The sequence below is a fragment of the Planctobacterium sp. R6 genome (assembly GCF_055755215.1).
The window spans coordinates 1-101,133 of the sequence record NZ_JBVTQY010000016.1; the positions used below are offsets into that span (position 1 = coordinate 1).

The window sequence follows — 101,133 nt, forward strand, 5'->3', positions numbered from 1 at the left end:
GCTGGACGACCATTGTCTTTACAGTACAGGTGAGCGACTTCATCACGAATGAAATCAAAATCAATCGCTGCATCGACCAGACGGACGAGATGGTCCTGAGGTACCAGCGATTCGATGTTGACCATTTCCAGTTGGATTTGATGAGGAGACGGGTCTTTGAGCATATTGAAATCTCCAATTTCTATATGCCTATTAGATCAAAGGCCTGGATCTGCGTCCAGGCCTTTTTCAACAGTCTGAGCCTCCTCAGAGGCTCTGCATATTTTTAAAAATCAGAATCTTTAAAAACGCCATAGGGTGATTTGTCCACGTAATCATTAGTGCCCCAGGACAGATTTCCACCTGAGCCAAGATTGGCGATGGTGTCAAAGTATGAGCCGGCACCACCACCTGGTAAGATCCGCGTTTTGGTTTTTGATTTAGGACTGCCGGATTCCGGTGTCAGGTCTGACGTTAGCGCGATGCAGTTGGCTGGGTTTTCGTCTGACACACACACTGTAGAGCCTAATATATAGGCATTGGGGTGTGGCTCGCCACGGGCAATAAAATACGAATAAGCCACCAGGCCGGTGCGGTCATGGCCGTTGGCACAGTGAATATAATATACATGCGGGGTAGTGTGAGCCGTGTTCAATAGGGTGTGTAATGTTTCTCCGGCCCACTGGTCCAGATAGAAGAGGAAATTGCTGCTGTTATAAGGGCTTCCCGACGGCTCAATTGGCCACCAACACATTTTCGCGCCATTGGGTGCTGTGGCGGAGGTTAACCACATATCGGGTTCATAGGTGCCGTTAGTGAGCGTTTTGAGTGTGGGTTCTGTTGGGGTGGCTTTGTTAGGATCAAAAGCGTGGGTTTCCTGGTGGTTATCGCGATTAGGATCTCTCAGACAGACATCATGAAACAAATAATCTGATCTGCTGACCGGAAATGTGTCGCCTGTTGCGTCCTTATAGCGCTTACTCATAATAGTGTGTAACCCTTCAAAATCCACGGTTTGCGGTCCATCAGGTGTCGTGGGTGCAGTCAATGGTTCATTACCGCGGAACAGAAAGTTTTTCGCCGGACTGGCTACCTTACTGGTGGGTTTTGGTGTTACAACATCCAGCAGGCTGACGATATTTGGGTTGAGCTCCTGGTACTGATGCAGGACACCCGCTGATTTTTGCGGTGGGCTGATAGCAAAAAAGTCAGGCGTACCGGGTTGCGTGGTGATCCAATTGCGCTTTTTTTCATTTTCCAGATAAGCCCAGCTTTTTTGCCCAGGTATAATGCCAATAGTCACCTGCCCGTACTCAGGTTCCGAGCCAGTGGTAAAGCCATTTTTGACCTTGAGTTCCGTTTGCAGCCAGTGCGAGGATTTACCGGAAACGCAGGCAATTTCTAACTCCAATGCCGGAAAGGTACTGGTATTGGAAGTTGATGATCCAAAACTGATTTGCGGATAACCGTTACTATCGGTGGTGGGCTCAGGGACTTTAAACCCGGCGTTTGTAATGGTCGGCCCATTCATTACCGTCATCGTAACGTTTTTAGTTTCAACAAAGGTGATGGTTAACTCCAAACCCGGAGAAAGCGCAAAGGTGTAAGTGGCTTTTTGGGTTGGTGTGGGTGCTGGTGTCTTTCCTGATGTCATTTTTTCTATCCCGATAATGAGTCCTCATTGAGAATAGCAGCTATTTCAAAAAATATTATCCAAATCAGCCAGCTAATTAAATAATCGCTTTTTCAGCAATTTCAGGCCCTCGCTAACTAGCTCTCCTCAGCTTATTGACTGCTTCACAGACACCTGCCTCAACAATCACAGCGATCAGCGGCTGAGTTGTTCCAGTAAATCCACCAGGTCAGCATCTTGCCAATCATCCAGCGCATCGCCTGCCTGAATTTCAAAACGGCAGCTCTGTTCCCCCAGGGGCAATATTCGGTCGAATAGCCAGATACCTTTTTCTTCAGCGAGTTTCAGCGCCCGTCGTTCCAGCACCTGAGCACTGACCGGCAACTGCACCAAAAAGCCGTTGCATTGCACTGGAAAAGGCAAGGCCTCATCGCCAAATCGATGCTGAATCGCTTGTGCCAATGCATAGGCCCGTTGATGGAATTCCGGAATTCTCGGCAGATAGTGCCGCAGCCCCCACAGTGCGCTCAAAACATAAGGAAAAGCAGTAAACAGATCGCCCCCCATGCGACTGCGCCAGGGAATTAGCTGCTCAATAAATTCAGTTTCACCGGCAACAACACCGCCTGCTGCAGCCCCTAATGTTTTGTACAAGGAGACATAGACAGAATCACCAATACCCGCCACATCCGCGTAGGGTTTTTGCCAGTAACAGGCGGCTTCCAATAATCTGGCTCCGTCAACGTGTATCGGTATCCCGCGAGTTTTCGCAAATTGTTGTAAATATTCCAGTGTTTGCCACTGCGGCAGGCGAAACCCGGCGCGCCGGGTAGGAAGTTCCAGCACGATAGCCGCCAGATCGTCAGGCAACAGCGCAATGTCATTGTCGGTAATGGCACAATGCGGCTCGCCGAACATCCACACCTCAAGATTCAGCAACTTGTCATAGGCGTCGCTTTCGTCCACGGCGATGTGTGATTGGGGATGTATTGCTATCCGATGGCGGTTTAGGTTTGCTGACCACTGCAACAGCGCTGCATTTTGCCCCACCATGCCTTTGTGCACAAACAAGGCTCGCTCTTTTCCCAACAGCTCAGCGATTTTGTTTTCCAGCAAGGTTATCGTCGGCCCGCTGTTATAAAAATCGATTTGCTGATCTATTTCCGGTACCTGCGCAATGCGCTGTAACCATTGTTTGTGATTTAACGGTTTGTGTCGGGTGATAAACTTGTGGCACTGCGCCATTAGCGGGTGCCCGAGTAAAATACCTTTGTACATCAATAACATCCCTTCATCGCATTGCGCGCTGCGGGTTAACTGCCAAAAAGGCTTTCCCACAGCGACTTTTCTTTTGTTTCCTGTGGTGGTTTTCCATCACAGGTAGTGGCACCTGGCAATGCCGGTAAATAGGCCGGGACACTTAACCCGTTGGCACAACCAGGGACTTTGCGGCTGCCATCTTCAGGTGCAAAATGGGCAATACCAATGCCTTCCGGAAACGCCTGGTTAAAGGATTTCGGATAAATATCCCGCTGCATGTTGATGAAAATTGACATGGCACCGGCCGAACCGGTTAATCCGGTTTCCAGGTTGTCGTCGTTGCCCACCCATATCGTCGTGGCCAGTTGATTGTCCATACCACTAAACCAGCTGTCCCGATAATCGTCAGTGGTGCCGGTTTTGCCGGCAAAATTTACCCGGGGAAATACCTGCTTCAGACGTTTACCCGTGCCTTCCCGGGTAACTTTATGCAGCGCATAATTCACCAGGTAGGCCGCCGCTTTGTCTACCCGCTGTTCCGGGACATTCATGCGATACCAAATCGGAATATCATCATGAGTGGAAATCGCGGATATGGAATGCAGCTCCTGGCGAATTCCCACGTTAGCAATGGTTTGGTACATCTGATTAACCTGCCTGGGTGACAGGTTCAGTGCTCCCAGTGTCATGGCGGGATAAGTATCAAACTTTTCTTTAACACCCAGGCGTTCTATGGTGTCAGCAACGTTTTCCAACCCCAGCGTCATGCCCAGTTTTACCGTAGGCACATTCAGTGAATGCGATAATGCCGTTAACAGGGGGACACTGCCGCGAAATTGTTTATCCACATTTTGCGGCTCCCAATACTTGCCATAACTACTTTTAAGCCTGATGGGCTTATCTTCAATCGGTGTTGCCAGGGTATAGACAGCGGGCTGCTCCAGGGCAGTCAGATACACCGCCGGCTTGATCAGTGACCCCACAGGTCTTCTGGCATCCAGCACCCGGTTAAACCCCTGATAATCAAATTCTTTACCCCCCACTAACGCCCGAATACCACCGGTGCGAAAGTCAGATGCGATGATGGCCGCATTGAGCGCCACCGTATCCCGGCTACTCTGAAGGGCTGTTAAAGTTTTTTCAGTGGCCTGCTCCGCCGCCCGCTGAATATGTGGGTCAAGGGTACTGAAAATCTTAATGCCAGACTCCCGTAAATCCTTGGCCGGTAACACCTGACGCAACTCGCGATTAACTTGTTGCATAAAAGCCGGGTATTTGTGTTGGCTCAAAATCCCCTTGTCCACCGCATTTAACGGACTTTCCACCGCGTCGGTATACATTTCTTTGTCGATAATGTCCTGCTCAAATAAGGTGCGTAGAACCACATCGCGACGCTTGCGGGTATTTTGCGGATGGCGAAAAGGATTGTAGGCAGACGGGCCTTTGACCATACCCACCAACGTCGCCTGCTCGGCCAGATTCAGTTCTTCCAGAGGACGATTAAAGTAGTAATAACTGGCCAGGCCAAAACCGTGAATAGCCAGATCCCCTCTTTGCCCGAGGAATACTTCGTTCAGATAGGTTTCGATAATTTCATCTTTGCTGTAACGCAAATCAATGATCACGGCCATGATGGCTTCGTTAATTTTGCGTATCAGGCTGCGTTCACGGGTAAGAAACAGGTTTTTTGCCAACTGCTGAGTCAACGTTGAGCCACCCTGTACCGTGCGTCCGGCCTTAATATTCGCTACCAGTGCCCGTAAAATTGCAAGTGGTGCCACCCCGTGATGATGATAAAAATCGCGATCTTCAGTCATGATCAGCGTTTCAATTAACGAGGTAGGGATATCTTCCAGCGTTAACAAGATCCTGTCTTCACGGCTCTGAGTAATGATCCGGGTCACCATCATGGGCTCCAGCCTTGCCTCATTGACCTGGCTGGTAACAGCGTTGTCGTAAATACTCACCAGCCGGTCATTTTGCAGTTTCAGGCGCAATTGCCGGGCGGACTCAAAGCCATCGGCAAACGCAAATGCCCGACGAAAAACCCGAAGTTCACCACCTTGCAGTGTGTATTCTCCGGGCTGCCGGATCTGGCTGACCTGCCTGTAACCAAGTAAACTCAGCTCCTGAAGAATCTCATCGCGATTAATTTCCTGCCCTTGTTGTAACGTTAAAGGACGGGCAAAAAGCTGAGCCGGCACCACCCACTTATTGCCGTCAAAGCGGGTTTTAATTTGCGCATCCAGATAAAATCCGTAAGCAAATAAGGCCACTAAAAACACAGCGGTCAGTTTCCAAAAGTATTTTTTAAACCAGCGAAATGGGGCAGAAATCAATTTCAAATCAGGTTCCTAATGCAATTTCAGGAAAGGCGTTTACGACGTTATGCCGTATAATACGTGACAAACTTTGATTAAAAAAGCACTGACATAATGCGCACATTTATCGGCCTTGAACCCGATGCCGACACTAAACTGGCGATCGCCAACTGGCGGGATCTCGCTTTTCCCTCCTTGCAGGGCGCTATCCCGATGGAGAACTTCCATATTACATTGGCGTTTTTAGGTGATATAACACCAGCACAACAGGAAAGTCTGTTTGCTCTGAAAAGCCAGGCACAGCCGCTGCACTTATACGCCGAGGAAGTGGGTTATTTTGCTAAACCCGGCATTGGTTTTCTGGCCATTAAACAGGATGAAAAATTGCTGTTGCTGCAACAAAAACTCAGCCAACAATTACAACATATCGGCAGTTTTAAGCGCTCCCAGAAGTTTATCCCTCATATCAGCCTTTCCAGACAAACCTTAACGCCTTTACCCTCACCATTGCTGGCACCGCGCTTTGAATTGCAACTCAACAGCTACCACCTGTACGAGTCACTGCGCCACAAAAACCGGGTCAGCTACCGCATTATCCACAGCTGGAATAGGATATAGCGGATTCAGTGTAAACTGGCGCTGTTTTCGTGAAAAAATTCGTTATACTGAACCACTTAGTCAAAAAACCATTTTCAGGAACACCATGCGACAAACGTTTCGCCTTATCATTGATTGCCCGGACCAGGTAGGTCTGGTGGCGGCAGTCAGTCACTTTTTAGCAGAGCACAATGCCACTATCGTAGAAGCGAGCCACCACACCGATTTACAAACTGGCCGATTTTTTATGCGCCATGAGATCAGTGCCGATAATCTCGCGATGAATCTCCCGGAATTTAGTGCGCTGTTCGGTCCTGTCGCTGAAAAATTTAACATGCATTGGCAACTTACTGACTCTCATGAAAAACAAAAAGTCGCATTGTTAGCCAGTAAAGAATCTCATTGTCTGAATGACCTGCTACATCGCTGGCACACCGGTGAATTGCACTGTGATATTCCCTGCATAATTGCCAACCATCCACAAATGCAGCAATTTGCTGACTGGTATGATGTCCCCTTTCACTGGATTGATTTTAGTGCCACCAGCAAGGCTCATGCCTTTCAGGAAATTGAAACCCTGCTTGACCACTACGAGATAGATCTCATGGTACTGGCCAGATTCATGCAAATTCTGCCGCCGGAAACTTGCGCAAAGTGGCAGGGTAAAGCGATTAATATTCATCACAGCTTTTTACCCTCCTTTATTGGTGCGAAACCATATCAGCAGGCTTATGATCGCGGTGTAAAACTCATTGGTGCCACCTGCCATTATGTCACCCAGGATCTGGATGCCGGTCCCATCATCGAACAGGAAGTGATCCGCATCAGCCACAGCGATACCGCTGAAGATATGGTGCGCAAAGGTAAAGAGTGTGAGAAGTCAGCGCTGGCGCATGGCCTGCGTAATCACCTGGAAGAACGAGTGATTATTCACGGCAATAAAACCGTGGTATTTGCAAAATAATTACCGGGTATGTTTAGGTTCAGCCCGATTCGGGTTCCCCTGGCTCAGCCAATTGCCTGAGCCAGGCACCGATTGCAATCAGTTTAATTCAGATTAAAAATTGTTGTTGCCCTAAAACTTGTGTTCAATACCAACAGACAACCAACGCTTGTCCTCGGCACTGTCCAACTTGCGGTTGGTAAACCAGGCAAACACCTTGGTACTGTCACCAAGTTTATAATCGGCTCCCAGTGTGATGCTGTTGTCATCTTCTAATGTTTGATACTGAGACTTCAATTTCCATTTGTGCAAACGGTACTCGGCATTGACCGTTGCTCCGGACTGAGATTCACCACCAGCCGATGGCTCCTGTTGATGTAATCCGGCGCCCAATGTCCAGTCATCAAATTTTCCAGCGACAACCAACCGCTGAACGTCATATCCTTTAATTTTACTGTCGTGCGTTAGCGCAGCGTAAATTTGCGATTTTTTCAGTTTAGGATCGCCGTAATAGACACCAATAGAAGTCCCATCATCTTTGTCTGATGCATCCTCTACAACATATGTGGCCGCAACCACAAAGCCGTTAAGTGAAGGACTAAAATAGGTCAGTGAATCGTTGACCCGGTTTTCGCCTTTCCACAGACCTTTTAAATCAGCTTCATAATCACTGAAAGTATCCATGGGCTTGGACAATTGCTTGGTTACTGTGTCGTTGCGCCCTACCACCACTTCACCAAAACTGCCCTTTAATCCCAGATATTGGTTTCTTGATTTGATGTTGTCTGAATCATCCAGATCCGCCAGGTCCACTTGCCACTCTAGCAAATAAAACACAGTAAGGCCGTCTTCGAGTTCCTTTTCCCCTTTAACACCAACGCGTGATGAATTGCTTTTTAACTCAGTGAAGCTGCCCTCGCCTTCATCGGCGTATTGCAGCGTCATATTGACCTTTCCATAAAAATCTAACAGTTCTGCTTCCTCTGCAAAACAAGAACAGGTTAACAACATAAACGACCCAAAAAGGGTCTTTGGAAGCGGTTTGATGTCAGGCATAAAAGTGTCTTGATGAATAATTTCGTGCAGTCAAAAATTGGCGCACAAACTATTACAGTTATATTACAGTTATATGACAATTATGACACTTTTATTAATTTTATGTGATTTTTTTAGTGGTGTTGAGTGGCCAGTTTCTCCTTCAGATTATCAATTTAAACCCTGAACATACTCACAGTTTCATGCAACATACTGGCCTGGGTAGAGACATCTTTACAGGCTTCTACGTTTTTCGCCGAATCATCAGAAATTTCAATGCCCAGATCTCTGATTTGCTGAACGTTGCGATTAATTTCCTCTACGACATTGGACTGCTGTTCAACCGCGATAGCGATCTCTGAGCTCATCTGCGTCACTGTTTCCATTTCTGACATAATAATGCTCAACTCATCGCCTGCCTCTTTGGCCAGCAGCGAACTCTCGCCTCCTTCCCGCTTACACTGCTCAACAACATTCACAATTTGGCCGGTAGAACTTTGTAACTCACCAATGATCTCTGAAATTTGAGCGGTGGACTCCTGGGTTCGCATCGCCAATTGCCGGACCTCATCTGCAACAACCGCAAAACCTCGCCCCTGATCTCCCGCTCTGGCAGCTTCAATCGCCGCGTTAAGGGCCAGCAAATTGGTTTGCTCAGCAATACTTTTGATCACATCCAGTACCGAAGAAATGCCGTTACTTTTCTCCTGAAGTAATTGCATGCTTTCCCCCGCCTGTACTAAAGAGTTCGCGAGATTATCGACTTTAGTGATAGTAACTTTCACTTTATCCACACCTTGCCGGGCACTATCGTGGGCGGAGTTGACAGTAGTTGCTGTCAGTTCCGCATTTTTCGCAATATCCGCAGCAGAGGCCCCCATTTCGGTCACGGCTGTGGCCACCATGCCACTCTGTGTTTGCTGATGCTCGATATGTTCCTGCGTGTTGTTAACATTCCGGGTCACCGTGCTTGTCGCTGATTCCAGTTGCTCGACGGAATAATAGATTTTTTGCACCATTTCATGAAAGTAGGCAATGAGCAGATTAAAATCTCGGGTGGCTGCACCAATTTCATCCTGTCTCAATATCTCAACGCGCTTAGTCAAATCATTCGACTTGAGAATGCCCTCGAATGAACGCGCCATGTGCTCAATCGGACGGATAATCTGACGGGAAATAAGCACAATGCCGGTTACAATGACAATTAAAATAATGATGGACAAACTAATCCGGATAAGTTCATTGATCGCGATAGCTTCTTCCACTTCTTGTTTATACAGAGCATTGAGTTTGTCTAACGCCGTTTCCATTTCATGCACAGCGCCGCGCATCGCGCCTCTGACACCGGCATTTTCATCAAGGCCTATGTCCTGACTGATACGGTAAAAAGCATTGAATTCGTTGACGTATTCGTTCACCAGTGCAACAGCTCGCCCGTCGCCTTGCATCATGGATTTCAATGATTCGGCCGTGGCGGCTAAGCGCTCCACGTATTTGCTGTCGCTACGTAAAATAAAGTCTTTTTCGTGGCGGCGTAATGTGAGCAGTAATACCAAAGCGGTATCATTGTTTTGTTGTTCCAGATGCGTTTCTAAGGCGTGAGTTGCCTGCCTTAACCTGCCGTAGTGGCCCTCGTCTTTATTCAGCCCCTTGTTAACCGAAAGCGCAATCAGTTGATTAAAGGCCTTGTCGTAGTTGACCAAAAAGGTGCTTAACTGATTAGCTCTTTGGGAAGATAATCCGCTTTCTTCTGCGCGCGTTACCAACTCAGCAAGTGTATTTTTTGCTGCAGACATATTGCCGGCAAACCTGTCCTGATATTTCAGATCTTGCCGAATGATAAAGTCCTTTTCATTGCGTCTTAGCATCAACATATTTACTTGTAATTGATAGGTTGATTCAATGACTTTATCTAGCGCTATCTGCTGTCCGTGCATAATACGCCCCTGAATAATTAGAATAATGACAGCCGATACCACAAACCCCGCCAGCCCCATTAACTTCTGTTTGATTGACCAATTCATAACAAACCAATTTCAACAATTAAATGACAACATGTCCTTAAAGTGATTTTCCATGGGATTGCTATTTATTATTGGTCAAAAGCAACAACTCAACAAATTTTGCCAGCAATTAATTACTTTTACCGGATTTACGATGTTGTTAATTTGTGTTTGCCCTACATAGAAAAAAGCCAGTTAGTGTTCCACTAACTGGCTTGTTCAAAAGCGTTACTCGCGGTGATGATTATCCGGCGAATATACCCTTCAGCATAAAGAAGAACATAATCGACAAGCCAGCACCGACAGGCAGTGTAATGACCCAGGAAACCACGATATTGCGCACCACACTCAGATTCAAGGCGGCTATGCCTCTCGCCATACCAACACCCAGAACGGCTCCTACCAGCGTTTGTGTCGTGGAAATGGGCAGGCCCGTTCCCGAGGCGATGACAACCGTAGACGCGGCAGCAAGCTCTGCGGCAAAGCCACGACTAGGCGTCAAATGGGTGATGCCATTACCGATGGTTTTTATCACCCGGTGACCAAACAGGGCCAAACCAGCCACAATACCCAATCCACCAAGCGGCAATATCCACCAGGCTAAAGCGGCTTTTTTGGCAATTTCACCACCCGAGTTAACCACACTGACAACCGCCGCCAAAGGCCCGATAGCATTGGCGACATCGTTAGAGCCATGCGCAAAGGCCATACAACAGGCGGTTACAATCATGAGCACGGCAAAGACTTTTTCTACGTTGTTGTAGTGCATTTCCTTGTCGCTTTCAGGATCAAATTTGATGCGATTAATTGCCACTCTACCAAGCAGTCCTACGCTCACGGCAATCAGGATAGCCAGGGTAAAACCCATCTCAGATGACAGATCTAAACCAACGTGCTTAAGCCCCTTTTTGATGGTTACCAGCGCAAGTACAAAGCCCGCCAACATCATATAAAAAGGCACATACCTTTTGGCATTGTCAAAAGGGCTGTCAGTATTGAAAATTAACTTTTGCGCACTGTTAAAGATAAGAAAAGCGATAAAGCCTGATATGGCCGGCGTAATTACCCAGCTGCCCACAATACCGGCCACTTTACTCCACACAACAGCATCAGCACTAACGCCAACTGCGGCAAAGCCAACAATGGCACCAATAATGGAATGTGTAGTAGAAACAGGCCAACCAAGGTAGGAAGCTAATGCCAGCCACAAACCTGCCGCCAGCAATGACGCGATCATACCAAAAACGAGTAACTCAGGAGAGTCCACAAAAAAGGCGCTATCAATAATACCTTTTCGAATCGTAGAGGTTACCTCGCCCCCCGCCAGATAGGCACCGGCGAATTCAAACACCATAGCGATGAGAATAGCTTGCTTAATAGTCAGCGCCTTGGAGCCAACAGAGGTTCCCATGGCATTAGCCACGTCATTTGCACCGATACCCCAGGCCATCAAAAAGCCAACGACAGCGGCAACAATGATTAGTATGGCGCCATATGTATTAATAATATCCATCGTTAAAAACCTTATTTAGCCAGCATTAATTCTAATCTGGAACCTACGCGCTCCGCGACATCGGCTAGTCCACCAATACCTTCAATAATTTTGTATAAAAACATCACATCTACCGGAGGCAATTCCGGTTCCAGTGCATGCAATTTACTGCGTAATTTAACCTGCAACTTATCAGTATCGTCTTCGATCATATCCAGTTCATTAACCATATTTTCTACCAGGTTAACTTCGCGACCTCTGAATCCGGTTTCCAACAATTCATCCAGTTCGTTAATGGCTTTGCTGGCCTGTACTGTGGCGTCAATGCATCGTTTCAGGTACACCATAAACTCGTCCTGAATCGCTTGTGGCACTAACATATGACGACCAAACACCAATCCGGAGACGTCTTTCGCTTTGTTTGCTATCTGATCCTGGTGTTTTAACAGGTCCAGTAAGTCCTGTCTTTCCATGGGCATAAAGATACCGCCAGGAAGACTCATACGTAATTCGCGTTTAATTTTGTCGGCTTCTTCTTCTACAGAAGAGATTTCTTTTTGAATTTTTTCAGCAACTGACCAGTCATCGGAAAAGGTTGCTTCGAAGAAAGGGATCAACAAATTGCTGCACCTGGTTACAGTGACAATATGTTGTTCTATCGGTTTTAGCGGTGATTTTGCAAAAACCGCAAGAAATGAATTATTTGGCATATCAATCAACTCTTTTTAGTGCCTATTTACCTACCAAGGTCTGAACCGGCGGCATGATATATTAAGTTATGTTACAAAAAAATGACAAATTGAAGACAGAATCTCAGTGTAGTACATAAATCGGTCATAAATCCTTAATCATTATCCATGACATGGCGGATGTTTACACCTTCCACAAAATAAATAATGTACTCGCAGATATTTTGGCATCGGTCACCTATGCGCTCCATCGCTCGCAACGCCCAAAGGACATCCAACCATCGGGAATCCAGTTCTGCCCGCTGCTGCATTTCCTGCATCACCTGTAGGAGCAGCTCCTTGTAGTTCGCATCAACCTTTTTGTCTTCACCGTGTATTTCCCGGGCGGCGTTAACATCCATGCGGGCGAAGGCATTCAGTGACTTTTGCAATATCTCTAATATCAGGTGCCCCGTCTCCACCATACCGGATTTGATTTTTTCTGAGGCGGGCAAACTGTACATGGTGATCATTTTGGCGATACGTTCAACTTCATCCCCTATTCGCTCCATGTCCGCGTTAATCTTGACGATAGTCAGTACCAATCGCAGGTCACTGGCAATCGGGTGTCGCTTGGCAATAATCCGCATGCACTCTTCGTCAATGCGCATTTCCAGCTCATTAATTTTATTATCATCATGGACGATAGTTTCAGCGAGTCGTTGGTCATCGGTTCTGAGGGCAATTAACGTCTTACTCAGTTGCAGTTCAACCTGGCCGCCCATAGATAACAGGGCATTTCTCAGGTTTTCCAGTTCCTCATTAAACTTGCCTGATATGTGCGCTGACAGATTTAAGTTCATGCCTAACCAAACCTCCCGGTAATAAATGCTTCGGTTTGCTTGTGAAGCGGCATAGTAAACATCCTGTCGGTGAGTGAATATTCAATCAGTTCACCTTTGTTTAAGAATACGGTTTGTTCGGAAACTCTGGCCGCTTGTTGCAGGTTATGCGTTACAACAATAATGGTACATTTCTCTTTGAGTTTATAAATTAACTCTTCAATCATTAAGGTGGAGATGGGGTCCAGGGCCGACGTGGGTTCATCAAGCATCAAAATCTCCGGTTGCAGCGCTAGTGCCCGGGCAATGACTAATCGTTGCTGCTGTCCGCCCGATAACTTCAACGCTGACTGAAACAGGATATCTTTGACTTCATCCCACAAAGCCGCCTGCATCAGTGACGACTCCACAATGTCATCCAGGATTCGGCGATCAGTTATACCTTTTATACGCAGCCCGTAGACCACATTTTCATAAATGCTGATTGGGAACGGGTTTGGCTGTTGGAACACCATGCCCACCTGTGTTCTCAGGGCGGGGATGTTCTGCCGCAAGCCATAAATATTGCGGTCATTGATATAGACCTTACCGGATACCTTAGCTTCCTGATTAAGATCATTTAGGCGGTTAAAACACCCGATCAGCGTTGACTTGCCACAACCACTGGGACCAATCACCGCGGTAATGCTGTTAGCTGGTATCGCAAGCGAAATATCCCGCAATGCGAATTTATCACCAAAGCGCAAAGACAAGTCTTCGACTTTGATGGCAATATTATCTGTAGCCACTCCGTTGAGACCTTTATCAGTTAACACTTGCCCGGCAACTCCTACGTTTAATGACCATATTTATTTTGCAATCGGCTTCGCACCATAATCGCGATAAAATTCAGAATCAATACCACTGTTAATAACAATAAACAGGCGGCAAACATCATACCTGCGCCTTGTGGTGTCGACTGCCCCTGAAATGCACCGTCATAAATAAACACCCCAAGATGCATAAACTGCCGGTCTAAATGCAGAAACGGCCATTGTGCATCAACGGGCAGTTCCGGTGCATAGCGCACAGCCCCCACCATCAGCATTGGCGCAACTTCACCGGCTGCACGTGCAATTGCCAAAATAATCCCGGTCATCAGGCTGGAACTGGCAACAGGTAAAACAATACGTCGAATGGTTTCATAACGGGTCGCTCCCAGCGCATAGCTGGAATGGCGCAGTGATTCGGGAACCCGTCGTAATCCTTCTTCTGTGGCAACGATAACCACCGGCAGGGTAAGTAGCGCCATAGTTAGAGAAGCCCACAGTAATCCCGGTGTGCCAAACGTGGGATTAGGTAAACTATCGGCATAAAACAGGGCGTCTATATTGCCGCCGACCTTATACACAAAAAAGCCCAATCCAAACACCCCGTAAACCACAGAAGGCACAGCTGCCAGATTGCTTACCGCAAGGCGAATAATGCTCACCACCGTATTGTTAGGTGCGTATTCAGTTAAATAGATAGCCGCCATAATACCCAGTGGTGAGACAAAGACCGACATGAGCAACACCATCAGCACCGTACCAAAAATGGCAGGAAAAACCCCTCCCGACTGGTTTGCGTCACGGGTATCTTCAGATAAGAACAGCAGCAGATTATTTTTAAATACCATCAGCTTTTGCCACAGAGTCATATCATTGGGATAGAACACCTGCCGGACGTGCTGCAGTTGCAGCTGCTGTTTTTGACCATCCGCAGAAAGCAATACTATTTCATAATTGCCCAGCGCTCTATCCAGTTCCCTGATGTCCTCTCGCAGCGACGTATAACGCGCTAACAGCGCAAGCATAGCCGGAGAATTTTCCGCACCACCTTGCATCCGCAACCTGGCAATATCCTGGTTGATACTCAATAGCTCCCCTTCAACCAATAGCGACTTTTGCTTAACGATTACCGCTGTTGCGTCCTGCAACACCGCAAGTTGGGATAGCTCCACCACATCCCCGGCCGCCCGTAAATATTGAGGTCGACTGAGTAAAAAGCGCCCGTCATTCAAATCGATTCTGGCAACACCGGATAAAGTGTGTTGCGCGATAATTTGCTCCGGAGACAGCACTAATTGGGTTTGATTACGAGCGCGCTCGTAGGAATCCAGATGCAACCATACCCGCTCGCCTTTGGTGCCGCGATGCCGCTCACCCGACACATAACCGAAAAGCGTTTTAGGTGAAGCTCCGGCGCTGCTGTATTCCACGCTCTGTATCGTTTTTGGCCAAAAAAAGTTCAGACCATTACCAATCACTATAGCCAGCACCCCAAACAGTGCAAAAAACACAACGGCCAATGCCAGGCTTGAAACGAATTTCAACCATTGTTCTTTTATCGCCAGGAGAAAAGCCTGAGGAGTATTCATAATTGGTAACGATGCCTCAGCTTAATGCGTAAAAATTCGGCGCAGGTATTGAATACAAAGGTGAACAAAAACAACAGCGAGGCAACTAAAAACAATACCTGATAGTGTACAGTGCCGGGTTGTGCTTCAGGCAGCTCGATAGCCAGATTGGCAGTCATGGTGCGCATACTTTCCAGCAAACTCCAGTCAGCAACCGGTGTATTACCACTCACCATCAGCACTATCATGGTTTCCCCGATGGCCCGGGCAAACCCCAACATGATTGCCGACAAGATACCCGGCAGTGCCACCTTAAGTACAATTCTGACCAGCGTTTGTGAGCGTGAAGCCCCCATAGCAAAGGACGCCTTAGAGAGACTGGGGGGAACCTGGTAAATAGCATCTTCAGCGATGGTAAATACCGTTGGAACAATCGCGATCCCCATTGCGATTGCCAGAACAAAGGTACCTTTTAAATCAGTGCTCAATAAGCCACCGGTTTCGGTTTTCCAAAGCGACTGCATCCATTGGGGAACATCCATTAAAAATGCGTTAAACAGGGCCAAAAACACCAGTATCAAAACGCTAAAAAAGCCCAGTTCCCAGGCGCGAATATTGCGGTGTCGGTTGGTTTCGTTCAGCCATACAAACAATAACAGAAACAGGGGGCTTAAAACTAAAAACAACAAAACCGCGATCAAATAACTTTCGGACAATGGCAACAGCCAGATTGCCGCTAAAAAACCAATTACGACTGAGGGCACGGCCTCCAGCACTTCGATGTAAGGCTTGAGAAACCGGCGCAGTTTGGGTCCGGCATAATAAGCCGTATATATAGCACTGCCGATGGCCAGCGGAATGGCAACAATGATGGCCAAAAATGCCGCCTTAATGCTCCCCATTAGCAATGGCACCAAACTGTATTTGGCTTGCGACTGGTCACTGGCCGATGTTGTTTGCCAAACATAATCAGGTTCCGGATAACCGTCGTACCATATTTCAGCCCAAAGGCTACTCAGGGAAATCACCGAGTCAGGATTCTCCACTCGCCAACGCTGCAATACCTCGCCTGACTGCCCCCACAAATCTGTCCCCTGCACGAACAGTGAGTCAAATTCGGGTAATTCGGATGTCTCGGCGGTTATTTCACCCGTTGTGGCATTAATAAAAAACTGCCGGTCATCCACGATGGCCAACACCAGATCGCCGGAGACATGAGCCAGCTTTTTAAATTGCTTACCCGGCAACTGAATGCTGTACAACATTTCCAATCGCATGACGCCGTTATCGTTTAGTACCGACCATTTTTCAGCGCGCAGTTGCTCATCCAGCAATAACACCGAGCGATCCGTTGACAAACTTACCGCAGCAATGACGTCTTCCAGCTCTGCGCTTCTGAAATACTGAATTTGTGACTCGCTGTCAGACGGTTGCAACAGTATTAAATGTTGCCCTGCGTACAGCAGGTTTAAATTGTGATTATCGATTCTGAACGGTGCTGTACCCGGTAATAGCATATTGCGGATGTGCGCCAGCGGCTCTCTTGTTATCCGGTCGAAGCGCAGAAAGTGCCAATATCCCAGTACATCTTTAAGCAGTAATGACGCCTCATTTTCAGTCAGGTGGGCCTGCCATGGCTGTTTGGTTTCAGGTTGAATACTCGCGGGAAGACGCACGCTAAACACTAACTCTTTTTCACTTATGGCTGCGGTGTCCACCTGCCAGGCCCGCAACAAATTATTGTGATTGATCTCGAATAAAAAGTTACTGCCGTGAAACGCATGCCACTGACTGCGATAACAGGATGTCTCTGATTGTCCTGTGGCCCAGCTTCGTCCACCGCGAAGTGGCCAACTTTCCAGCGTATTGTCAAAATGGCGCTTCAGCAATTTGTAATGGCAATTATTGGCGCTGCTGAGATAAAAATAATCGGCATCAAATGCCGTTCTCGCGCTTATCAGGTTCGCTTCCTGCTGCAAAGACATTTGGTATTGAAGAGTCAGTTGTGGACTGCTGAGCAACGGGCGCGTCACAGAGAATAAATGCCAGATAAGGAGCAACAACGTCACCAACACCAACCAACCGCCCAGCGTTATGGTCGCAGTTACACGCCGGTCTATTTTGACTCGTTGTTTTTGCAGTCGTGTTAAGTGATCTTTGGCCAAGGTTCTGGTACTTAATCGCTTTGTGGTGAAAATGGCAGGTCCGGGCATTCTGCCCCGGGGACCAGTCAGACGCATTTTCCTATTTAGGATGTGCCTGTTAAACCTTGAGAAGGTAACACACTTTATAAAAAAAATAATGACAATTTATTCGAGATCAAATTACCTCAATAAATGGGCTTGCTGAACGTCACTTGTGTCGTATAGTTACAGTAAGACGAAAGGAAACAGTGAGAAAAATATGAAGTCTATTGTTATCACGCTGGTAGGCAACGACAAACCTGGATTAATTGATTCCATTGCCAAAGCCATCGCAGCGGCAAAAGGCAACTGGCAAGCCAGTAGTTTTGCCCATATGGCCGGTCATTTCGCCGGATTTGCCGAAATCCAAATCCCGGAAGAGAACGAAGCGGCACTGTTAGAAAAGCTGCAAAATCATCCTGATCTGAAAATCACCCTGAGTCAGGGTATCAGTGCTCAAAAAACCGATCTTAAAAATGCCACCATAGAAATCGAAGCCAATGACCGTCAGGGCATTGTTCAGGAACTCACCAACGTACTAAACCGGTTTAACCTGAACATAGTCCAGTTTGAATCAGAATGTGTCAGTGCGCCAAACTGGGGAAGCCTGATGTTTAAAGCCACCGCAGAGGTGACATTGCCCGTCGAAGTTCAGACGGAAGATCTGAGAACCGCACTTGAAGGCTTATCGGATGATCTGATGGTAGAAATTAAACTGTAACCGTCGGCAGCTTCGGTGATTTAACGTCCAAAGGCAACGAAGTGTGACGATTTGTAATAAAATCGTCACCATACTGCAAGATCATAAGTCACTCATTTTATTCCGGTTGTAACTGAAAAGCACATGTCCCAAGAACTAAGCCTGTATTATCCGAAAGAACTAAGTTGGTTATCCTTTAACGAACGCGTATTGCAAGAAGCCGCCGATAAAACCAATCCGGTGGTAGAGCGCATTCGCTTTCTGGGTATTTACTCCAATAACATGGACGAATTTTTCCGGGTTCGGGTGGCCGAAGTCAGGCGCCAATTAACGATTTTCAGTAATAATAAAGACGAACAAAAAGAGAAAGAAACCAAAGAGTTACTGGAAAAAATCCACAAAAAAATTCTGGGGCTGACCAAAGACTTTGACAAAGTCTTTAAAGATGTAGAAAAAACCCTGATGCGCTATAACATCCTGGTGATTGATGCCACAGAAGTGACTGAGTTTCAAAAAGGCTGGCTGGAAGGTTATTTCAAGAACAAGGTTTTGCGCCATATTGCCCCGATTCTGGTACATCGCAAAGTTAACCTTGTAGAACGACTCAATGACTCCGGCAATTATCTGGTGGTGCAAATTCAGCGTCACGACAAGGCCAACCGCTACGCCATCATTGAAGTTCCCACCCAGGACCTGTCCCGATTTGTGCTTATCCCACCGGAAAAATCCAAAAAGAAAAAGCACATCATTCTGCTGGATGACATTATCAGACTGAACCTGGAACGCATTTTTAAAGGCTTTGTGGAGTTTGACTCGCTGCAGGCGTTCTCTTTTAAAATGACCCGTGACTCAGAGTACGAGATCAATGATGAAATTGACGAGAGTTACATGGAAAAAATGTCAGAAGGCATGAAACAACGCCTGATTGCTGAACCGGTGCGCTTTACCTATGACGAAAACATGCCGGAAGACATGCTGGAATTTATCAAGAAAAAACTCGGTATGTCATCGCTAGACAGCGTGATTGCCAGCGGCTCTTACCGCAATTTCAGAGACTTTATCGGCTTTCCTAATGTCGGTCGCGAATACCTTGAAAACCCTGAGCTTCCGGCAATTCACACCCAGGATTTTTCCAAATATGATACGGTGTTTGAGGCCATTTCCGCGAACGATACCCTGTTGTACTATCCCTATCATCGGTTTTTGCATCTGACCGAATTTGTCCGCCAGGCCGCCTTTGACCCGAATGTAAAACACATTCGCATGAACCTGTACCGGCTGGCCAGCAAATCCCGGATCATCAGCTCCCTGATTGATGCCGTAGATAATGGCAAGAATGTCACTGTGGTCATGGAGCTAAAAGCGCGATTTGATGAAGAGGCCAACATTGAATGGTCCAAGCGCATGACCGATGCCGGTATTCGGGTACTGTTGGGAATACCCACCTTGAAAATACACTCCAAACTGTGTGTAGTCACCCGGGAAGAAAAAGGCGAACTGGTACATTATGCCCATATAGGCACGGGAAACTTCAACGAAAAAACCGCCAAAATTTATACCGACTTCAGCTTGTTCACCCGCAATCAGGAAATCGCTACAGAAGCGGTCAGCGTATTTGATTTAATTCAATATCCTTATCGCTCATTCAAGTTCAATCACCTGCAGGTGTCCCCCATTAACAACCGCACTAATTTGCAAAAGTTGATCCGCTCTGAAATTGCCAATGCCACTCAAGGCAAAAAAGCCCGTATAGACCTGAAAGTCAATAACCTGGTGGATGCCGAGTTGATTGATGATCTCTATCGTGCCAGTCAGGCAGGGGTGAAAATACGCGGCATTGTGCGCGGCATGTGCTCGTTAATTCCGGGGATTAAAGGCATCAGTGAGAACATTTCCATTATCTCTATCGTTGACCGATTTTTAGAGCACCCGCGCGTGGTGATATTTGAAAACGGCGGCGAGCCCAAAGTATATATTTCCTCAGCTGACTGGATGGCTCGCAATATGGACAACCGCATTGAAGTGGGTTGCCCTATCTATGATGTCCGTCTTAAAAAGCGCATTATTGATATCATGGATATTCAGTTTAAAGACACCACCAAAGCCAGGGTGATTGACGCAGAGCAGAAAAACACCTATGTTGCCCGCGGAAACAGAAAGAAAATTCGCTCACAGGTGGAAACCTATAAATACCTCACCAGTCTTGAAGATATTGTCGACACCTCAGATGACGAAATACCGGAAAAACCCCAGGACATTAGCTAAGGCGATGTGGCGTTCCGGGTAGCGATCTCCACAGAAATAACCTTTGGAATACACTATGACAGATCTTGAAGATGCCCTTGATGCCGTAGACAGCCGCGAAGTCACGCCGGTGGCTGCATTAGATATAGGTTCCAACAGTTTTCATCTGGTGGTTGCCCGTATTATGGCTGGCAGCGTCCAGATCCTGCACAGAGTGAAACAAAAAGTGCGCATGGCAGACGGTCTGGACGATGACGGCATGCTCAGCAAAGAAGCCATTGCCAGAGGCATCGCGGCATTAGAAGAATGCAAAGAGAGTATGCTGGGGTTTAAACCTGAAAAGGTGCGTATTGTGGCCACCTACACCCTGCGCAAAGCGATTAACAGCGGTGAATTCATCAGTGCCGCGCGCAAGGTTTTACCCTACCCGATTGAGGTCATTTCCGGGGTAGAAGAAGCCCGTTTAATTTATCAGGGGGTCGCCCATACCAGTTCATCGGCAGGCAATCGCCTGGTGGTAGATATTGGTGGTGGTTCGACAGAGTTTATCGTGGGCGAAGGCTTTGATCCATTATTACTGCGCAGCTTGAGCATGGGTTGTGTCAATTTTACTCAGCGTTACTTTTGCGACGGTGAGTTAAAAGAGAAGGCCTTTCAAAAAGCCATTACCGCCGCCCACCAGGAACTGGAACTGATCAGTGACAAATATCGCGCCATGGGTTGGGATGTTTGCATTGGCACCTCAGGTACCATTAAAACACTGGCAAATGTGTGTGCCGAGCTGGAAGGAAAATCCGAAGCCGGAAAAATCACTCATGACAACTTAAAAGATCTGATCAAGCATTGCTGTAATGCCGGCAAAGTGAGCAAACTGGGTTTAAGCGCCATCACCGAAGACAGGTTACCGGTATTTGCTGCCGGTCTGGCTGTACTTAAAGCCGTGTTTGAGAGTCTGGATATTAACGAAATGGAATATTCCAGTGCCGCACTGCGGGAAGGCGTGCTTTATGAAATGGAAGATCGCTTACTGCATCACGATATCCGTCAGCGCACCGCAGAAAGCATCGCCACCCGCTATGATGTTGATACCCAGCAGGCCCGGCGGGTATTGCAAACCACGTCCCATTTGTATCAGCAAGTTAAAGAAGACTGGTCCCTGGGGGATTCAGAATTACAAAATATTCTCGGATGGTCTGCGCTGTTACATGAAGTGGGTCTGCAAATTAATTCCAGACGGGTACAACAGCATTCTGCCTATATATTAACGCACGCCGATTTACCCGGTTTTAACCAGGAGCAACAAATATTGCTGTCGACCCTGGTGGCCTGTCATCGCAAAAAGTTCAGTGTCGACAATATTCCGAAGTTAGAGCAGTTTGAACAACAGCAGGTATACCACCTGATCAGCCTGTTACGCATTGGCGCATTGCTCAATATCAAACGCCAGGATAATCTGCTGCCAGACATTACGGCCAGTGTCAGTAAAGAAGGCCTGCACCTGCAATTTTCCGACGACTGGTTAGCCAATAAACCCCTTATTGAAGCCGACCTTGCAGTAGAAGCCAACAGACAGGACGCTTTGGGTATAAAACTTAGCTTCAGCTAAAAATATTGAGCTGGCAGCTTCATAATTCATCATAATTCTTACTCATGCCACGTTTGAAATAATGATGATAAAGCACGAAACTTGCAAAAGGCTATGGCCGTTGGTTTAACAGCATTCGTACAAACATCCTTGTGCCAGAAGAATGTGCACACCCTTACCACTGTTAACCGAACTTCACCGGAGAGATGTGTTTGAAAACGATAGGTTACGTAGAAGACAATGATGCCATCCGAGAAAATTACGCAGAGTGCTTTACCGAAGCCGGCTTTCAGGTAACCGCCTTCGCAGATGCGGAGAGCGCCCTGGCTGCATTTAAAGCAGCCATGCCCGACCTGCTGCTGCTGGATATTGGACTGGGTCATCAGCGGGATGCTGGATTACAGCTCTGTTTGGAGATACGCAAATTCAATGACAGAGTACCGATTATCTTTTTAACTTCCCACGATAAGGATTATGAAAAGATTTCCGGATTGCGCTTGGGTGCCGATGATTACATCACCAAAGATGCCGATGTCGATTACGTCATTGTTCGTATCGAAACCTTAATGCGCCGTATTCAGGCATTGCAAAATGCCTCCGCTGTTGAAGCGCCGCCCACAGCAGCCGAGCAAGCCAAAGAACTGGTACTGGATCACAATACCTATCAGGCATGGTGGCAAGGCACCTTGCTGGAGCTGAGCCTGACGCAGTTCTGGATATTAGATGAGTTGCAAAAAGGCGCCGGTCAACTATGTTCTCATAATGCGCTGATGAAAGCCGCCAATATTGTGGTAGAGCCCAATACGATTGTGGCTCACGTCAAATCTATTCGCAGCAGTTTTAAAAAAGTGGATGCTGATTTTGACAACATTCGTACGGTAAGAGGTGTGGGATATCAATGGCTCGAAAAAAGCCACTGAATGATATGCCAAAAAACACCCATGAATTTATAGGTTCAGGAATTTAAAGGTTCAGGAGAACGCCATCAGGCAAAAACCTTATCTTTTATCCTGGATGGGTGCATAACACGATGAAGTTAACCATTCTTTCTGTCACTATTTGGCTAATACTCAGCTGGCCTCAGTTGAGCTACAGCAATGCGCTGTCTGAGCCTTTAGTGTTTTCTGAATCTGAGCAGATCACGATTGCTCAGGGCCTGCCCTCCAATACCGTATTTTCACTGCAACAAGATGAACTGGGATTTATCTGGGTAGGAACGCCGTCAGGTCTGGGTTTGTTAGATGGCTATTCGGCCCAGACCTTTAGTCACCCTGCGCTTCCTGAGCTATCCATGATGAGTCCGGGCAATATCTATCTGGATAAGCAGGATGAATTGTGGGTGGGTACCTGGGGTAAAGGTATTAAGGTTATCAATCATAACCGTACGCTGCTGAAGGATTTTAGCTGGATAGGCGACGCACTGGCCAGCGAACGTATTCAGTCCATATTTCAGGCCAGTGATGACAGTATCTGGGTAGGAACGTTCGACAGTGGACTATTCAGGATCATTCCTGAAACCCAGACATTACAGGCCTGGCAACACCAGGCCGGACAGCCGGGATTAAATCACAATCGCATCTGGAGCCTGTCACAAGACAATGAAGGCAATATCTGGATTGCCACCTCCAATGGTCTGAATAAGCTAAACCCTCAGGATCAGAGCTTTGAAAGCTACTTCAATGCCAGTGATATGTCGGTGGCGGACAAACTCATCCGCACCCTGTTAATTAAAGACAACAGTCTGTGGTTCGGCACCAACTTGGGGTTGTTCAAAATGGATTTGAACACTAAAAAAATTGAAAAAATGATGCCGCCCGGCCGAGATATTATTTCTGTTAACCGCATCGTCGCTCACAATGACTCAGGGCTTTGGATTGGTACCTTTTCCGGCATTTTTTACTATTCACTGCAAGCCGAAGCGTTTTTCAGCTTTGAAGACAGTCAATACAGTTATTTAGCGCAAAAAGATATTCGCGATATCTGGGTAACACCCAGGGATGTATTACTGTTAGCCACCCGCTACTCAGGCATATACAAACTCAACCTGCGCCCTAAACCGGTACAACAAATCCAAAATCAGCATTACCAGGATCAGAACAAACTACAAATATGGGAAATGGCCCGGGATGACGAAGGCAAAGTCTGGGCTGGAACCAACGACGGCATAATACGCTTTGATCTAAACAGCAAAAGTACACTGTCATTACCTCCGGTGCTGGAAAACACCATCAATGGCTTAACCCTGTCAGTGGCATTTAGCCAAAATAAACAATGGCTATGGATAGGCACGGTAAACCGGCTTTTTCGCTACGACCTCATCTCCGGTGAATTGATTTCCTTTAATGAGCGACTGGGTATCAATCAACTGAACCATATTCGCTTGTTTGTGGATAGCAAAGATAATCTGTGGGTGAATTCGGCACACCAGGGGGTGCTGATGGTTGCCCCCGACGGAACTGCAACGCATTTTCACACGGGGGCGCCACTGCCCTACAAATTGCCGGATAACAATATTGCGCAACTTGCAGAAGCCACCGACGGCGCGTTGTGGTTAATAACCGGCAACAGTGAGTTATTGTATAAACGTCCACAAGATGACTTTTTCACGCGTTTGCCACTGAGGTTCTCTGCCGGTGACGAAAACGCGAATTACATCGCCACCAGTTTGCACAGTCACCGTGATAATTTTATCTATGTCGGCACCTATTCCGGCTTACTCAAAATCAATCGCAACTCAGGGGTTACTCAGCGCCTTACTATCAGTGATGGCCTGGCAAACGATGAAATACGCGCCATCACCTCTGACTGGCCAGGCAACCTATGGGTATCCACCGGCACAGGCATAACCCGCATCAGCGCCGACGGTACAGAAATGCGCAGTTTTGGCAGAATTGACGGCCTGAGTAGCCCTTCCATGAATCTGCGTTCGATACTTAACTGTACCGAAAGTATGATGTGTTTCGGCAGTTCAAACGGCATCAATTACATTGAAGAAAACCTGCAGTGGCAAGGTGACCACAATGAAAACATTGTCATTTCAAACCTTTGGATCAATCAGGAAAAGCAAGATTATCCGGCCACCGGCGACAACTACCTGAATCTGATCCTGCAGAGCGATGAACGCAATATTAAATTTCAGTTTGGGAAAATTGATCATCGCCCTGCTGCCACGCACGAATTATATTTCCGTCTGGAGGGCTTCGACGATAAGTGGTATGCCAGCGATGTTTCGCGCATCGCCAATTACACCAACCTGTTGCCCGGTAGCTATGTATTCGAGGTAACAGACTCGCCAACCCACTACCAAAAGCACAGCAGTGCCAAAATAATCGTGGAAATCATTCCGCCGTTCTGGTCCAGGTTGTGGGTCCAGGTGGCCAGTGTATTAGGTTTATTAACCCTGTTAACCATAGGCTATCGCACCCGCATCAATCAAATTCGCCGCAACGAACAAAAGCTCAATAAGTTGGTAGAAGCGCGTACCCGCAACATGGCGTTGCTGGGGGATATTGGTATGGAAATCACCCGTTCTCTTAACTTTCAGGAAATTTTTTATAACCTGCAAAAACACCTGAAGTCTATCCTGACCGAGCATGACTTTATGTTGGGGCTGTTAAATGAAGAAAAAAATGCCCTGAAATTTGATTTAGTGATCAGTAATTTTGAATCCCTGAGCCGTCATGCCATCAGTTTGTCTGAGCATCCCAATATCTGTGTGCAGTGCTTTAAAGATAATAAAGAGCTGGTGATCAACAGCGCAAAAGACCGGGTAAAAGCACTGGAAAACGGCCTGAACTTATCCCCGATGTTGGACTATCAATCTTGTGCCTGTTTACCACTGCAAATTAATGGTATCGCCACCGGCGTTATTTTTGTGCGCAGCCGTCACGAAAACGCCTATGGCGAATATGAGCGTCAGTTTTTACGTACCATAGCCGCTTACACGGCAGTGGCATTGAAAAATGCCCGGTTTTATCAGGAGCAGAAACAAACACACGAAAAGCGCATCACGTGGCTGGAAAACATCACTCATTACCTCAATCACGAAATGAAAAACTCCATGTTGGGAGCACAAACCTCACTGAACATGCTCAACCGCAAAATCAAAGATGTCGAATTGCACAAGTATGTTGATCGCGCCGAGAAAAGCCATAAAGAAATGCGCAGTATTATGAAAGCCGTCAGTGAAACCACATCGCTGGAAGCCTCTATTATGCAAACCACGTCCATAGAGTTTGACGTTAGCCAGGTGGTCTCAGAGCGACTGGAAGACTACGAAGCCATTTATCCGCAGGCATCTGTGGTAGGGCATATTACCCCGTTTGTATTTATTCGCGGCAATGACGCATTGATCACTCAATGCCTGGATAAGCTGGTAAATAACGCGATAGAGCATTGTCAGGCAGATACCGATATCGAGGTCAGAGTTGAGTTGCTCGACAGCAACTGTGTTATTTCTGTCGCCAATATTGGTGACCCATTGCCGGAAGACGTGGATGATATGTTTAACCTGTTTACCTCTTCCAAAACGGATGCCCGCAAAGGAAATTTTGGAATGGGCCTGTATGTAGCCCGGCTCATCGCAGAATTTCACCATGGTCAAATCACCGCTGGCCCGCTGGTGAAAGGTTTTCTGCAGGGTGCTAAGTTTGAACTGCGCATCCCGATTGAATAACACTTAATCGGTTTCGCGGTTCTCGCCTCTTCAGTCTCCTTTCATAGCGCGTTAAAAATCTCCCTGACTCGCTGGAATATTTTTTGCCATTGGCTAAACTGGCATTAACTACCAGAAATGGATATCACATCATGCCGACGTTATTGTTCCGTCGTACAGGGACCCGATTATTTGCCAGTTGTGTTTTTGCCAACCTGCTTAGCCAGGTAAGCTACGCCGGTGATACACTGGAAGTTATCGAAGTCTCGGCCCACAGACAAAAACAACCCATCCAGCAACTACCGGTTTCGGTCACACTGCTAAAAGCAGAGCAGTTAGCGACACTGGTCCATCCCAGTATTGAACAGGCCAGCGAGCGCTTACCCGCGGTATTCGCGGCCCCGAACTCCGGCGCATCAAAACTGTTCATTCGCGGCATTGGTTCTCAAGGCAATGCCGGCATGGATCAAACTGTGGCGGTATATCTGGATGATGTTTACCACGGTCGCTCCAGAGTCATTAAGACCAGTTTGTTCGACACAGAAAATCTGGAAGTTTTTAAAGGTCCACAAAGTCTGCACTTTGGGCTAAACACCACCGGTGGCGTAATCGCGCTTACCAGCAGAGCGGCATCGTTGGAGCAAAGTGAAGGTTATCTGGCACTGATCGCAGGTGAACATCAGACTCTGGGGATAGATTTGGCCAGAAACATTCAGGTCAATGAGCAATTCGCAGCACGCACCGCATTAAAACTGCAGGACAGTGATGGCTATTGGGACATGATTGACAGCCAGGGAGAGCGGCAGGCAGACAGTGGCACGAAACAGCAGGCAGGGCGATTATCGCTGGTGTGGCAGGCTCATCAGAATCTGGTTTTTAACCTGAAACTGGAAGGCCAGCATCAGCAACAGGACAACCCTTACGCCTGGCAACCTGGTGGTTGCAACAATCTTTATGGACTTGGATTGTCGACACAAAATCAGTTGCAGTCTTTCTGGGAATCTACCGGTTCAGAACAGGACAATCCATTACGCGTACCTGCTACTTGCCGGGAAACCTTTGTTGATAACCAATTCGACGACCGCTCCCCCAGTGCCCCACATAACGAGGCGGAACTACAACATCAGGTTGCGGTGTTAACCAGCCACTGGCAAGGTGAGCAGGTCAATGCCCGACTGATCTCTGCAATCTACGATACGGAATTTGGATTTTCAGGTAATGACCTCAGTCACGGCGCTAACTTCAAACGTTTGTATTGGTCTGAAGACCAGGTAAGGCAACATTCTCAGGAGTTACGCCTGAATGGAGAATTGTCCACGCAACTGCGCTGGGAAGCCGGGCTCTACTGGCACGACAACCAGTTGTATTACAGCACCTCCGATCTCGACGCACGGCGTCAGGACAATCTGCAGCTGAACTACGCACAGGCCTGGCAAGACGAACAGCGCCGGGCCATCTATGGGGCGTTGGAGTGGCAAGCCACTGAAACATTGTCTCTGTCGCCGGGACTGCGCTGGCAAAACACCCGTAAACACTTCAGTGGCCTCAGTCATTTATACCGTGAACAATTTCAAAGCGAGGCGAACCGCAGTTTGTTCGCCGAAACACTTATCCAGGATGTGACAGCCGATCCCGCCCACTACCGCCAGTTTGAGGCCCGTACAGTCAGCGAATTTCAGGGGCAACGATACGACTTTCATTCACTGTTGCCATCTTTCACATTCGGCTGGACGCCACAAGACAACCACTATTACTGGTATAAATGGCAAAAAGGCGCCAAAGGTGGTGGATTTAATTTTCGTCTGAATAATCTGTCTGAATCAGAATTACGCTATGACGAAGAATATGCCTGGAGTCATGAGCTTGGTATACGCCAACAACTGTGGGCACAAAAGCTCGCGGTGTCAGTTGTGCTGTTTCACACCGACTACCGAAACCTGCAACAAAACTCCAATATGGGTGACGATGGCTTTATCTCGGGGGCACTGATCCGCAATATTACTGCCGCCCGTTCTCAGGGTGTGGAGCTGGATGTCGCATGGAAAATATCCTCTTCCTGGCAACTGCATAGCAATGCCACCTGGCTGGATGCCGAATTCTCCCGGTATCCTGGGGCTGACTGCACCCGCCTGCAAAGTGTTGTTGCCAATACCGATGTTGCAGCGCTATTTGGTGCCCAACGTCAGCAAGGCTGTTTTCAGGATCTGAGTGGGGCCAAAATGCCATTTGCCCCCGAATTCAGCCTGTCCACCACCTTGAGTAATCGTTATAAAATAGATAAAAATTACCAGATAAATAGCTCATTAAACTGGTTTTACTCTGATGACTACTTCACCTCTCCCCACGCCGATCCTCTACGTCAGCAAAAGGCGTTTCATAAACTCAATCTCAGCCTGGTATTGACCCGCGACAATGCCCCATGGCAAATAGGCTTTCACATCAATAACCTGACCAACAAGCTAACCACCGGACAACTGGGCCAGGACGGCAATGCGGCCGTGTCCGGATTGTTAGACAGTCCCAGACACTGGCTCATTCGGGCAGAGTACAAAATTTAAACTATAATAATTTTTTATCCAACCAGGCTAAGGAAAATAATATGAAATACCCCTTAAAAACCAACAGCAGGCTGGCTCTGTCTGCACTTTGTTGTCTGTTGCTGGCTCAGGGATACCAGAATCCAGCAGAAGCGCATTCTCAGGCGGTAGAAACATCAAATGACTGTGCTGTAATGACCACTGCCGGTCAACGTAAGACCCTGCTGGACAACGCCCCAAAACTTAAAAACCCACCGGTTTATGATTTTTCTGATAAAGATAAGGATACCAAGGCCAAATTGGTGGTGGAATATAAAACCCCGGTGTTGGCGGGCTGTCAGACCCGTCTGAGACAGTGGGCCGGCCCTAAATATGATGACCGTCCGGTGGGTCCTACCATGGTGATCCGCCCGGATCGCACCTACCGGGCCGACATTTACAACAAATTACCCGCTGAAAACGAAGCCACACGACAAGAGATGGCACGCATGGGGCATCTTCATCATCTGGATGGTGCCGGACATGGGGGTGAGTCTACGACGCTTGGCTATGTCCCGCCCAAACCGGTAGAAATGAATTTTAACGTGCCTCACAACTTTAATGTTACCAACCTGCACACCCACGGCTGGCATGTTGATCCCACCGGAAAAAGCGACAATATTTTCCGGGAAATGGAGCCTCGGGAAGCGCCCTACGATCAAATCGTTCACCTGCCAAAAGGCCACCCATCAGGAACATTCTGGTATCACGCTCACCTGCACGGCTCAACAACCTTGCAGGTAGCCAGTGGTATGGCCGGAGCACTCATTGTTAACGATCACAATCAAGGCCTGGAAACCATTGAAGTGATCCGCAATGCACCAGACAGAATCATGCTATTTCAGCAGCTGGCTTACGGCAGAGACGGTCAGATAGAAAATTACGACAATCTGCAGCAAGGTGATATCAGTGGCACCGGCAAAGCCGTCGGTTATAAAAACCTGAACCGGCCGGTGTTCGTCAATGGTCAGGCTTATCCAAAGGTTGCGATTAAACCTGGTGAAATCCAACGCTGGCGCTTTATTCACGCCGGTATTACCGATGGCATCAATCCGCAACTCGTTAAGGTACCTGCCTCAGACATCAGCGAAACCGGTGATATCGACTTCAGCAACGCTGAGGTGATCAATATGTATGAGATAGCGCTAGATGGCTTGCCCACAGGCACTATGCCCAGTATCCCATATGCGGTATTAGCACCCGGTTATCGCACCGATGTATTGGTGCAGGTTAGCGCTTCTCACAGCGATGAAGACTCCCGGTTGTTCCTGATTGACCAGGGTCAGAAAGACAAGGTGAATGTACAGTTACGCGACAAAACCGATACAGATCCCGGTGTTGCAACGGGTGCCATCAACTTTAGACGCATTCTGCTACAAATTGAAACCCACGAAGCCCTGGCGACGCCGCAAGCCCTTCCGACTCCGGACCAGATTGCACAAGCCTACACTGACTACACTCAGGGTGACCCCTACACTGGCGAAGCCCCACTTAAACCTCTGACGGCAGCAGAGCTGGACAACGGCAAGATCCAGCAGGTGCACTACAAGGTGTCTTCGCAATACCAATGCCCGGAGCATGGCGGAAGCTGCACACCCTGTACAGATGACGCCAACAACCTGGTGTCCTGCGGTGCTGAGGCGAAGAACTTTTACATGATTTGTGATGGCCGGGATGCGTATGGCAACTGGTCCTGTTTTAACTTTAATCCTTCCGTTGATTTTGCCCGCATTCTGGGGCTTAACTCCGCTAATATCTGGCAGATCAGTGGTGAGTCCAACAGTGCCAATCACATCTTTCATATTCACGTAAATCCTTTTCAGGTACAGCGCAAGTTTGCCTACGGCGTTAATTATCCGTTTCCGGAAGGCATGAACGAAAACGACTGGGTCTGGAAGGACACCCTGAAAGCGCCGGTATTCCGCAATACCGAAACCCTGACCAATATTGCAAGTCAGGCTCAGCTGGATGAATATATCAGCGGCAAAACTTTCAATCCTAAAACCCCGACTTCAGGTGTTAAAGGTATAGGTCAGGGACACATCGCCACCATAAAAACCCGTTACACGGTGTTTACTGGCGCTTTTGTGCAACATTGTCACGTACTGAACCACGAAGATCAGGGCATGATGCAGGTGGTATCGATTGAACCCGCCCTGGAAGACATTAAGAAAGAAATTCCGCAGCTACACAAAGCCATTATGGAACATGGCCGGATAGAGTAAGCATTAATTAGGCAACTCTGTAAACAACAACAGCGCCAATTGGCGCTGTTGTTTTATCAATAGCCTTGGCAAGTGCGGCTAAAACGCAAACCGGCGATCCATCTTCACCTCTTTGCGGCGAGAGTTATCAATTTTATAGACGGGTAATTCACGAATGTCAGCGCGCTCACGGCGGGCTACATAGGGCACCAATTGCGCATATCCATCGCGTTTCCCTGCTGTCATTGTTGCCTCAAACAATGCCATACTGCCAACGGTGAACACTTTGACATCGGTAAAATAGTATTCCAGTACATTGGTCAGCTGTCGCACGTTATCCTTGCGGTTATTGAGCACACCTTTTTTATTGTACATGGCCATCAACATACTGGAGATTTTGCCGTTTTCAGCCTGACCCAATAATGTACTACCAAAAATTTTGCCTTTGGGTGCCATGCACATCCGCGCATTGTGAAAAAGCGTAGACAAGCGATCTTCAAAACTGCCCTGCAGGCTCTGGATCACCATATTCAGATTGATGGAATCAAATTTGCGGCTTTTAAAATTCCAGTTTTGCAATAAATTGGCGTAGTACAAATGCGGTGAAAGGTGCTTTGCCTGTTTGTGTGCGGCTTTTAATGAGTCCTTGTCAGAATCCAGAAATGACACCATCAGTTCAGCATTTGCCTTTAATCGCTTAACCAGGGAATAACCGCCTTCTACCCCCACTTCCAGGTGGTTCTTTGAGACATTGCGCTTAAACAGCTTTACCAGATCAGCTTCAGGGCAACGCCACGCCAGTTCGTTGATCAGATCATGACCCAACATCTTTGATAAAGTACTCAAAGGGGTTCTTTTTCCGGTGGCTTTGTTCTCTTCCAATGATAAAGCGGCAGAAGTAATGGTCTTTCTCATGTTGCTTTCCTTTCCAAAACTAAACCAGGCTGCCCTTGTTTCAGTACCGGGTCTGACTGCGAATACGCCCGGTATTCGTGCCCGAAGGTTTCTGTGATGAAGCCATATTAAAGAAAGCAAGATGAATCATCTTCTGAGTGGCGTGATCAAAAATGAAAGGATAATTTGTGACTCAACAGAGAATAGCCACATTGTGAAGCAGGCATTTACACAATCAGCCAGTTTGTGCGTTTTATCTAATCAAAAAATGCCTCAAAAAACACTAAACAACTGATTATTAGAATGTTTTTGCAATCCATTCATTTTTCATCATAGTTTTTAATCAATTGTTAACTGCAACAGTTTCCCGGAATCCGTCAGCAGAAAAATATTGCCTGCTGCATCCTGCTCGATACCGCGCAACCGTTCATTGAGGTGACTTAAAAAACGCTTCTGAGCGGTGAACTGACCATCAGACATTTCCACCAGCCGCAGCTCTCTGGATTTAAGTGTGGTCACTAGCAGCTGCCCCTGAAACTCGGTGAATTGCTGCCCCCGATACAAAATCATATCTGAGGGAGCGATTGACGGTGTCCAGTCCAGCCAGGGGGATTGCATGCCGGGATAAGTCGTAAACGGACTGATACTGGCTCCGGAGTAATCCTTGCCGTTGGTGACCACCGGCCAACCGTAATTGACACCGGCTTTGATGATATTAATTTCATCACCTCCTGCCGGGCCATGCTCATGACTGAACACTGAATTTGAGACAGCATCAAATAACAATGCCTGCGGGTTGCGATGCCCAAGCGTCCAAAGGTATTTGGCTTCGGCAAACCAGGGATTATCCGGAAGTGCCCTGCCGCTGTCGTCCATACGCAGTATTTTGCCCAGTTGCGCGTCTTTGCGTTGCGCTGACTCCCGATAATCAAAACCATCACCGGAACTCAGCAACAGGGAACCATCAGCCATAAATGCAATGCGTCCGCCGTAATGCACGGGAGTATCTTTGCCGGGGGACACAGAAAAAATGGTTTGTCCGTCTTCCAGTGTTAAACCCGACAGATTCAGGCGGGCCTTGAATACAGCCAATGCGTTACTGTCAGCATTTCCCTGACTGTAAGATAAATAAATCAGGCCATTATTCTCAAACGCCGGGTGCAGACTGACATCCAGCAACCCGCCCTGCCCGGCAAAATACACTTCAGGTGTACCCGCGATCCGTCCCTGTATAGTGTTATCCTTGATGTAAAGCAGTTGCCCACTTCTTTCAGTCACTAACCAGCCCCCTGACGGCAAACTGGCCATAGCCCAGGGAGTGTTCAACCCTTCCACCAAAACAGTGGCACTGTATTCAGTCGCCATCACATGAACGCTGCACACCCAACCGAAAATCCCCATCAACAGATAACGCATAAAAGACCGTATTTTGCTTTGACTTAGCTTCATTTTAGGGAAGACAGGAGCGATTACCAGTGTTTTAATAGTGAGCAGTAGACAGGCATAAGTGATTAGATACCATGTCCATAAAACTATTATTGCATTTCTCAGTCGCGGTGCTGACCACCTTCTGCATTGCCAGCATAGCGCACAGTCAATTTGTGCTGGCGGCGCTGACCGATGTTGGCGTTACTATTCCCCTCGCCGACAGGTTAAGCATGACATTGTCTGATCTCATCGGTTTATTGCCGGGTTATGGTGCCATCATTCTGCTGTCACTGCTGGTTGGCTTTCTGATTGTAGAAGGTCTGTCACGTTGGGTTCGTCCCCTTCCCGCCATTCGATACCCTGTTGCGGGATTACTGGCCATGTGCTGTGCATTACTGGCAATGCACCCGATTTTTAACGTCTCGCTGATCGCGGGTGCCAGAACGGAATTGGGCTTTTTAAGCCAGATTTTAGCCGGTGCTGTCGGTGGCTGGGTGTTTATGCAGTGCCGGAAAACCGTATAGTTGTTGCTGTTCTACTCTGATATCGCATTAGAAGCAGGCCTATTTCCCCATTTTGACATCATCCGTTAAAAAACCCGATGCTAGTCATTTTCACATCCACGTCTGAAAGGCCGCGCTAAGATGAGTTAAGCCGTTAATTTAAATCTCAGTTTATAGTTGGATTGGGCTAAATTTGCCAGGCACAAAAAAAGCGCCGAAGCGCTTTTTTTATATCAGCAATGTTGATAACAAGGCAGTTGTTAAGAAGACAGTTCCGCCTGAATGCGCTCAAAGCTGTTCTTCTCAGAAGAGACGTATTGCATCCACTGCTTCGCCATTCTGGAAGTGCCTTTGAATTTCTCAGCTTCTGCCAGGGCGTTAAGCGCTTCAGCAAATCGCTGCTTGTTAAACAAGGCCATACCAATCACCAGGTGGGCTGTACCCGGGCTGCGAATATCGCCTTTATCCAAAGCGATGCGCGCATTATCGATAGCCTGATCCCAGTTGTCTGAGTTCAGGAACAATTGTGCTAATTGTGCATTTAACTCGCCATCTTCAGACAATTCCGCGGCCGCCTGCATCACAGGAATAGCCTTGTCGTTATCCCGGGAAGCTGCATAACATTGCGACAAAAACCGCAGGTTCTTCAGGTTGCGCTCCAGTTTGCCATTGTCCATGGCCTCTTCCATGACCCGCGCGCCTTTATAAGGCACCTGATGGTAATAATACAGCTGAGCCAGGTTAAACATATCGTTGCCAGACTCCACATATCCCATCTGATAGGCCGCTTCCATCACCGCCAGTTGTTTTTTCTCTTGGCCGATTTCACCGTACATACCGCCCAACTGAATCCAGTATTTGGGTTTATCATAGTAGCGCACCAATTTTACCAGTACTTCAGTAACCTTTTTAGGTTGCTTTAGTTCGTAATAAATGGCCCGTTGCAGGATGTACCAGTTTTCATCGGCAATGCCGTCATCGGGATTGTCTTCCTGCGTCGCAATAGCCAGTTCGATAAAATCAGCGGCCTGTTCGTATTTTTTGTTCTGATACATGGCCTGTGCTTTCAGCACATAATTTTTAGCCGGGATCTTTCCCTGATTCAGCGCTTCCCAACGCTCCAGGTACGCAACTACATCATCGTACTTTTCCTGCATCAGACTTAACTGCGCTAAACTGAACAAGGTTCCTTGCTCAAAGCTCTCTGGGATAGGCTGTTGCTCTACCACTAGTTTGAAGGACTCGTAAGCTTGACCGTAATCTTCGGCATTGTAATAAACAAAACCGTAGAAGTTGTACATCATAGCGCGCTCATAGCTATTCATCGAGTCAGATTTGTCTTTAACTTCGTCTAAAATAGCAATAGCTTCATCGACATTGCCTTCGTCACCTGCCGATTGCGCTCTGGCAAGTTGCTCGTAGACCTTACCCCTTAGTGCAGGAACCCGTTTCAATTTGCGTTCCGGGGTTGCTCCTTCCTGTGCCAGCACAACGCCACCCGGCACTGCCGACTGCGTTGCAGGTGCAATATAAACAGCAACTCCGAACAGGGCGCAAGCAATTCTTGATAAAGAGTGTTTTAACATTGCTTACCTCTAACCATCAATTTCGAAAGAAATACGGTTTTGAATACCCGATACTTCTGCAGGTTCACCATTCACTACGCGCGGTTTGTATTTGAACTTCATCGCAGCATCAATAGCTGCCTGCTCAAATATGCCTGCCGGATTGGCTTCTACCACTACCGGGTCACGTACCGAACCCTGTTTAGTCACCGTGAACTCAACAATAACGTAACCTTCTATCCCGCGCGACAAAGCACGTCGTGGATACACCGGCGCCACTTTGACAATGGGCAGATATTCACCGTCGCCGGATTCCAATGCTAATCCACCGTCTAAACCCACATCCGCGGAAACATCTTGTGAAAAATCCATGCCACTGCCTTCAGCGTTAGGTGTTGATGAGTCAAGCTGAGGTTGATCCATTTGTGGTGGCGGCTCTTTCGGCGGTGGTGGCTTACGAGGCTTGCGCTCTTTTTGCTCAACCGCTTCTTCTTTAGGCACCCGGACAAAGTCCAGTACCCGGCCTTTGGGCGCGTCCGTTAACGCGCTACCACCACTTTCGATCAACGACTGCATTACATAAAACAGGGCCATTGTGATACCTGCACTGAGAATTAACGCAATCAATACCCGAATCATAATTACTGCTCTGCTGCCGCAATAGATACGTCATATGCACCGGCGGCACGTGCTGCATCCATTACTTTGATTAACTTATCAACATTCGCTTCTTTGTCAGCCTGAATAACGACAGAACCCTGTGGGTTTTCTGCTTTCAAACGCTCAATGTTGGCTTGTACTGCGCGCACGTCGACCTTGCGCTTGTTAATCCAGATTTCACCTTTGTCGGAAATCGCCACCAGAATAGTCGCTCTGGGCTTTGCTGCCGCCGTAGAGGCTTCCGGACGATTGACGTCAATACCCGCTTCTTTAACAAAGGATGCCGTTACAATGAAGAAGATAAGCATGATAAATACGACGTCCAACATGGGCGTCATATCGATTGTGGCTTCTTCCTCTTCTACCAGATTTTGAAAATGCTGTTTCATAAATTTCTCGCTTTAAGGCCGGGTTCATCACCCGGCACTTTAGATATGTCTGTCCAGTTCTAATGCTTCTTCAACATGTGTACGCTCGGCTTTAACTGTTCTGGTTAACCAGGCTACAGCAAATACCCCTGACAACGCACCGACCATACCGGCCATGGTTGGGATTGTGGCTTTAGAGACACCAGATGCCATTGAACGGGCATTGCCTGAACCGGAAATGGCCATTACATCGAACACTTCAATCATGCCGGTTACGGTTCCCATCAGGCCCAACAAAGGACACAATGCCACCAGCGCCTGGATGATAGACACGTTACTGTTCATACCCAGGTGCAAACGCGAAATCATCATTTGTCGAATTTGCTCTGCGTTCCAGGAGCTGCGATCTTGACGCGCTCCCCAGTTTGCAATGGCTTCATTTTTAGCCTTCTGATGCCAGATGAAGAAGTACAGCGCCCGTTCCAATATGAGTAGCCACATCACGAAGATCAGGATACCGATGTAGAACACAACGGCTCCACCGGTTTCCGTAAAATCGCGAATAGCCTCAAAAAACTCGATGAACATAGCTATTAACCTCTTTCAGCGCGCTCTGCAATCACCCCTGAAGACTGTTCTTGCAGAACTGCAACAATGCCTTTACTGCGCGTGTTTAAGAATGCGTATAACAAGGTAGTTGGGATTGCAACGACCAGACCCAGCACGGTAGTTACCAGGGCTTGAGAAATACCACCAGCCATCAGTTTAGGGTCACCGGTACCAAATAAGGTAATCGCCTGGAAGGTATTGATCATACCGGTTACGGTACCCAACAGCCCCATCAACGGTGCCACAACTGAAATGATTTTAACGATAGTCAAAAAGCGAGATAACTTAGGTAATTCACCCAGGATAGCTTCTGTTAAATGCAGTTCTAACGCTTCTACATCCGCCTCCGGGTATTTGTCTTTAACCAGTAACACACGACCCAGCGGGTTATCCGCTTTCGGTGTTGTGGATTTTTGCTGAGCATTCACTTTCATTTGAATCAGTGACAAGTTAATCAACTGAATGATAGCCAGTAAGAAGCCTACTGCACCCACACCCAAAATGATGTAACCCACTAAACCACCTTGCTCAACACGTTCTTTTAGGTTTGGCGCCTGAACCAGCAAACCCAGAATGGAGCCACCGGTAGGATCTAAACCAAATTTAACAAATTCACCACTGGACGCTTCCAGTTCGTTGATTGAGGTTTGGTAACGGTCCGCAGGTTGACGAATTAATTCAGCGACGGTGCCAGTGGCCGGATTGAAATCCAGGTACTTGCCATCCGCTACCAGTGCAAAAGGACCTACGCGGGTTACATCTTTGGTGACTTTGCTACCGTCGGCTTCAACCACTTCAGTACTGAAGTTTGTCACTTTACCGGCCTGGGTCATTTCACGCTGAATTTCAAACCAGACACGCTCAATTTCTTCAATGGATGCCAGCTTAGAGGACTTACCCATTGACTGCGCCAGGTTATCAAGGAATTCACCACGACCAGGAATTTCCGCAGAAATCACCGAGTTTTGGAATTTGTTTTTGGTGTCGCCCGACACTTGCTGCAGCACACCAAACAACTCTTTAAGTGAACCTAAGCGCTTGTCCAATGCACCCTGTAAGTCAGCGATTTTAAATTCGTTTTCTTCAAACGAGGTTTCCAGACGCTCACTTTTGGCTTCTTCATTGGCACGGGTTTGCTGTGCTTCACGGATCATGCGATCTTGCTCTGCAACCTGAGCACGGAACTGTTGTTCACGCTGCTGGTTTTGTTGGTTCTGAGCAAACTTACCTTCTTCCAGTTGCTTTAACAAAGCATCCAGGTCGAGGTTTTTGTTTTGTGCCATTGCACCACCAGATAAGACGGAGGCAACGAACAATGTAGAGATAACTTTAACGAACTTTTTCATTGCGCAATATCCTTAGTTGGTCTTCTTAACCGGTAGCATTAACAGGTCAGGGGCTTTTTGCTTTTTCGCCATTCGCAAGCCACTGGTCAACTGTGTGCGGTAGCTGGAATCCAGCATGTCCCAGGTCTTGGTGTCCTGATTCCAGACACCTTGTTCAGAGCCATCACGGGTTTGATAGGCCAATACGGTACGGCCAACTCTCAAAAAGTCGACATCGCGTTCCTGACCACCCAGACTTAAAATGCCTGAGTAAGCTTCCATAGTGCGGCCGTAATCCATTTCTACCTGGTAAGCTTCCATAACACGTCGAAACTTCTCAGAAGAAGACACATCTGCACGATCCATCATGTCGCGTAATGATTCAATGCGGTCAGAGCGCTCTTTTGGTAAGAACGGCACATCCAGCTCCACGAACTGCTCCAGTCCGTCAATCATGCGTATCATTAACGGGGTGATTTGGCGTTCAATCACACTGACTTCGTCAATGGACTTATTCAGTGCCGCCATTTCCGCAACCTGGTTAGCAATTTGCTTTTCCAACTGGGTGTTATAAACACGCAAACCATCGGTTTCTTTATTGATGGTTTTGAAAGTTTGCAATTTGTTGCCCACCTGCTCAGAGTAAGCATTAACTTTTTCCTGAGACGTCGCGGCAGATTCGTTAATTTGCTTAGCAGTATCAATGGCTGGTTTGATATAACCATCTTCCTGAGCACTTCCTGTCATAGCAGTGACAGACAAAGCTGCTGCTACAACTGAAAGGGTAAAAGTTTTGGAAAACTTCATATAAAAAGACCCTAAGATGTGTGTTAACTATACAATTGGGGCGTTGCCCGAGATTGGCGCAAATTGTAGGGGGGAAATGTGATCATTTTATTACATCACAATGGAGCCTTTGTGACGCAAGCTGGATGAGAAAATAAGAGTGCCGGTGCCGGCACTCTTTACAATTTTTTTACATTAGAAGTCGTAACTGTAGCCTAAACTAAAACCAACACCTTTGGTTTCAGTCAGTAGTGGTACATTTTCAAACTGAATGTCTCGCTCTTCATTCAGGATATTGCTCAACTTGAACTTAACCGTACTGTTGAAGTCCGGGTAGTAGGTATACACAAAATCCAATGAATGGAAGGCTTCTTCATAGGCATCGTCCTGTCCAGCAATACCGGCAAAGATAATGCGAGGACCCGATACGTTGTAAACCATAGTCGCCGAGTGCTCACCATTTGGTGCATCGTAACCCAACTGTAGGTTAACTACGTATTCAGAGTGACCAGTCAAACGACGTGAGTCATTGGTGTAATCCGGGTTTACGCCAGTTTGCGCTGTGATATTTTCACGGTTGAACTCTGTTTCTGAATCACTCAGGGTCACGTTACCGGACAAGAACAACGAATTCCAAAAGCTACTTGGATCATCCGAAATAAACGTCAAACCTTGCAGAAATTCCACTTCCACACCATACACTTCACCGGTTTCACTGTTGGCCAAACGGGTTCTTGGCGCCGAGTCACCTTGTTCAGTCTGGAATCCTTCAATTGGGTCAACCATGTCTTTGTAGAACAAGGCTACAGAAAGGTTGTCACCATTTTCGCGATACCATTCCCAACGGAAGTCGTAGTGCTCAATCTGGGTAGGACGCAAACCTGGTGTACCACGTACAAAGTTATCGTTTTCGTCCAGGAACAGTGCGTCTGAAATTTCCCGCAAGTCTGGACGAACAACAGTTTCGGCAAAGTTGAAACGGAACTGCATTGTGTCATCTGGGATGTACGTTATCGCGAGCGCTGGATAGATGTCATCTTCAAGGAACGTTAAGTCTTCGAAGTCACGTTCATCGGTTGAACTGCTAGCACGAGAGCTGGAGTCCAGGATTGCCTGCTTGAACTCTTCCCAACGGAAGCCGCCGGAAAAACGCCATTTATTGTCATAAAAGGCATCGAACTCAAAATAACCAGCATCAACGATCTGCGCAGAGGTGTAATCATCACCCGCTGCAGATGATTGTCTCATCAGGTTCTGATTAGTTGGGCTATCAAAGTTGATAATCAAGTCATCCGTCAGAATATCGTTAAGATTAGCACCAACTAAATCTGCAGCATCAAAGCTGTTGGTTAAGAAACCAATTGTACGGTTTTCACCAACACGCGCCTTTTGAACTTGCTCATAACCAGCTTTAAGAGAGATCTCCCAGCTGTTCATTGATACTGGATATTCGACATTCCAGCCCCAGTTTTCAACATAATCGTCAAGACGCTGGAAAGTGTAATCCGTTTGACCGGTACGACCGCGAATCAAACTGATGTCTTCACTGCCGCGATCGAATGCACCGTTCCCGTTGGCATCATTAAAATTGAAACCCGTGGAAATGTTACCCGGAGCATCCCTGAAACTGTTTGATTCAGAGTATTTCCAGTCGAAGGCTAAATAATCAAGGAAATCAAACGTATGACTACCTTTTATCTGGCCAGAACGCATCCGGCGCTCTTCGTACAATACGTCATAAGAACGGATCAATGTGCCTTCGTCAGTGGCGGTGTTGGCGTTAAAACCATAGCGCTCACGAATCCGGTCACGAGTGTCGTTCAGAATCAGCATGCTCACATCAATCTTGTGGAAAGACGTGTAACGCAAGCCCATGTTAACCATGCCAGACCATTTCACTGAATGCTCATTGGACTCGCCTACGGGCCAACCTGACTGCAAAGACCAACCGCCTTCACCATCAGAACTAAACTGATTACCACGGTACTCTTCCTTCACCTGCCATGAATTATCATAGCCAGCCGTTGCCAGAAAACCAATTGTCCAGTCTTCATCGATGTCGATGTAGTTGCCCAAAGAAAAGTCCAGGCTGGTGTTTGGATCTACAGACTCACTATAGGGGTCAAAGTCACGGTTTAGCGACAATGCAACATCTTGCTGTTCAGCAATGCTGAGATCTTCGATAGTTTTACGTCGGTCAAAAACATCACGCAATACCGAAGGCATAGCACGGGTTCCGTCATCCCGACCTTGCCAGTCATCACCACCACCATTATAGGCCCAAGAATCGTCCATATTCTCTGAGTTTGAGCCGATGCTGCCAGATATATCCATGACAAAATCGGTTGGAATTGACTTAAGACGGATATCTACCGCACCACCACCAAAGCCCGCTGGCATTGAAGGCGAGAAAGCTTTTTGTACTGACAGACTCTCAATAATGGACGCCGGAAACAAGTCCAGAGGTATAACGCTACGCGTTGGATCCGGACTCGGTACTGTCATACCGTTTAAAAGTGTACTCGAGTATCGTTCACCCAAACCACGAATATAGATGAACTTACCATCCACCAATGTCAAACCTGTTACACGACGCAATGCAGAGGCTGCATCACCGTCACCGGTTCTGGAGATTTGTTCTGCACCTAAAATATCCGCAACAAAGGCCTGTTCCTTACGTTCCTGCAATACCGCGGTGGCAGTTCCTTTCAGACGGGTTCCAGTCGCAACAACTTCTTCAATGGCGGCATCATCTTCGCTCTCCTGACCTTGCACCATTGTGGTTTGCGATCCCAGTCCTAATAGCACCGCCAATGACAGGTTTGCGTAGCGAAACCTTTTGGCAAATTTATTCATTAGTAACCTCATTTGAATGCGGATTTTAGTGATATATCTCACTCACCAAAATCATTCGATTGAACTGAAAAACCGACGCTCAGGCAATAAAACTATGTTACCTGGCGTCGGAATAATCATTGGCTTAAAGTATGAGTCTTATTCCAGACCTACAGTCCAGCCAGCAGTCCAATCGTTACCTTCTTCAACCGCACCGATGAAATCAACATTGTCGAAGAAAGTGTCGCCAGTGAAGTCGTAAGCAGCGGCGTCAGAGATAGTGTAGACACCGTTAAGCACTGCTGCGCGGTTCTCACCAACAGAGTTGCCGTCTTGGCCTAAGAACCATGCTTCAAGGTCAATTGCGCCGTCAGCATTCTTGAAGTTCTCACCATTTTCACAAGCGATAACAGAGTTTTGCATAGTCAAAGTACCGTCCCCTAGGTTAGCCTGAGAAACAGCATTGTCTTCAACCTCGAAACACTCACCCATGCCTGCAGGACCAGTCACAATTACGTTGTAAAACTGACCGCCAGTACCTTCACGTAGGTAGATACCTTCAGAAGGATCTTCACCGACATAGTTGTTACCGATACCCGTAAAGTTAGCAATCATTGGGTTAGACTTTGGCTCACCAGCCAGGTTAGAACCATCGTTATCGGCTTCGATTAAACGGTTAGCTTCTGAGTCGTCAGTGGCTTGCTGAATCAATACGTACTGTAGTTTACCTGTGTAACCGTGATCCCAGTCTACGCTGTCGTCTTGGTTACCAGTCAATACAACGTATTTAACGTTAACCGTACCACCGAAGAACTCGATACCGTCATCAGAGTTTTGGTGAACCTGGATGTACTCAACCGTGGTACCAGAACCCACACCACCAAAGGTAATACCATTCAGCTCGTTACCTGGCTCTACTTCGAAACCACCGTGCTTAACCACAACATAACGCAGTGTACCTGAGCTATCTGTGTCGTCAGTACCGCCATAGAATGCACCCGCTACACCTTCAACTTCACGCGCACAAGGCGTGCCGTCAGTAGGACACTTGTTGCTTACCGCATTACCTAGTAATACGATACCACCCCATTGACCAGGTGCAGTCGCTTGACCCGTTACGTCCTGGTTAGAAGTAAATGTGATAGGTGCAGAAGCCGTACCTTCAGCCATAATTTCAGAACCACGGCTAATAACTAGTGCATCACTGGCGCTACGACCGTAGATAGTTACGCCAGGCTCGATAGTTAATGTTGCGCTATCAGCGTTGTCGTTACCGATGAAAGTTACGCCAGATAATGCGTAGATATTTCCTGCCGTCAAGGTCATGTCAGCAGTTACAACACCCGCTGGAATTTCACAAGTAGTGGTTACACTATCAACAGACAAAATCGCTGTTGTACCAGTAGGACAACCGGGTTCTTCTGCAACGTTGCTTGGCGTTACGATACCGCCACCGAAACCGAATGCCCAACCTTCACGCCAGTCTGTAGAACCGTCGAAAGCCCCCATGTAATCAGTAACATCAAAGAAAGTATCAACAACTGAGGCATCGGTACCCGTACCCAATAACGGGGAACCGCTCATTGGGGTGCCGTCAGACGCAATCATTGGAGCTTCAAGCACCACGTTGCCGTCCTGACCTAAGAACCATGCTTCCAGGTCAACTGCATCGGCATCGTTTTTGAAGTTTTCGCCATTTGAACAAGCCATCGCAGAATGCTGCATTAGGATAGTGCCGTCTTGCAAGTTCGCTTGAGAAACCGCGTTGTTTTCAACTTCGAAACACTCGCCCATTTCTGCAGGACCAGTCACTACGATATTGTAGAACTGACCGCCAGTACCTTCACGCAAGTATATACCTTCTGAAGGATCTTCAGCGGCAGCGTAGTTGTTACCAATCGCGGTCATGTTAACCAAGGTTGGATTTGATTTTGGCTCAGCGTCCAGTACAGAACCATCGTTGTCGGCTTCAATGATACGGTTGGCATCAGAGGCGTTAGGATTGTGTTGCACATAGATGTGCTGCATGCGCCCCTGGTAACCATGATCCCAGTCGATGCTGTCATCCTGGTTGTTGGTCAGTACTAAGTATTTAACGTCAACGTTACCACCAAAGAACTCAACACCGTCATCTGAGCTGTTGTGCACCTGAATGTGACTAACCGTAGTTTGTGCACCCACACCAGCAAAGGTGATACCGTTTAATTCGTTGCCTGGCTCAACTTCGAAGCCAGAGTTCTTAACGATTACGTACTCAAGTGTACCTGAATTATCTTCAGTATCAGTACCGCCGTAGAATGCACCAGCAACACCTTCAACTTCACGGGCACATGCAGTGCCGTCAGTAGGACATTTGTTGCTAGGTGCGTTACCCAGCAGCACTAAACCACCCCACTGGCCCGGAGCGATGTCTTCGCCAACCACGTCCTGCAGAGAAGTCATGATGATTTGGTCATCAGCAGTACCCGCAGCTTCGATTTGAGAACCACGGCTAACAACTAGCGCGTCGCCACCGTTTTGACCAAATACTGTTACGCCAGGCTCAATGGTTAGAGTAGCAGTGTCAGTGTTATCACCACCAACAAATACAGTGCCTGACAATGCGTAGAAAGCACCGGCGATAAGCGTTGTATCTTCAGTGATAGTACCAGAAATAGTTTGCACGATAACAGAGCTGTCACCAATAGCTGAACGAACAGCTTGAGTAAGGCCAGCGTCAAAAGTACCTGGAAATTCAACCGTAGGGGTATCACCACCGTCGCCGCCGTTATTACCACCGTTGTCACCACCAGTATTGTTATTGTTTGTGATCGTGTCACCAGTAACGTCACCTTCGGTAATATTGATGTCACCGCCACAACCGGCTAAAGCGAGTGCTGCCGCGATTGCAGAAACTTGAAAAAACTTGTTAAGTTCCATTATGTGCTCCGAGTTGGAATTAGAAGATTATAAATAAATCGCGCTGAGGGTAACGGAGGTCAATGACAGTTTTGTTACAGATCCAGGGGGTGTAACAAAACTTTCACAAAATCAACAGAACTTAATAACTTAAATCGCATCAGCGATAGGTAAATGCAAAAAAATCAGTCTAACAGTTGTTTTATTACGTCATTTGACCGAATAACACCCAAAGGCACATAACCTTCTCTGCGGGTGATGGCATCGCCCTGGGCAGAATAAATGAATCGCACAAACTCCAGGTAGGGGTTAGCCAGCGGTTCTCCGGGGTGTTTATTGATTAACAGATACAAAAATCGGGAATAGGGATATTCGCCGGTGCGGATATTGGTTTCCGATGGGGCAATCGCGGCCCGGTCTTCCGATAGCTTTACAGATAACAGTTTAACGCCTGCATTTTGAAAGCCCCAGCCCGCGTAACCAATCGCGCCCTTGAAAAAGGCCACCGACTGCACAACGGATGTCGAACTGGGTTGCTCAGCCACCTGCGCCTTAAAGTCACCATTGCACAGTATTTTATCTTTGAATAAGCCATAGGTGCCGGAAACTGCACTGCGTCCAAACATGCGAATGCGGTGCGGGAACAAATCACTGCCGGTAATTGACGACCAGTGCTCAATGGCGCCAGGGCCACCACAAAACCGGGTAACTGAAAAAATCGCATCGATCTGTTGCTGTGATAAGGCCGTTACCGGATTATCCAGGTCTACGAACAATGTGATGGCATCTAAGGCCACCGGCACCAGGGTGGGTTCGTAACCAAATTCACTGATGAACGCATCGCGCTCGGATGCTTTCAGGGTGCGGCTCATCGGGCCAATGTTGGCGGTTCCGTGGGTCATAGCAGGCGGTGCGGTTGAAGAGCCAGCTGCCTGCAATTGAAATTTAACCTGCGGATAGTGTTCGCTGAATTCTTCAGCCCAGACCGACGTTAAATTAGACATAGTATCTGAACCGACTGAAATAATCGTGCCGGCAATGCCATGGGTTACGTTGTAAGCCTGAGTGCTATCCGCCGCGACACTCAATACTGGCCTGATAGCCAAACTGCACAGCAATAAAACCGGGACAAGCTTAGACACTGGCAATAATTTGCTTTGAAAAGGAAAAAGAAAACTCACTGCCCTCGCCCACCTCACTTTTGATCTCGAGACGGGAATTATGATGGGACAAAACATGTTTAACAATAGATAATCCCAATCCGGTTCCGCCGGTTTTACGGGAACGGGCTTTGTCGACGCGATAAAAGCGCTCAGTTAATCGACTGAGGTGTTCTTCGGCAATACCATCACCATTGTCCACCACTTTAAATCTGGCCTTGTCACCATCCCGGCACCAGCAGATCCGGATAACGCCGCCGTTGGGCGTGTAATTGATGGCATTGAAGATCAAATTCGAAAAGGCACTGCGCAACTCGGTTTCGACACCGTAGATCACCAGGTCGTCTTTAATCTCAAACTGAATATCGTGATGCTTATCTTTATTGAGGGACTGGGCTTCAATTTCGATGGTGCGCAGCACCTGAGGCACATTGACGATTTTTTCATAGACGCGTTCGGTACTGGCCTCAATGCGCGACAAGGCCAGCAACTGTTCCACCAGGCTTTGCATTCGCACCGATTGTGTTCCCATCTCTTCAAAGGCTTTTTCAATAAAGGACTCTGGCATGTCAGGGCTTTCCTTGAGCATTTCCAGATACCCGCTTAATACAGTCAGTGGTGTTCGCAGTTCATGGGAGACATTAGCCACAAAATCTTTGCGTATCTGTTCAACATGGCTGATTTGAGTGATATCGCGGGCGATAAGCAGATAGTGCTTTTCACCATAGGGCATCATCCGAAACTCTAACACCCGATTGATATTCGTGGGTGATTCAATTTCAATGGGATTATCGTAATTGCCGTTGCGCAGAAATTTCACAAAGTCCGGATGCCGAATTAAATTGTCGATGCGCCGCTCGGCATCTTCCGGCCAGTTTAGACCCAGCTCGATACGAGCCAGACGATTACACCATTCGATATGCCAGTCGGCATCCAGTACTACCGCCGCATCCGGCAATGATTCCGAGCCTTCGCGAAAACGACGAATCAAATTGCCCAGTTTTTTGCGTTTAAGGCGATTTCGACGCTGCATGTAATAAATGCCGTCGTAAATGTAGCCCCAGATACCCGCAGCATCAGGTGGCGTGAACTTTTTACTGTGCCACAACCAGTTGTTGAGCTTGATCAGGTGAAAGTAATTAATGATAACCAGCGAGGTCGAGGCCAGTGCAAATGACCATAACCAGGCATCAAAATACCAACCCGCCAACAGTGCCAAACCATACCAGGAGGCAATGCGGGTTATACTTTTCACCCAGGAGAAGGGATTATACAAGTGCTACCTTTTTTAGTTAGATTACACCATCCGGTCTGGTGAACAGCCTATTTACTGCTTTACAGAAAAGCGATACCCGGAGCCGCGAACCGTTTGTATCATGTTCTCATGACCGTGGCCAGAAATGGCCTTGCGCAGGCGTCGGATGTGAACATCGACTGTGCGGTCTTCAACATAAACATTGGTTCCCCAAACATTGTCCAAAAGCTGCTCGCGGCTATAAACACGCTCTGAATGGGTCATGAAAAAGTGTAGCAGTTTAAATTCAGTTGGCCCAAGTTTTAAGGCGTTGCCATGAGATGTCACACGGTGTGAAACCGGATCTAACACCAATCCACTGAAACTGATCGGCTCTTCATTAGAGGTCGGTGAGGTTCTTCTCAACACCGCTTTAATTCTGGCGATTAATTCCTTGGGAGAAAAAGGCTTGGTAATGTAATCATCAGCACCTGCATCCAGTCCTCTTACCTTATCTTCTTCCTCACCTCTGGCGGTCAGCATGATAATGGGAATATCTTTAGTGTGTTCGTGCTGTTTGAGCTTTTTGGCCAGTTGTATGCCACTGCCGCCCGGTAACATCCAATCCAGCAATATAATCTCCGGATAGGGTTCGGTGACAGAATCAAGAGCAACGTCGTAATCTCCCGCTTCTGTGACATCAAAGTCGGATTGCTCTAATACAAATTTAATCATGTCCCTGATGGGCGCTTCATCTTCAACTACGAGAATTTTTTTAGTCACTTTACCACCTCAATCAAAATAGCCGCGGCAATTATTTGTCGATTTGATGACAAAATTATGAAATTTCCATCTTCAAACAGCAAAAACCATAACATAACCTCAGGTTAAACAAAGAAAATTAAGCCTGGCTGCGCCTTGTCTAATTAACATTTTCTGCATATTCTTAGCCGAGGAACACAAAAAAATAATTCTTATTCTTCGGGTACCATTACAATGAGTCTGGCTCAGGGTCTGTTTCAACAGGATTTAGCAAATTACGAAGGGCTACGTTAAATGTCAAAAGTTAAAATTGGATTATCAAGAAAACTTTTGACCAGAGTGCTGTCTGTTTATTTTATCTTGACGCTAATCGTCACCGTCGGTCAGATATTAACTGAATATCTCAACGCTAAAAATCACATACAAAGTGAATTACAAACTCTCAAAAATACCTTCAGCACCAGTCTGACTCGTGCCATTTGGGAACTTAACACTCCGCAGGCGCAATCTATCGCTGAAGGATTGATGGAGCTGCCCATTGTTGAGGGTGTGCAGATCCGCGACGAGAATGGCAACTATATTGCCGATTTAGGGCGCACAGTGGTTCTACAAATGGACCCGGTTAACACAGGCGTTATGCAGGACCACGGAGGCGGTACCTTTGGTTATACATTCCCGCTAATATTCGAGTTTTCCGGGCGAACATCTAACGTCGGCGATGTCACACTCTATTCCAGTTTTGAGATCATATTTGGCCGTATCCAGGTGGGTGTTTTCTTCCTGATTGGTAATGCCATTTTAAAAACCGGCTTTCTGGTATTCCTGTTTCTCAATGCCTTTCGGCGCATGTTAACCGAGCCGTTGTCCGATTTAACTCACCAGATAAACGAATTCGATATCGACCGCCTGGAATCCTCAAAACTGCACGTCAAAATTGAAGATGATAATGAGCTGGCCGTTTTACGCGATGCCTACAACAAACTGGTGGACGATTTAATCGATTTTCAGAATCGTCTGGGGGGCGCACAGGCTGAACTGAAAGAAGCCAACCGCAAACTGGACGAACAAAACCTGATGCTGGAACAGGAAGTAGCCAAGAAAACCGCCAGTTTGTCTAAAATCATGCTGGATCTGGAACAGCAAAAAGATGAGTTGATGGTCAAACAGGAAGAACTTAAGCGGGAAAACGACAGTCGCCGTTTTGCAGAAGATACCCTGATCCGCAAAAACAATGAATTGGCGGATTCTATGGAGTCGCTAAAAGTAGCGCAAGATCAGTTAGTAGAATCAGAAAGAATGGCCTCTCTGGGCGGCCTGGTGGCCGGTATTGCCCACGATGTGAATACACCAATTGGTGTCAGTGTCACCGCGGCCAGTTTTTTACAGGACCGGCTAAAATCACTGCAAACCGCATTTGATGACAAAAAACTGACCAGCAAAACCATGACGGCCTTTATTGATGAAGCAGGACAAACCACCACTTTGCTGCTATCAAACCTGAACCGGGCGTCAGATCTGGTCGCCAGCTTTAAGCAGGTGGCGGTAGACCAAACCAGTGAAGCCGAAAGAGAAGTGGATATGAAAGAATATATCCGCGAAGTCACGCAGTCGCTGGCTCCTAAATTTAAGAAAACCAATCACACGATTGATGTCGACTGCCCGGATGATTTAACCGTAAGATGCGCGCCCGGTGCAGTTGCACAAATCGTGACTAATATGATCATGAACTCCCTGATACACGGCTTTGAAAACGTCAGAGAAGGCCACATCAGGATGAAAATTTGGAGTGACGACAACCTGGTGCACATTGACTATCAGGACAATGGCAAAGGTCTCAACAAAGAAATGTTAGAAAAACATTTTGATGCCTTTTTCACCACCCGGCGCGGCAAAGGGGGTTCCGGCCTAGGCACTCACATCATGTACAACCTGGTAACGCAAACCCTGGGCGGTAAAATTGAAGCAGAAAGTGAGCCTGGTCAAGGGCTTAGATACATCATTAATTTTCCGAAAAACAAACGCGCCGGTTAAACTGGATTAGCAGGTGCAGACCTGCTAATCTCCTGCCCTTTTCTCAGATCCAAATCGGGTTCAACAGCACCGAAACCGATTGTTCATACAGACGCTAAGAAGATTATGTGGTTTAAAAATTTAAAAGTTTATTCGATTACCGAGTCTCTCGATATTTCCCCTGAAGATTTCCAGCAGCAGTTAACCCAGGTGGCATTTCGCCATTGTGGCAAGCAAGAATTAGCAACTATGGGATGGGTAGCACCGCTGGAAGGTGGTCAGGAATTATTTCACCTGGCCAATGGGCGGTTTTTACTGACCCTGAAAAAACAGGAGCGTTTACTGCCATCTTCGGTAATTAATGCAGAATTAGAAGAAAAGGTCGCGCAAATTGAATCAGAAACCGGTGCGCCGGTCGGCAAAAAAGCCAAGCAGGATCTCAAACAAGAGATTGTTCACCGTCTGCTGCCGCAAGCTTTTACCAAAAACAGTTTTTTACACGGCATGATCAGCCCCAAAGAAAATCTGGTGTTTGTTGATGCCTCTGCCGATGGTAAGGCTGAAACCTTCCTGGCCCTGTTGCGTAAAGCGATGGGTTCTTTGCCGGTAGTACCACTGGGCCGAACCAGTATTGCGGCATCGTTAACCAGTTGGTTGCAGGAGAATAAGGTACCGGCAGGACTGGAACTACAAGACGAAGCCGAATTTAAAGACGAAGCGGAAGAAGCCAGTGTGATCCGCTGCAAAAATCAGGACCTGACCTCAGAAGAAATGTTAAACCACATTGCTTCGGGTAAATCCGTGCACAAAATTTCGGTAAAATGGGAAGATACATTGACGGCCATTTTGCAGGAAGATCTGGCGATTAAACGCATTAAATTTACCGACGTACTGCGGGAACAAAATGATGATATTCCCAAAGACCAAAAAGCGGCAAAACTGGATGCAGATTTTGCGCTGATGTCGGGTGAACTGGTGCGTTTTATCGGTTACTTACAGGACATTTTTGATCTGCAGGAAGACGCTTAACAGAGCACAACGCATTGTTGTTGTGCGCAATATATAGTTCGCAATAGATGCCCCGTTCCGGGGCATTTTTTATTAGTGTGTTTTGAACTTACCGATACTGACGGATATCGATTGTGATTTATCCGAAATCAGTGTCGCGGCATTACGGGTTCGGTTAGCTTCTTCTGAAGTCAGATTAGTTTTCTCGTTCAAAGAGGTGAGATTGCGATTAATGTCTTCGGCCACTGCGGTTTGCTCTTCGGTTGCCGTTGCCGTCTGAATAGACATTTCAAATACATTGTCGACGGTGTTTAACGCATTATTGATGTGTTCTTCGGTTTCTTTAGACAAAGTAACCGTTACCCCCACTTCATCAAACACCTTCTGAACCACAGCAACCACGTTATCCACTCCTGACTGCACTTCCTGAATCATTGACTGGATATTTTCAGTGGAGTCCTGAGTTTTACTGGCTAATGACCGTACTTCATCAGCAACCACGGCAAAGCCCCGTCCCTGCTCACCGGCGCGCGCCGCTTCAATCGCTGCGTTCAACGCCAGCAAATTGGTTTGCTCAGCAATGCCTCTGATGACATTTAACACATCCGATATTTTTTCTGAGTTTTCAGATAACTTGTGAGCACTGGTAGAAGCCGACTCGATACTCTGATGCACAGAGTTTATCTGTTTAACTGAGTCGGCAATAACCGATACCCCTTTTTCGGCAGAAAGTTTTGCCAACTCCATGTTCTCTGCGGTTTTTTGCGCAATCGATGACATCTCAATCGTAGCCATACTCATTTCATGAACGGCACTGACGATCATGTCAGAATCTGAACATTGAGCTTTGACAATTTCCGTAGTGCTGTCGGCGGATTTTTTCAGACTGTCGCTGGCATCACTTAAATCGTGCACCTGATGACGAATATCGTTTATCAGACTCGCCAGACTCTGGATAAAGCTATTAAAGGCATCGCCGAGTGCCCCGAGTTCATCATTGTGCTTTTTGACAATGGTTTGAGTCAGATCACCACCGCCCGAAGCAATTTCTTCAATGCGTTGGGTAATTTCGTTGATGCGCAACAATAACGATCGTTGGCTCAGAAACGCCACGACAGAACAGGCGATGATCACCAATATGATACAGATAGCCGCAATCGCCTTAAAAAAACTGTTTTGTGCTTCTATCTCGTCCTTTAGCTGATTTGCTCTGGAAAAAGCCAACTCGCCCGCTACGTCAAACACGGTTCTCAGCGCCTGAAAACGCTCCTCGGAGGCCCCGTTTGACAATTGTCTGGCGCGCTCCAAATCACCACTGGCGGAGAGTTGTTTCACCTGTTCAATACTCGACAACCAGGCATTGTATAAGGTTTCAAATTCAGACAGTTGCCGGATGATATCGGGATAGGAACTCATTAAACGTTTATATTGCATGAACCGGTCATACGCCTGTTGCGCGTTTTCCTGCAATTCCGTCACCGCCGATTGATTGCCAGTGCCAAACACCAGTTGCTGCTCTGCCACCCGTGCCTGATAAAGATCGCGATCACCATTTAACACCAGGCTCACCGCCGGCATAAACTCAGACGGAAAAGTACTGGCTTCCCGCTCGATGTGATTAGTTAACTGGGAATAGGATAAAAAGACGATAATCGTTGCCAACCCCATGGCAACGATGGGAATGGAGTACTTCACTCCAATACTTTTAAAATTCATAACCGGGTCCAATATAATGTTTTATATCTCCTCTCCAATATAGTTTGCTTTGCTAAATTTCCCAGTAAAAACACCAATTTAATTGTGAAAAAGATCAGAAGTTTTTATTCCTAAAGATAATATACCCACAGTGTGAAAGTGCACACTGAAACGCCTGATATATCGATTTAACGAGGTTTCATTCGCCAGTTGTTCATGACGAAATTAAGAGTGGACTGCGCTAATTTTAGGTAATTCGGAAATTTGTACTAGACTGAAATTGCACGCTCACAGAATCGGGAATCACTTAATGAAATCCGTTAAAAAGTATATTTTTTTATCCTTAGCCCCTGTGGTAACTCTGGTTAGTACTGATCTTGCCGCCGAAATTGATATCAGCGGTAGTTATCGTGTCAGAGTAGAATTAGTGGACAATCCGGTCCGACAGGCCGCTGGCAGCAGCGATCAGGCCCTGTCGCATCGGCTGACTTTAAAAGCAAAATACAGTAGTGATAATTTTTACGCCGTTGCAGAATTAATGGACGCCAGAATGTGGCTGGATGACGAAGGTACCCCACTGGGCACGGATGACGTGAATGCATTAGAGCCAATCCAGGCACATTTAGGATTTCTGTTTCCCGCGTTAGACGGCAAAGCCGATGTCAAACTGGGCCGTTTTACCGTTGATATGGGCAGCAGGCGTTTTGTGGCGCGAACCCGATACCGCAATACGCACAATTCATTTACCGGCGTACTGGCAAACTTTCAACGAAATTTTGATACCTGGCAGTTTATCTATGCAGCGCCGGATAACCGGCTGCCCCGCTCCCGCGATGAACTGGACAGCAACAGTGTAAAACTCGATAAACCCTATGCCGACAATGTGTTTTATGGCGTTCACTTTAATCGTAAATACGCCACCAAGGCGACCGGCGAATGGTTTTATTTTGGCCTGAAAGAAGAAGATCAGGCTGACTTAGGCACCCGTAACCGGGATATTCACACCTTTGGGATAAAATGGGATCAGGCCTACTTACCCAATGACTGGGGGTATCAGCTGGCAGCCGCTTACCAATTTGGCGATGCCAGAGCCAGTTCCAGTGCCGCGGATATTACTGACCTTGATGTCTCAGCTTACTTTTTTCATCTCTCGTTCGGCTATAAATTTACGGACAACTGGAAGTCCACCCTGTTGTTTGAATTCGATTACGCTACCGGTGACGATAATCCCGCTGACGATGAATACAACCGCTTCGACACCCTGTATGGAGTGAGACGGTTCGATTTTGGTGCCACTAACCTGTATGGCACCTTTGCGCGCAGTAATATCCTGGCCCCCGGATTGCGTTGGAAGTTCTCACCCGCGAAAGACGTAGCGGCATTTTTGGGGTATCGGCCGGTTTGGCTGGCTGACAAAGATGACGCATTGCCTGCCATCGGCGCCAGAAATACAACGCGTGAATCATTTGTCGGCCATCAGTTTGAAACCCGGATCCGACACCAGATTCAGGACAACATTCGCTTTGAGACGGGTGCGGCATACCTTATCAAAGGCAAGTTCTTTGATGATGTGCAGAATGCCAATCCCGAAGGCAACACCACCTATTTCTACGTTCAGACCACCTACTCTTTTTAAATCAGGTACTCTATGTAAATCAGGTACTCTTTTTTAACCCGGGTACTTTCAACAAAAACCCCACATTGTCGTGGGGTTTTCTTTGGTAACCGGTGATCACCTTGTGACCAGAAGATTAGCTTAATTGAATATCGCCTTACCGGCCTCTTTCATGTCTTTGTATTCGTCGCTTTCAACTTTCGCTAAATCGCTGATCATATTCTTCTGCATACACAGATTCAGGATGGCATCTTTCTGATTGTTAACATGTCCGGCTACCGCTGCCCCCATGCGGACAAAATCCAGATAAGATACAGATTCGGTTTGTACTTTCAGATTGCGCCAATGTTCGGCTACCTGTACAAAGTCTTTACCAAAGCCCCATTCTGCGGTGATAGTACCACCAATTCGTCCGGACAATTTCTGCACGGCGACATTGAGAAAAGCAGGGTTAGCAAACACTTCTTCATGGCGCTCGGCTTCTGTCAGAATTGGCAAAATACCGATATTGTGTACCAAAGAGCATAAGGTCAGCGTATCCACATTCAGCCGACGATCTTTGGTTTCATCCTGATAGATTCGAAACAGGGCAAGCGCATTCGCAACCACATCGACGGTGCGATCCCAAATTTTATTAATATAGCCTTTAATAATCTCATTCTTACTGACAAACAGTTGTTCCATCGCCAAAGCCGTGGCGATGTTTTTAATTTGTGTTAAACCGATACGGGTTACCGCCTGATTTAGAGATTCTACTTTAACGCTGCGCCCCATATAGGCACTGTTGGCGATCTTAATGATACGCGCCGACAATGAGGGATCCTGACCAATTACATCAGCCATGGCGTTGAGGTTAATTTCCGGATCATCAGCCGCCTTTCGAACCTTAAGTGCGATCGCTGGCAGTGTTGGCAACACCAGGGTATCGTTGTTAATTTTTTCTACCAGAATGGTGAGCAATGCATTTTCAGTGGACATTTTCCAACCTTTTCATATGAACCTGATTGCGATGGATCAGGACTACTAGTTTGAACGAAGTGGGCTGTACTAACCTCTTGTGATAACCAGAGCCGTTCGGGTATAAAAATCCATCCAATACCAAAACTCATAAAATAATGATCATCAAAAATAGCAAATACTGCTCAATTAATATGCTAACCGCCAGTAACATCCCTACCCCTTGAGTTTAATTTATTTTCTTCGATTCACCAGCCATTTATCTGATCTGGCACAAATTTTTTTTGAAATGAGGCTGTGTAAAAAATGCAATTTTTGTTGCAGATTTGATTTTTACCAGGAATTGAATAATGTTATCCGCAGTTTTAATTTCAATAACGACAATAATGAGTGTTTAACGATGAGAAAAAACCCACTGAGCGGTATTCTGCTCGCCACTTCCCTGTTGGCGCTAAGCGCCTGTCAGCCGAAAGATCCCGTAGCGGGCTCAGCCACGGCCAATCCGGAAGTTGCCCCCTATTCCCTGTTACCTGAATTTGAAAATCGTCTAGATATCTATAAGCAGGTACAACTGAATGCCGATCTCTCCCACCTGTCAGACAATCAAAAAACGATGTTAGCAGTGTTAATTGATGCGTCGGTGATCATGGACGAGCTGTTTTGGCAACAGGCATACGGCCCAAATAAAGATGAATTGCTGGCGCAAATAACCGATCCCAAAGTACGAAAATTCGCAGAAATTAACTACGGCCCCTGGGACCGACTGAATGGTGACAAAGCTTTTTTAACAGGTGTAGAAGCCAAATCTCACGGTGCTCAGTTTTACCCGCAAGATATGGATAAGGCCGAATTTGAAGCTGCGCAGTTACCTGCAAAAGACGGACTGTATTCAGTAATTGAAAGAAAGGCCGGCGAACTCAAAGTCATCCCTTATTCGCAAAAATATAAGGTGCCACTGGAACGCGCCGCCGGACTACTTAAACAGGCTGCAGTGCTTGCTGAAAATCAGGAATTCGCCAATTACCTGAACATGCGTGCAGAAGCCTTGCTCAGCGACGATTATCAGGCGTCTGATTTCGCCTGGATGGACATGAAAACCAATCCCATTGAATTGGTTTATGGCCCTATTGAGACTTATGAAGATCAGCTATTTGGTTATCGTGCCGCGTTTGAATCTTATGTTTTAATCAAAGATTTAAAATGGAGCGAAAAGCTCGCTAAATACGCGCAGTTCCTGCCGGAATTGCAACAAGGTCTGCCGGTGGCCGAAGCCTATAAACAGGAAACCCCAGGAGCCAATGCCGACCTGAATGCCTACGACGTGATTTATTATGCCGGTCATTCCAATGCCGGTAGCAAAACCATTGCTATCAATCTGCCCAATGACGAAGAAGTGCAACTTTCCAAAGGCACCCGACGCCTGCAGCTTAAAAATGCCATGCGCGCCAAATTCGATCATATCCTGGTGCCCATTGCTCAGGAGTTGATTGTCCCCGAACAACGCCAAAACATTACCTTTGATGCCTTTTTTGCCAACACCATGTTTCACGAAGTGGCGCATGGTTTAGGTATTAAAAATACCATTAACGACAAGGGTACCGTGCGTCAGGCGCTGAAAGAACACGCCTCAGCATTGGAAGAAGGTAAAGCCGATATTCTGGGTCTGTATATGATTCAGCAATTACTGGAAAAAGGGGAAATCGCTGAAGGGGTTTTACAGGACTACTACACCACGTTTATGGCTGGCATCTTCCGTTCTGTGCGCTTTGGCGCTTCCAGTGCGCACGGTAAAGCTAACATGGTGCGCTTTAATTATTTTAAAGAGCAAGGCGCTTTTAGTCGCAATGAACAGGGTCAATACTCCGTTGATATGGATAAGATGCAACAGGCCGTTAGCAGCTTGTCGGAATTAATTCTGACCTTACAGGGCAACGGAGATTACGACGGTGTTGCTAAGCTGGTAGCAGAAAAAGGACTGATTGATGAGGCGTTACAGGCAGACCTGGACCGCTTATCACAAGCCAATATCCCGGTAGACATTACCTTTACCCAGGGTAAGCAGGTATTGGGCCTGTAAGATTACCAGCCCTTTTGTATGAAATCCGAATTCAAACAACCGTTTGAATTCGGATGTTTCATTGCTACACTGATAACTATCCGCAATTTAACGCCTTAAACAACAGTATTCATGAAGTTACATCGCCTTGAAGGCTATATCCAGGATATCTGGCTGGTAGAAGAACCCCATGGCCTTATGCTACTGGACGGCGCATCCCGGGCTGATGTGCAGAACATTTGCCGGTTTATCAGCGAACAGCTTAAGCGCCCATTGCACCACCTCAAGGTGATAATGGTTACCCATATGCACCCGGACCATGCCGGGGGTGCCAGAGCCTTAAAGCAAATCACCAAAGCGCAAATCATCACAGGTAATGTGCCCGGCCAATGGTATAGCGGCCTTGATGGCTGGTTGATGCATTTAACCGATATCTTGTTGGCCCATTGGGTGGCCGGGAGAATGAAAAAATCGCGCCGCCTGATTTGGTACTCTCCCTGGATGAAAGCTGACAGATATCTCAATGATGAAGACCAGATCCCGGAATTTGAAGACTGGCGGGTACTTTTCACCCAGGGTCATACAGACAGGGATATCAGTCTCTGGCATCAGCCCAGTCACAAAGTGTATGTGGCCGATCTGATGGTGAAGGTAAAAGCGCGGTTTATTCCGCCCTATCCGGTGTTTTATCCCAATCGCTATAAGGCATCATTAAACCGAATCAGACAACTGGCGCCCGACACCATCCTGCTGGCACATGGCGCAGAAGTACAATTAACCGAAGCAGACTTTGATTATCTGCAACAAAAAGCGCCGGCCATTCCGGCAACCCACTGGCGCTCAGTAAAAAGCAAGTTGGCGCAGGTTTTGGGGCTTAAGACAAGCCACTAAACTTTTAATTTTTCCTGGTAAGGCGGCCAACCCAACGGCTTACCCGCCAACACATGCAGATGAATGTGATAAACCGTCTGACCACCGTGCTCATTGCAGTTCATCACGGTTCTGAAACCATCCTGGGCAAAACCTTGCTCTTTGGCGATATGGCTGGCTACCCAATGCAGATGACCCACCAGAGCGTTGTCTTCTTTGGTCATATCATTAATGGTGGCGATGGGCTTTTTCGGGATCACCAAAAAATGCACCGGCGCCTGCGGATTAATATCTTTAAAAGCCAAAGCTTCGTCGTCTTCGTACAGGATATCGGCCGGAATTTCTTTGTTAATGATCTTGGTAAAAATCGTTTCAGACATAATGCAATTCCCTTAAATCGCTAAAACAGCAAAAATAACAATCCCCAGTACGATCCGGTAAATAACAAAGGGCGTCATTCCCAGTGTGGAGATCCACTTTAAAAACAGCGTAATGCAGATATAAGCACTGATAAAGGATAATACAACACCGTAAAACAGTTCTTCCCAGTTAACGGCCACGTCACTGGACAATAGTTTGTAAGTCAGGATAGTGCCGGCGCCCAAAATGGTGGGGATAGACAATAAAAACGAAAACCGGGCGGCTTTTTCGCGGCTGATGCCTAAAAACAATGCCGCGGTCATAGTCACACCGGAGCGAGAAGTGCCGGGAATAATGGCCGCTACCTGCGCCAGACCAACAATCAGGGCTTTTTTCCAGGTAAGCTCAACGTCTCCCTGTTGCCGGGTTGCCACTTTGTCGGCCCAGTACAACAACAGACCGAAAACAATAGTGGTGGTGGCAATTACATAACCGGAACGCAGCCAGCCTTCCACATAGTCCTTCACCAGAAAGCCCACAATGATCACCGGCAAGGTTGCTAAGATAATCATCCAGGCCAGTTTACCGTCTTCGGTCACGTTGCCGGTGAGAGATTGCCCCCAGCCGACGGTTAATTGCAGTACTTCCTTGCGGAAATAGCTGACCACCGCCAGTAAACTGCCCACATGCACCGCAACGTCAAAGGCCAATCCCTGATCGTGCCAACCAAAGAGTTGCGAAGGTAAAATCAAATGCGCCGAACTGGAAATAGGCAGAAACTCTGACAATCCCTGTATAAGCGCCAGGATAATAATTTCTGGTAAGCTCAACTTAATGTTCCTTTTACGATGTAATCATCTTTTTTACGGGTGACAGCAATGCCCACCGATTGCACCTGTTTTAAAATATCTGGTTTGAGAATTTCCAACTGAATTTCTGCCAGCGGAAAAGCGCTAAACAGATCTGCGAAAATCAGATCGGCAAATTTTTCCACCAGTTCCGGGTGATGCGTATCAGACAGCTTTTCGATGCGCTCGACAACCGCAGCATAATCGATGGTGTCTTTTACCTGATCAGATTTCATCGCTGAATTGAGTTCTGTCAGCAGAGTTAAATTGAGGATAACTTTCTGGCTGTTTTGCCTTTCCCAGTTATAGACTCCGATGATGGTGTCGATTTCTAACCCGTTAATAATGATTTTGTCCATAAAGACAGCTTATAATGATGCTTCGAATTGTCATTGCTGGGGATCATACTGATTTATCCTGGATTGTCTAACCTCAAAATGAGGACATCATGCTAGCGGTTTTATTGCCGGTGCTGGCCTATTATCTCGGCTCTATTTGCAGTGCCATTGTGGTGTGCCGGTTGTGGCATTTGCCCGATCCCCGGTCAGAAGGTTCTGAAAATCCCGGTACCACCAACGTGTATCGCATTGGCGGTAAATGGCCGGCTCTGGCCACCTTTAGTTTTGATATGCTAAAAGGGATGTTGCCGGTGCTGTTAGCAGTGTCACTGGAGCAGCCGGAAATTGTTGTAGCGCTGTGTGGCGTGTGCGCCTGTCTGGGGCACATTTTTCCGCTGTTCTTTAGTTTTAAAGGGGGCAAAGCCGTCGCTACCGGTTTTGGTGTGGTCCTGGCGCTGGAGTGGCTTATAGGGGCGTTTTTGATCCTGGTGTGGCTGGGTATCATGAAAAAAATACGAATTTCTTCCATCGCCGCCATTATTACCGTCAGCCTGGCCCCGATATTGGCCTGGCTGCTTCAGTCTCCCTGGTTCATGAGCATGACTTTAATGAGTTGCACCATTGTTTTGCGCCACCTCCCCAACATTCGCCGACTGTGGGAAGGCAGTGAACTCAAAGCCTGAAGTGCTTCTATTTTAACGGTTGTAATTCATCCAGTGGCCAGCGTGGCAATACCTGATCAGCCATATCATCCTGTTGTCCCGCCAATAAACGTTGCGCACCCGCATAGGCGATCATAGCGCCATTATCAGTACAAAACGCCGGCGCCGGATAAAAGGCTTTTCCGCCCAACTTATCCATTAACTGCGTTACTCTATCCCTGAGTTGCACATTGGCACTCACTCCACCTGCAATGACCAGTTGCTTTACATGGCATTGCTTTAACGCCCGCTTACATTTTATCAACAAGGTATCGATGACCGCTTCCTGAAATGCCGCCGCAACATCGGCTTTGTCCTGCTCAGATAATTCACCGGATTCCGAGGCAGCTTTCAAATCGCGAATAGTATTGGCTGCAAAGGTTTTCAGACCACTGAAGCTGAATTGCAGGCCCGGCCTGTCAGTCATGGGGCGGGGAAAAGTAAAACGCCCGGTATTGCCCTGATCCGCTAATTTGGCCAACCGTGGCCCGCCCGGGTAATCCAGTCCCAGAAGTTTCGCGGTTTTATCAAACGCTTCACCGGCGGCGTCGTCCACCGATTCTCCCAGTAGTTCGTAACTTCCGATGGCGTCTACCTTAACCAGCATAGAGTGTCCACCTGACACCAGCAGTGCCACAAAGGGAAAAGACAAATCAATATCATCCAACAATGGCGCCAGCAGATGCCCTTCCATATGATGCACACCCACGGCAGGAATATTCCAGGCAAACCCCAGACTACGGGCCACCGAGCTGCCCACCAGCAAAGCACCAATCAGGCCAGGCCCCCGGGTATACGCAATCCCGTCAATATCAGCCTGAGTAACACCGGCTTCTTTTATTGCTTCTTTAATCAGCGGGATCACTTTGCGAATGTGATCTCTGGAGGCCAGCTCCGGCACTACACCGCCATAATCGGCGTGAAGTTTCACCTGACTGTACAGCGCATGAGATTGCAGGCCTTTGTCAGTGTCATACAGGGCAATACCGGTTTCATCACAGGAAGTTTCTATTCCTAATACCAACATAACTATCATTCTTACCATCAAAACTGGCGCTAGTTTACCCAAAAGCGTTTAGCAGAACCAATCTAATAGCGCAGCAGTGAGAAAACCGGACAACTAATCTGCACAAATAGCCTCCATTCCCTTTACTTTACCTGGCGATATGATTAGAATTGCGCACCATTTTTAGCCGTGCCGTCTATTTTTTAAGCACATTATTTATAAGATTTTGATTTGAGGTGATTATTTAATGCCAATCGTTAAAGTAAGAGAAAACGAACCGTTTGACGTAGCACTGCGTCGTTTTAAGCGTTCATGTGAAAAAGCGGGTATCTTATCCGAAGTTCGTCGCAGAGAATTCTTCGAAAAGCCTACCTGGGAACGCAAGCGTAAAAAAGCAGCTGCTAAAAAGCGTCACTTGAAAAAAGTGGCTCGCGAAAACGCTCGTCGTATCAAGTTATACTAAGTCGTTAACCGCGAATTATTGCTAAGTTATGTCTTTAAAAGAATCACTTAAAGAAGCCCAAAAAGACGCCATGCGTGCCAAAGACAAATTACGTCTGGGTACCATTCGAATGGCTTTGGCAGAAATTAAGCAAAAAGAAATAGACGGCAAAGTCGAGTTAGAAGACGCTGATGTATTGGCGATTTTGACCAAAATGGTCAAGCAACGCAAAGATGCCATGCAACAGTTTGAAGCTGCCGGACGCGAAGATCTGGCAGAACAGGAAAGAAATGAAACGGAGGTGATACACTCATTTCTTCCTAAGGCATTAACCAGTGAAGAACTCGACGCCTTAATCGCCGAAGCTATGACCAACACCGGTGCCAGTGGCATGCAGGATATGGGCAAAGTGATGGGATGGTTAAAACCCAAAGTTCAGGGTCGCACCGATATGGGCGAACTGAGCAAAGCCATCAAGGCAAAACTTACCGCATAATTCACGGCAGATAATCTGCACTAACGAATTTATCGACTTGACACAAGCCGCACCTTATAACAAGGTGCGGCTTGTTTATTTGTGGACCTTAAAAATAACAATTTATGGCTGGCAGAATTCCCCGTAGTTTTATTGATGACCTATTAGCTCGCGCTGATATCGTTGAGCTGATCGATAGTTTTGTGCCTTTAAAAAAGGCCGGCCGAAACTATCAGGCCTGTTGTCCTTTCCACAATGAAAAAAGCCCCTCTTTTACCGTCGCCCCGGATAAACAGTTCTATCATTGTTTCGGCTGCGGCGCCCACGGCAACGCTATTTCGTTTTTGATGGAATACGAACGGTTGGAATTCCCCGAAGCGGTGGAAGAGCTGGCCCGTATGTATCACCTGGAAGTGCCCCGTGAAGACGGCGGTAATTTCAGACAGCAAAGTCCGCAGCAAAAACAGCAGTTGCAGGACGACTATGAGTTGATGAATAAAGTAGCGCGTTTTTACGCACAACAATTACGTCAGCACAACCAGGGACAGAACGCCATCGATTACCTGAAAGGCCGGGGCTTAAGCGGTGAAATTGTCAAAACCTTTGAAATAGGTTTTGCACCGCCAGACTGGGATTCGGTATTACGTCAGTTTGGAACAGACAATCAGTCAGTCCAGCAACTGATGGATTTAAAACTGGTGAATCAGAACGACCAGCAACGTCGTTATGACTTTTTCCGCGACCGCATCACCTTCCCTATTCGGGACCGTCGTGGTCGGGTAATCGGCTTCGGTGGCCGCATCATGCAAGGCGATGGCCCCAAGTACCTGAACTCACCGGAAACCCGAATTTTCCATAAAGGCTCGGAGCTCTACGGCTTTTACCAGGCCAAGCAGGCCCATCGCAAACTGGAAAAAGTGATCATCGTTGAAGGCTATATGGATGTGGTAGCTTTGGCGCAATTTGGTATTGATTACGCCGTGGCCGCACTGGGCACGGCCACTACACCGGAACATATTCAGTTATTGTTCCGCAACACCCAGGAAGTGATCTGTTGTTACGACGGAGATCGGGCGGGACGCGATGCCGCCTGGCGGGCGCTGGAAAATGCCCTGCCCATGTTAAAAGATGGCTGCAAATTAAAGTTCCTGTTTTTACCGGATGGTGAAGACCCGGATACCATGGTGCGTCAGGAAGGCAAAGAGGCCTTTGAGGCACGCCTTAAACAGGCCCAGCCCTTGTCGGAATTTTTGTTTGAGCAATTGCGCCAACAACACGACCCGTCCACACTGGAAGGCAAAGCCAGCCTGAAAGCACAGACGATGCCGATGCTGGAGCAGGTACCGGGTGAATACCAGAAACAGATGTTAACTGAAAAACTGGCCACCATTACCGGCGAGTATAATCAGGTAGTAGCCAGCAAAAAAATCGCTGAAGCGAACGTCTCTATCAAGGCGCAAAAAGCCGATTACGAAAAACACCAAAAGATATCCGATTCTCCGGTAAGAAGATTGTTGCATCTGTTGTTGCACGCCCCCGAAGTAGCACGACAGGTCCCGGAAGTGACACCGCAGAGTCTGTTGGCCATCAATCTGCCTGGCATGAACCTATTGCGTGATATTCACAGCATTTGCGTGTCTGAAACAAGCGTTATGGGCATTCAGGTGCTGGAGCGTTTCCGTGAGCACCCCCATTACAACATTCTATTGCAAATGATGAGCAAAGAAATGCCGCCGGGTAAAGATTTGGTGGCTGAATTCAGAGGCAACATGAACCGTCTGATCCAGTTGCAATTAGAAGCCAGGCTGGATGAACTCACAACGCTTTCCCGCGTGCAGTCATTGAGTGCCGAGGAAAAACAAGAAATCGTAGCGCTAACTAAAGCTCTGCGCACCGGTGTCGCCACTCAGTAGTAATATAAAATTACAGCCCGAGCCTTGTAAAATCGGGATTTAACACCAAATATTAGGGTGAGCGCGACGATTAGTAACTTCAGTTAGTAATGATTTGTAAACAGGCCAGAAAAACAAATTTTGTACAAGGCATAGATTGTACACTTTTTTATCTGCTATAATCGCTAATTCCGCGCGCGTTGGCGCAACGTCTTCAGGAGTGCTCCGATAACATCATTCGTGCGGCGCACTTGAACTAGTAAATTTATATTGTGGAAGCATATGGCAAGCAAGCAGTCACAGATCAAACTCCTCATTGCTAAAGGTAAAGAACAAGGCTTTTTGACCTTTTCTGAAGTAAATGACCACCTCCCGCAAGATATCGTAGATTCCGATCAAATTGAAGATATTATTCGCATGATTAACGACATGGGTATCCAGGTATTTGAAAATGCCCCGGACGCCGATGAGTTATTAATGCAGGAAACCACTACCGATGAAGAAGTGGCAGAAGCAGCCGCACAAGCGCTAGCCACGGTAGAAAGTGAAATAGGCCGTACAACGGACCCGGTACGCATGTACATGCGCGAGATGGGCACAGTTGAACTGTTGACCCGTGAAGGCGAAATCGAAATTGCCAAGCGTATCGAAGATGGTATCAACCAGGTTCAGTGCTCTGTAGCCGAATACCCTGAAGCCATTACTTACCTTTTAGATCAATGGGATCTGTACGAAGCCGAAGAAATTCGTTTAAGTGACATTATTCTGGGCTTTGTTGATCCTAACGAAGAAGACGTCGCTCCCACAGCAACGCACATCGGCTCTGAGTTGTCTCAGGAAGATCTGGACGACGAAGACGACGATGATGACGACGACGATGATGACGATTCTTCTGATGATGAAGATAACAGCATCGATCCGGAAATGGCGCGCGAAAAGTTTGCAGAATTGCGTGTTCAGTACGAAGCCACCCGTGAAGTCATCGCTAAAAATGGCCGCGCTCATGCTAAAGCGAAAGAAGAAATCGCTAAACTGAGTGACGTATTTAAAGAGTTCCGTCTGGTACCGAAGCAATTCGACCGCATGGTGCGCAATATGCGCTCTATGATGGACAGAGTGCGCGTTCAGGAACGCCTGGTGATGAAGCACTGTGTTGCTCAGGCCAAAATGCCTAAACGCGACTTTATCCGTAAGTTCGCCGGCAATGAGACCTCTCTTGACTGGTTTTACGAAGTATTAGAAAGTGATCACCCTTACGTTGAACAACTTAAACTTCTGCAGGAAGACATTGAGCGTTGTGTCAGTAAAATTAACCAGGTAGAAGAAGAAACTGGCCTGGTGATTGACGATATCAAGGATATCAACCGCCGCATGTCTATCGGTGAAGCGAAAGCTCGCCGCGCCAAAAAAGAAATGGTAGAAGCCAACCTGCGTCTGGTTATCTCAATTGCCAAAAAATACACCAACCGCGGTTTGCAATTCCTGGATCTGATTCAGGAAGGAAATATCGGCCTGATGAAGGCCGTAGACAAGTTCGAATATCGCCGTGGTTATAAGTTCTCAACTTACGCCACATGGTGGATACGTCAGGCGATTACCCGCTCTATTGCAGACCAGGCGAGAACTATCCGTATTCCGGTACATATGATTGAGACGATCAACAAGCTTAATCGTATCTCCCGTCAGATGCTGCAAGAAATTGGTCGTGAACCCACTCCGGAAGAACTATCTGAGCGCATGTTAATGCCGGAAGATAAGATTCGTAAGGTGCTGAAGATCGCCAAAGAGCCAATCTCCATGGAAACCCCCATTGGTGACGACGAAGATTCGCATCTGGGTGACTTTATTGAGGACAGCACCATAGTGCAGCCTCTGGATTCAGCCACCAACAACAACCTTAAACTGGCAACTCAGGACGTGTTAGCAGGCCTTACCGCCAGAGAAGCAAAGGTGTTGAGAATGCGTTTTGGTATCGACATGAACACCGATCACACATTGGAAGAAGTGGGTAAGCAGTTCGACGTAACCCGTGAGCGTATTCGTCAGATTGAAGCCAAAGCATTGCGTAAATTGCGTCATCCGAGCCGCTCGGAGCAATTGCGAAGCTTCCTGGATGAACAATAATTAAGGAATGGGCGCGCAAAGCGCCCTTTTTATATGCGAAGAAAAATACTGTTATTCATTTTTTGTGGTGTGCTGTCAGCCTGTGACACGGTCAAGCCAGCTAATCCCGTATGTCGTATCAGCGATCAACATCTGGACGATGCCACCGGTAACGCCGGTTGTTTTATCCGGGTAAACGAAAAACTACTGACACTAGGTAATATTCAAACCGGCCGCCTGGATGTACCAGGCGGTACAGCAAATGAAGGTGAGCTGGCACAATGTACCGCTCACCGGGAAACGTTTGAAGAAACCGGCTTTAACGTTGAAGTAGGTAAGTTATTAGGTATTGCAGAGAATGGCTTTCGGATTTACCAGTGCCAGTTAGCAGACGAAGTAGGCGAAGATATTGACCGTTTTCCGGTACCCGACTGGACAAAGCACGAAGTTGCGTTTATCAAACTGACCGACCCGTTTGATACCTTAGCCAGTGAGTGGCGCTATCCAAAACGGCATATTGAAACCCTGGATATGTTTAACAAAACCAGGCCGGAAAACAACGAAGCAGAAAACGTCAAAGATAATTAATCGATGTGCAGCGTACAGTCGGACTGGCTTACACCAGATCACCTAACAGCGAATCTGTCCAGTCCCGTGCCTGCTCCATTAATTGTGCTAACAAACAGGCCTGAGACCAACCGCATGCCTTGGTAAGGTCGTCCCAGTCAGCCCGCTCCAGTAAAATAACTTTACTCAGGGTCTCACCTTTAAACCCGGCCCGGTTGAGCAGTGCATCCTGCACATCTTTGGGGATACTCAAATGTTTTATCACATCCGACATTTCCAGGTTGAGCACCCGATCCAGCCCTGAAAATAAACCCACGGTAAAATAGCTGTCGGCATCTTTTAACTCTATGGTTTTAGCCAACAGCTCACAGGTTCTGGCTCGTGTCAGCAATACTGTAAAAAACGCGTCAGGGACATCACTGTTTTGCAACAAGGATATCAATATAACCCACTTTTTCAGTGACACTACCCCCAAAAACACCACGGCTTGCTTCAGGCTACTGACTTCGCGTTTTAACCCCTGAGCAGGACTATTTAGGATACGTAACAGTTGATAGCTCAATTTAGGATCTTTGGATACCAGATACGATAATTTATCAAAACTGACATCCGGTTGTTGCAGCTCGTTAATGATTGTCAGGGCCAAATTAACGTTCGCATTGATTTTCCGGCCCTCAACGATCTGAGGTTTTTCCAGGTAATAGCCCTGGAATAAGTCAAAACCCAACGCGACACATTGTTCAAAAACTGCCAGCGACTCAATCTTCTCAGCTATCAGCACTTTTCCCATTGCCTTAATACGCTGAATATCTTTTTCATGTTGGGAAATATCACAGGCCAGCACATCCACTTTGATAAACCTAACCATGGGGATAAGCGGTTCGAACCTGGAATCAAAGGTAAAATCATCCAACGCAAACTGATACCCCAGGCGCTTAAGCCGGTAGATTTGCGTGGTGAGTTCCTCGTTTACTGTAATATCTTCCAGTATTTCAATAATGGCTTTGTTGGCATCCACCGGAAAAAACGAGTCAGAAAGTAACAGGTTGCGGGTAACGTTAAAAAAGAGCGGGAATTGGCTCAGCGTTTCGTCGTCGTTGATACTGGCACAGGCATTCAGCAACAGCTCACTGGTTGCAATATCGCCATCGATAAAGTCGGCCTTGTCAGTATTCGTTACCGAACGATACAGCAACTCATAGCCGTAAATCTGATTTTTAGTATTGAAAATTGGCTGTCGGGCACACAATACATCACGACTGGCATACATGAGATTATTTATTGTCCTCTGGTTCAGATTGATGTACTGGATAACCCGTTGATTATGACACTGTTGAATCCATTCTTGTTATACAACTTTAGGCTAATACAAGGCTGCTTTGAGCCACATTAACGGTAGGCTTCCACCAACTTGTCCAGCATCCCCGAAAGTTGCTGTAAGGCTTCACTGGTTCTGGCCACTTTGTCAGACACCTGCAGATTGTCTTCCGTTTCACCCTGAATTTGCTTCAGGTTCTCACTGATAACATGGGCCACCTGGGCCTGCTCTTCAGTAGCCGTAGCAACCTGATTATTTATGTCCCGCAGCGCCGTGATACCTTCAGTGATACTGCTCAGCGACTGCTCAGCCTCAATAACGGAACTTACCCCGGTACGGGCCTGTTCCCGGCTATCTTTCATCAGGGATACAGCTCTTGCGGCTTCCTGCTGTAAACGGTCGATAGTTTTCTGAATTTCCTCTGTCGATTCTCCGGTGCGCTGTGCCAGCGAACGCACTTCGTCTGCGACCACTGCAAAGCCACGTCCCTGCTCACCAGCCCGGGCAGCTTCAATCGCTGCATTTAATGCCAACAGATTAGTTTGTTCTGATACCCCGCGAATCACTTCCAGAACGCTGCCTATGGCGTCGGTGTGGCTGGCCAGTTCATCAATTACAACAGCTACCGACTCCACTTGTGTTGAAAGCTGCTCAATAGATTGTTTAGCCTGCATAGAAACTGCCTTACCCTTGTGACTGGCATCTTCTAAATCATTTGAGGTTTCTGCCGCTTTGTTCGCATTGCGCGCCACTTCATCCACGGTGTCGCCCATCTGACTAATTGCGGTTACCACTTCTCCGGTATGGGTGGACTGTCGTTTGCCCAGCGCTAAAGATTGTCTGGCAAAGTCCGCCACCGAATCAGCTTCTGTGCGCAAATCTTCGCTGGTATTGGCGACCATCTCGACGGTTTTTTGAATCTTTTCCACAAAGGCGTTAAAGCCTTCGCCAAGCGATTGCAACTCTTTGGAAGACTGCCGCTCAAGCCGCACATCAAGGTTCGCCTCTGCCTGCCCCAATTCGGCAAACACGGCGGATAATTTACAAATAGGGGCCGCAATGATGTTGGCAACAAATACCGCTAATACCGCAAATCCGGCAGCCACTAATGCGACCCAGACAATCATTTGATTTCTGGCGGCATTGAGTTCAGCGAAGATCTCATCCACCGGCACCTGCGCCACAACATACCAGCCACCCGACTCGATATAACTACTGGCTAAAAACACCTCTTCACCATCCACCTCAGTGCGGCTCATAGCGAATTCAGAACGAGTCAGTAGTTTGCGCTCAACATCGCCACTGTACAGTGAACCCAAATCTTTTTTGTTCAGAAAGGACTGGTTGCGATGAATTTGCACCAGTCCCTTACCATCGGTTAAAAATACAAAGCCGGTTTCTGCCAGTCTGTTACTTTTCAGCTTGTCCACCATCTGATCAACAGATAACCCTATCCCTGCCAAAACCTGTCCGTTCAGTTGTTGGTAGTTAACGAACATCTTGGTGCCCGCCCCTTCTTCTGTGTAGAGGCTCATGGAAGAGGCTTCGCCGGAATCGCGAAAGGCAAAAAACCAACCGTCCAAATTATCGTTATTCAGTACTCTTAAAAAACCATCCTGGTTCCAGTATTGTGCTGTACCGCGATTAGCCACAGACACATTGGTTAAACCATACTGGTTTTTAATATTGTTCAGATTGCGTATCACGGTGTCTTCCTGTGCGCCAGGTGACCCATTGCGCATCCACTGATTAACAAACTCGTCGTTCGCTAATTGTCTGGTAGCGCTACGCATAATTGAGATTTCTTTGTCCAGCTCATTGCGAATGCGTTGCAAAGTATTGGGAAGCTCCACTTCTTCAAGGCGTTCCGACACCAGATTTCGTGCGCTAAACTGTCCAATTGCACCAACGATTATGGTGGACACCAACACTGCTATCAGCAGTGAAAAAACAAATAATTGTTTAATAGATAAAGATGCTAAATTCATTTATTGCTCGTTATGTGCGCAATGGCTCATTATTATTGTAGGAGTGACAACTGCAAAAATACAAAAACTTTGTAGATTATGTCCGATATATTTCTGCTCTTATCATCTCGTTTTCGACCAAATAGTCAACATCCTGAAACTATTTTCTATTTTTATTGGCTTAGATTGCCTTTTAAAGACAAACCAGGTAATTCCGTTTACTTTTTGTTGCTCCACTGGCAAACTCATCAGACCACTTGAAACATTTTTGAGGATTTTACCATGCCAGAATATCGTGCTCCCTTAGCCGACTTCCAATTTCTTCTTCACGACTGGTTAAACGTCAGTGACCATTATCGCCATATCGGTAAAGACGATATTGATGCCGAGCTGGTAAATGAAATTATTGCCCAGGGCGCGCGCTTTGCTGAATCAGAAATCGCCCCAATTAATCAGGCGGGAGATCAGCAGGGATGTAAACTCAGTGATGGTAAAGTCACTACTGCACAGGGTTTCCCAGAAGCCTATCAGAACTATATTGAAAACGGCTGGAACGCCATGCTGGGTTGTGAAGAATATGGTGGCCAGGAACTGCCTTATTCGGTGGCTATCCCGGTACACGAAATGCTGGTATCCGCCAATGTTAGCTGGCGCCTGGTTTGTGGCCTGACTGAAAGCGCAGTACTCGCGCTGGAAAAACACGGCAGCGATGCGCTAAAAGAAAGTTATTTGCCCAATTTAATCAGCGGTGAATGGACCGGCACCATGAATTTGACTGAGCCTCAGGCAGGCTCCGATTTAAGCTTACTCACCACCAAAGCTGAACCTAATGACGATGGCTCCTATAAGATTTCCGGCACTAAAATCTTTATTTCCGGTGGTGACCACGAATGGACCGATAATATTATTCATCTGGTACTGGCCAGACTGCCTGATGCTCCTCCGGGTGTGAAAGGCATAAGTTTGTTTCTGGTACCTAAAATGCTCCCCGGTGAAAACGACGCTTTCGATGTGCCTAATGCGGTCTCGGTGGGTAGTATCGAACATAAAATGGGCCTGCATGGCTGTCCCACCTGTGTCATGAATTTTGACGGTGCGACAGGCTGGCTCATTGGCGCACCACACAGTGGCCTGGCGTGTATGTTTACCATGATGAACGACGCGCGCTTTCAGGTGGGTTTACAAGGTACCGGCATCGCTGAGGCATCTTATCAGGGAGCACTTACTTACGCCAAAGAACGTTTACAATCGAGAGCGCCACAGGGTGTGCAGCAGCCGGAAGAAAAAGCCGATGCCATCATTCATCTACCAGATGTGCGCCGCATGTTACTGACTCAAAAAGCGCTGACAGAAGGTTGCCGGGCTTTGGGTTTGTTGTACGCCAAACAGGTAGACCTGGTGCGTTTTGGTTCTCCAGAAGAGCAAGCAAACGCAGAAGCCATAGTTGCCTACCTGACCCCCATCACTAAATCTTTCTTTACCGATGTGGGACAGGAAGTCTCCCAGTTGGGGGTTCAGATTTTTGGTGGACACGGCTACATTCAGGAATGGGGCATGGAGCAATTGATTCGCGATAGTCGTATCACACAATTGTACGAAGGCACCAATGGAATTCAGGCATTGGATTTGATATCCCGTAAACTGGTGCGAGACGGCGGTAAAATGCTTCAGGCAACGGCTGAACTATTTGCCGGTTTGATTACCAACATCGCCAATCAACAGGACCGCGATAAGGCTCAGGAAGTCTACGATTTGTGGTTAGCCGGCTCGCAATCTTTGATGGCGGGAGATGCGTTTGATACTGCCAGCCGAGCCTATGATTACATGCAGTTTTGTGCCTATTCATTATTGGCCATATGCTGGCTAAGTCTGAAAGACACTGCATCAGGCAATGACAATCAACAACTTGCCAATAGCAAGGCGAAAGTTTGTGAGTTTTACTTAAAGCGCCTGTACCCGAGAGCCCTGATGCACAAAGCCGCTCTGACAGACAACGGTGAGGACCTCGCCGCGTTTACTCTGGACGATTTTTAGCCGTTCAGGAAACGCAAAAAGGGAGTCAAACGACTCCCTTCAATAACCGTTCTGGTTACTGGCGAACACCTTCAACATGCAGTTCCAATAACACCGTTGTTGGCCCTAAAATTTCTTTCATGCCATAGTCCGCCATGCGGATCTCGGTATTGCCGGCAAAACCCGCACGATAGCCGCCCCATGGATCATCACCTTCACCAATTTTCTCGGCATCAATAACAATATTTTTAGTGGTACCGTGCAGCGTGAACTTACCCGCCACTTCCAGTTTCCCATCGCCTTTATCGGTGATTTTAGTACTGACAAACTTTGCTTCCGGAAAGTCTTTTACATTTAAAAAGTCATCGCTGCGCAAGTGTTTATCGCGTTCTGCGTGATTGGAATCAATGCTGGCCGTTTTGATATTTACCGCGATTTTTGCCGCTTGTGGCTTTTCAGCATCATAGCTAAACGTGCCTTCAAATTCGTTAAAGCGCCCGGTCAACCAGGAGTAACCCAGATGCTGTGTTTTAAAGTTTATCGAAGCGTGAGCACCTTTGCTGTCGATAACATAATCCGCAGCCTGTGCCAGGGGTGATAACAACGCAGTAAGCAATACAGCGGCTAATGTTTTTTTCATAATAATGTCCTCAAATTTAATGTATCAGTTTTTTAGTACACGCAGCATACGGCGCAGCGTATTATCTTTATCAATAAAGTGATGTTTCAGCGCTGCCAGCGCATGCAACACCACCAGTACTATCAGTCCATAGGCCAGGTACTCATGCACCAGCCCTGCAACATCCTCCTGATTTTCCAGCAACTCCCCGAATCCGGGCACTGTCCACCAGTCAAATATTTCTATACCGCGTCCATCGGCGGTTGAGATCAAATAGCCGCTGCAAAATATGGCCAGTAACAAACCATAAAGCGCGGCGTGCGCCAGGCCAGCGAGGCGCTTTTCCCAGGGTTTGCCCAAAGCTTTGGGAGCAATATTAACGAACTTCCAGCCCAACCTGAGCAAGATAAACGCCGCTAACAACAAGCCAACACTCTTATGCCAATGAGGTGCAGTTCGATACCATTCACTGTAGTAATTCAGCTCCACCATCCACCAGCCCAACGCAAACAGCCCGATAACAGCAATGGCCGAAATCCAGTGCATCACTATGGCCACCCAACCAAAACTATTTTCGCTGTTTCTCAGCATACCAACCTCTAAATGACCTGAATCACCACACGATATCAGACAAAAATGAACATAAAAATGTTAAAAATACGGGCTTAACTGTCGAATAAATAGAACCAATCGTCTCAGACGCTGGATTTTATGGCATGGTAAAGGCTCCGTCCAGCTATTGTAATAGCCACTGCGGCCAACACTTTGTAAGCAAATCTTTCCCGGACAATCCTACTGATGGATAGCCGGGAAAGTGTATTTTGGCGGGGTGTTATTTGCAGTCTGCAGGTGACTTGCCTGTGATAGATTTAACCAGATCTTCCAGCGCCGGGGCCAGGTCGTGTTCCGGGATCAACACTTCCACCAGTGCCGATTGCTCCGGTTGTGACTGCACTATTTGCAAAGTGCGGTACAACTCTTCACAATTTTTTACCTGATAACCCGGCATGTTGTACGCCGTAGCCAGACTCAGATAATCCCACCTCGGCAATATATCAAACGGCGCAAACTCGCCGTGAGGCGTAAAGGCACATACATCCACAAAAGATTGCTCTATGGCATATACGCCATTACTCATCACAAACACGACCGCGTCCAGTTGGTTGCGCGTAATAGTAGACAAAGACTGACACATCATCATAAATCCACCATCGCCAGCCACCACCAAACTGCGCTTGTCTGAGGCCATAGACGTACCGGTGACGCAGCCAGTTTCGTGCCCTAGTGATCCCCAGGCGGCATCGCCTACAAAACTATCCTGCGGTAAGCCCACCAATCGGGCCGCCTGGTAAAGCGACGAACTTTCTCCCAGTATCAGATTGGTGACAGGCAACAACCGCTCCCTGACCAACCAGCCCCAGAGCACATCAAAGAAGGATTTGTAGCCCAATGGCTGTGCCAACAGCTCGGGGGTTAACTCCGGCATGGCAGGCAAAACAGGTAGCGGAATGTCATTGCGAGGGAAAGCACAGCTTTGTTCGCAATATTCCGTCAAGGTCCGGATAAAATCCGGTAGTTGTACATTGTGATAATGTTGATACCCCACCCTTGCCTGTTCAGCATCAACCGCAATGATATCGGCGAACTGGTTTTCCAGTATATCCAGATAATCGTCAGTGAAAATAACGCCTAATGCCAGTATCGCATCAGACTCACTGAAATAATCGTTGGTGCCAGGGTTAGAAGCTGCGCCGGCGTATGTACCAATGAAAGTACCCGCGTTCTCATCCAGGGTGGTTTTTCCCAGTGTGGTGGTAGCATAGGGTAAACCTGACGCTTCCAGAAGGTTTAACACTTTTTCTTGCAGGCCGAAACGAGCAATTTCAACGCCCACCAACACCACGGGTCTTTTAGCGCTTTTGATTTTCTCAATAGCTATGTTAATCATGGCTTCCAGGGATTCCTTTTGACTGCCCTGTGACAGCGGCGTCAAAGTCCCCTGTGGCGGCTCACACTCCATGCCCCAGACGTCCTGCCAGGCTTCCAGGTATATGGGACGACGGTGAGTAATGGCTTGAGTTAACGCGTGATCAATTTGCTGCAGCGCCTGGTCAACATGACTCAAAATTTCGGCGGCAACGGTGACGTTGCTATACACATTCCGGTCTGCGCCCAGGCGGCCTGTGGAGTGATGAAACAAGACCCCGGTTTGTTCAATCGTGACCCGGTTAGCAGTAGTCGGGCTGGCTGTGATCACCACCACCGGATTGCGCTCCACCCAGGCGCCTGCGATAGCATTTAAAGCACTAAAGGTACCGACACCAAATTGCACCGATACCGCCCCTATCCCTTTGTACCTGGCATAACCATCTGCGGCATAACCTGCGCCTAACTCATTGACATCACCCACAGCGTCAATACCGTCAAAAGCTTCCAGGGCATCCATAAATTCAGCAACATAATCGCCTGGTACCTGAAACACTTTGTCTAAACCCAACTGTTGCAACCTGGTCAGCAGATAATCAGCCACCGTGAATTTCGTTTTTGTGGCGGGCTGCACTAGTGCGTTATTTTTGGACATGATTAATACCCTCATAAGCAAATTCTGTCACCTCATCCAGGGTTTTACCGCAACCTGAACAGGTAAATGGCGGTTTATCAACGTCACACTGACAACCGTCCGGACAAGGCACAGGTAAAAAGCTAAAGCCATGATTAGCCTCCAGCCAGGATGAGTAATCCGGATCGTTGACTAACCAGTCGGGTTTAGCCAATGCAAAAAATGACTCCAGGGTAGATTCTGCTGTGTTTAAGGCACCTTCTACCCAACCTTGTTCATAGGAATAGGCTTCGCCAACAATATAGATATCCTGGTCTTCTACCGGATGACGCATCCGACACATGACTTCATCCAGTCGGTAATTGGCTTTCCACTCATGCCAACCACCGCCATAGGGATCTTCGCCCCACTCCTGATATACCGCCGAATAGGGCATGGGCAGTTCTTTTTGATTGTGCAGTGCTTCAATCTGGCGCTGTGCCGACTCCACCATATCCTGGGTGATTTGAAACTCGTGTCTGAGCATCACGTCTTCACCTTCTATTGCGCAGCGACTTTGATTGGGTAAAAAACCCTGATATTGCTCGCCTTTTTCTAACCCCTTCCAAAACGGAATGGTTTCAATATCGTTGTAAGACGCCATTAACAGTGAATTCATGGTGTTTTCGCCGCCTTCCTGTTCACATTCCGTGCCCATGTAGTAGGTTTGGCGAATGGGCAAATCGGTAACCGAGCGGCCAGCCACCAGGCCTAAACTGCGCCACCAGGGGCGCTCGTAAGCCATGAACATTTTGAAGGCCTTTTGTATCAATACGGACGGGATATTTTCTTTTAACCAGGGATCATCAAAGAAGGAGGACTTAACCAACTCTAATGAGCGTCTTGGTATCGCCAAAATCACTTTTTTAGCCCGAACCACGGTGGGTTCAACATCGTTACACTGCCGGGTTTTACCGGCCTCATCAGTGATTGTGGGATAAAACAATAGTTCGTAAGTGCAGTTTTTGTCTTTGCGTAGCCGCAACGCATCAAGGCGATGGTTCATATAAATGCGCTTACCGTCAGGAATAACCCCGCCAGCCATCGCATTAAAGTTCGCTGCCAGGGTTAAAGGCAACGCCTGAAACCCGTCTTTTAAGGTTAAAAACACCGTGTCATCGGAATATTCAGTGGCAGGTAATTGCGTTACTGCACTGGCGTTAGCCACATTGGCATCGTACCCGCCGGCGTCTTTCATAAATTGGTAGGCTTCATTGCTGAGCACGCGCTCCAGTAAATTCCAGAAACCGTATTTCCAGATTTCTTTGCCAAAAACCTTAAGTTGCATCTGTTCGCACAGGCTCATATCAGCAAATCCGGGGCAAATCAGATTCATCACCTTAACCTGCAGGTTTTCGGGGCCATAGCCTTTTTCAGACCAATTCATTTTATAGGGAATGCGATCCGGGCATTCGGCAAAATCCCGATACCGGAAATACTCACCGCGTAAGTAAAACAAGTTGTTATCAGCATGCGCAACCGGACTGGCAGGATCATTTGGGTCAATGGGCAGCGACGAACCCATCGGAAAATTCTTGGTTTGCAGCCCCAACTCATTCACCAGGGTTTTCACCATGATGTGGTCCTCAGGGATGTAACGCATGCCTCCCAATTCTGCCACCACGTTGGGTAATCCGGGAATACGTCGGCTGTAAAGTCTGCCACCAATGCGGTTACTGTATTCAAACAGGGCAATTTTTTGTTTGTCGCCATAGGCCTGTTGCAAACGCCAGGCGCTATACACGCCAGATACTCCTCCCCCGACAATCGCCACGTCTAATTCTATTTCATTCATTTTCCTTTTCCCTTTAACAGTTTGATAATCCTGCACACAACAACCTGTACAGAACGAAAGTGTATTTAATTTCTTTTGATAAAGAGTAAAAATATAGCCAACTTTTAAGAATGTGCTGTAAAGATATGGCGATTTTGAGAATTAATTTTCACTGACAGAAAATCTGGTGAGATGAAGCCTGTTAGGGATGAATCAGTTAAGCGGGTTATTTTGCAGTGCTGGCGGAAGAATCGCCGTTGCAGACATCCAGATAATGCAGAATTTTTTTGCGACCATCTTCAGAAGCGTACATTTCCAAAGGTGTGGCATTGTTAAACAAAGGACACGGATGGTTGAGCCACTTTTCGGTGAGTCGCGCATCATTAAAGAAGACCATGGCTTTCTTGTAGAGTTCGCTTTCCATTTTATTGGCTCTTAATTACTGCACCAGAAACATAGAAGGAATTCATAAAAATGTAAAGAAACGGCGCTCAAAGTTGCCACTGAGCTTTGATACTGTCATAGCTGCCATCCCTTTTCATTGATTCCAGGGCCTTTCTTAATCGCTCCACTATCACCTTATCCGTTGTTAACCCCGTTGCTATGTGTAGCTCTCTTGCCAGTTCCGGTAAGGCCAGAAAACGCATCACCTGATCCGGGGAATAACCCGCCTTGTTTATTTCAATATTCTGCGACAAGGTATTGGTCAGCACAAAGTCAATATGCGCCTTGAACAACATCCCCCAAAGATGATCATAACGCAATGCCAGGCCTAAATTGTGTTTGTCACTAAAGCCCTGCTGACGAAGATAGCTCTCCGAGAAATAGCCCCTTACTGTGCCCACTACGTACTTTTTGGCGTCTTGTAAGGATGTCAGTTGAATGTGTTGATTACTTTTTAAACCGATCAGAAACGCCTGCGTTTCATAGACGGCACCAACCCACTGAAATTGTGCTTCCCGGGGCCCTGACTTTAACAAGGACAACATAAACACGTTCGCTTCATTGCTGGTTAGCTCAAACGCCCGCGCCTGGGGCATAAGAATGGTTTTTGCAGGGTATTCGGCTCTGCTTGCCACCTCTGCGGCGATGGCTACCAGAAAGCCCGTTGCGGTATTGTTTTCATCGTTGAAGTGAATGGGGGGCAACTCTTCAGCAACAAACAACAATGGATTCGCCAGCACATTCCCGGCGCTCAGTGCCAACATGACAATTAGCCATCGACAGCACTGATACACCTTCATCTAACTTTGCCCCTGGTATTGCTCAAGGTAAGCTTCCAGATAATCAATTGCCTCGGATTCACTGGCAAACAGGATCTCATCCAGTGCGGGTTCAACACCCAGTCTTTCTCTGATACGGCGAGTTTGCGCAATCGCCACCGGTGATTTCAGTACGTAGGCTGCTCTTACACATCCCAACTGCAAGCCAATTTTACCCCCTGCTATCAGCATAGTTTCTGCTTCCTCGGTGCCCACCATGGCTTCCGATGAACTGCTCAGATAGCCCCAGGGACTGCCTTTAAGATCGCCCACCACCTTAACCAGGTTGTCACAAAAAAACTGTAAAACACTGGCGTTAATGGCCCCAAAAAAACTGGCCACCACAATCCGGCCTCGTCGCTGCAGGGTCACACCACCAAATTTATTTTTGAATTTAAGCAGATCAGTCAAATCGTCGATTTCAGCATAAGTTGATAACAATCTTCTACGAGCCTCATTTGGGCTAAAAGTTCCCGGAGCCTATGACCATTGCGGTACACTATTGCAGCAGTCAACTGGCCCTAGTTTAGCTGGCGAAAATCCAGAATGGAATCACTATTACAGGAAACTAAACAGCAGGTAAGATGCCAGCAACACTGTGACCCACATCACCATAGTACTGGTGGGGTTTGTTTTGGAGAGCTTGCCAAAAGGTCCTTTGCGGTGCAGGAAGACATGATTCAGATTGTCCAACCATGTGCTCACCCATTGACCACAGGCCCGCTCTACACTGCGAAACATCACCAGCCCCAGACGCAGTGCCTCGGGAAGCAATTTGCGATACCCCCACTCGGCATCAATATTTACTGAGCGTATTTCAGGCGGATAATAGCCTTTGAGGTTTAACCACACAAACGCCAGGGCCGAGAAGAACAATAACTGCGTCTGCGTCAGTACGTGGCTGGTGTCATAAGGGCTATAAGTGATAGCAAACGGCAACAGGCTGTATAGCAATTCCGGGAAAACACCGATGGTAATGCACAGTGTCGCCGCCAGCGCCATGGCCAACAGCATATTCAGTGGTGCTTCTTTGGTTCTGATGCCGCTGTCGTGAGCGAAAAAGGCGAAATACGGGATCTTAATACCCGCGTGATGAAATACCCCGGCGGACGCAAACAACAGCATCAACCAGATCCAGTCATAGCCTTCTTTTAGCGCTGCACTCATCACCATAGATTTGCTGACAAAACCGCTGAATAACGGAAAGGCAGAAATAGATGCCGCGCCAATCAGGCAGAAAATAGTGGTCTTGGGCATACTTTTATACAAGCCGCCAAGCTCTGATGCGTTATTGCGCCCGGTCATATGCAGCACAGCCCCGACAGACATAAACAAAAGCCCCTTAAAGATAATATCGTTGAAGGCGTGTGCAACGGCGCCGTTGATAGCCAGTGCAGTGCCGATACCAATACCCACCACCATAAAACCAATTTGATTGATCATGCTGTAAGCCAGCACGCGGCGTAAATCGTTTTCGATCACCGCATAAAATATCGGAAAACAGGTCATAGCAGCGCCGACATACACCAATACCTCTGCTCCCGGAAATGTGCGGGCTAACATGTATACGGCGGTTTTAGTGGTAAAGGCGCTTAAAAACACTGTGCCTGTCGCGGTGGATTCAGCATAAGCATCCGTCAACCAGTTGTGTAAAACAGGAAAGGCGCATTTAATGCCAAAGGCAATAAAAATAATCCAGCCAGCGGTACTTTGCAGTCCGATAAAGCCCAATGCAGCTTCGCCGGATTGCTGGATGTACAAAATACTGCCTGCAATCAACAGTAAGCCGGAAATGATTTGAAAGTACAGATACCTCAGGCCAGAACGCAGTGCGCGTTCGGTGCGTCTTGCCCAAACCAGAAAAACCGAAGTTAAGGCTAACATTTCCCAGAAGACGATAACGCTAATCAGATCACCGGAAAACACCGCCCCCAGCGCGCTACCGGCATAAAGTAACCCGGCAATTTGCTGCATTTTATCCTTTACGTGCCAGGCGTAAACGGCAGCAATGAACGCGGCAATATGGAAGATAATGCCAAACAGCATACTCAGCTTATCCACTTTTAGAGGGGCCAGTTGTAAATCAAACAGTTGCCACTGCCAATGCAGGCCGTCGGAGAGACTAAGGCATAGTGGCAATCCCAACAACGGCACCGCCACAGCAACCAGCGGCCGCCAGCGGTCATTGCTTAGCAACGCAACAATCGCTCCCAGGTAAAAGGGAATAAAGGGTGCCAGTTCAATCCCCCACATGGTGCTCTTTTCCTTCGTTCTGCTTTTCTGATGTTTCGTAATAATCCTCATCACGCATTACAGCAAGGCGCATCCATTTGGCGACAAGCACCAACACCACACATCCCACAAATCCGTATAATGGATAAAAGCCGGGAAGCCATTCCCAGGGGTGCTCAGTGTGGCGATGCAGTACGAAATCCAGAAGCAACAACATCGCACAGCCCACATAAAACACCTTAAGCAGGCGCTTCACCTTATTGGGATCATCAAAAATGTGTTTATCTGTTGGTTTCATTTACACCACCTTACTTGCAAGTTGGTAAATGGCATCGGCAAAAAAGAATAAGCCAACACATGCCAGCGTTGTGAGCACAATAGCCAGTAGAGAGGCTTTAGGTGCAAGATCTATGCTTCCGGTAGCAGCAGGCGACAATGGCACTGCCGCCGTTGCAGGAAAGAACGCCCGTAAGGACACCGGTAACAAATAACCAATACTCAACAGTGAGCTTAACATCAGAAGTAGCATTAACAGCCAATGCTCCGTCTCTACCGTTGCCATCAGCAACAACCATTTACTCCATGTGCCACCAGCGGGCGGCAAACCAATAATACCCAAACTGGCGATTCCAAAGGCCAGCATGGTGATGGGCATTTGTTTACCCAGGCCCTGCATATCCTGAATTTCAGTTTTATGGGTGGCCACTAAAATGGCTCCGGCACAAAAAAACAAGGTAATTTTACTGAAGGCATGCATGGCAATGTGCATGGTGCTGCCTATTATCCCCAATGGTGTGGCTAACAATGCCCCCATGGTGATGTACCCCAGTTGACTCACTGTTGACCAGGCGAGGCGCGCCTTAAGGTTGCGCTTTCTGATAGCCACCAATGAAGCGACCAGAATAGAAAACCCCGCCAGATAAAGTAAAAAGGTAGTGCCGGGCAAATTGGCCAGGCGTTCAATGCCAATGACATACACCATAACCTTGAGTATGGTAAAAACACCGGCTTTAACCACGGCAACCGCATGCAACAAGGCACTAACCGGGGTTGGTGCTACCATGGCAGCGGGCAACCAGCTATGCAGTGGCATGAGTGCGGCCTTACCAATGCCAAACACAAACAGCACCAGGATCACAGACACCACTTCATCACTGACCTGTGCAAACAAACCGCCATTTTTAAAATCCAGCGAGCCGGTAAAATGCCAGGTACTGATGATGGCCAATAACAAAAACAGGATGGAGCTGAGCAACAATATCCCCAGATACACTCTGGCACCGCGTTTAGCTTTCGCGGTTCCCGCATGTGCCACCAGCGGAAAGGTGGACAGGGTCAGTAATTCATAAAAGATAAACAAAGTCAGCAGATTGCCCGCAAAAGCAATACCCAATACCGAAAAAATGGCGATGGCAAAGAAGCAATAGAACTGCGTTTGTCTGGGCTCATGATGGGCCCGCATGTAGCCTGTCGCATATAACGTAGTTACTGGCCACAGTGCACTGGCCACCAGCGCAAAAACCATACCCAGAGGTTCAATCTTGAAGGCGATAGTTAATCCCGGAAACAAAGCGAACAGGTGGCACTCAATGGCAGTACCGGCCCATGAACTTTCCAGCAGCAACAGGTTAACAATAAAGACGAATATGCCAAACGTTATACTCAGGGTTTCCCGAATGTTGGGTTGTTTGCGAAACAGAACAATCAACAGCACTAAAAAAAGCGGCAATGAAAGTGTCGTAATTAACAAGGTACTGGCATTCATGGCAGCACCTCAATGTGCATTAACTGGGTCGCGATCTGGTCAGTGAGCGTCACTGTCAGGCGGGTATCCATACCAAAATACAGATTGGCCAGCACCAGCAGCCATACCGGGATTAAGAGCGACAACGGCGCCTCTTTAAGTTGCGCCTGATTGACTAGAGCAGGCTTGAAATAAGCGGCATCCACCACCTTCCAGATATAAATGACAGAAAGCAGGGAACCCACCAAAATAATGACGGAAACCAGATACCAGCCCTGCGCAATAGCTGCCTGCAACAGATACCATTTACTGACAAAGCCGACGGTAAGTGGCATGCCGATAATACTCACGCCGCCAATCACAAAAGCCGCCAGGGTATAGGGCATGTGCCGACCTATGCCCTGAAAGTGTTTCAGACTAACCCCGCCAATCCGATAAAACACCGCGCCAAGCGTTAAAAACAGCGCCCCTTTCATCAGGGCGTGATTGAACAAATGCAACAGGCTGGCCATAAGCCCAGTGATTGAACCAAAGCTCAACCCCAACACCATATAACCAATTTGCGCGATGCTGGAGTAGGCTAACATGCGCTTGATATTCTGCTGATTGATAGCCACCAGCGAAGCCACCAACACCCCCAAAGTGCCCAGGGTAACAAACACCGCCTGCAGCGGGATTGTAGTGAAGGAAAAATCCACGCCAAACACCACGAACACAAAGCGCACCACCACATACAGTGCCACCTTGGTGGAAGAGGCTGCTAAAAATGCCGTTACCACGGTGGGCGCATAAGCATAAGCATTGGGTAACCACATATGCAGTGGAAACAGCGCCAACTTCAGACAAACACCCACAATAAAAAAGCAAAATGCCACGAAAATGGTGCGGGTATCGGCCATTTCCGGTAATCGCTCAGCTAAATCAGCGATATTCAGGGTGCCGGTTTTCATATACAGAAGCCCGATCCCAATTAATATAAAGGTGGCACCTATCGTGCCCATCACCAGATACTGAAAAGACGCCCACAATGCCCGACGGTCGCGACCCAGGGCAATCAATACATAAGAAGAGAGGGAAGAAATTTCCAGAAAGACAAACAGGTTAAATGCGTCACCTGTCACCAAAATTCCCAGTAACCCGGCAAAACATAACAGATAGGCCACATAAAAATAGGTGTGTTTTCCAGGTGCGATATCCTTTTTATTTTCCAGGCTGGTATGGGCAGACGCTATCACCAGCGCGCTGATTGCGGTGATGATCAGCGCCACAAACGCGTTTAGCTGATCAACGCGAATTTCTATGCCATAGGGCGGCATCCAGCCACCGAGATGGTAGGACAGCGGACCGGTATCCGACACCTGCCACAACATCAACGCAGCAACAACGAATGAAAAACCCGACACCAATAAGGTGAACAACCAGTTGAGCAGTTTGTGGTTGATCAACAGGCATAATGGTGCCGCCAGCAGCGGCACAATAACCTGCAAAATAGGTAACTGTGCACTACTCATGGAACGGCTTACTCCTTTTTTCACTGCGACGTTTTTTCACATCCCATCGTTGAATAACATCCTCTTCAACAGTGTGATAAGCCCGTTTAATTCTGACTATCAGCGCCAATGCCACCGCCGTGGTGGAAATACTCACCACAATCGCGGTCAGGATCAGCACATGCGGCAATGGATTGGAATACACCGCCGTGCCTTGCTCTATCTGAATGGGCGCAGTGGCTCCCGTCACTTTCGCCATACTGATATAGAGGATAAACACCGAGGTCTGAAAGATGGTTAGCCCCACCACTTTTTTGATCAGATTGCCATCGGTGATAACAATAAATAATCCACACATCATCAGGGCGACCACAATCCAGTAGTTATAAAGACCGAAAAATGTCTGTAGCCACTGAGTCTCAAAGTTCATGACGCCCCCTGGTCTTTTCGCCATCCCGGGCAGCTACTACCCTGGCTGATTTTGCTGGCGAAATCACACTTCCGGTAAAGGTAAAAAACACACAAACCATCACCGCCGCCACGGTCAGCCCTACGCCAAATTCAATCAGTAATATGCCCAGGTGTTGCCCGGCAACAGGTGTCTCCAACAACACCGAATAATCTAAAAAGTTGCCGCCCTTTAACATGGAAACAATGCCCACAGAGCCATACAACAAAACCCCCAACGCAGCACAAAATCGAATAACCGGAAAGCTGATAACCTGCATTGCATTTTCCAAACCATAGAGCATGCTGTAGAGAATGATGGCTGCCGCAAAGATCACTCCGGCCTGAAACCCACCACCGGGCCCAAAATCACCGTGAAACTGCACATACAGAGCAAACAGTAAAATAAACGGAAGTAATAGCTTGGAAGTAATCCGCAATATCAGGTGGTGTTTCATGGGTTGCATGTCATCCACTACAAAACCATCACGGGAATGGGGCAACAACGCCAGCACAGCCACACCAGCGGTAAACACCACAACCAATTCACCGAAGGTATCAAATCCCCGATAACTGGCCAGCACGGCAGTAACGTAATTGGGAATGCCAATTTGTTGCTCGGTATTTTCCAGATAATAAGCCGCTACATGACCATTCGCCGGATTTTCAGGCATGCCAAAATAGGGCATTCCCAGCGTGCCATAAATCAACAGGACCCCAATCACCAGCACCAAAAGCAAGCCTATCCGGGTACGAATACTGGGTCTGGATAGCTCATACCGCCCGGTTATTGCCAGAGTAGTCAGCATCAAAATAGTGGAGATTCCCGCGCCCACAGCAGCCTCAGTAAAGGCGACGTCTACGGCATCCAAAACCACGAACAGACTGGCCGACAACAAACCGTAAATGCCACTTAACATAGCGATGGCAAATAGATCTTTCAGGGCAATAATGGTGAGTGCCGTCAGCAGTAAAAAAAGCAGCAGAAAAACATGAATCAGGGCTTCGATTTTACACCTCCTGACGAATCATCCTCCCTGCTCATTGCCGGGATATCGATACGGATATGTTCCCCCAGAGGTTTGCGGCCACTGTGCAGTGCCGCTTTTGCCATCGCGTGACTGGACGCCGGCCCGGTTATCAGTAAGAACAACAATATGAACAGCAGTTTTAACGTTACCAGGCTAAACCCTGCCTGCAACATTAAGCCACTAAGTACCAATCCAGCCCCTAAGGTATCGGTTACGCTGGCAGCATGCATACGGGTAAAAAAGTCGGGGAACCGATGTAAACCAACCGCACCGGAAAAACAGAAAAAGCTGCCGCTGAGCACTAAGATGCCACTGAGAATATCAATCCACAGAACATTATCTGTCATGATTAATTTCCCCCCGCTTGTCGTATTCAAAAAAGCGTAAAATTGCAATCACACTGATAAAGTTCATCAGGGCATACACCAGTGCGATATCCAGAAACATCGGCCTGCCCATCAAAAACCCCACCACGGCGATAAACAATACGGTTTTAGTGCCAAACATGTTGACCGCCAGAATACGGTCGTACAAAGAAGGGCCAGCCATTGCTCTGAGCAAGGCTAAAAACATAGTGACCACTATGGCAATTACAGCTGCGGTTAACATCAGGACACCAACTGCCGAACTTTCTGGCCTTTTTCACCGCTGAGAATGTTGCTGAACGCACTGTCTGTCAGAGCGTGAACCGTTATGCTGTCTTGTTGAAGATCTATTGAAATAGTGCCCGGCGTGACCGAAATTGCATTGGCATAAATGACTTTTTCCATGTCACTCATCTGGCTCAGTGTATAAGTGATTAACTTAGGTGAAATGGCAGGCTTAAATTGCCAGATATGTTTGACCACCAGCAAATTGGAAAGGAATAAATCCAGTAACAACCAGCTCAGGAATCGGGGTAATTTCAGCTCAAATCCCACCGGGTGAGTTTCACCGTCTAAAATGTTGAGCCGATACACGATATAGAGTACCGCCAGCACCGACGCCAATCCCAAACTCAGAATTAACAGTGAGGTATGCCCTGACATTAGCAACCAAAATACAGCTAAGGTCATACTAAAACTTAAAGTATGTCGCATATCCCCTCCATGCCAGCTATTGTCTATCAGGGCCTGTTGGCCTCTGGTGTGTGAATCTTGTTAAACCGTGTTTTTACTTACTTTTTTGCCTCTATGATTAAAGAGTCGGTGCGCAGATAGTGCATGACTTTTTCAGCGACATTGCCGAAAATCATGCCGGATAATCCGCTGCGTCCCATGCTGCCCATCACCACCATTTCGGCTTTGAGGTCATTTGCACAATGGGGGATCATTTTTTCAGGTTCGCCCACCGTCACATGCAATTGCACATTGGGAATATCAAACGGCGACACGACCGCGGCCAACTTTTCCTCTGCCTCAGCGCGATGCTTGCGTTCGTGCTGCCTGACGTCGATCATATCCAAATCCATTTGAATACCGGATACCGGAATGCAGTAAACAACGTGCACCTGGCAATCAAAGGTGGACGCCCATTTCCGCGTCCAGTCCAAAATGGTGTTATTGAGCTCAGTGTGGGCCGCATCATCCGTGGTCGGATCTATCGCCGTCATCAGCGCATGTTTGCAATTCCAGCGATGATGATGTGCTATTAGTACCGGAACCGACACATTGCGGATCAGTTCCCAGTCACAAGGGGTGTGAAACAGCGACTCTGAGCGATGACCCGTTTTAATGATCAAATCAAAACGCCTGGTTTCGCAATATTCCGTCACCCACCTAGCCACGTCTTTAGTAACCACGACCTGACTTTTAATCGCATCTTTATGGGGGTAATCTTCAAAGATGTCACTCAGTGTTGCGGTTAGTTCTTGCGCTGATTTGGCAAGTGTGGCCGCATCGTGTTTATCTTCTTCCTTGATAAAGCGGATCACTTCGATGTCTTCTCCCATCGGAGCCGCAATATCGTGAGCTTTAATTAATGAGCAATTTTCCCGCTCGTGTTTATCAGTAATAACCAGAATCGTTTTAGCCATACGGCCTCTTTATAGCGCATTTTTTGAACGAATAAGCCTAAGTATAGATGAGATCTTAAAAATTGAAGGAAAACCGAACAAATCTTGAAAATAGATTATAAAATCAACGATATAAACAGAGATGCAGATGCTTAAAGTATCTATTACCTGGCGTTAATTCAGGTTAACAACAACGCCTGCAACCTGAATCAGCACCGGGCCTAAAGAATCAACTTCCGTGTTTAATTGCACCTCTGAAACCCTGCGAAACGCCAGTCCGAACATAGCTCAGAAAAGCGTCCTTAAGTCCATTTTCCGGCCACACTATTTTTGCACGTCAGCGGCAGATGCGCTGGTATTAAGAGTCTGATTAAAGCGCTTTATATCTGCCGCTTTCACCAGGCTATACACACAAGGCAATACCAGTAATGTCAGCACCACCGCGCTGGTCATACCGCCCACCATCGGTGCCGCAATACGGCTCATAACTTCTGAGCCAGTGCCACTACCATACATAATGGGCAGCAGTCCGATAATAATCGTCGCCACCGTCATCATAACCGGGCGCACTCTTAACCCTGCTCCCTGCAACAGGGCTTGCCGATAGGCGCTATCAGAAATGATCCGATTGTTGAGATTAGCTTGTTCTTTTAACTCCTGAACTGCCTGATTGAGATATACCAGCATGATAACCCCGATTTCCACTGCGACACCGGCCAGGGCAATAAAGCCAACCCCAACGGCCACTGAAAAGTTGAAGCCTTCAAAGTACATCAGCCACAATCCCCCGATCATCGCCATGGGCAAGGTAGCGATGATTAACACCACTTCACTTAAGCGACGGAAATTGAGATACAGTAAGATAACAATTATGGCTAATGTCAGGGGCAATACATAGCTGAGCTTTTCTTTGGCGCGTTCCATGTACTCATACTGCCCCGCCCAGTTGATAGAATAACCTGCGGGTAATTCCAGCTTTTCACTCAATGCAACTTTGGCGGCATTAACATAACTGCCCACATCAATATCTTCGATATCTATAAAGGTCCAGCCATTGATTCTGGCGTTCTCACTTTTAATGCCAGGTGGGCCATTTTCGATATAGATATCCGCCACATCACCCAACGCTATGCGCTGGCCTGAAGGTGCAATCACCGGCAAGCGCGCCAGCTTTTCCGGTGAATCCCGATAGTCCTGCGGATAGCGCACATTCACTGGATAGCGCTCCTGCCCTTCCACCGTTTGGGTAACATTAATACCGCCAATTGCCGTGGCAACCACCTGCTGTACATCCGCAATATTCAGGCCGAAGCGGCTGGCTTTATCGCGCAAAATATCCACTTTGATATAGCGCCCACCAGCCACACGCTCAGAGTAGACCGAAGCGGTTCCAGGCAGTTCGCCCAGGATCCGCTCCAGTTGCTGTCCAATGTCCTGGATAACACTCAGCTCCGGACCGGCCACTTTAATGCCCACCGGCGTTTTAATCCCGGTGGCCAACATATCAATGCGGGTTTTAATGGGCATAACCCAGGCATTGCTGACGCCCGGAAACTTCACCAAGGCGTCCAGTTCCGCTTTCAGACTTTCAGTGGTGAGACCCTCTCGCCATTGGGATTTGGGTTTCAACTGAATAAAGGTTTCGATCATAGTCAGTGGCGCCGGGTCTGTTGCTGTTTCAGCCCTTCCCACTTTGCCAAAGACGTTCTGCACCTCGGGAACCGTGCGAATCAGCTTATCGGTTTGTTGTAACAACTCTCTGGCTTTACCAATGGAAATACCGGGATAGGTGGTGGGCATATACATTAAATCCCCTTCATCCAATGGCGGAATAAATTCACTGCCAATCTTGTCAACCGGATAAAAGCCTACCAGTGTCACCATCAATGCCACCACAATCGTTATTTTGGGAAACTGTAATACTTTGCTCAATACCGGCATATAACTGGCTATCAGCAAACGGTTTAACGGGTTTTTCTTTTCAGAAATCACGTTACCGCGAATAAAGGAGCCCATTAACACTGGCACCAGGGTAATAGCCAGTCCGGCGGCAGCCGCCATTGCGTAGGTTTTGGTGTAAGCCAGCGGCGCAAACATACGGCCTTCCTGTGCCTCTAAGATAAACACGGGTAAGAATGAAACCGTGATAATCAACAAACTAAAAAACAAGGCAGGCCCCACTTCGCTGGCGGACTTAGCCACTATCTGCCAACGGTTTTCATCGCTCAGCGGCGTTTTCTCTATGTGTTTATGCATGTTTTCGATCATCACTATAGCGCCATCCGTCATGGCGCCGATAGCGATAGCAATCCCCCCTAAGGACATGATGTTGGCGTTGATCCCTTGCAGATGCATGATAATAAAGGACACCAAAATGCCCAACGGCAGGGTGATCACCGCAACAATAGAAGAGCGAAGGTGAAATAAAAAGGCCACACACACCAGCGCCACTACAGCCAGCTCTTCGAGCAACTTACCCCAGAGATTGTCAACAGCGCTCTCTATCAGTTGTGACCTGTCATAAACCGGCACCACTTCTACCCCTTCGGGTAACGAATGCTTAAGTTCATCCAGTCTGGCTTTCACACCGTTAATGGTTTGCTGCGCATTTTCGCCAAAACGCATAACGATGACACCGCCTACCACTTCGCCTTCACCATTCAGCTCAGCAATGCCCCGGCGCATTTGCGGACCCATACTAACCTGAGCCACATCGCCAATAGTCAACGGCGTGCCTTTTGTATTCACACCCAGCGGTATTTGTTCGATATCTTTAACCGACTGGATATAGCCGGTGGCGGTGACCATGTATTCGGCTTCAGCCATTTCCAGCACCGAAGCTCCGATCTCCTGATTACCGCGGGTCAACGCTATCTGCACCAGTGACAGTGGTACCCCGTAGGCCCGCAACTTGTCCGGATCCACCTGCACCTGATACTGACGCACCATGCCGCCGACAGAAGCCACTTCTGATACACCGTCAACGGTTTGCAGTTCGTACTTTAAAAACCAGTCCTGAATACTGCGCAACTGACTGATATCGTGTTTACCGGTTTTATCAGTTAACGCATAGATGTATATCCAGCCCACCCCTGTGGCGTCCGGCCCCAGTTGTGGCCTTGCCTGCTCGGGTAAATTTGGGGCAACCTGACTTAAGTATTCTAAAACACGGCTGCGGGCCCAATAGATATCCGTGTCATCATCAAAAATGACGTAGACATAAGAATCCCCGAAAAAAGAAAAACCTCTGACGGTTTGTGCACCTGGCACCGACAACAAGGCCGTGGTGAGTGGAAAGGTTACTTGATCCTGGACTACCTGAGGTGACTGTCCCGGATAACTGGTTTTGATAATCACCTGAACATCGGATAAATCAGGGATAGCATCAACCGGTGTATTTTTCAGACTATACAAACCAGCAAACACTAAAATAAAGGTACAGAGCAACACGAAAAAGCGGTTGCCAACAGACCATCTGATGATTGCTTCAATCATTAACCTTTCCTCAATTAATGACCAGAATGGTCCTGATGTTGTTTGGCATCAGCTGCAATTTCGGTGATCACCAAATCATCCCTGACTTCAAAGATAAAGCGGATCGCATCACCCGCTTGCCAACTATCCAGAGGTAAACTCTGCGCCAGCACAAAGTCCATCGTGGCAGGACCACGGTTCCATTTAGCAATGGCTTCGCGACTGATATTCAGAGTGCGTCTTTCTCTGTCTATCGCATTAATCACACCACTTACGGTCGCTTCAGGGTAGTCTTTCTCTACCGGCCCCATAACGTGAATCCCAGTCACGGAATAGCCGCCATCGGCCAACTTTGTCACTTCAAAATGCAACCCATAGCCAGCTTGTAATGCCTGCATATCAACAGATTCTGCTACATCAAAGTCCATGGTCATTTCTGGCCATCCCCAGGCCTGTACCTCATCATGAGTGATATTGACACTGCGCTGTTCAGCTTGCACAGAATGTATCTCGCCTTCCATCCAGACAGCGTTAGGTTCTTTGTTGGGACTCATGCGCTGAAAGTCCGAACTTTTGCTGGACTCAGAATCAATGAGGAATTGTGCCGATGTGACCACCCGGTCGTCGCCATTCAGGCCTTCCAGAATTTCAATAACATCATCGGATATACGGCCGATTTTAACCGCCACAGACTTGTATTGTCCCTCGCCCATCACCAGCACTACGCGGTCCTGATCGCCGGTGCGAATCACAGCTTCACGGGGCACCAATAAAGCATTTTCTTGCGCATCGGCATGAATGGTGACCTTGGCGAACATATTAGGTTTGAGTAACCTTTCGCGATTATCAAATTTCAAACGTACTCGTAAGGTTCGGGTCCTGGCATCAAGTGAAGGATAGACATAATCGACTTTGCCAGGCCAACTGCGCCCAGGTAAATAATCCAGGGTCATGGTCACTGACTGGCCGGACTTTATCAGGGCCGCGTCTCGCTCAAACACTTCCGCTTCCACCCAAACCTGCTCCAGTTTGCCTATGCTCATCAGCGTGTTACCCGGCTGAACATAAAAGCCTTCACGAGTTTTCAGGGCATCTATCACCCCGGACTGAGGGGCATAAAAAAACACGGTTTGTGAAGCGCTACCGGATGCTTTCAGCTCCTGAACAAAATGCTCAGACACCTGAAGTGCCAATAAACGCGCCCTTGCGGCGTTAATTAAATCCCGATTATTGCGTTTTAATGCCAGTAAATACTCTTCCTGAGCATTCACCAGTTGCGGTGAATACAGAGAATATAAAGGCTGCCCCATTTGCACCGGATCCCCCTCGGCTTTGACGTACAGTCGTTCAATCCAGCCATCAATACGCGGATGGATATGCACCAGGTTATCCTCATCATACTGAACATAGCCCACAGTCTTAATTTGCTGGTGCAAATCCATGGTTTTTACTTCCGTCGTGCGCACCCCAAGATTATTGACCACATGCGGGGCAATTTTGACTACCCCAGGCCCAGCGGCTTCGTTACCCAGGTCTTCTTCATAAACCGGGATGAGATCCATGCCCATCGGCGATTTACCTGGCTTGTCGCGCCGATAATTGGAATCCATAGGAGCTATCCAATACAGGGGTTGTTTTTGTTGTTCAGCTTGCTCTCCCTCTGAGGTATTTTCTCCGCCAAACATCATCAGCACACTACCCAAAACAAGTCCGATTAACAGGGTTACAAGCAATTGAACCTTTTGTTTCATGATTATTTTCCGCTCCACTTTGCGTCGTTCAATTCAACATCCGACTGAGTCAGAAAATAATTAAGTCGTGCTGTTGATTTGAGCATAGCGATATCAATTTTTAACTTAGCGATGCGCATGTTTAGTTCTGCAATTTTGGCTCTGACCACCTCAGCAAAATCACCATCATCAGTGGTGTAGGCATTCAACGCCGCTTCTGCCTGGTCTTTGCTTTGCTGTAATAATTGCGTTTGATACAAGTCGGCGCGTAGTCTGAGCCGGGAAATTTCTTTAACATAGCCCTGCACCTTGCTGATCATTTGCTTTAACAGCACCCGTTTTTCGGTTTTTACAGCTTCGGACTCCGCAATCGACGCGGCAACCTGTTTATCTTGTTTGTTTTCAGTGAACAGCGGTAAGTCCATACTAACTCCAACAGAAAAGAAATCCGCGCGACTACTCCCTTGCGGAGTATCATCGCGGTAACTGTAACTGGCATTTAATCCCCAGGCGGGTTTGTAGCCCTGATGCGCGATTTGCACCTGCTTTTGTGACGCCTGATAGCTGACATCAATCGCCATTACCGCAGGATGTCGCATTAAGTGTTGCGCCAGTTTTTCTATATCTGGAGCTTGGGTGCTCAATAGTTCCGGTGCCAGTGCCGGAATAGCAGGTAGCGTTTCTTCCACACTGTATTCGTCCACACTGTACTCATTCAATAAGGAGGCATGCCCAGAGTCGGTTAATGCAGAATAGTCAATCAGCCATTCATTTAACCCGGCCAGTGCCACATCGCGAAATTGCGCCTGTTCATTTAAGCGCTCATCCAACTGCACCAATTCCAGACTGGCTCTGATGACATCCTGTTGCCGGGTTCTTTGCAGTGCTGTGGTATAACTGCTTCTTGCAGCTTCGGCCATTTGCTCAAACAGCACCCGATCCCCCTCAATGAGTTCAATGATCATGCTGGCCTGATAGGCATCGAGCCATAAAAGCGATACTTCAGCAGCCACCTGTGCCGCTCGGTTCGCTCTTAACAACGGGTGCTTCTGTGCCTCTATCTTTAGACGGGATTGAGTGAGCGCCAGGGTATCTCCACGTGGAAATATCTGAGACACGCCCACCTTTAACTGAGTCATGGCTTCCTGATTAAAACGCCAGGAATCCACTGGCAGATTCATCATGCTGACGGAGATATTTGGATCTGGCAATTGACCTGCTGCAATACTGCGCTGTTCAATGGCAGTCTGGGTAAGCTGGCTCTGTTTGTGCCAATTGTCGTGCTTGTTCGCCAACTCAATAGCCTCAGGCAAGGTCAGGCTCTGTTGTGCCGAGGCATAGCTGCTTAACCCCACACAAAGCATTAAGCTGACAACGAAAACAAGGCGGGAAATCGAGAAACGACGGGCTTTCGATATTCGCCAACGGCTAGTATATACTTCACTCATTTTTACCTCCAGAACACTGGAACAAAAGGCGCAACAAAGCGCAATTTCACTGATTCAAACTTTTCATTGTGCGCATTGCGTAAATTTCAGGCGCACTGATCCTGATCAGGCAAAAATGGGGGGACGATATAAAGAACTGAGAGAGATATCGAGGTTGTGTTGGTCTAGAGCAAAAAAGTTATTTACCGGAAAACTGGAAGTGCTGAGCACTGCATTGTCAGACAGACAAGAAAAGCTGTGACAACTACTTTCAGGGCACTGGCATTCGCTACCACAGTGGGATTCATCGCTGCTGTTATGATCCATCTGGGCGTGATTCATAGGAGCATGGTCCATGTCAGTATGGTGCATGCTCTTATCATTACCGCTGTGATCTATACCGCTATGATCCATGTCGCTGTGATGCATTTTCGCATCAGACTGGATGTGGGAATCATGGCTCATATTACCGCTCATCGACATCGCGCAAGACATAGTGGCATAGGCCATAGATTGCCCTACCAGTGACAGCACCAGAGCAATAATGGTCAGCAACTTTGCGCTGAATTTGTTTACAAAGCGAGTTTTCATAGCCGAACAAATTAACAAAATTTTGGCGGATAGACAATAAATGCGGCCCGTTAATCACTCTGGCTTTTACGGTTATTGATTCTCATGAAGAATTTCTAATGGCACCAGCCCGGTATCGCCATGAAAATCTGCAATTAGCCAAATTTGTTCAAAAGGATGACCTTGGGGAATAGTTATTCTAGCAAGGTTATCGGTAATATTTTTACGCTCCCATTGCGGGTTAGCATTGCGGATAACTAACCAGACCAAAGCACTATCGTAGTGCTTTAGCGCTTTATTTGCCAAGATACTATTCAGCGCTTTTACCAATCTTTCATCAGTATTTTGTTCAGCTTCGAGCAACGCCAATTCAGCTTGCGTTTTGTCGTCCAATGAACGCCCCAAAATCAGTTTTGCTTCAGCTTGAGAACCATATAAATGGGCAATTTCAATGTCCAGGACGAGCTCGCCAACCCGACAAGTTACATCGGGTTTTTGCGGTACGTTATGCGTAACAAAACTCACCGGAACCTGATATTGAGTCTTGTAACAGCGGGAAAAAAGCTCAGCGGCCTGTCTTTCCAGGATTAACTTTTCGGTCTGATTTTGATTAATCACAAATTCACACTATCCGTGACAGACGATAAAGTTAATTTAAAGTATGGAATCGACAATGTACTCTAAACTATCGCCAGGTTGCCTTTATCTTCCAGCCAGTCTTTGCGTTCTGAGGAACGCTTCTTGGCCAGCAGCATATCCATTAGCTCCAGCATCTGCTGGGCGTCATCGACGGTGAGTTGCACCAGGCGACGGGTGTTGGGGTCCATGGTGGTTTCCCGCAACTGAATAGGATTCATCTCACCAAGACCTTTGAAGCGCTGGACGTTAACTTTGCCCTTTTTCTTTTCGGCCTGAATGCGATCTAACACCCCTTCTTTTTCGCCTTCGTCCAGGGCGTAAAATACTTCTTTACCCACATCAATCCGATACAAAGGAGGCATAGCCACGTAAACATGTCCGGCATTTACCAAAGCGCGGAAGTGTTTCACAAACAAAGCACACAGCAATGTGGCGATGTGCAATCCATCGGAGTCGGCGTCAGCCAGGATACAGACCTTGTCGTAGCGCAATCCGCTTAAATCTTCGCTGTCGGGGTCAATACCCAGCGCCACGGAGATATCGTGAATTTCCTGGGAGGCCAGTACCTGAGAGGAATCCACTTCCCAGCTATTGAGAATTTTACCGCGCAGTGGCATTACCGCCTGAAACTCTTTATCTCGGGCCTGTTTCGCTGAGCCACCCGCTGAATCCCCTTCCACCAGAAATAGTTCTGAGCGGCTGGTATCCTGGGTGGTACAGTCGGTAAGTTTGCCAGGTAGCGCCGGACCTGAAGTGATTTTTTTACGGGCCACTTTTTTGCTTTGACGCAAGCGTCGCTGGGCATTGGCGATAAAGAATTCCGCCAGAGACTCGGCGATGTCAGTGTGTGAGTTTAGCCACAGTGAAAAAGCATCTTTTACGACTCCGGACACAAAGGCCGATGCCTGACGCGATGACAGGCGTTCTTTGGTTTGTCCGGCAAACTGCGGATCCTGCATTTTTGTCGACAGGATATAACTACACTTGTCCCAGATATCTTCCGGGGTCAGTTTTACGCCGCGCGGCAGAATATTGCGAAACTCGCAAAACTCCCGCATAGCTTCCAGTAAGCCCTGGCGTAAACCATTGACGTGAGTACCCCCCTGCGCGGTGGGGATCAGGTTAACATAGCTTTCGTTGACCACTTCGCCGCCTTCGGGTAGCCAGATTACGGCCCAGTCTGCCGCTTCATTATTGCCGGAAAACTGGCCCACAAAAGGTTCGTCTTCGGGCAGGCAAATATATTCTTTGGCAGACTGCATCAGGTAATCGCGCAGTCCATCGGCAAATTGCCACTCGGTTGTTTCTTTAGTGATTTTGTTGTCGAAGCGGATCTTCAGACCTGGGCAAAGCACAGCTTTGGCGCGCAAGATATGGCACATCTTACTGACCGAAAATTTCGCAGAATCAAAATAAGAGGCATCGGGCCAAAAACGCACCCGGGTGCCGGTATTGCGCTTACCGCAGGTGTCAATAATTTCCAGTTCTTCCACCTTGTTGCCATGCTCAAAGGCGATGGCGTAGACGTTACCGTCGCGTCGTACATTTACCTCCACCCGGCTGGACAAGGCGTTAACCACGGAGATACCCACACCGTGCAAACCACCGGAGAACTGGTAGTTCTTGTTGGAGAATTTGCCACCGGCATGCAGTTTAGTCATGATCAATTCGACACCTGAAATGCCTTCTTCCGGGTGGATATCTACCGGCATTCCCCGACCATCGTCGATAACTTCCAGCGACTGATCTTCATGCAAAATCACCTTGATGCTGTCGGCGTGTCCGGCCAGCGCTTCATCAACACTGTTATCGATTACTTCCTGGCCCAAATGGTTTGGGCGAGTGGTGTCGGTGTACATGCCGGGGCGACGTTGTACTGGTTCCAGTCCGTTGAGGACTTCAATGGCTTCAGCGTTATATTGTTCTGACATGCGAATTGATCTTTCTTATAATTATGTGGCTAATACTTGACCTGTAAACTCACTGAGATCACAGGCCATCTGCTTGTTACCAAGCCTTACTTCCGATACTACCAATGTTTAATCAAACAAAAAACGGAAAATATCAGGTAAAAAACGCTCATAGCCCTGAAAGGCATGATCACCGCCCTGCTCAATGGTGAACTTTGCTCCCCGGTACTTGGTTTCAGCCTCACGGTAGTCCAGCGTCTCATCGTCAGTTTGCAACAACACCCAATAGTTTTCCGGGGTCGTGGGCACCTTGCTGTACATGCTGAGAAATTGCTGCATATGCTCAGCCGTTAAGGTAAATTTTTCATTGGTATAGGGATGCTGATGTTCACCGAGGTAATCAGACAGTACTTCATGAGGTTTTGCAGCCGGATTGATCAGTACCGCTTTTGCCTGGCATTGCTCCATTAAATAAGTACTGAGAAATCCGCCCAGGGAGCTGCCGACAAAACCTAACCGGGCATCGGCATAGGTTTGCAGTAACTCATCAAGGAAGCGTTTAGCTTCCTCAGGATAATAAGGCAATTGTGGGCACACAAAGGTAATATCAGGATGATGCGCTTGCCAGTATGCCTGGGTGGCCTGCGCTTTGACTGAGGCGGGTGAGCTTAAAAATCCGTGTAAATAGATGAGAACCTGCTTCAAAATGGCTCCTTATGAGTGACTAACTGATAGGATTCAGGCGCAATTACACCGTGGAATCAGCTTGCTGCTTAAGGCAAAACAGCAACCATTCGGCCAAAAACAAATTGACCATTTCTTTTTCATTTTTCTGGTGCATTTTTTTGTTGGGATAGTGATAACTGGGCTGAATCGCCGCCACATTTTGACTACTCAACACTTCGGCCATGCGGGCATCATGATAGATACGCACCTTCATCAGTGGTTTCATCCACTTGGGTAACGAATCGCCCAATTGCCGAATCTCGATTGTGGTGGTGTAGCGGCTGGCTTCCAGAATAGAAAGTTTGTAGCGCAAATCTGCACCATCACCAAATTCATAGGTCAGACTTTCGGTATCACAGTCGGGTAGCAGTTTTAAAATACGCGCATAATTACCCTCGCATATTGCGTGCAACCCTTTCAGGTTTGGGACGTATTTTCTTTTTGTAGCTGCTGCGAAATCCATAGTTCTGACCTTTGTACCTCTGGGAAAACTTGACGACTGGCCCCTTGTTATACCTTATGTGCAGGTAGCTTTTCCAATAGTTCTTGTTTATTTAGAAAGAACCACTGCAGGGCAATAATGGTAGCGGAGTTGTCAAATTCTCCGGCATTGAGTAACTGTTTTACCTGTGCTTCAGCGATGCGATGCACCAAAATATCTTCATCTTCATCGTCCAGACCATGAATGCCCTGCGCTGACTCTGCATTAACAATGCCAAGGTACAGGTAGAGCCGCTCTGTGGTGCCACCGGGGCTGGGCAGATAATCTGTTAATGGGAGCAAAGCGTCTACTTTCAACCCGGCTTCTTCTTCCGCTTCGCGTAAACACACGTCTTCAGGCGTTTCTCCGGCATCAATCATGCCCGCTACAATCTCCAGCAGCCAGGGCTTTTTCGAGGTGGGCAACGCCCCCACTCGGAACTGCTCAATCATCACAAATTCGCGTCGTATTGGATCATACGGCAACATGGCCACAGCATGACCTCTGTCCAACACTTCGCGCTGAATCCAGTTGCTCCATCCACCTGCGAATAATTTATGTCGTAATTTATAGTTGAAAACAGTAAAAAAACCTTCAAATTTAGGTTCCTGATGCTCAATTTCGACATCAGCGTCTGAAAACCGGTGCCAGTTAGTCAAAAAAACCTCCTCGTTTTTAGCCTGGAAGTGGCAGAGACTAACACGGGACAAAGGTTACAGACGAAAATATTCTGTTACACTTGCTAAAACACTGTTACTGCAAAGCAGTTGGGGTTTGGCTGAAGGTTAAGTAAACTGCCAGCCAGAAAAATAATAGGGGTTGCTTTGCCTGTTCTGTTGAATTTTGGGTGACAGATAGCTCCGGTAAACGGGAATTGGACTACGTCTGCAGCCAATACTTGCTGCGCAATAAATAGGAACGCACATGAAAAAAACACTCTTGTCCATCATGATGGGAATAGGACTTGTCGGCACTGCCAGCGCCGAAGATTTGTTACAAGTCTACCAACAAGCTTTACAGAACGACCCGGCCACCCTGCAATCGCTTGCAAATAAGGACGCCGCTTATTCTGGCATTAATCAAAACAGAGCCAGTTTGCTGCCTCAGATCAGTCTGGAATTAAGCGCTTCCAGAACCAATGGTGACAACCATCGTGAAACCAACGATGTTGCAGTGAACTTTACCCAATCGATTTGGGATTACTCAAACTGGAAAAACCTGGATCGCGCAGAACTGGTCGCCTCACGGGCCGATGCCAACTATGGCTTTGCCAAGCAAGATCTCATTGTTCGCACAGTAACGGCCTATTTCAATGTGCTGCAGGCACAGGATGACTTAGAGTTCGCCAAAGCAGAAAAACGCGCCATCGAACGCCAGTTAGAACAAACCAAACAACGTTTTGAAGTGGGATTAACGGCCATTACCGATGTTCACGAAGCGCAGGCACAGTTTGATACTGCGGTTGCCAGTGAGATCAGTGCCCAAAACAACGTCGAAATTACCTTAGAAGCGCTTAGAGAAATCACAAACAATTACCACGCGTCCATCGATCCGCTGAACACGGATACTTTCAGCGCCAGTATGCCGGCCCCGGCCGACATTAACGCCTGGGTTAGTCAGGCCGAAGATCGCAATCTACAGTTGTTGGCGTCGAAAATCGGTGTTGATATTGCCAAAGAAGATATCGATATTGCCAAAAATGGTCATTACCCAACGGTGGGTTTACGGGGCCAGTACAACTCCAATGACACTGACGGCCAATCTGCAGATGCCAGTAACACAGGTACTTCTGATGGCCGGTTTAATACCAGCTATGTAGAACTGACCGTCAACGTCCCTATTTACTCAGGTGGCGGTACCTCTGCAGCGGTTGACACCGCACGCCATGAATTTATTGCCACCAGCGAAGATCGCGAACGGGTATATCGTTCCGTGGTGCGCAATGTGCGCTCAAACTATTTCGACGTCACCGCCGCTATTTCTCGCATTAAAGCGTTGAATCAGGCAGTGGTTTCTGCCGAAAGCGCTTTGAAAGCCACCGAGGCGGGCTTTGAGGTAGGTACCCGTACTATTGTTGACGTGCTGCAAAGTACACGTAACCTGTACGATGCAAAACGTAATCTTGCTGGCGCCCGCTATGGCTACATTACCAGTATACTGAGCCTGAAACAGGCTGCCGGTACACTGACTGAGCAAGATGTGGCAGACATCAACAACGGTTTGAAATAGCCCAGGAAAGCAACCCCTAAAACGCAAAAAGGATGGCACTGCCATCCCAGATTGATGATAAACCCCCGCTTTTTAGCGGGGGTTTCTTTTTTTAAGCAGCCGAAGGCTGCGATCACGATTTTTTTCGTAAGTTCTTTCGCATCGCTTTGGTTGGGATGAACTGCGATTTCGTTTTTTCAGGTGGGGTTTTGA

The 101,133-nt window shown here is 47.5% G+C and carries 82 protein-coding genes; 23 read left to right on the top strand and 59 right to left on the bottom strand.

Annotated elements, in window-relative coordinates:
• From AC0J20_RS11800 to mrcB, 4 genes are all read right to left on the bottom strand, one after another.
• Positions 1-164, bottom strand: a 164-nt coding sequence (locus AC0J20_RS11800) for a transposase (protein ID WP_473020833.1), incomplete at its 3' end; no start/stop codon positions are given.
• Positions 165-265: 101 nt separating this feature from the next.
• Complete coding sequence (locus AC0J20_RS11805) at positions 266-1,633, bottom strand: hypothetical protein (RefSeq protein WP_473021792.1); 1,368 nt, start codon at positions 1,631-1,633, stop codon at positions 266-268.
• A gap of 174 nt (positions 1,634-1,807) precedes the next feature.
• Positions 1,808-2,950 carry a threonine aldolase family protein gene (locus AC0J20_RS11810; RefSeq protein WP_473021793.1) on the bottom strand — a complete coding sequence of 381 codons (1,143 nt, stop codon included), beginning with the start codon at positions 2,948-2,950 and terminating at the stop codon, positions 1,808-1,810.
• The gene (gene mrcB / locus AC0J20_RS11815; RefSeq protein WP_473021794.1) at positions 2,926-5,217 is read right to left on the bottom strand and encodes a penicillin-binding protein 1B; all 2,292 of its coding nucleotides are present in this window, start codon (positions 5,215-5,217) and stop codon (positions 2,926-2,928) included. The genes AC0J20_RS11810 and mrcB overlap by 25 nt, the downstream gene beginning before the upstream one ends.
• A gap of 90 nt (positions 5,218-5,307) precedes the next feature.
• Here mrcB and thpR point away from each other — a divergent pair, with 90 nt between their 5' ends.
• Together thpR and purU are read left to right on the top strand one after the other, a co-directional pair.
• Positions 5,308-5,811, top strand: a complete 504-nt coding sequence (gene thpR / locus AC0J20_RS11820) for an RNA 2',3'-cyclic phosphodiesterase (RefSeq protein ID WP_473021795.1) — start codon at positions 5,308-5,310, stop codon at positions 5,809-5,811.
• Between the two features lie 85 nt (positions 5,812-5,896).
• Positions 5,897-6,754, top strand: a complete 858-nt coding sequence (gene purU, locus AC0J20_RS11825; protein ID WP_473021796.1) for a formyltetrahydrofolate deformylase — start codon at positions 5,897-5,899, stop codon at positions 6,752-6,754.
• Positions 6,755-6,865: 111 nt separating this feature from the next.
• On the opposite strand, the gene AC0J20_RS11830 is transcribed toward purU, so the two are convergent.
• From AC0J20_RS11830 to AC0J20_RS11865, 8 genes are all read right to left on the bottom strand, one after another.
• Positions 6,866-7,789 (bottom strand): porin, encoded by a 924-nt coding sequence (locus tag AC0J20_RS11830; protein ID WP_473021797.1) that lies wholly within the window; start codon positions 7,787-7,789, stop codon positions 6,866-6,868.
• A gap of 155 nt (positions 7,790-7,944) precedes the next feature.
• Positions 7,945-9,792, bottom strand: a complete 1,848-nt coding sequence (locus tag AC0J20_RS11835) for a methyl-accepting chemotaxis protein (RefSeq protein ID WP_473021798.1) — start codon at positions 9,790-9,792, stop codon at positions 7,945-7,947.
• Positions 9,793-10,015: 223 nt separating this feature from the next.
• Positions 10,016-11,284 carry an inorganic phosphate transporter gene (locus tag AC0J20_RS11840; RefSeq protein WP_473021799.1) on the bottom strand — a complete coding sequence of 423 codons (1,269 nt, stop codon included), beginning with the start codon at positions 11,282-11,284 and terminating at the stop codon, positions 10,016-10,018.
• A gap of 11 nt (positions 11,285-11,295) precedes the next feature.
• On the bottom strand, positions 11,296-11,973 hold the full coding sequence (locus tag AC0J20_RS11845; protein WP_473021800.1) for a TIGR00153 family protein: 678 nt from the start codon (positions 11,971-11,973) through the stop codon (positions 11,296-11,298).
• A gap of 134 nt (positions 11,974-12,107) precedes the next feature.
• Positions 12,108-12,794, bottom strand: coding sequence for a phosphate signaling complex protein PhoU (phoU, locus tag AC0J20_RS11850; protein ID WP_473021801.1), 687 nt, complete (start codon positions 12,792-12,794; stop codon positions 12,108-12,110).
• Positions 12,795-12,796: 2 nt separating this feature from the next.
• Positions 12,797-13,588 (bottom strand): phosphate ABC transporter ATP-binding protein PstB, encoded by a 792-nt coding sequence (gene pstB, locus AC0J20_RS11855; protein WP_473021802.1) that lies wholly within the window; start codon positions 13,586-13,588, stop codon positions 12,797-12,799.
• Between the two features lie 20 nt (positions 13,589-13,608).
• Positions 13,609-15,126, bottom strand: a complete 1,518-nt coding sequence (gene pstA, locus AC0J20_RS11860; protein WP_473021803.1) for a phosphate ABC transporter permease PstA — start codon at positions 15,124-15,126, stop codon at positions 13,609-13,611.
• A gap of 41 nt (positions 15,127-15,167) precedes the next feature.
• The gene (locus AC0J20_RS11865) at positions 15,168-17,363 is read right to left on the bottom strand and encodes an ABC transporter permease subunit (protein ID WP_473021804.1); all 2,196 of its coding nucleotides are present in this window, start codon (positions 17,361-17,363) and stop codon (positions 15,168-15,170) included.
• A gap of 190 nt (positions 17,364-17,553) precedes the next feature.
• On the opposite strand from AC0J20_RS11865, the gene AC0J20_RS11870 reads away from it, so the two are divergent.
• The 7 genes from AC0J20_RS11870 (at position 17,554) to AC0J20_RS11900 (ending at position 31,317) form a co-directional block, all read left to right on the top strand.
• Positions 17,554-18,054 (top strand): glycine cleavage system transcriptional repressor, encoded by a 501-nt coding sequence (locus AC0J20_RS11870; RefSeq protein WP_229528245.1) that lies wholly within the window; start codon positions 17,554-17,556, stop codon positions 18,052-18,054.
• Between the two features lie 123 nt (positions 18,055-18,177).
• On the top strand, positions 18,178-20,298 hold the full coding sequence (gene ppk1, locus AC0J20_RS11875; RefSeq protein WP_473021805.1) for a polyphosphate kinase 1: 2,121 nt from the start codon (positions 18,178-18,180) through the stop codon (positions 20,296-20,298).
• A 55-nt stretch (positions 20,299-20,353) separates the two neighbouring features.
• On the top strand, positions 20,354-21,883 hold the full coding sequence (gene ppx, locus AC0J20_RS11880; protein WP_473021806.1) for an exopolyphosphatase: 1,530 nt from the start codon (positions 20,354-20,356) through the stop codon (positions 21,881-21,883).
• 191 nt (positions 21,884-22,074) lie between these two features.
• Positions 22,075-22,782, top strand: a complete 708-nt coding sequence (locus AC0J20_RS11885) for a response regulator transcription factor (RefSeq protein ID WP_473021807.1) — start codon at positions 22,075-22,077, stop codon at positions 22,780-22,782.
• A gap of 110 nt (positions 22,783-22,892) precedes the next feature.
• Entirely contained in the window at positions 22,893-26,537 is a 3,645-nt protein-coding gene (locus tag AC0J20_RS11890) for a two-component regulator propeller domain-containing protein (RefSeq protein WP_473021808.1), read from the top strand.
• An 83-nt stretch (positions 26,538-26,620) separates the two neighbouring features.
• Positions 26,621-29,074, top strand: a complete 2,454-nt coding sequence (locus AC0J20_RS11895) for a TonB-dependent receptor (RefSeq protein ID WP_473021809.1) — start codon at positions 26,621-26,623, stop codon at positions 29,072-29,074.
• A 41-nt stretch (positions 29,075-29,115) separates the two neighbouring features.
• On the top strand, positions 29,116-31,317 hold the full coding sequence (locus tag AC0J20_RS11900) for a multicopper oxidase family protein (RefSeq protein ID WP_473021810.1): 2,202 nt from the start codon (positions 29,116-29,118) through the stop codon (positions 31,315-31,317).
• 78 nt (positions 31,318-31,395) lie between these two features.
• Here the strand turns inward: AC0J20_RS11900 and AC0J20_RS11905 are convergent, their stop codons facing one another.
• Both AC0J20_RS11905 and AC0J20_RS11910 read right to left on the bottom strand, forming a co-directional pair.
• Positions 31,396-32,211 carry a hypothetical protein gene (locus AC0J20_RS11905; RefSeq protein WP_229528238.1) on the bottom strand — a complete coding sequence of 272 codons (816 nt, stop codon included), beginning with the start codon at positions 32,209-32,211 and terminating at the stop codon, positions 31,396-31,398.
• Positions 32,212-32,529: 318 nt separating this feature from the next.
• Positions 32,530-33,606, bottom strand: coding sequence for a PQQ-dependent sugar dehydrogenase (locus AC0J20_RS11910; protein ID WP_473021811.1), 1,077 nt, complete (start codon positions 33,604-33,606; stop codon positions 32,530-32,532).
• 104 nt (positions 33,607-33,710) lie between these two features.
• On the opposite strand from AC0J20_RS11910, the gene AC0J20_RS11915 reads away from it, so the two are divergent.
• Entirely contained in the window at positions 33,711-34,142 is a 432-nt protein-coding gene (locus AC0J20_RS11915) for a hypothetical protein (protein WP_229528236.1), read from the top strand.
• Between the two features lie 239 nt (positions 34,143-34,381).
• On the opposite strand, the gene AC0J20_RS11920 is transcribed toward AC0J20_RS11915, so the two are convergent.
• The 11 genes from AC0J20_RS11920 to phoB form a co-directional block, all read right to left on the bottom strand.
• Positions 34,382-35,707 (bottom strand): tetratricopeptide repeat protein, encoded by a 1,326-nt coding sequence (locus tag AC0J20_RS11920; RefSeq protein ID WP_473021813.1) that lies wholly within the window; start codon positions 35,705-35,707, stop codon positions 34,382-34,384.
• 9 nt (positions 35,708-35,716) lie between these two features.
• A complete protein-coding gene (locus tag AC0J20_RS11925) occupies positions 35,717-36,325 on the bottom strand; it encodes an energy transducer TonB (protein WP_473021814.1) in 609 nt (202 codons plus the stop codon).
• Positions 36,326-36,327: 2 nt separating this feature from the next.
• Positions 36,328-36,735 carry an ExbD/TolR family protein gene (locus AC0J20_RS11930; RefSeq protein WP_229528233.1) on the bottom strand — a complete coding sequence of 136 codons (408 nt, stop codon included), beginning with the start codon at positions 36,733-36,735 and terminating at the stop codon, positions 36,328-36,330.
• A 39-nt stretch (positions 36,736-36,774) separates the two neighbouring features.
• A complete protein-coding gene (locus AC0J20_RS11935; RefSeq protein ID WP_229528232.1) occupies positions 36,775-37,302 on the bottom strand; it encodes a MotA/TolQ/ExbB proton channel family protein in 528 nt (175 codons plus the stop codon).
• 5 nt (positions 37,303-37,307) lie between these two features.
• On the bottom strand, positions 37,308-38,669 hold the full coding sequence (locus tag AC0J20_RS11940) for a MotA/TolQ/ExbB proton channel family protein (protein ID WP_473021815.1): 1,362 nt from the start codon (positions 38,667-38,669) through the stop codon (positions 37,308-37,310).
• Positions 38,670-38,681: 12 nt separating this feature from the next.
• Complete coding sequence (locus AC0J20_RS11945; protein ID WP_229528230.1) at positions 38,682-39,455, bottom strand: DUF3450 domain-containing protein; 774 nt, start codon at positions 39,453-39,455, stop codon at positions 38,682-38,684.
• Positions 39,456-39,629: 174 nt separating this feature from the next.
• Complete coding sequence (locus AC0J20_RS11950) at positions 39,630-42,290, bottom strand: TonB-dependent receptor domain-containing protein (RefSeq protein WP_473021816.1); 2,661 nt, start codon at positions 42,288-42,290, stop codon at positions 39,630-39,632.
• Positions 42,291-42,428: 138 nt separating this feature from the next.
• Positions 42,429-45,188: a hypothetical protein gene (locus AC0J20_RS11955; RefSeq protein WP_473021817.1), complete on the bottom strand. Its 2,760-nt coding sequence runs from the start codon at positions 45,186-45,188 to the stop codon at positions 42,429-42,431.
• A gap of 164 nt (positions 45,189-45,352) precedes the next feature.
• Positions 45,353-46,309, bottom strand: a complete 957-nt coding sequence (locus tag AC0J20_RS11960; RefSeq protein WP_473021818.1) for a PstS family phosphate ABC transporter substrate-binding protein — start codon at positions 46,307-46,309, stop codon at positions 45,353-45,355.
• Entirely contained in the window at positions 46,302-47,603 is a 1,302-nt protein-coding gene (gene phoR, locus AC0J20_RS11965) for a phosphate regulon sensor histidine kinase PhoR (RefSeq protein ID WP_229528225.1), read from the bottom strand. Before phoR ends, AC0J20_RS11960 begins: the two co-directional genes overlap by 8 nt.
• A gap of 51 nt (positions 47,604-47,654) precedes the next feature.
• Positions 47,655-48,344, bottom strand: a complete 690-nt coding sequence (gene phoB, locus AC0J20_RS11970; protein ID WP_229528224.1) for a phosphate regulon transcriptional regulator PhoB — start codon at positions 48,342-48,344, stop codon at positions 47,655-47,657.
• A 273-nt stretch (positions 48,345-48,617) separates the two neighbouring features.
• Here phoB and AC0J20_RS11975 point away from each other — a divergent pair, with 273 nt between their 5' ends.
• Both AC0J20_RS11975 and rdgC read left to right on the top strand, forming a co-directional pair.
• A complete protein-coding gene (locus AC0J20_RS11975) occupies positions 48,618-50,354 on the top strand; it encodes a sensor histidine kinase (RefSeq protein ID WP_229528223.1) in 1,737 nt (578 codons plus the stop codon).
• Positions 50,355-50,459: 105 nt separating this feature from the next.
• Positions 50,460-51,362 (top strand): recombination-associated protein RdgC, encoded by a 903-nt coding sequence (rdgC, locus tag AC0J20_RS11980; RefSeq protein ID WP_229528222.1) that lies wholly within the window; start codon positions 50,460-50,462, stop codon positions 51,360-51,362.
• 72 nt (positions 51,363-51,434) lie between these two features.
• Here rdgC and AC0J20_RS11985 read toward each other — a convergent pair whose 3' ends face one another.
• On the bottom strand, positions 51,435-53,057 hold the full coding sequence (locus AC0J20_RS11985; protein WP_229528221.1) for a methyl-accepting chemotaxis protein: 1,623 nt from the start codon (positions 53,055-53,057) through the stop codon (positions 51,435-51,437).
• Positions 53,058-53,346: 289 nt separating this feature from the next.
• Between AC0J20_RS11985 and AC0J20_RS11990 the strand changes: the two genes are divergently transcribed.
• A complete protein-coding gene (locus tag AC0J20_RS11990) occupies positions 53,347-54,672 on the top strand; it encodes an alginate export family protein (protein ID WP_473021819.1) in 1,326 nt (441 codons plus the stop codon).
• A 120-nt stretch (positions 54,673-54,792) separates the two neighbouring features.
• On the opposite strand, the gene AC0J20_RS11995 is transcribed toward AC0J20_RS11990, so the two are convergent.
• Entirely contained in the window at positions 54,793-55,629 is an 837-nt protein-coding gene (locus AC0J20_RS11995) for an HDOD domain-containing protein (protein ID WP_229528219.1), read from the bottom strand.
• Between the two features lie 379 nt (positions 55,630-56,008).
• Between AC0J20_RS11995 and AC0J20_RS12000 the strand changes: the two genes are divergently transcribed.
• Positions 56,009-57,685: a dipeptidyl-peptidase 3 family protein gene (locus AC0J20_RS12000; RefSeq protein ID WP_473021820.1), complete on the top strand. Its 1,677-nt coding sequence runs from the start codon at positions 56,009-56,011 to the stop codon at positions 57,683-57,685.
• 111 nt (positions 57,686-57,796) lie between these two features.
• Positions 57,797-58,555, top strand: a complete 759-nt coding sequence (locus tag AC0J20_RS12005; protein WP_473021821.1) for an MBL fold metallo-hydrolase — start codon at positions 57,797-57,799, stop codon at positions 58,553-58,555.
• Here the strand turns inward: AC0J20_RS12005 and AC0J20_RS12010 are convergent.
• Genes AC0J20_RS12010 through folB form a run of 3 tightly spaced genes read right to left on the bottom strand, consistent with a single transcriptional unit; the run spans position 58,552 to position 60,101 of the window.
• Positions 58,552-58,914, bottom strand: a complete 363-nt coding sequence (locus tag AC0J20_RS12010; protein WP_229528216.1) for a histidine triad nucleotide-binding protein — start codon at positions 58,912-58,914, stop codon at positions 58,552-58,554. The two genes, AC0J20_RS12005 and AC0J20_RS12010, sit on opposite strands and share 4 nt — an antisense overlap.
• Positions 58,915-58,926: 12 nt before the next feature.
• Positions 58,927-59,724, bottom strand: coding sequence for an undecaprenyl-diphosphate phosphatase (locus tag AC0J20_RS12015; protein WP_229528215.1), 798 nt, complete (start codon positions 59,722-59,724; stop codon positions 58,927-58,929).
• Positions 59,721-60,101 carry a dihydroneopterin aldolase gene (gene folB / locus AC0J20_RS12020; protein ID WP_473021822.1) on the bottom strand — a complete coding sequence of 127 codons (381 nt, stop codon included), beginning with the start codon at positions 60,099-60,101 and terminating at the stop codon, positions 59,721-59,723. Before folB ends, AC0J20_RS12015 begins: the two co-directional genes overlap by 4 nt.
• 89 nt (positions 60,102-60,190) lie before the next feature.
• On the opposite strand from folB, the gene plsY reads away from it, so the two are divergent.
• On the top strand, positions 60,191-60,763 hold the full coding sequence (gene plsY, locus AC0J20_RS12025) for a glycerol-3-phosphate 1-O-acyltransferase PlsY (RefSeq protein WP_473021823.1): 573 nt from the start codon (positions 60,191-60,193) through the stop codon (positions 60,761-60,763).
• A gap of 7 nt (positions 60,764-60,770) precedes the next feature.
• Here the strand turns inward: plsY and tsaD are convergent, their stop codons facing one another.
• A complete protein-coding gene (gene tsaD / locus AC0J20_RS12030) occupies positions 60,771-61,808 on the bottom strand; it encodes a tRNA (adenosine(37)-N6)-threonylcarbamoyltransferase complex transferase subunit TsaD (protein ID WP_473021824.1) in 1,038 nt (345 codons plus the stop codon).
• Between the two features lie 226 nt (positions 61,809-62,034).
• Between tsaD and rpsU the strand changes: the two genes are divergently transcribed.
• The 5 genes from rpsU (at position 62,035) to AC0J20_RS12055 (ending at position 67,287) form a co-directional block, all read left to right on the top strand.
• Positions 62,035-62,250 (top strand): 30S ribosomal protein S21, encoded by a 216-nt coding sequence (rpsU, locus tag AC0J20_RS12035; protein ID WP_229528211.1) that lies wholly within the window; start codon positions 62,035-62,037, stop codon positions 62,248-62,250.
• Positions 62,251-62,278: 28 nt separating this feature from the next.
• A complete protein-coding gene (locus AC0J20_RS12040; RefSeq protein ID WP_229528210.1) occupies positions 62,279-62,725 on the top strand; it encodes a GatB/YqeY domain-containing protein in 447 nt (148 codons plus the stop codon).
• A 104-nt stretch (positions 62,726-62,829) separates the two neighbouring features.
• Entirely contained in the window at positions 62,830-64,617 is a 1,788-nt protein-coding gene (gene dnaG, locus AC0J20_RS12045) for a DNA primase (RefSeq protein WP_229528209.1), read from the top strand.
• Between the two features lie 261 nt (positions 64,618-64,878).
• A complete protein-coding gene (gene rpoD, locus AC0J20_RS12050) occupies positions 64,879-66,720 on the top strand; it encodes an RNA polymerase sigma factor RpoD (RefSeq protein ID WP_229528208.1) in 1,842 nt (613 codons plus the stop codon).
• 33 nt (positions 66,721-66,753) lie between these two features.
• Positions 66,754-67,287: an NUDIX domain-containing protein gene (locus AC0J20_RS12055; RefSeq protein ID WP_473021825.1), complete on the top strand. Its 534-nt coding sequence runs from the start codon at positions 66,754-66,756 to the stop codon at positions 67,285-67,287.
• Positions 67,288-67,315: 28 nt separating this feature from the next.
• Here AC0J20_RS12055 and AC0J20_RS12060 read toward each other — a convergent pair whose 3' ends face one another.
• On the bottom strand, positions 67,316-68,536 hold the full coding sequence (locus tag AC0J20_RS12060) for an EAL and HDOD domain-containing protein (RefSeq protein ID WP_473021826.1): 1,221 nt from the start codon (positions 68,534-68,536) through the stop codon (positions 67,316-67,318).
• Between the two features lie 119 nt (positions 68,537-68,655).
• Entirely contained in the window at positions 68,656-70,572 is a 1,917-nt protein-coding gene (locus AC0J20_RS12065; RefSeq protein WP_473021827.1) for a methyl-accepting chemotaxis protein, read from the bottom strand.
• A gap of 261 nt (positions 70,573-70,833) precedes the next feature.
• Between AC0J20_RS12065 and AC0J20_RS12070 the strand changes: the two genes are divergently transcribed.
• Positions 70,834-72,585 (top strand): acyl-CoA dehydrogenase family protein, encoded by a 1,752-nt coding sequence (locus tag AC0J20_RS12070; protein WP_473021829.1) that lies wholly within the window; start codon positions 70,834-70,836, stop codon positions 72,583-72,585.
• Positions 72,586-72,640: 55 nt separating this feature from the next.
• Here AC0J20_RS12070 and AC0J20_RS12075 read toward each other — a convergent pair whose 3' ends face one another.
• The 26 genes from AC0J20_RS12075 to AC0J20_RS12200 all read right to left on the bottom strand — a co-directional run bounded on the left by AC0J20_RS12075 (position 72,641) and on the right by AC0J20_RS12200 (position 99,371).
• Positions 72,641-73,204 carry a YceI family protein gene (locus AC0J20_RS12075; RefSeq protein WP_229528204.1) on the bottom strand — a complete coding sequence of 188 codons (564 nt, stop codon included), beginning with the start codon at positions 73,202-73,204 and terminating at the stop codon, positions 72,641-72,643.
• Between the two features lie 24 nt (positions 73,205-73,228).
• Positions 73,229-73,774 carry a cytochrome b gene (locus tag AC0J20_RS12080; protein WP_473021830.1) on the bottom strand — a complete coding sequence of 182 codons (546 nt, stop codon included), beginning with the start codon at positions 73,772-73,774 and terminating at the stop codon, positions 73,229-73,231.
• 241 nt (positions 73,775-74,015) lie between these two features.
• Positions 74,016-75,764: an alpha-keto acid decarboxylase family protein gene (locus tag AC0J20_RS12085; RefSeq protein ID WP_473021831.1), complete on the bottom strand. Its 1,749-nt coding sequence runs from the start codon at positions 75,762-75,764 to the stop codon at positions 74,016-74,018.
• A complete protein-coding gene (locus tag AC0J20_RS12090) occupies positions 75,751-77,577 on the bottom strand; it encodes a flavin monoamine oxidase family protein (RefSeq protein ID WP_473021832.1) in 1,827 nt (608 codons plus the stop codon). Before AC0J20_RS12090 ends, AC0J20_RS12085 begins: the two co-directional genes overlap by 14 nt.
• A gap of 205 nt (positions 77,578-77,782) precedes the next feature.
• Positions 77,783-77,980 (bottom strand): MbcA/ParS/Xre antitoxin family protein, encoded by a 198-nt coding sequence (locus AC0J20_RS12095; protein ID WP_229528200.1) that lies wholly within the window; start codon positions 77,978-77,980, stop codon positions 77,783-77,785.
• A gap of 67 nt (positions 77,981-78,047) precedes the next feature.
• Positions 78,048-78,800 (bottom strand): substrate-binding periplasmic protein, encoded by a 753-nt coding sequence (locus tag AC0J20_RS12100; RefSeq protein ID WP_473021833.1) that lies wholly within the window; start codon positions 78,798-78,800, stop codon positions 78,048-78,050.
• A complete protein-coding gene (locus AC0J20_RS12105) occupies positions 78,801-79,259 on the bottom strand; it encodes a hypothetical protein (protein ID WP_473021834.1) in 459 nt (152 codons plus the stop codon). It abuts the gene before it with no gap.
• A gap of 117 nt (positions 79,260-79,376) precedes the next feature.
• Positions 79,377-81,071 (bottom strand): Na(+)/H(+) antiporter subunit D, encoded by a 1,695-nt coding sequence (locus AC0J20_RS12110; protein WP_473021835.1) that lies wholly within the window; start codon positions 81,069-81,071, stop codon positions 79,377-79,379.
• Positions 81,058-81,348, bottom strand: a complete 291-nt coding sequence (locus AC0J20_RS12115) for a hypothetical protein (protein WP_473021836.1) — start codon at positions 81,346-81,348, stop codon at positions 81,058-81,060. The genes AC0J20_RS12110 and AC0J20_RS12115 overlap by 14 nt, the downstream gene beginning before the upstream one ends.
• Positions 81,349-82,815, bottom strand: coding sequence for a proton-conducting transporter transmembrane domain-containing protein (locus AC0J20_RS12120; RefSeq protein WP_473021837.1), 1,467 nt, complete (start codon positions 82,813-82,815; stop codon positions 81,349-81,351).
• Positions 82,812-84,305: a monovalent cation/H+ antiporter subunit D family protein gene (locus AC0J20_RS12125; protein WP_473021838.1), complete on the bottom strand. Its 1,494-nt coding sequence runs from the start codon at positions 84,303-84,305 to the stop codon at positions 82,812-82,814. The genes AC0J20_RS12120 and AC0J20_RS12125 overlap by 4 nt, the downstream gene beginning before the upstream one ends.
• The gene (locus AC0J20_RS12130) at positions 84,298-84,714 is read right to left on the bottom strand and encodes a cation:proton antiporter subunit C (protein WP_267498175.1); all 417 of its coding nucleotides are present in this window, start codon (positions 84,712-84,714) and stop codon (positions 84,298-84,300) included. The genes AC0J20_RS12125 and AC0J20_RS12130 overlap by 8 nt, the downstream gene beginning before the upstream one ends.
• Positions 84,704-85,741 carry a DUF4040 domain-containing protein gene (locus AC0J20_RS12135; RefSeq protein WP_473021850.1) on the bottom strand — a complete coding sequence of 346 codons (1,038 nt, stop codon included), beginning with the start codon at positions 85,739-85,741 and terminating at the stop codon, positions 84,704-84,706. The genes AC0J20_RS12130 and AC0J20_RS12135 overlap by 11 nt, the downstream gene beginning before the upstream one ends.
• The gene (gene mnhG, locus AC0J20_RS12140) at positions 85,729-86,109 is read right to left on the bottom strand and encodes a monovalent cation/H(+) antiporter subunit G (protein WP_229528193.1); all 381 of its coding nucleotides are present in this window, start codon (positions 86,107-86,109) and stop codon (positions 85,729-85,731) included. The genes AC0J20_RS12135 and mnhG overlap by 13 nt, the downstream gene beginning before the upstream one ends.
• Positions 86,099-86,371 (bottom strand): MrpF/PhaF family protein, encoded by a 273-nt coding sequence (locus tag AC0J20_RS12145; RefSeq protein WP_229528192.1) that lies wholly within the window; start codon positions 86,369-86,371, stop codon positions 86,099-86,101. Before AC0J20_RS12145 ends, mnhG begins: the two co-directional genes overlap by 11 nt.
• Positions 86,371-86,841: a Na+/H+ antiporter subunit E gene (locus AC0J20_RS12150; protein ID WP_473021839.1), complete on the bottom strand. Its 471-nt coding sequence runs from the start codon at positions 86,839-86,841 to the stop codon at positions 86,371-86,373. The genes AC0J20_RS12145 and AC0J20_RS12150 overlap by 1 nt, the downstream gene beginning before the upstream one ends.
• A gap of 77 nt (positions 86,842-86,918) precedes the next feature.
• A complete protein-coding gene (locus tag AC0J20_RS12155) occupies positions 86,919-87,776 on the bottom strand; it encodes a universal stress protein (protein ID WP_473021840.1) in 858 nt (285 codons plus the stop codon).
• Positions 87,777-88,079: 303 nt separating this feature from the next.
• The gene (locus AC0J20_RS12160) at positions 88,080-91,250 is read right to left on the bottom strand and encodes an efflux RND transporter permease subunit (protein ID WP_473021841.1); all 3,171 of its coding nucleotides are present in this window, start codon (positions 91,248-91,250) and stop codon (positions 88,080-88,082) included.
• Positions 91,251-91,264: 14 nt separating this feature from the next.
• Positions 91,265-92,980: an efflux RND transporter periplasmic adaptor subunit gene (locus tag AC0J20_RS12165; protein ID WP_473021842.1), complete on the bottom strand. Its 1,716-nt coding sequence runs from the start codon at positions 92,978-92,980 to the stop codon at positions 91,265-91,267.
• Between the two features lie 2 nt (positions 92,981-92,982).
• Complete coding sequence (locus tag AC0J20_RS12170; protein ID WP_473021843.1) at positions 92,983-94,407, bottom strand: TolC family protein; 1,425 nt, start codon at positions 94,405-94,407, stop codon at positions 92,983-92,985.
• Positions 94,408-94,512: 105 nt separating this feature from the next.
• Entirely contained in the window at positions 94,513-94,977 is a 465-nt protein-coding gene (locus AC0J20_RS12175; protein WP_473021844.1) for a hypothetical protein, read from the bottom strand.
• Positions 94,978-95,049: 72 nt separating this feature from the next.
• Positions 95,050-95,574 (bottom strand): hypothetical protein, encoded by a 525-nt coding sequence (locus AC0J20_RS12180; RefSeq protein WP_473021845.1) that lies wholly within the window; start codon positions 95,572-95,574, stop codon positions 95,050-95,052.
• Positions 95,575-95,636: 62 nt separating this feature from the next.
• The gene (gene parE / locus AC0J20_RS12185) at positions 95,637-97,526 is read right to left on the bottom strand and encodes a DNA topoisomerase IV subunit B (protein WP_473021846.1); all 1,890 of its coding nucleotides are present in this window, start codon (positions 97,524-97,526) and stop codon (positions 95,637-95,639) included.
• Between the two features lie 108 nt (positions 97,527-97,634).
• Positions 97,635-98,210 carry a YqiA/YcfP family alpha/beta fold hydrolase gene (locus AC0J20_RS12190; RefSeq protein WP_473021847.1) on the bottom strand — a complete coding sequence of 192 codons (576 nt, stop codon included), beginning with the start codon at positions 98,208-98,210 and terminating at the stop codon, positions 97,635-97,637.
• 43 nt (positions 98,211-98,253) lie between these two features.
• Entirely contained in the window at positions 98,254-98,694 is a 441-nt protein-coding gene (locus AC0J20_RS12195) for a DUF1249 domain-containing protein (protein WP_473021848.1), read from the bottom strand.
• Between the two features lie 47 nt (positions 98,695-98,741).
• Entirely contained in the window at positions 98,742-99,371 is a 630-nt protein-coding gene (locus AC0J20_RS12200; protein WP_473021849.1) for an NUDIX domain-containing protein, read from the bottom strand.
• A 265-nt stretch (positions 99,372-99,636) separates the two neighbouring features.
• On the opposite strand from AC0J20_RS12200, the gene tolC reads away from it, so the two are divergent.
• Positions 99,637-100,941 carry an outer membrane channel protein TolC gene (gene tolC / locus AC0J20_RS12205; RefSeq protein ID WP_229528172.1) on the top strand — a complete coding sequence of 435 codons (1,305 nt, stop codon included), beginning with the start codon at positions 99,637-99,639 and terminating at the stop codon, positions 100,939-100,941.
• The last annotated feature ends 192 nt before the right edge of the window (positions 100,942-101,133 follow it).

Excerpts from the sequence above, each read along its gene's own strand:
- phoU (WP_473021801.1), bottom strand. The coding sequence starts at position 12,794 with ATGAACTTAAATCTGTCAGCGCACATATCAGGCAAGTTTAATGAGGAA.
- AC0J20_RS11975 (WP_229528223.1), top strand. The coding sequence starts at position 48,618 with ATGTCAAAAGTTAAAATTGGATTATCAAGAAAACTTTTGACCAGAGTG.
- AC0J20_RS11835 (WP_473021798.1), bottom strand. The coding sequence starts at position 9,792 with ATGAATTGGTCAATCAAACAGAAGTTAATGGGGCTGGCGGGGTTTGTG.
- dnaG (WP_229528209.1), top strand. The coding sequence starts at position 62,830 with ATGGCTGGCAGAATTCCCCGTAGTTTTATTGATGACCTATTAGCTCGC.
- rpsU (WP_229528211.1), top strand. The coding sequence starts at position 62,035 with ATGCCAATCGTTAAAGTAAGAGAAAACGAACCGTTTGACGTAGCACTG.
- AC0J20_RS11995 (WP_229528219.1), bottom strand. The coding sequence starts at position 55,629 with ATGTCCACTGAAAATGCATTGCTCACCATTCTGGTAGAAAAAATTAAC.
- AC0J20_RS12080 (WP_473021830.1), bottom strand. The coding sequence starts at position 73,774 with ATGCTGAGAAACAGCGAAAATAGTTTTGGTTGGGTGGCCATAGTGATG.
- AC0J20_RS11805 (WP_473021792.1), bottom strand. The coding sequence starts at position 1,633 with ATGACATCAGGAAAGACACCAGCACCCACACCAACCCAAAAAGCCACT.
- AC0J20_RS12170 (WP_473021843.1), bottom strand. The coding sequence starts at position 94,407 with ATGAGTGAAGTATATACTAGCCGTTGGCGAATATCGAAAGCCCGTCGT.
- AC0J20_RS11990 (WP_473021819.1), top strand. The coding sequence starts at position 53,347 with ATGAAATCCGTTAAAAAGTATATTTTTTTATCCTTAGCCCCTGTGGTA.
- AC0J20_RS11900 (WP_473021810.1), top strand. The coding sequence starts at position 29,116 with ATGAAATACCCCTTAAAAACCAACAGCAGGCTGGCTCTGTCTGCACTT.
- AC0J20_RS12115 (WP_473021836.1), bottom strand. The coding sequence starts at position 81,348 with ATGAAACCAACAGATAAACACATTTTTGATGATCCCAATAAGGTGAAG.
- AC0J20_RS12090 (WP_473021832.1), bottom strand. The coding sequence starts at position 77,577 with ATGAATGAAATAGAATTAGACGTGGCGATTGTCGGGGGAGGAGTATCT.
- tsaD (WP_473021824.1), bottom strand. The coding sequence starts at position 61,808 with ATGTTGGTATTAGGAATAGAAACTTCCTGTGATGAAACCGGTATTGCC.
- AC0J20_RS12100 (WP_473021833.1), bottom strand. The coding sequence starts at position 78,800 with ATGAAGGTGTATCAGTGCTGTCGATGGCTAATTGTCATGTTGGCACTG.
- AC0J20_RS11935 (WP_229528232.1), bottom strand. The coding sequence starts at position 37,302 with ATGTTCATCGAGTTTTTTGAGGCTATTCGCGATTTTACGGAAACCGGT.
- folB (WP_473021822.1), bottom strand. The coding sequence starts at position 60,101 with ATGGACAAAATCATTATTAACGGGTTAGAAATCGACACCATCATCGGA.
- parE (WP_473021846.1), bottom strand. The coding sequence starts at position 97,526 with ATGTCAGAACAATATAACGCTGAAGCCATTGAAGTCCTCAACGGACTG.
- AC0J20_RS11950 (WP_473021816.1), bottom strand. The coding sequence starts at position 42,290 with ATGAATAAATTTGCCAAAAGGTTTCGCTACGCAAACCTGTCATTGGCG.
- AC0J20_RS12120 (WP_473021837.1), bottom strand. The coding sequence starts at position 82,815 with ATGAATGCCAGTACCTTGTTAATTACGACACTTTCATTGCCGCTTTTT.
- AC0J20_RS11910 (WP_473021811.1), bottom strand. The coding sequence starts at position 33,606 with ATGCGTTATCTGTTGATGGGGATTTTCGGTTGGGTGTGCAGCGTTCAT.
- AC0J20_RS12175 (WP_473021844.1), bottom strand. The coding sequence starts at position 94,977 with ATGAAAACTCGCTTTGTAAACAAATTCAGCGCAAAGTTGCTGACCATT.
- AC0J20_RS12110 (WP_473021835.1), bottom strand. The coding sequence starts at position 81,071 with ATGTGGGGGATTGAACTGGCACCCTTTATTCCCTTTTACCTGGGAGCG.
- ppk1 (WP_473021805.1), top strand. The coding sequence starts at position 18,178 with ATGTCCCAAGAACTAAGCCTGTATTATCCGAAAGAACTAAGTTGGTTA.
- AC0J20_RS11890 (WP_473021808.1), top strand. The coding sequence starts at position 22,893 with ATGAAGTTAACCATTCTTTCTGTCACTATTTGGCTAATACTCAGCTGG.
- thpR (WP_473021795.1), top strand. The coding sequence starts at position 5,308 with ATGCGCACATTTATCGGCCTTGAACCCGATGCCGACACTAAACTGGCG.
- AC0J20_RS11940 (WP_473021815.1), bottom strand. The coding sequence starts at position 38,669 with ATGAAAAAGTTCGTTAAAGTTATCTCTACATTGTTCGTTGCCTCCGTC.
- AC0J20_RS12160 (WP_473021841.1), bottom strand. The coding sequence starts at position 91,250 with ATGATTGAAGCAATCATCAGATGGTCTGTTGGCAACCGCTTTTTCGTG.
- rpoD (WP_229528208.1), top strand. The coding sequence starts at position 64,879 with ATGGCAAGCAAGCAGTCACAGATCAAACTCCTCATTGCTAAAGGTAAA.
- tolC (WP_229528172.1), top strand. The coding sequence starts at position 99,637 with ATGAAAAAAACACTCTTGTCCATCATGATGGGAATAGGACTTGTCGGC.
- AC0J20_RS12195 (WP_473021848.1), bottom strand. The coding sequence starts at position 98,694 with ATGGATTTCGCAGCAGCTACAAAAAGAAAATACGTCCCAAACCTGAAA.
- AC0J20_RS12095 (WP_229528200.1), bottom strand. The coding sequence starts at position 77,980 with ATGGAAAGCGAACTCTACAAGAAAGCCATGGTCTTCTTTAATGATGCG.
- AC0J20_RS11905 (WP_229528238.1), bottom strand. The coding sequence starts at position 32,211 with ATGAGAAAGACCATTACTTCTGCCGCTTTATCATTGGAAGAGAACAAA.
- plsY (WP_473021823.1), top strand. The coding sequence starts at position 60,191 with ATGCTAGCGGTTTTATTGCCGGTGCTGGCCTATTATCTCGGCTCTATT.
- AC0J20_RS11920 (WP_473021813.1), bottom strand. The coding sequence starts at position 35,707 with ATGTTAAAACACTCTTTATCAAGAATTGCTTGCGCCCTGTTCGGAGTT.
- AC0J20_RS12055 (WP_473021825.1), top strand. The coding sequence starts at position 66,754 with ATGCGAAGAAAAATACTGTTATTCATTTTTTGTGGTGTGCTGTCAGCC.
- AC0J20_RS11925 (WP_473021814.1), bottom strand. The coding sequence starts at position 36,325 with ATGATTCGGGTATTGATTGCGTTAATTCTCAGTGCAGGTATCACAATG.
- AC0J20_RS11985 (WP_229528221.1), bottom strand. The coding sequence starts at position 53,057 with ATGAATTTTAAAAGTATTGGAGTGAAGTACTCCATTCCCATCGTTGCC.
- AC0J20_RS12125 (WP_473021838.1), bottom strand. The coding sequence starts at position 84,305 with ATGAGTAGTGCACAGTTACCTATTTTGCAGGTTATTGTGCCGCTGCTG.
- AC0J20_RS11870 (WP_229528245.1), top strand. The coding sequence starts at position 17,554 with ATGAAGTCTATTGTTATCACGCTGGTAGGCAACGACAAACCTGGATTA.
- AC0J20_RS11915 (WP_229528236.1), top strand. The coding sequence starts at position 33,711 with ATGTCCATAAAACTATTATTGCATTTCTCAGTCGCGGTGCTGACCACC.
- AC0J20_RS11930 (WP_229528233.1), bottom strand. The coding sequence starts at position 36,735 with ATGAAACAGCATTTTCAAAATCTGGTAGAAGAGGAAGAAGCCACAATC.
- AC0J20_RS12000 (WP_473021820.1), top strand. The coding sequence starts at position 56,009 with ATGAGAAAAAACCCACTGAGCGGTATTCTGCTCGCCACTTCCCTGTTG.
- AC0J20_RS12060 (WP_473021826.1), bottom strand. The coding sequence starts at position 68,536 with ATGTATGCCAGTCGTGATGTATTGTGTGCCCGACAGCCAATTTTCAAT.
- AC0J20_RS12065 (WP_473021827.1), bottom strand. The coding sequence starts at position 70,572 with ATGAATTTAGCATCTTTATCTATTAAACAATTATTTGTTTTTTCACTG.
- AC0J20_RS11955 (WP_473021817.1), bottom strand. The coding sequence starts at position 45,188 with ATGGAACTTAACAAGTTTTTTCAAGTTTCTGCAATCGCGGCAGCACTC.
- AC0J20_RS12155 (WP_473021840.1), bottom strand. The coding sequence starts at position 87,776 with ATGGCTAAAACGATTCTGGTTATTACTGATAAACACGAGCGGGAAAAT.
- AC0J20_RS12075 (WP_229528204.1), bottom strand. The coding sequence starts at position 73,204 with ATGAAAAAAACATTAGCCGCTGTATTGCTTACTGCGTTGTTATCACCC.
- AC0J20_RS12130 (WP_267498175.1), bottom strand. The coding sequence starts at position 84,714 with ATGAACTTTGAGACTCAGTGGCTACAGACATTTTTCGGTCTTTATAAC.
- AC0J20_RS12145 (WP_229528192.1), bottom strand. The coding sequence starts at position 86,371 with ATGTTAACCGCAGCTGTAATTGCCATAGTGGTCACTATGTTTTTAGCC.
- rdgC (WP_229528222.1), top strand. The coding sequence starts at position 50,460 with ATGTGGTTTAAAAATTTAAAAGTTTATTCGATTACCGAGTCTCTCGAT.
- AC0J20_RS11845 (WP_473021800.1), bottom strand. The coding sequence starts at position 11,973 with ATGCCAAATAATTCATTTCTTGCGGTTTTTGCAAAATCACCGCTAAAA.
- AC0J20_RS12150 (WP_473021839.1), bottom strand. The coding sequence starts at position 86,841 with ATGCGACATACTTTAAGTTTTAGTATGACCTTAGCTGTATTTTGGTTG.
- AC0J20_RS12040 (WP_229528210.1), top strand. The coding sequence starts at position 62,279 with ATGTCTTTAAAAGAATCACTTAAAGAAGCCCAAAAAGACGCCATGCGT.
- AC0J20_RS11830 (WP_473021797.1), bottom strand. The coding sequence starts at position 7,789 with ATGCCTGACATCAAACCGCTTCCAAAGACCCTTTTTGGGTCGTTTATG.
- AC0J20_RS11865 (WP_473021804.1), bottom strand. The coding sequence starts at position 17,363 with ATGCCCGGACCTGCCATTTTCACCACAAAGCGATTAAGTACCAGAACC.
- mnhG (WP_229528193.1), bottom strand. The coding sequence starts at position 86,109 with ATGACAGATAATGTTCTGTGGATTGATATTCTCAGTGGCATCTTAGTG.
- AC0J20_RS12085 (WP_473021831.1), bottom strand. The coding sequence starts at position 75,764 with ATGTCCAAAAATAACGCACTAGTGCAGCCCGCCACAAAAACGAAATTC.
- AC0J20_RS11840 (WP_473021799.1), bottom strand. The coding sequence starts at position 11,284 with ATGGATATTATTAATACATATGGCGCCATACTAATCATTGTTGCCGCT.
- AC0J20_RS12070 (WP_473021829.1), top strand. The coding sequence starts at position 70,834 with ATGCCAGAATATCGTGCTCCCTTAGCCGACTTCCAATTTCTTCTTCAC.
- AC0J20_RS12005 (WP_473021821.1), top strand. The coding sequence starts at position 57,797 with ATGAAGTTACATCGCCTTGAAGGCTATATCCAGGATATCTGGCTGGTA.
- ppx (WP_473021806.1), top strand. The coding sequence starts at position 20,354 with ATGACAGATCTTGAAGATGCCCTTGATGCCGTAGACAGCCGCGAAGTC.
- AC0J20_RS12010 (WP_229528216.1), bottom strand. The coding sequence starts at position 58,914 with ATGTCTGAAACGATTTTTACCAAGATCATTAACAAAGAAATTCCGGCC.
- purU (WP_473021796.1), top strand. The coding sequence starts at position 5,897 with ATGCGACAAACGTTTCGCCTTATCATTGATTGCCCGGACCAGGTAGGT.
- AC0J20_RS12165 (WP_473021842.1), bottom strand. The coding sequence starts at position 92,980 with ATGAAACAAAAGGTTCAATTGCTTGTAACCCTGTTAATCGGACTTGTT.
- AC0J20_RS11945 (WP_229528230.1), bottom strand. The coding sequence starts at position 39,455 with ATGAAGTTTTCCAAAACTTTTACCCTTTCAGTTGTAGCAGCAGCTTTG.